Raw genomic sequence first — 80,968 nt, 5'->3', positions numbered from 1 at the left:
ATTGGCGCAGTTTTTTGAAGGCGAATAATTTGGTTGCCAGCATGAGTCGCCGAGGCAACTGTCATGACAACGCCGTAGCCGAGAGCTTTTTCCAGCTTCTAAAGCGGGAGCGTATCAAGCGGAGAATCTACACCACGCGGCAAGATGCTCGTAGCGATGTGTTCGACTACATCGAGATGTTCTACAACGCAAAACGCCGTCATAGTTTCAACAATCAGCTGTCACCGGTAGAGTTTGAAAAGCGTTACGCAATGAGCTTGCAAGGTGTCTAGAGAATCCGGGGCGATTCAACCAGATATTTTTGCAGATATGAGCGCGGCATGAAATTTCTGCATCGGAGTTTGATCCGCGGCAAATGCATACGAGGTCAAAACGAGCAGAGCACCCAATGTGGCCACGTTCATTTCGTACCTCCAGGGAATGTGCCTTCAATCCGAGCGATGAGCTGATTTCCTTGATTTTTGGAATTCCCCACAGCTTGATTTACACGGTGCCACTCGAATGCCTCGGACGGTTCGCACTGGTGCAGCACCATCTGTTCGGCGCGCTCCAATGACGTCGTCTGGTCAAGCCATTCCCGGGCCAGTTCCGGGGACAAGACAACCTGCCGCCGATCGTGAATGTCGACCATGCCGCCCTGGGCGTCGGCGGTGATGATCACGAACCCGTCGTGTTCCCCATGGCCCTCATCGGAATCCGGAAGCTGACCAATGGAAGCGCAGAGGCATGGGGCGCCGTCTTTGCGGCGAATGAAGTAGGGCTGCTTCCTTGGCCCTCCTTCGTCGACCCACTCAAACCAGCCGTCAATCGGGGTGATTGCTCGGTGCGGCCAAATTGCACGGAAGAAGGGCCTGTGGGCGACCTTCTCCACCCTGGCATTTATCGGCGGGGCTCGATCCTTCGCCCAGTGCGGCCGCCATCCCCACCGCACCATATCGGCGTGCAGAGCATCGCCCTCAACGTGGAGTAGGGCGACCTGGGTTGTCGGCGGCACGTTGTATCTCCCCAGCGGCTGATCGCCGGCTGAGTTGACCAGGGCACCGGGCATGCTGAGCACGGCCACGAAGTCGTGAATGCCGCGGTACTGCGCGATTCTTCCGCACATTTCCTATCTCCCGCACGTCGGAAGAGGTGAACGGCCAGGCTGCAGCCGGTTTCTACACTGTAGACCCCGGTGGCAGGTATCCGTTATGGCCCTGGACATCAAACAGATCGACGCGCTGGAAGCGTGGTATGCGCTCTTCAATGACCCGGGCTTCGCCGCGGCGTCGCCTGAGGATCGATATGACGCCAGGCTGGAGCTTGCAGACGATATGCTCGCCCGCAGCGTGATAGATGAGGGCGAGTGGCGGGAACTGATCGAGGAGGCGGCCGCCGCCTTTGCAGACGAACTGGGATAGCGGAATTACCGAAAGCGCTTCATATCCTCGGGCCGTATGAGCTTCCGCAGATCTTCGTTTGTTCGGTCCATGCTTCTGACCGAAAGCTCCAGGCTCGCTATCTTCTTCCGCATCCTTGCTGCTTCACCAGCGCGCTCCCGCAGCCTTGCCAGGACTTCGTCGCGCTCAGCCTCAGCTTTGGCGTGCATATTCACAAGCTTGAATATCTTCTCCCTGGCTGCGCGTAGTTGGGTTGTCAGTTCCTGGATTTTGTTCTCAAGCAGCTCTCCGTGCTGTGTTGCTATTTCGAGAGGCGTGGGGATGCCCAGCCAGTCGTCTGTGTCGTCGATGTGCACGGTACTGCCTCACATGCTTTTGTTGCTGTATGTGCATACAGTAATCGAGGAGGTGGCGGTGCGCGATTTGAGGCGACGAGATGTAGGGTGAGGGTGGGGATGTTCGGTCGGCAGGACGCCGTAGGAGGGGGGTCGAAGTATGCGCTATTGGCATAATGCTGATTTATTCGGGGAGGTGGTGAGACGACAGGTCTCTATCCAAAGCGCATAGTTTTAGGACGCGTCCGAATATCTACGCTAGATGAGGCTTGTTTGGAAGTCTGAAGGGCTATGCGCCAGAAACGAAAAAGCCCCGAAAGATCGGGGCTTTAGCGTACATAAGATGGCGGAGGCGATGGGATTCGAACTCATGGACCTGTTACAGTCGACGGTTTTCAAGACCGTTGCCTTAAACCACTCGGCCACACCTCCGTTTTTGTTGCGGGCGCCATAATACCTGAATGAAACACACTGTCAAACTCTGTACATAGCTTGTTGCAGAGCGTCTGTTATGATCTTTGCCACTGAACGTTTCAAACCAACAGGAGTGTCGCCATGCGCGAACAGGATTACGCAGTTAATAACAGCGTGCAGGCCGAGCAGCTAGAAGTTAGCCGCGTCCTGCGCAACACCTACGGCCTACTCGCTCTTACTCTGGCCTTCAGCGGCGTGATGGCTTACGTGGCCCAGCAGATGCGGGTCGGTTACCCGAACATTTTCGTGGTGCTGATCGGTTTCTACGGTCTGTTCTTCCTCACCAACAAACTCCGTGATTCGGCCTGGGGCCTGGTGTCGGCGTTTGCCCTGACCGGTTTCATGGGCTTCCTGCTCGGCCCGATCCTCAACCGTTACCTGGGCATGCAGGGCGGCGCTGAAGTGGTCAGCTCGGCCTTTGCGATGACCGCTCTGGTATTTGGTGGCCTGTCGGCCTACGTGCTGATCTCCCGCAAGGACATGAGCTTCCTCGGTGGTTTCATCACCGCCGGTTTCTTCGTCCTGCTGGGCGCGACGCTGGCCAGCCTGTTCTTCCAGATCAGCGGTCTGCAACTGGCGATCAGCGCGGGCTTCGTGCTGTTCTCCTCGGTGTGCATCCTGTACCAGACCAGCGCCATCATTCATGGCGGCGAGCGTAACTACATCATGGCGACCATCAGCCTGTATGTATCGATCTACAACCTGTTCGTCAGCCTGTTGCAGCTGTTCGGCATCATGGGCCGCGACGACTGATCGTCAGCCTTGAAACAGAAAAGCCCGCTTCGGCGGGCTTTTTGTTGTCTGCGATCTGAACGTCCGGGGCACTACTCGGCAATGATCAGGCTGCCATCGGTTTGTTGCTGATAGATGGTGTAGGGCAGCAGCAAGGTGTCGAGCACACCTGAAACGGCCATGTCGAGCAGCATGGCTTGGTTCGAGGCCGGGCCGGTATGAGTTGCGCCGTTCTCTGGCTCAGGGGCATGCAGGCTGCAGAAATCGTAAGTCACGCCACTGTAGATACGCGGGACGCCACCGCAGTAGGTTTTTCGCTCCTTGAGTTTCTCGCTGGCCACCGCATCCTCCCTGAAGACGGTATCGATGGTTCCACAACCTGAGAGCATCAATGCCGCCAGCAACAGAAAAGAGGTTTTCACGGTGCGAATCCTTCGTCGATGAGGTCCTGAGTCTAGCCAGTTTTTGGGTGCCAGGGGCAAACGCCGTGTGTGAGCCCAGGCATTACGCCATCGGCGGCAACCGCCGTTTCACCGGGCTTTTCTTGACGATCGCGGTGTTGGTTTCCGCGCAACTGTTGAGGTGGTCGAGCAGGCTGTCCAGTTGTTCCATGTCGCGTACATGCAGGCGGGCGATAAAGCAGTCCTCGCCCGTGACCTTGTCGCATTCGGTGAACTCGGGGATGGCCAGGATCTGTCGTTCGACTTCCTGGAGTTTCCCCGGCAGCGGCCGGATGCGCACGATGGCCTGCAATTGATAGCCGAAGAACTTCGGGTCGACTTCGACGGTATAGGCCTTGAGCACACCACGTTCTTCCAGGCGTCGCAGGCGTTCGGCGACGCTGGGCGAGGACAGCCCGCTGATCTGCGCCAGGGCCTTGAGAGAACGGCGTGAATCTTCCATCAGGGCGCTGATCAGCGCCTGGTCAATTTCGTCGATCATGCCAACCTCATTAGGTAAAACCTAAGAAGTACCTTGATAAAAAAGGTGTAAGCCGATTTTAGCCTACCGTTGAGTCTTGAGCGGGGCAGGAGCCGATTGTCATACTTTTGGCTCTTGTTGAGGAGAATGATCATGGACAAATTGTTACGCCGCGGCTCACTGGAAATGACCGCCGCCATGTTGATTTCCGGCACCATCGGCTGGTTCGTGCTGGTGTCCGGGCAGCCGGTGCTGGACGTGGTGTTCTGGCGCTGCGTGTTCGGCGCCGCGACCCTGCTGCTGATCTGTGCCGGCTTCGGCTTTCTGCGCCCCGGCATCCTGACGCGCACCACCTTTCTCCTCGCCGTGCTCAGCGGTGTCGCCATCGTCGGCAACTGGGTGCTGCTGTTCGCCTCCTATTCCCGGGCCTCGATCGCCATCGGCACCGCGGTCTACAACGTCCAGCCGTTCATGCTGGTGGGGCTGGCGGCGCTGTTCCTCGGCGAGAAAATCACCGCGCAGAAACTGTTCTGGCTGAGCGTTTCCTTCGCCGGGATGCTGGCGATCGTCAGCGCCCATGGCGAGCAGGGCGCGGCGGGCAATGACTATCTGCTGGGAATCGCCCTGGCGCTGGGGGCGGCCCTGCTGTATGCCTTCGCCGCGCTCTTGATCAAGCGCCTGACCGGCACGCCGCCGCACCTGATCGCGTTGATCCAGGTCTGCACCGGGGTGTTGCTGCTGGCGCCCTGGGCCAATCTCTCCGCGCTGCCCACGGCACCGGAGGCCTGGGCCAGCCTGCTGACCCTGGGCATCGTCCACACCGGGGTGATGTACGTGCTGCTGTACGGCGCGATCCAGAAACTGCCGACCGCACTGACCGGCGCACTGTCGTTCATCTACCCGATCGCGGCGATCTTCGTCGACTGGTTCGCCTTCGGCCATCGCCTGGAGCTGCTGCAATGGATCGGCGTGATCGCTATCCTGCTGGCGGCTGCTGGCATGCAGCAGGGCTGGAGCCTGGGCTTGCGCCGTCGGGTGGCGGCGCAGTGAGCGTTGGGTTCCGGTGAGTGACTGGTCGCCGAATTAATACGAATGATAAGTAACTACCCGATTTGCCAGCTATTTATTGCCTTGACAGGCGGGGACGCACCACTAAGGTTTTAACTCAGGGTGAAAGATTCAAGCGCAACCCTTCGTCGTTGATTCAAAGGTTTCAAGTCCTCAAACCCGGTTCTGGGTTGCGTGTCTTTTTTGCTGTTCAGGTGTGACATCTACCGTCCCCCGATTCGGGTCGGTAGGCCGTTACCGAATGCCGCCATGGCGGCGGATCCCAGGCAACCAACGCTTCTTGTCTACAGGGCAGGGGCGTATGGGGAGCGATCATGACGACTCGACGCAAGGTACCCGGTGTTCGTAACTACGACGGCCCCGCTGGCGGCTGGGGGGCGCTCAAGGCCACCGCGACAGCGGTTAGAGAGCAGATGGATACGCTGAAGGCGCCCATCACCCTGATGCGCACCAACCAGCCTGATGGCTTCGACTGCCCGGGCTGCGCCTGGCCCGACAAGGAGCACAAATCCACCTTCCAGTTCTGTGAAAACGGCGCCAAGGCGGTGACCTGGGAGGCGACCAACAAGCGGGTCACTCCGGACTTCTTCGCCAATCATCCGGTCGCCTCGTTATTGCACCGCAGCGATTACGAGCTGGAGGACCTGGGACGTATCACCCATCCCCTGGTATATGACCGTGCCAGCGACACCTACCAGCCGGTCGAATGGGAGGCGGCGTTCGCGCGAATAGGCGAGATACTCCGGGGGCTGCAACCGGAGCAGGTCGAGTTCTATACCTCTGGCAGGGCCTCCAATGAAGCGGCCTATCTGTACCAGCTGTTCATCCGGGAATACGGCAGCAACAACTTTCCCGATTGTTCCAACATGTGCCACGAACCGACCAGCGTCGGGCTGCCGCGATCCATCGGTATCGGCAAAGGCACGGTGTCGCTGGACGACTTCGATACCTGCGAACTGATCATCTCCATCGGCCACAACCCCGGCACCAACCACCCACGCATGATGGGCACGCTGCACGAGGCCTCGCGGCGCAAGGTGCCGATCATGGTCTTCAACCCCTTGCGCGAACGCGCGCTCGAGCGCTTTGCCGATCCGCAGAACATGGTTGAAATGGCGACTTACGGTTCCACCCGGATCGCCTCGTCCTACTTCCAGGTAAAAGCCGGAGGCGACGCGGCGGCGATCAAGGGGATCATGAAGGCGCTGCTGGAGCTGGAGCGGACGGTGGGCGAAGTCCTCGACCATGACTTCATCGCCCAGCACACCCAGGGTTTCGACGAGCTGGTCGCCGATCTGCACGCCACGGCCTGGCCCGATATAGAACAGGCCAGCGGCCTGCAGCAGGCCGAGCTGGAAAAGGTCGCCGCCGCTTACGCAAAATCCAACGCCACCATCGTCACCTACGGCATGGGCATCACCCAGCACAACGAAGGCACGGCCAATGTCCGGCTGATCTGTGACCTGCTGATGTTGCGCGGTAACTTTGGCAAGCCTGGCGCGGGTATTTGCCCGTTGCGCGGCCATTCCAATGTCCAGGGCAACCGGACCGTGGGCATTACCGAGAAACCGTCGAAGGCATTTCTCGACAGGCTGGAGAAAGTATTCGGCTTCAAGCCGCCAGCGGCCCACGGCCACGATTCGGTAAAAGCCATGCAGGCGATGATCGCGGGCACGGCCAAGGCGCTGATTTGCCTGGGAGGCAATTTTGCCGTCGCCTTGCCCGATCCGGGCCAGTGTTTTCCGGCCATGGGCAAGCTCGGCCTGAGCGTGCATATCGGCACCAAACTCAATCGCTCCCATCTGCTGGTCGCCAAGGAGTCCTATCTGTTTCCCTGCCTGGGGCGCACCGAATTGGACGTGCAGGACGGGATGCGCCAGTCGATCACCGTCGAGGATTCGATGTCGATGGTCCACGCATCGGCCGGCAAGCTGACCCCGGCATCCGAGTTCCTGCGCTCGGAACCGGCGATAGTGGCCGGCATTGCCCGGGCCACGCTGCCAGGCAGCAAGGTGCCCTGGCAGGAACTGGTCGCCGACTACGACAAGATCCGCGACCTGATCGAGAAAACGGTGCCCGGCTTCGAGGCGTTCAACCAGCGCATCCGCGTGCCGGGCGGGTTCCGCATGCCGCTGCCGCCCACCGAGCGCATATGGCTCACGCCCTCGGGCAAGGCCGAGTTCTTTGTCTTTCCCGGGCTGCATGAAGACAAGGTGGTCGATGGCGCGGACGTTCTGCGCCTGATCACCATTCGCAGCCATGACCAGTACAACACCACCATCTATGCCATGGACGATCGTTATCGCGGGGTCTTCGGCCGGCGCGATGTGCTGTTCATCAATCAGGCGGACCTGGATGCTCGTGGCCTGGCCCATGGCGACCTGGTGGATATCGAGACGGTCACCCAGGGGCGCAAGCTGCGCTACGAGAAAATCACCGCGATCGAATACAAGATTTCCCCGGGCTCGGTTGCGGCCTATTACCCCGAAGCCAACCAGTTGGTGCCGCTGGATTACATCGACGTGGATAGCGGGACGCCGTCCTACAAATCGGTTCCGGTACGGATTGTGCGCTCGACGCTGAACTGACCCTGGCGATTCAGGGAAGGGGGCGCATGGGGCGCCCCTTTTTTCATCGGTGGGCTTTCATGAGCGCGAGGCTCGCTGCCGGACTGCAGCGCCGCGATTATTTGCTACTCTGCGGTCTTTCCCGTTCCGCCGAGTGCTCATGCCCATGTCCAACGATATTCCTGAACCGCAATCCGTCTGCAACCCGATTACCAGCAGCGCGATCTTTATCGTCGCCACCCTGGCCCCCGGCCGTGACGCCGCCGCCAAGGTGCGGGGCTGGTGCGAGGATGTGGCGGGCCTCACCCGTTCGGTCGGCAAGCGGGTGCCCGCGGGTAACCTGTCGTGTGTCTGCGGTTTTGCTTCGGCGGCCTGGGACCGGCTGTTTGGCGGGCCGCGCCCAGCCTCGCTGCACGCCTTTCGCGAGTTCGGCCCGCAAGAGCGCCGGGCCGTGGCAACCCCCGGCGATATCCTGCTGCACATTCGCGCGGACCAGATGGACCTGTGCTTCGAACTGGCGACGCAACTGATCGGGGCATTGGGCGATGCGATCTCGGTAGTCGACGAGGTGCAGGGTTTCCGCTATTTCGACATGCGCAGCATCATCGGTTTTGTCGATGGCACGGAAAACCCGGTCGGGCGCAAGGCCATCGAGTTCACCCTGGTCGGCGATGAAGACCCGGCGTTCAGCGGCGGCAGTTATGTGCTGGTGCAGAAGTACCTGCACAACATGAACGCCTGGAACGAGCTGTCGGTCGAGGCGCAGGAACGTATCATCGGGCGCAAGAAGCTGTCCGATATCGAACTCGACGATGCCGTCAAGCCGACCTCTTCCCACAGTGCCTTGACCACCATCACCAAGGACGGCGAGGAGGTGAAGATCCTGCGCGACAACATGCCGTTCGGCCGGCCGGGGGCGGGGGAGTTCGGCACCTATTTCATCGGTTACGCGCGCTCGCCGGAGCCTATCGAGCAAATGTTGGAAAACATGTTTGTCGGCCGGCCGGCGGGCAACTATGACCGCTTGCTGGATTTCAGCACGGCGGTGACCGGCGGCCTGTTCTTCGTGCCTTCCGCCGATCTGCTGGAAGTGTTGGCCGAACGCCAGCCCTGATCCGGATGTAAAGAGCCCGCGAGGTGAGGGCCTCGCGGGCTCGTTGCATCTGGCGGATGCTATTCAATGGTTGCCGGGACCGTGCACCGGGAAAGGCGCCGGGCCTTTACCGATGCGATCAGCAATCAGTGAGTGCTCATGCCGGCCATGTGCATCATCAGCCGCAACAGGCCGGCCACCGCACCCAGGGCCAGCACACTGCCCAGCCAGATGCCCACTAGCCATGCCAGCCGCCGATACCAGGGGGCGCTCGGGTGGCCGGTGGTCGATACCTCAGAGCGTTCCATAAGCCAACTCCATCATCAGTGCGGTGGCGGCGGCCAGCATCACCAGCCCGCCGAGGAACAGCAGGCTCAGCTGCGCCACCTGCTGGTAGAAAGGCCTCTGCCTGGTAGTGGTTCGAAGGGTTTCGCTATCAATGGTAACCATCGCCGATCCTCACTTTGCCGCGGAACACGTAGTAGCTCCAGCAGGTGTACATCAGGATGATCGGCAGGATGAACAGGGTGCCGATCAGGATGAACAGCTGGCTGGACGGGGGTGATGCGGCCTGCCACAGGCTGATGGAAGGCGGCACGATGTTCGGCCAGATGCTGAAGGCCAGGCCGATGTAGCCCAGGAACACCAGCGCCAGGGTGAACACGAACGGCCAGTGCGAGTGATGCTGGCGCAAGGTGCGTAGCAGCCCGAACAGCGCCAGCAGCGCGAGAACCACAAGCGCGCCGAAGACCACGATATGCGCGTGGGTGAACCAGCGGCTGGCGATCTCCGGGTGCAGCATGGGTGTCCACACACAGAGCACCGCGACCACCGCCATCAGCACGAACGCCAGCGGCCGGGTGTAGTGGCGCATGCGCGATTCGAGCATGCCTTCGGTCTTGACCAGCAGCCAGGTGCTGCCCAGCAGTGCGTAGGCGACGATCAGGCCCAGGCCGCAGAACAGCGGGAACGGCGCCAGCCAGTCCAGGTTGCCGCCGGCGAACTGGCGATCGACCACCGGGATCCCGGCGATATAGCTGCCAATCACGATGCCCTGGCAGAAGGTCGCCAGCAGCGAGCCACCGATGAACGCCATGTCCCAGATATGGCGTTTTTCCGGGCTGGCCTTGAAGCGGAACTCAAAGGCCACCCCGCGGAAGATCAAGCCGGCCAGCATGAAAATCAGCGGCAGGTACAGGGCCTCCAGAATCACCGAATAGGCCAGCGGGAAGGCCCCGTACAGCGCCGCGCCACCGAGAATCAGCCAGGTTTCGTTACCGTCCCAGACCGGCGCCACGGTGTTCATCATCACATCGCGCTCCTGCGCGTCCGGGATGAGCGGGAAGAGGATCCCCAGTCCCAGGTCGAAGCCATCCATGATGACGTACATCATCACTCCGAAAGCGATGATCACGCCCCAGATCAACGACAGATCTATACCTTGAATGCCCATGGGCAAGCTCCTTGTTCAGTTGGCGGGGTTGCCGGACGCGAAGGTCTCGGTGACCGCGGACAGCGGCCGGCGCGGCGTGCGGTCCTGGCCGGGGCCGCCTTGTGGCGGATGATCGTGATGCGGCTGCGGGCCTTTGCGGACCAGCTTCATCATGTAGGCGATGCCCACGGTGAACACCGAGAAGTAGATCAGCACGAACAACGCGAGCGAGATGCTCAACTGGCTGACCGAGTGGTTCGACGCCGCGTCGGCGGTGCGCTGCAAGCCGTACACCACCCATGGCTGGCGGCCGACCTCGGTGGTGATCCAGCCGGCCAGCATGGCGATCAGGCCGGTCGGGCCCATGAATAGCACCAGGCGCAGGAACAACCGGTTGCGGTACAGCGCGCCGTTGCGGCGCAAGGCCAGGCCGAGCAGGCCGGTGAGGATCATCAACATGCCCAGCCCGGCCATGATCCGGAAGCTGAAGAAGATGATGGTCGCGTTCGGCCGGTCCTCTTTCGGGAAGCTCTTGAGCGCCGGGATCTGCTTGTCCAGGCTGTGGGTCAGGATCAGGCTGCCCAGGTAAGGCACTTCGATCGCATAACCGGTCTTCTCGGCGTCCATGTCGGGGATGCCGAACAGCACTAGCGGCGTCGGTTCGTTGCCGATGTTTTCCCAGTGGCCTTCGATGGCGGCGATTTTCGCCGGCTGATGTTCCAGGGTGTTCAGGCCATGGGCATCGCCGACCACTGCCTGGATCGGCGCGACGATCAGGGCCATCCACATCGCCATCGACAGCATCTTGCGCACTTGTGGCGTGTCGTTCTTGCGCAGCAGGTGCCAGGCCGCGGACGAGCCGACAAAAAACGCGGTGGCGACGAACGCGGCAATCGCCATGTGCGCCAGGCGGAACGGGAACGACGGGTTGAACACGATGGCCAGCCAGTCCATCGGCACGATCCGCCCATCGACGATGGAGAAGCCCTGTGGCGTTTGCATCCAGCTGTTGGAGGCGAGGATCCAGAAGGTCGAGATCAGCGTGCCGATCGCCACCATGACCGTGGAGAAGAAGTGCAGCCCACGGCCGACCCGGTTCCAGCCGAACAGCATCACCCCGAGGAAACCGGCCTCGAGGAAAAACGCGGTCAGCACTTCATAGGTCAGCAGGGGCCCGGTAATGCTCCCGGCGAAGTCCGAGAAGCGACTCCAGTTGGTGCCGAACTCATAGGCCATGACCAGCCCGGAGACCACCCCCATGCCGAAGTTGACGGCAAAGATTTTCGACCAGAAGTGATACAGGTCCTTGTAGACCGAGTTATTGCTTTTCAGCCAGAGGCCTTCGAGCACTGCCAGGAAGCTGGCCAGCCCGATGGTGATGGCGGGAAATATGATGTGGAACGAGACCGTGAACGCGAATTGAATTCGCGCGAGGTCAAGCGCTTCCAGGTTTGGCATGACGATACCCTCAGAGTGGCTCGATACGTATGCACGGCCCGGCCGACCGCGTGAGCCTCGCGGCTCGCGGTCAACGGCAATGCAGGTTTCGAAAGGGCCGGGGCGACGCGCGCCGCCCCGGGCAGGTTCAATCGACGGAGGACTGGATCAGGTTGCTGACCGGCGCCGGTTCAAGGCGAATCGCGATGAACTTCGAGGTCGGGGTGAAGGTGCGGTCGCCGTAGCTTTCCAGCGGCACCAGAGGGTTGGTTTCCGGGTAGTAGGCAGCGGCCTGGCCGGCTGGAATGTCGTAGGCGATCAGGGTGAAGCCGCTCACCCGGCGCTCGCGACCGTCGCCCCACAGCGAGATCATGTCGACCTTCTGCCCCGGCTCGTAACCCAGCTTGCGAATGTCCTGCTCGTTGACGAAGACCACGTCGCGCATGCCGTAGACCCCGCGATAACGATCGTCCAGGCCATACAGGGTGGTGTTGTACTGATCGTGGGAACGCATGGTCTGCAGGATCAGCTCCGGCTTCACGCCCAGGTCGCGCACGCCCTGGCTCACCAGGTGTTCCGGCAATACGCCGGGGGTGAACTGGGCCTTGCCGGTGGCGGTTTTCCAGATGCGCTGGGCGGCGTCGTTACCCAGGTGGAAACCGCCCGGGTGCAGCAGCTTCTTGTTGAAGTCCTTGAAGCCGGGAATGGTGTCGGCGATCAGGTTGCGGATGCGGCTGTAGTCCTCGATCACCCAGAGCCAGTCGATGGGGTGGCTGCCGAGGGTGGCGTTGGCGATCCCGGCGATGATCGCCGGTTCCGAACGCATCAGCGGCGACTTGGGTTTCAGCTGGCCGTGGGAGATGTGCACCATGCTGAAGGTGTCTTCCACGGTGACGCCTTGCGGGCCCTGGGCTTGCAGGTCGATATCGGTGCGCCCCAGGCACGGCAGGATCAGCGCCTCGCGGCCGGTGACCAGGTGGCTGCGGTTGAGCTTGGTGGCGATGTGCACGGTCAGCTCGCAGTTGCGCAGCGCGGCGTGGGTGCGCGGGCTGTCGGGGGTGGCCTGGGCGAAGTTGCCCCCCAGGCCGATGAACACCTTGGCCCGACCTTCTTCCATGGCGGCGATCGCCATCACCGTGTTGTGCCCGTGCTTGCGCGGCGCCTTGAAGGCAAAACGCGCTTCCAGGGCATCGAGCAACTCGGTGGGAGCCAGTTCGTTGATGCCCATGGTGCGGTCGCCCTGCACGTTACTGTGGCCGCGCACTGGCGACAGCCCGGCGCCCGGACGGCCGATATTGCCGCGCAGCAGTTGCACGTTGACCACTTCCTGCACGGTCAGCACCGAGTGGGTGTGCTGGGTCACACCCATGGCCCAGCACATGATCACCCGCTTGGCCTTGCGATACATGCGCGCGGCCAGCTCGATGTCCTCCAGGGACAGCCCGGACTGTTCGAGGATGTGCTCCCAACTGGTGGCGTCGACTTCGGCCAGGTAGGCGTCCAGGCCCGAGGTGTGCTCGGCGATGAAGGCGCGGTCGAATACCGCCTCGCCGTTATTGGCCAGGGCTTCGCGTTCCCACTGCCAGAGGAACTTGGCGATGCCGCGCATGGCTGCCATGTCGCCGCCCAGGGCCGGGCGGAAGTAGGCGGAGGAGGTGGGCTCGGAGCCGTTGGTGAGCATCTCCAGCGGATGCTGCGGGTGCTGGAAGCGTTCCAGGCCACGCTCTTTCAGCGGGTTGAAACAGATCACCTGGGCACCGCGTTTCACGGCTTCACGCAGCGGTTCGAGCATCCGCGGATGGTTGGTGCCGGGGTTCTGGCCGATGACAAAAATCGCGTCGGCTTCCCCCAGGTCCTCGAAGGTCACCGTGCCCTTGCCCACGCCGACGCTGTCGTCCATGCCCAGGCCGCTGGCCTCGTGGCACATGTTCGAGCAGTCGGGGAAGTTGTTGGTGCCGTAGGCGCGCACGAACAGCTGGTAGAGGTAGGCGGCCTCGTTGCTGGCCCGGCCCGAGGTATAGAACTCGGCCTGGTCGGGCGACTCCAGCCCGTTCAGGTGCCTGGCGATCAGGGCGAAGGCATCGTCCCAGCTGGTTTCGACGTAGCGATCCAGGCTGGCGTCGTAACGCATCGGGTGGGTCAGGCGGCCCTGGTATTCGAGCCAGTAGTCGCTTTGCGCCGCCAGTGCCGACACCGTGTATTTGTTGAAGAAGGCCGGGTTGACCAGGCGCCCGGTGGCTTCCCAGTTGACCGCCTTGGCGCCGTTCTCGCAGAACTTGACCATGCCGTTTTCCGGCGACTCGCCCCAGGCGCAGCCCGGGCAGTCGAAGCCGCCGTTCTGGTTGGTCTTGAGCATGGTGCGAATATTCTTGAAAGCGTTTTCGCTGCCCAACCAGTTCCTGGTCACGGCAATCAATGCGCCCCAACCGGCCGCCGCCCCCTTGTACGGTTTATAGCGTTCAACTTCGCTCATGATACTTCTCCAGGACATTGCACGTAGGCTGCGCCTAATGCCGAGTCATTGTTAATGACTGTTTTCTTGTGTGCATAAATAACCAACTTTAAGTGGCTGTTAATTACAGGCCGCACGGTTTTATGCACTTCGCGGATTGCTTCAGGACTGCGGGGTCAAGCCTAAGCCGCTTATAAAGTGCCTGTCTAATCGCAAATAATGACCGGATGATCGAAATGCTCTATCAAGGAAAAAATCTATACTAATCAATAAAATAAATACTTAATTTTGGGTGGAATGGGATGATTTTTCTTCTGATAAATCCTATCGATCAACCGGTTGTTAATAGCAATTAGACGGTGGTTTGAAATGTCCTTAGTCTTGCCTCAAACAAGGCCTTCTATAACGGTGGCCTTCCAATAACAGCATTCGGGTCGATACACCTGAAGTGCTGACGGAGGCGGTAATGTCAGATCGAATCCTGCAGGATGGTTTTTCCAGGCGAGTCGACTATCTGCGAATGTCGGTGACCGATCGCTGCGACTTTCGTTGTGTGTATTGCATGGCCGAAGATATGCAGTTCCTGCCGCGGCAACGCATCCTGACCCTGGAGGAGCTCTATCAGCTGGCGCAAAGTTTCGTCGCCCTGGGCACCCGGAAAATCCGCCTGACCGGGGGCGAACCCTTGATCCGCCCGGGCGTCGTCGAGCTGTGCCGGCGCATCGCCGCGCTGCCGGGGCTGCGCGAGCTGTGCATGACCACCAATGGCTCGCAGCTGGGCAAGCTGGCGGCGCCCTTGTTCGAGGCCGGGCTCAAGCGCCTGAACATCAGTATCGACAGCCTCGATGCCACGCGTTTTCGCGAGCTGACCCGCACTGGCGACCTGGCCCAGGTGATTGCCGGCATCGATGCGGCGAACGCCGCCGGTTTCCAGCACACCAAGCTCAACTGCGTGGTAATGAAAGGGCGCAACGATCATGAGATCAACGACCTGGTGGGCTTTGCCATCGACCGTGGGCTGGACATCTCCTTTATCGAAGAGATGCCCCTGGGGGTGATCAGCGAACACAGCCGCGCCGATGCGTTCTTTTCCAGCGCCCAGGTGCGCGAGCGCATCGCCGAGCGCTACACCCTGATCGACTCCACCGAGTCGACCCAGGGGCCGTCGCGTTACTGGCGCCTGGCCGAGGCGCCGGAGATTCGCCTGGGGTTCATCTCGCCCCACAGCCACAACTTCTGCGCCACCTGCAACCGGGTGCGGTTGACCGTTGAGGGCCGGTTGCTGCTGTGCCTGGGCAACGAGCATTCGGTCGATTTGAAGCAGGTGCTGCGCAGCCATCCGGGCGAGCCGCAGCGCCTGGAGCGGGCAATCATCGAGGCGATGAAAATCAAGCCGTACCGCCACAACTTCGCACTCAATGACGAGGTGCAAGTGGTGCGGTTCATGAACATGACCGGCGGCTAGCCCGCGCGGTTTTCCCCTCTGCAAAAAGGCTGTCTTGCGATGATCGTCAGATCCAAACCCAACCTGATCAATGTGCTGATCTCCCTCAAGGGCTCGATTGCCAAGCGCATCGCCCTGCGCAGCCTGCTGGTGACCCTGCTGGCCTCGGCGATCGTGTTTATCGAGACCCTGTACCCGACCTATTTCTCCAGGGTCAATGCCACGCCGTTCACCCTGTTGGGCCTGTCGCTGTCGATCTTCATGAGCTTTCGCAACAACGCCTGCTACGACCGCTGGTATGAAGCGCGCAAGGCCCTGGGCACGCTGGTGACGGAGGTGCGTTCGATGATTCGCGAAACCCAGGCGATCAAGGACTCGCGACAGCGCGGCAAGATCCTGCGCGACCTCTGCGGCTTCGCCCATGCCCTCAACGCCAGGCTGCGCCAGGAAGACCAGCTGAGCGCGGCGGGGACCTGGCTGAGCCAGTTGCCGTCGGCCCAGGCGCCCAACGTGCCGGACAGCATCCTGCGCCACGTCGGCCAACAGTGTTCGACCCTGGCCGAGTCGGGGGCGATCAGCGAATGGCGCTACACGCTGATGGCCAATCACCTGAGCAGCCTGACCAACGCCCAGACCGTCTGCGAGCGGATCAAGAGCACGCCATTGCCTTTTCCCTACACGCTGTTGCTGCACCGCACCAGCTACATGTTCTGCATCCTGCTGCCCTTTGCCATGGCCGAGCCCCTGGGCTGGCTGACGCCGATCTTCACGGCCATCGTCAGTTATACGTTTTTCGGCCTGGACGCCATTGGCGACGAGCTGGAAGACCCTTTCGGCCGGGACGAGAACGACCTGCCGACCAATGCCCTGGTGCGCACCATCGAGCGGGAGGTGCTCGATGCCCTGGGGGCGACCCAGCTGCCGCCGGTGCTGCAACCGGTGGACTTCGTGCTGAGCTGACCGACGCCCATGCATTCGCCCCGGTTCCCCCGGGCCACATCACTCAACCCAGCCAACAGGCTGCGAGGATAACCATGAACCACGATTCCACGATCCTGACTCACCTGGACGCCGAAGGCCGGGCCAATATGGTCGATGTCAGCGACAAGCCGCCCACTGACCGTGAAGCCCAGGCCCAGGCCTGGGTACGCATGCGGCCCGCCACCTTGCAGATGATCCAGCAGAACGGCCACCCCAAGGGCGACGTGTTCGCGGTGGCGCGCATCGCGGGCATCATGGCGGCGAAGAAAACCCATGAACTCATCCCGCTCTGCCACCCGTTGCTGCTCAGCTCGATTCACCTCGATCTGAAGGCCGTCGAGCCCGACAGCGTCAGGATTGTCGCCACCTGCCGGCTCAACGGCCGCACCGGTGTCGAGCTCGAAGCGCTCACCGCGGCCAGCGTCGCCGCGCTGACCATCTACGACATGTGCAAGGCGGTCGATCGCGGCATGGTCATCGACAGCATCCAACTGCTGAAGAAACAGGGCGGGCGATCGGGCAGCTTTGACGCGGGAGTCACAGCATGATCCTGGTCAACTACTTTGCCCGTTATCGCGAGCAGCTCGGTATCGGCGGCGAGAAGATCGCGCTGGATGATTCGTTGCGCAGCGTCGGCGACGTGAGGACGTTGCTGATGGCCAGGGGCGAGACCTGGCAGGCGGTGCTCGGCGAAACCAGCCTGATGTGCGCGCTGAACCAGGACCTGTGCAACCTCGACGCGCCCATCGATGACTTCGACGAGATCGCGTTTTTTCCGCAAGTCACCGGGGGCTGAGCCATGACCGTGCACGTCCAGGCCGAGGCCTTCGACCTTGATCGACTGCACCGCGAGGTGCACGGCGAGGACCCCGGCGTTGGCGCACTGGTGACCTTCGTCGGCTATGTGCGTGACCTGAACCTGGGGGAACAGGTCGGCAGCCTGTTCCTCGAACATTACCCGGGCATGACCGAGCGTTCGTTGCAGCGCATCGTCGATGAGGCCCATGAGCGCTGGCCATTGCAAAGGGTAAGGGCCGTGCATCGGGTGGGGGCGTTGCAGGTGGCCGAGCCGATCGTGTTTGTCGGCGTCGCCAGCGCCCATCGGCAGGCGGCCTTCGAGGCCTGCGCCTTCCTGATGGACTACCTGAAAACCCGCGCGCCGTTCTGGAAGCGCGAACAGACCTCGTCCGGCGAGCGTTGGGTGCAGGGCAGGGAGAGCGACCAACTGGCCGCCAGTCGCTGGTAGGGCAGGAATGCGCCCTGCGGCGCAGCACCTTCAGTCGGCCGTGGGCGCTTGCCCGGCAAACAGTTTCCTGGCTTCGGCGAAGCACTTTTCGGCAATGGCCGAGCGCGGTTCGGTCTTGCGCATCACCAGGCCCAGGGGCGCGAGCACGCTGGCATCCGGCAGGTTGATGAAGGCCAGGTTCTCGATCGGGTTTTCCAGGCCGCTGGACAGCGGCATGATCGAGCAGCAGAAGCCTTCGTGAATCGCCTGGAACAGCTGATAGGTCGAATCGCTTTCGAGGATCGGCTGCGGGTCGAGGCCGCGGCTGCGGAAACTCAGGTCGATGGATTTGCGGTAGTGCATGCCATTGCTGATCATCCCCAGGGGCAGCTCGGCGGCCTCTTCCCAGCTCATTTCGCTGCTTTCGAAATGGAAGTGGCGGGTGTCGTACAGCAGGCCGACGCGGGTTTCGCCAATCTCGAAAAACTCGAAATAGTTCGGGTTCACGTGGTCCAGGTAACACACGCCCAGGTCCAGCTGGTTGTTGCCCAGGCCTTCGATGATCTGGTCCGAGCTCATGGACGACAGGGCGAACTTGAGCTCCGGGAAACTCTTGGAAAGGCCCTGGACGTAGCCGATCGGGTTGAAGCTGCTCAGCGGCACCAGGCCCAGGCGCAGGCTACCGACCAGTTGGCCACGGCAGGCGGCGGCCTCGGCGAACAGCCCGTCATGGGCGGCGAGCAGGGTCCGCGCCCAGGCCAGCACCCGTTCGCCGGCCTCGGTGAAACCTTCGAAGCGCTGGCCGCGCTTGACCAGCACCAGGTCCAGCTCGTCCTCCAGGTTGCGCAAGCGCATGGACAGGGTCGGCTGGGTGATGTGGCAGCGCGCCGCGGCCTGGCCGAAGTGTCGGGTCTGGTCCAGGGCGATAAGGAACTTGAGTTGTTTGATGTCCACGATGGCACCTGCTGAAGAAGGGGTTGATGTCAGGGGTAAGTCCAGGATGCACGAAGCGTTTGGAAATCCCGATCCGACCTTTGGAGGAAAAGACTGTGCGTCCGTTCGGTGGCACGCGGAGCTGTTAAAAAAACGCTGTTAAAAAAGCCGTTAAAAAAGTAGCTCAGGGGTGTTGAAGTTGCTCAGGCGCGGGTCGTCCTCGGCGCAGACCAGGGCCTGCGGCCGGTGCTTCGACAAGGCGCGCTGCAGGCTGCGTTCGCCGGCGTCCCAGTCGTGTTGCAGGCTCGCCAGCAAGGCCGTGGGGATCAGGCTGAACATGGGTTGCCAGTGGCCGGCCTGTTGCACCATCAGCACCGAGTCCGGGGCGGGGCGCGCCGCCAGCATGGCGCCGATCAGCGCGCCGTCGATTTTCGGCGCGTCGCAGGCGAACACCAGCAGCCACGGATGACGCGCCACCGCCAGGCCGGCGAGCACGCCCGCCAGGGGCCCCGGGAAATCCCTCTGCGAGTCTTCGACCAGTTGGTCGGCATAGGCCCGATACTGCTCGGCGTTGCGGTTGCAGGAGATGATCAGGTCGTCGGTGAAAGGTCGGACCGCCGCCTGCACATGGGCGATCATCGGCTTGCCCTGCCAGGGCAGCAGGCCCTTGTCCCGTCCGCCCATGCGCGCGCCACGGCCTCCGGCCAGCAGCAGCGCCGAGCAGGGGATAGGCGAAGGGGCGGCGGGGCAGGTCGGGGTCATTGTTCGAGGCACACTGGTTGGGGGCTCAGACGATCTCATTGTCGCCCCTTCGAGTCCAATCGGAAGTATCGAATGAGCGATCAAAAGTCTCTATCGGCCGCGGATTTCACCGGCGTGGGCCGGTACTCCAGGGGGAAAGAGTCCTTGATAGATATGCTCGATAAAGTGGTCGGCCAGAGTGATTAGACACTGACGGTTTCAGCGCTTTAGCCTCTGGCCATGGTTTTTATGACTGCCCGCCGGAGAAAGACATGAGTGTGAAATCGGATGCATTGTTTGTCCCCCTGAATATTGCCGTGCTGACCGTCAGCGACACCCGCGAATACGCCACCGACACCTCCGGGCAATTGCTTGTCAGCCGCCTGCTGGAAGCTGGCCACACCCTGAGCGAGCGCAACCTGCTCAAGGATGACCTGTACAAGATCCGCGCCCAGGTCGCGCTGTGGATCGCCGATGAGACTATCCAGGTGGTGCTGATTACCGGCGGCACCGGGTTCACCGGACGCGACAGCACGCCCGAGGCGGTGAGCTGTTTGCTGGACAAGCGGATCGACGGTTTCGGCGAGCTGTTCCGGGCGATCTCCATCCTCGATATCGGCACCTCCACCGTGCAGAGCCGGGCCCTGGCCGGGCTGTCCAACGGCACCCTGGTGTGCTGCCTGCCGGGCTCCACGGGCGCCTGCCGGACCGCCTGGGAAGGCATCCTCGCCGAGCAGCTCGACGCCCGCCACCGGCCGTGCAATTTCGTGCCGCACCTCAAGCAGGTGCAAGCCTGCGGGACCCGCGGATGAGCGCCTTACCGCTGATGCCGGTGGAGGAGGCCATCGCCCGCTTGCTGGCCATGGCCGAGGCGCAACGCTTGCAGGACAGCGAGCCGGTGGCGCTGGGCGAGGCGCGGCAACGGGTGCTGGCCAGCGACCTGGTGGCGACCCTGGACCTGCCGCTCTGGCCGAACAGCGCCATGGACGGTTATGCCTTGAACCTCGATGCCTGGGACGGCCAGCCGCTGGCGGTGTCGCAACGCATTTTCGCCGGCCAGGCCCCCGAGCCGTTGCGGCCGGGCACCTGCGCGCGAATCTTCACCGGCGCGCCGCTGCCCGAGGGCGCCAACAGCATCGAGATGCAAGAGAACGTCGAGCTGCTTGACGACGGTCGCGTGCGCTTCAAGCAGCCGCTCAAGGCCGGCCAGAATATTCGCCCGCAAGGCCAGGAGAACCGCGCCGGGCAAGTGCTGCTGCGCGCCGGCAAACGCCTGGGGCCTTTCGAACTGGCCATCGCCGCGGCCCAGGGCTGTACCCATCTGCCGCTGGTGCGGCGGCCGCGGGTGGCGTTGCTGTCGACGGGCGACGAACTGGCCGAGCCGGGCACCGCCTTGCGCCCCGGCTGCATCTACAACAGCAATCGCACCCTGCTCAGCCACTGGTTGAATGCCCTGGGCTGCGAGGTCGTCGATGCCGGGATTCTCCCCGACCAGCCGCAGCAGACCCGGCTGCGCCTGGAACAGCTGCAATGCGCCGCGGACCTGATCCTGACCACCGGCGGCGTGTCCGCCGGCGACGCCGATTGCCTCGGCCAGGTACTGCGCGAGTGCGCCACCCCGGTGTTCTGGAAGCTCGCGATAAAACCCGGCAAGCCGCTGACCGTGGGGCGCTTCGGCAGCGTGCCGGTGATCGGCCTGCCCGGCAACCCGACCTCGGCCCTGGTGACCTTTGGCCTGCTGGCCCGGCCGTATCTGTTGCGCATTCAGGGCGTCGAAGAGGTCATGCCCTTGAGCTTCCCGGTCAGCGTCGGTTTCGACTGGCCGAAAGCGGGAGGCCGCCGCGAATACCTGCGGGCCAGGCTGGAGGAGGGCCGTGCGGTGCTCTATCCAAACCAGAGTTCCGGTGTGTTGCTGGGCGCTTCCTGGGCCGATGGGCTGGTGGAAATCCTTGAGGGCAGCACCTTGCGGGCCGGCGAGTCGGCGCGCTTCATTCCGTTCAGCGAGTTGTTCTAGCCGGCGCGGTCTGGCGGCAGGCGCGGGGCACTCAGATCTTCCAGTGCTCCGCGCTTTTCGCCAGGCGCTGGCGCATCTCGTTGAGGTTGGCCACCAGTTGCCGGGTCAGCAGGCGGTAGCCGTCCAGCGCGCTGTAGACCGAGGTGTCGAGGGTCGAGGAGGCCGGACCATCCAGGGGCCGCCCCAGGCGTCTGGTGGCGCCGGATTGCAGGGCGCGGGCCATGCCCACCAGCTGTATGCGCACCTGCCGGTGCTCATGCTTCATGAGCTGTTGCAACTGTTCGCGGGCTTGCGGGTCGCTGAGGTCCGGCCGGGTATTGCCGAGGATTTCCAGGGTGCTGAAGCCCATGCGCAGGTTGCGCTGGATGGCGTCCAGTTCGGTCATGGAGATCCGCACTTCCTTGGACACCGAGGGCATCAGCGAGCGCAGTTGCAGCAAGGTGCTGTTGAGGCGCCCGAGCAACTTCAGGTGTTCATCATCGGTTACCGACTGGCCGCCGATGATGCGTCCGTAAAGGGTGGCGCAGTCGCGCAAGGCGCTGGCCAGGTTGTAGCGCCAGGAGTAGACCGCATACAGCGGAATGGCGAAGGAGAACGCCAGGGCCAGGGCGATACCGATGAGGATATCCACGGTGCGCCACAGGCCATCGCTGACGTGGTTGTCGCCGTGGCCGGCGACGATGAACACGGTGATCGCCGCCAGCAGCGCGGTGTAGCCGCCCTTGCCGATGGCGTGATAGGAGAAATACCCGCACACCACCGACATCCCCAGGTAGGTCAGCCAGGACAGGCCCAGATAAGCCTGCTGCACCACCAGCACCAGGCCGACGCCCGCGCCGATCAGGGTACCGATGGCCCGCTCCGCGGCCTTCTTGCCAATGTTGCCGTGGTGCTGCAAGCCGCCGATCACCACCAGCATGGTCACCGACGCCCATTCGCCGTGGGGCAGATTGAGGCCGGTGGTCAGCGCGATGGTGGCCAGCAACCCCAGGGCCACGCGCACCGCATGGATCAGCTTGGCGTAGCGGTAGCGCCGATACGGGTCCAGTACCGGGAGCAGGAATCGGCGCAACAGCGGTGGCAGGCGAAAGGTCTGGCCCAGGGGAAGTTCTCCGTTTTAGGCTCTGTACGAAAAGTGGCTGCGCTCGGTCATGCTGCGTTAAAAACAGGCTCGGAATGCTCATGTAGGTCCCTACACTCCGCTTCCTCGCCTGTTTTTGCCTTGCCTGACCTTCGCTCGCCGACTTTTCGTAAAGACCCTAGAAAATGTAATCGGTGGTCAGGAAGCTCGACTCGCGGTTACGGATGATGTCGCTGATCAGCTCCTTGTTGCTCTCCTGGAACTTGGTGGCCACCAGGGTGCGGATCGAGAAGGTGCGCAACGCATCATGCACCGACAGCGTACCTTCGGCGGAGTTCTTGCGCCCGTTGAACGGGTAGGTGTCCGGGCCGCGCTGGCACTGGGCGTTGAGGTTGATCCGCCCGACCTGGTTGGCGAAGGTGTCCACCAGATGCCCGACTTGTGCCGGCTCGGTGCCGAAGATACTCAGCTGCTGGCCGAAGTCCGATTCCAGGACGTAGTCGATCACCGTTTCCAGATCGCGGTACGGCACGATCGGCACCACCGGCCCGAACTGTTCTTCCTGGTACACGCGCATCTGGCTGTTCACCGGGTACAGCACCGCCGGGTAGAAGAACGACGCCCGCGCCTCGCCACCGCCGGGGTTGACCACCTTGGCGCCCTTGTCGATGGCGTCGGCCACCAGGGCGTGCAGGTAATCGACCTTGCCCGACTCCGGCAGCGGCGTCAGCGCCACCCCCGGTTCCCATGGCATGCCCGGTTTGAGGCTGAGCAGCTTGGCGTTGAATTTCTCGATAAAGGCATCGACCACGCTTTCATGGACGAAGAGGATCTTCAGCGCGGTGCAGCGTTGGCCGTTGAACGACAGCGAGCCGGTGACCGCCTCGTTGACCGCGTTATCCAGGTCCACCTCCGGCAGCACGATGCCGGGGTTTTTCGCGTCCAGGCCCAGGGCGGCGCGCAGGCGGTGCGGCTTGGGGTGCAGTTTCTTCAGGTCGCTGGCGGCCTTGTTGGTGCCGATGAAGGCGAAGATATCGATCTTGCCGCTGGCCATCAGCGCGCTGACGGTTTCCCGGCCGCTGCCGTAGATCACGTTGATCACCCCGGCCGGGAAGCTGTCGCGGAAGGCTTCCAGCAGCGGGCGGATCAGCAGCACGCCGAACTTGGCCGGCTTGAACACCACGGTGTTGCCCATGATCAGCGCTGGGATCAGGGTGGTGAAGGTTTCGTTCAGCGGGTAGTTGTACGGGCCCATGCACAGGGCCACGCCCAGGGGCACGCGGCGGATCTGGCCGAGGGTGTCCTGCTCCAGCTCGAAGCGGCTGGAACGGCGGTCGAGTTCCTTGAGGGCGTTGATGGTGTCGACGATGTAGTCGCAGGTGCGGTCGAACTCTTTTTCCGAGTCCTTGAGGTTCTTGCCGATTTCCCACATCAGCAGCTTGACCACCGCCGAGCGCTGTTCGCGCATGCGCCCGAGGAAGGCTTCGACGTGCTGGATGCGTTCGGCCACGCGCATGGTCGGCCACGCGCCCTGGCCACGGTCGTAGGCGCGCACGGCGGCGTCGAGGGCGGTCAGCGCGGTGTCGGCGTCGAGCAGCGGGGTGCTGCCGAGAATCACTTGTTCGTCGCCATGGGCGGTGGCCAGGTACACCGGGCTGCGCACCAGGGCCAGGGGCCCGTTCCAGGTCTGCAACTGACCGTCGACCAGGTACTCGCGCTGCTCGACCTGGCCGTCCAGGCGGTACTGCTCGGGGATGTCGGCGGCGACGGGAAACAGCGTGTTCAACAGAGGGGCTGTGGTCATGACTCTATTCCGTAATGGCAATGGGCAATGCACCGGCGGGCTGGAGAGCGCGCCGGCGCTGACGGGCGAGACGGGTCTTCAAGGTTTGTTTCTACGCCTTGATGTCTCGGGTCTTTAGCAAAAAGCTGGGCCAAAATGGCGGAAAGTCGTGCAGCAGAGGTGTGATGGTGTGGTTCTTTGGGCCAAGAGTAGCCGCTTTTTCCCATGGAAAAACAGCCTTTGTTTCAACCGGCGCTGAACAATTGGCGGATCAACCTGGGGGTGCTGCCGGTCCAGCGCTTGAACGAGCGGCGGAAATTCGCCGCGTCGTTGAAGCTCAGGTACTCGGCGACAGCCTCGTTGCTCAGGCCCTTGATCCGGTACAGGTACAGCGCCACATGCTTGCGCACCAGGTCCGCCTGCTGCTGGAAACCGCTGTCGTGCTTGTGCAGCTTGCGCTTGAGGGTGGCCGGGCTCATGCCGAAGGCCTGGGCCGTCTGTTCCAGGCTCGGCGCCTGGCGCACCTGGCCTTGCAGGTAGCGGTAGACGCAGTCGAGAAAACTCGAGGCAAAGCCCAGTTGCTCGAGCTGGCCCTGGGCTTCCTGGCGCGCCACCTGGCCGGCGGTGGCGGAGGCGTTGGGCCAGGGCTGGGTGAGGAATTCCCGGGGGATGCGCATCAGGTCCATGGGCCGCTTGAACTGGGTGTGTTCGCCCAGGTGCACCCAGTACTGCTCGACATAACGCGGCTCGGCATGGCTGAAGCTGCACTCCCAGGGCAGGCGCTGGCCGCTCAGCCACTGACTCATGGCCACCAGCGAGGTCATGCTGGCCTCCAGCAGGAAACGCCATTGTTCGCCGGCGCCACAGCTGTCCAGCCAGTAGAAATAGGCGTGCTGGTCGTCCAGCAGCAAGCGCGGGCTGGCCAGCGGGCTGAGCAGCGCCTGTTGCTGCACCAGGGTATCGAGGGCCTGGTGCAGGTTCTGCGCGTGGCGCAGGGCGTGGCTGGCGGCGCCGTAGTGCCCAGGCAGCAGGCGCTGGCCGAACAGGAAGCTGCTGTCGTCGGCGTCCAGCAGCCGTCGGCTGTTGCCGATCAGGCCGAGAAACTGCTGTGGGCTGAGGCGGGTCTGGCCGGCGAGGATGTCCTCGTGGAACAGCCCGGTGCCGCGCAGCAGGCGATGGCTGTCGATGTCCCGGGACAGCGCCAGGTCGATCAGGCTCGCTGGCTGGTAATGCCCGGGAATGAACCGGCTGTCGTTTTCGTACCAACGGGTCTTCAGGGTCATGGCCGGGCCTCAGGCGCTTTTCGCCAGCGGCTGCTTGGCCCGGGCCAGGGCCAGGTTGAGGCGTTTGAGCAGGCCGTCCGGTGTCTCGTCGAGGGCCATCACCACCGCGGTGCAGGCGCACAGCTGCAAGCGTTCGCCGTGCTGGCGGCTCTTGTGCGCCAGGCTCCGTACCGCCTGTTGCAGCTCCTGGGCCAGCAGCCGCGCCTGGCTCTCGCCGGTGTTCGGCAGCAGCACCACGAAGCGGTCGCCGGCCAGCCGGCAGAGCAGGTCCTGGCGACGCAGGTTGAGCAGCAGTAAATGGCTCAGCGCCTGTAGCACCGCGTCGCCCTCGGCGTGGCCGAAGTCCTGGTTGATCGCGGCGAAATTGTCCAGGTCCAGGGCCAGCAGCGACAGCGGCTGCTGCTGGCGCTGGCTGTCCTGCAGGCTGTCGGCCAGCTGGCGCTTGAGGTAGTCGGCGCCGCCCAGCGGGGTGAGCTTGTCGAACAGCCGGTGCTCGCGGAACAGCCGTTCGCGTTTTTCCATCTGCGCGCTGATCGCCAGCTGTTCGCGGTGCCAGTGGTAAATGCCGATGGTCAGCAGGACCATGCCCACCGGCATCGGCGCGGATTCCAGCCAGTGATCCCAGGCGATGCTGTCGGGCAGGCGGATGAATTCGTCGAGGCTGTCGATCCACCAGGAGAAAAAGATGCAGCTCAGGCCCAGGGCCAGGTAGTTGGTGACCCGTCCCGCCGGGCGGCTTTTCAGCACCAGGCCGAGCCAGATCAGGGCCAGCAGGGTGGTGCCGCCTTCGCCGACGATGTCCAGCCAGACCCATTCGCTGACCGCCTTCAACTCGCCACAGGCCAGGTGCAGGAGCAGGCCGAGATTGGCTGCCAGCAGCAGGCTGGCGAGTTTCCAACGGTGGGGTTTGAGCACTGAGAACATGGCCGCGATCCTTTGGCAAAGAAGCAATGCGCGCCAGCACAGCAGATGTGTGTGACAGCCGGGTGACGGCGGCAAAGCGGGTGGGGGAGGTCGAATCAGCTCACCGTGGTGGTGGGTTTTTTGCGATCTGCTCGGCCATTGAACGGTGGTGTGGCCGCTGACGCTATCGCCAGTCCCGCGGCAAAGGTCATTTCAGCTCACTTTGCCCCTCGGATCCGGGCAAAACCCCGGTTCGAGGGCCTTCCTGCCAACCCCTGTCACGGAACCGTCATTCGCCGATCCTAGCTTGCCCTCCCAGTTGCCGGGCCCCTTGCCTGGCGTCACCGGACTCTTGGGGGAGGACCATCATGTACAAGCGCAGCAGCACCGCCGGCCTGCTCGGCTTCACGCTCACCGCCCTGGCCATGGCGATCGCCAGCGAACGCCTGAGCGCCGCCGAAGCCGACTCGAGTAAAACCACCGAACACCTGGAAGTGGTCGGCCAGGCCGCGAGCATCGACCAGGCGCTCAAGGAGCAGCGCAGCGCCGACAGCATCAAGAGCGTGGTGCATGCCGACGGCGTGGGTCAGTTGCCGGACGAGAACGTCGCCGAAGCGGCGCAGCGCCTGCCGGGCATCAGCGTCGAGCGCGACCAGGGCGAAGGGCGCTTCGTCAGCGTGCGTGGCCTGGGCCCGGACCTCAACAGCGTGACCATCAACGGCACCCTGGTGCCGGCCCCGGAAAGCGAACGCCGCGCCGTGGCCCTGGACGTGCTGCCCTCGGAGCTGGTGCAGTCGTTGTCGGTGATCAAGACCCTGACCCCGGACATGGACGCCAACTCCCTGGGCGGCACCGTCGATGTGCAGAGCCTTTCGGCCTTCGATCACAAGGGCCTGTTCTACACCGGCAGCAGTGAAGCCAGCTACGACCGGAACACTCACCAGACCAGCCCGAAATTCTCCGGCGCGGTCAGCGACCGCTTCAGCCTCGGCGACGGCATCGACAACTTCGGCGTGGCCGCGGCCCTGAGCTGGCAGAAGCGCGACTTCGGTTCGGACAACGTCGAGACCGGCGGCGCCTGGGACTTCGAACAGGGCGCGAAACTGCAGGAGTTCGAACAGCGCGACTACGACATCAGCCGCGAGCGCGCCGGCGGCGGCCTGAACTTCGACTACAAGCCGGACGACCTCAGCAGTTACTACCTGCGCACCCTGTACAGCCGCTACAAGGACAGCGAGACACGCAACGCCGCCAGCCTGGAGTTCGCCGAGCCCCAGGCGGCCGGCGAGCTGGGCGACGCCGAAGGTAAACGCAAGCTCAAGCAGCGCGAGGAAACCCAGGAGATCCAGTCCTACGTGTTCGGCGGCGAGCGCATGTTCGGCCTCTGGACCCTCAGCGGCCAGGCCGGCTACAGCCGCTCCAGCGAAGACAGCCCGGGGCACATCGCCAACGCGGTGTTCGAAGGCAACGACGATTTCGCCGACAGCGGTTTCTACGACAAGGACAAGCCGCGGCCGATCGTCGGCCAGGGTTTCTACGACCCGGCCAACTTCAGCCTGGACAAGGTCGAGTGGGAAAAGCAGCGCACCACCGACACCGAGAAAAACCTGCGCCTGGACCTGGCCCGCGACTACGACCTCAGCGGTTATGCGTCCCAGGTCAAGTTCGGCGGCAAGGTCAGCCGGCGCAACAAGGACAACGACCTCGACGCCTGGGTCTACAAGGACTTCGACGAGCTGGGTTTCAGCGACGAGCAGCTCAACCTCGACCGCTTCCGCAAAGGCAGCGTCGACTATCGCCTCGGCCGCTTCGGCCCGGGCATCAGCGGCGGCTCGATCAAGCAGTTGATCGGCGGCCTGGACCGCGATGCGTTCTTCGACGAAACCGAATCCCGGGTCAACGACTTCAAGATCCGCGAAGACATCAACGCCGGCTACCTGATGAACACCCTCGATATCGACGACTGGCGCTTTATCGCCGGCCTGCGCTACGAAGGCACCGAGTTCGAAGCCAAGGGCACCGGCGCCACCGACGGCGCGTTCCAGTCCACCGCGACCAAGCGTCGTTACCACCACTGGCTGCCGGGCCTGCACGCGCGTTACCAGCTGGACAAGAACACCCAGGTGCGCGCGGCATGGACCAAGGCGGTGGTGCGCCCGACCTTCGGCCAGCTGGCGCCGGGTTTTGTCATCGACGATGACGAGGCCAGCTTCGGCAACCCGGACCTCAAGCCGCTGGAGTCGAGCAACCTCGACCTTGGCATCGAGCACTTCATGGGCCGCGCCGGCACCGTCTCGGCCTTCGTGTTCTACAAGGACATCAAGAACTTCGTCTACAACACCGACCTGGCCGGCACCGGCGCCTGGACCGACTTCGCCGAGGCGCACACCTTCGCCAACGGCGACAGCGCCAAGCTGTACGGCCTGGAACTGGCCTACTCGCAGAAATTCGACTGGCTGCCGGCGCCGTGGAACGGCCTGCTGCTGGGGGCCAACGCCACCTTCAGCCGCTCCGACGCCGAGATCAAGGGCTTCGACGCCGCCAGCGGGGTCAACCGCAAGCGCAGCATTGACCTGCCGAACCAGTCGGACACCGTCGGCAACCTGATGCTCGGCTGGGAAAACGACACGCTCAGCCTGCGCCTGTCGGCCAACTACAAGTCGGACTACCTCTATGAGCTGGCCTCGATCGACGACAAGGCCCACGACCTGCACGTCGATGCCCAGACCTTCGTCGATTTCAGCGCCCGCTACTCGCTGACCAAGAGCCTGCAACTGAGCTTCGAGGCGCAGAACCTCACCGACGAGCCGTACTTCGTCTACACCGGCCACCGCTCCTACAACGGCCAGTACGAGGAGTACGGCCCGACCTACAAGCTCGGCCTGACCTTCACCCACTTCTAACCCACACCGTACACGCTGTAGGAGCGAGCTTGCTCGCGAAGGTCTTGAACGATGACGCGGGCTGTTTGTAAGCACGCGGGGTCTTGAGGTTTTTCGCGAGCAAGCTCGCTCCTACAGAGGGCGGTTTGCCTGACAAGGATTTTGCCTGTTCATGAGAAGTTCCTACCTGTACCTGTTGATGGCTGCGTTGACCTGCGGCCAGACGATGGCCGCCGATCTGGCTCTGGGCCCTTGGGCACCGGCACTTGAGGCAGATGCCATCACCTTCCTGCCCAACGGCTCCGAGCGCCTCGCCGCGAGCAACCGTGACGGCCTGCTGTTGCTGGATGCCGAGGGGGCCGAGCTGGCTCGCTTCAAAGGCAACTTCAGCAGCCTGGATACCCGTGCCGCCGGCCGCCAGGTGCTGGTCGCGAGCCTGGACAACGATCGCCAGCAGGCGCTGCTGGTCAGCCTCGATCCGCAGAGCCGCCAATGGGGCCAGCCGTTGTACCTGCCGGCACGGGACTTCCCGGTCAACGGCCTGTGCCTGTACCGCGACGAGGCCAGCAACCTGTTCCTGTTCCTGGTGGGCGAGGAGGGCAAGGGCGAGCAATGGCTGGTGGGCGCCGGCGCCCGGCTGAGCGCCACCGCGCAACGGGTACGCGGCGTACCGCTGCCGCCGGCGGCGCAGTTCTGCCAGGTGGACGATGGCGCCAATCAGTTGCTGGTCAACGAAGAGAACGTCGGCTGGTGGGCCTACCCGGCGCACCCCGAGGCGCAGGTCGAGCGGCGGCCGGTGGCCATGCGCGCGCCCTTCGGCGACATCGCCAAGGCCGCCGGCGCCATGGCCCTGGTGCCGGGCGGCGTGCTGGCGCTCGACCCCAAGGCGGCGCGGCTGCACCTTTATCAGCAGGGCGACCAACAGGGCGAAGGCTGGTCGCCCAGGGCCAACCTGAACTTGCCCGGCCTGAAGGAGCCGGAAAATCTCGCCGTGCAGGCCAGCGCCAAGGGCCTGCAAATACTGTTGCGCGACGATGACGATGGGCAGGTCTACCAGGGCCGGCTGGACTGGCAGGCCACCCCGGTGCCGCTGGCGCCGGTGCTGCCGAATGTGCCGGCCCTGAGCCAGAGCGAGCCGGTGGGGCGCCAGGGCGACGCGGCGGACGACCCGGCGATCTGGATTCATCCGCGCCAGCCGGCGCTGAGCCGGGTGCTGGGCACCAACAAGAAGCAGGGGCTGCTGGCCTACGACCTGCAAGGCAAGTTGCTCCAGGAGTTGCCGGTGGGGCGGTTGAACAACGTCGACCTGCGGGCGAACTTCAAGCTGGGTACCCAGGTGGTCGACCTGGCTGTGGCGAGCAACCGCGATCACAACAGCCTCAGCCTGTTCAGCATCGATCGCGCCAGCGGCGAGCTGCGCGAAGCCGGGGAGATCCCCACGCCGCTCAAGGAAATCTACGGTATCTGCCTGTTCCAGCCGGCTAGCGGCGAGCTGTATGCCTTCGCCAACGGCAAGGACGGCCGCTTCCTGCAATACCGCCTGAGTGCCGCCGATGGCCGGGTCCAGGGCGAGCTGGTGCGCCAGTTCAAGGTCGACAGCCAGCCGGAAGGCTGTGTCGCCGACGACCAGCGCCAGCGCCTGTTCCTCGGCGAGGAAGACGTCGGGGTGTGGGCGGTGGATGCCCGCGCCGACCAGCCGGCCAACCTCGCCAGCGTGATCAAGGTCGGCCCGCAGCTGCATGCCGATGTCGAGGGCCTGGCGCTGTACCAGAGCGAGACGCATGACTACCTGGTGATTTCCAGCCAGGGCAACGACAGCTATGTGCTGCTCGACGCCGAGCCGCCGTTCGCCTCCCGTGGGGCTTTCCGGGTCGGCCTGAATGCCGCCGCGGGCATCGACGGGGCGTCGGAAACCGATGGCCTGGAAGTCACCTCGGCCAACCTGGGCGGGCCCTGGAGCCAGGGCTTGCTGGTGGTCCAGGACGGCCGCAAGCGCATGCCCGAGCAGACCCAGAACTTCAAGTTCGTGCCCTGGGCCGAGGTGGCCAGGGCGCTGCAACTGCCCTGAGCTGTCATTAACCGTTCATCAACATGTCATCGAATAGCCCCGGGGCCGTCGCGGATTGACGGCCCGGGCGCACAGGCAAAGGAGTTTCACCATGCAGGCGACACTGGAACACATGACCATCTGGGGGTTGATCGGCGATGCCAGCCTGTTGGTCAAGGCAGTCATGCTCACCCTGTTGCTGGCGTCGTTGCTCAGCTGGTACCTGATCATCCAGCGCACCAGCGTGCTCAAGCGTACCGAACGCCAGCTCGACGCCTTCATCCAGCGTTTTCGTAGCAGCGCCGAACTGACCCCGCTGTACCGCGAAAGCCTGCAACGGGCGGACGGCGAGGGCGGGGTCGAGCCGATCTTCCAGGCCGGTTTCCAGGCCTACAGCCAGCTGCGCCAGCAGGGCGGCAACCCGGCCGGGGTGGTGCTCGAAGGGGTGGAACGTTCGCTGTACGTGGCCATCAGCGAGCAGGAAATCCGCCTGGAGAAAGGCTTGCAGTTCCTCGCTACGGTCGGTTCGGTCAGCCCCTATATCGGCCTGTTCGGCACCGTGTGGGGGATCATGAATTCCTTCCTCGGCCTGTCCCAGGTGCAACAGGCGACCCTGTCGACCGTGGCCCCGGGCATCGCCGAAGCGCTGATCGCCACCGCCATCGGCCTGTTCGCGGCGATTCCCGCGGTGATCGCCTACAACCGCTTCGCCGCCCGCGGCCAGACCCTGCTGACCCGCTACTACGCCTTCGGCAACGAACTGCAGGCGCGCCTGCATCGCCAGTTGCACGGCGCGTCGTCGAACCTGGCCGTCGCGGCCTGAGAGGAGAGTGCAGATGCTAGTCAGGCCGCAACGCAAGCACGGGCCCAAGGCCGAAATGAACGTGGTGCCCTACATCGACGTGATGCTGGTGCTGTTGGTGATCTTCATGGTCACTGCGCCGATGCTCACCCAGGGGGTGAAGATCGAACTGCCCAAGGTTGCCAGCGAGGCCCTGGCCACTGACACCCGGCAGCAGATCCTGACCCTGTCGGTGAAGGCCGAGGGCGGCTACTACTGGAACCTCGGCGGCGAGCTGGATACGCGCCAGCGGACCGACAGCGCGGTGGACCTCGACGAGATGCGCGCCAAGGTCGCGCAAATCGTCGCCGCGCGCAGCGATACCCAGGTCTACATCCGCGCCGACCAGGACGCCGGCTACGGCCTGGTGGTGGCGGCCATGGCGGCGTTGCAGCAGGGCGGGGTGAGCAACCTGGGGCTGGTGACCGAGGCCCCGCAATGACGGCGATGATCATGCACAGTCCACGGCAGGCTTTCGACGAACTCTCCCTGCAACCCTCGCCCAGGCACTGGCGACCCCATGCGCTGGCCGCGGCCCTGGCGGTGGCGCTGCACGCCGGGGTGCTGGCGCTGTTGGTGGCGGGCTGGTCGGTAGAGCCGCCGGCCGCCGAACAGCCGGCGGTGTTGCGTACCCAACTGGTGATGTTGCCGCCGACAGCGCAAGCGCCCGAGCCCGCGCCGGCCATGGTCGAGCCCGTATCGGCACCCGCACCACCGGAGCCGGTGCTCGCGGCCCCGGTCGAGCCGGTCAAGCCTGCTGTCGATCCGCAGCTCCAGGCGCGCAAGCTCGAACAGGCGGCCCTGGCGCGCAAACGGGTCGAGGACAAGAAACGCGAACAGCTGGCCGAGCAGCAGCGCGAGCGCCAGGAAAACCAACAGCGCAGCCGCGAAGCCGAGCAACAGCGCCTGGCCCAGGAGCAAGCGCAACAGCAGCAGCGTGCCGAACAGGCCCGCTTGGCCGCCGAGCGCGCCCGGCAACAAGCTGCCGCCCAGGCCGTGGCCGACAGCCGCCAGTACCTGCCCCTGAGCAAGGAGGCCCCGGACTACCCGCAACGCGCCCTGGACAAGCACATCGAGGGCGACTGCACCGTGGAATACAGCGTTAACCCGCAAGGCAAGGTGGAGAATCCCAAGGTGCTCGATGGCTGCCACCCGCTGTTTATCCGCCCCTCGCTGGCGGCGGCCAACACCTTTCGCTACCAGCCGCGCATCGTCGACGGCCAGGCGGTGGCGGTGCCCGCGGTGCGCAACACCTTTCACTACCGCATCAAATAGCGTCGGCTGTTCTTCTTCTGTAGGGGCGGCCCGTCGGTGTTCGACTGCCCTCGATGAACGATACGCGGTGCCGCAGACAAACCGCGGTGTCTCCATCGCGGGCAAGTCGGATCGCCGCCCGCTCGCTCCTACGGGGTTGTGCGTATTTTTCTGTCAGTGGGAAGCCTGGCGGCCGGTGAGGAAAACATTGCGGTAACCCTCTAGATCCGATGCGTATCGAACAGAAACTTTCTCACTGTTTCCATTCGTATCCAGATTGAATGGCCAGTCGTTTGGCTAAGTAATCTTTAGAGGCGGTATAAGATGTTTTTTATATAAGGCGATTCTTAAAGTTTTATATAAGGCGTTTCTGAAAATAAGTCCGATTTTTAAGTTTTGACAAGGTTGATGATATAAAGCTGGCCCCACTTTCCATGATGCTCGTTATCTCATGTCTCTCTATTTTCGGAAGCATTTTTTCGGGATTCTTGTGTTTGTCCTTTCACTTGTCTGCTCGAAAGTGCAAGCAAGTTGCATTATTCATGCTGGCGGCGTTGACGTCGGTACGCGCATTGTCAGATTGCCAGTGGCACCGTCCGAATCCTTTGATCCCAGTGTTCCTGACGGCACGGTCCTGTACAGTTCAACCTCACAAGGATCAGCGCAGGTAGGGGCAGCCGAGTGCTCCGGACCTATTGGCCGTCTCGAGTATAGAGGGGTAGGGGCCGTGGGCAGGTTCAATACCTATGCGACTTCGGTTTCCGGTGTGGGTATTCGAATAAACTACTATAAAGCGGGATGGTGGCCACAGTCATTTTCGTCCAGCTCGACGATGTACGCTCTGTACGATTACTACCCTTCCGTAAAAATCGAGTTGGTAAAAACCGGCCCTATTACGGCGGCGGGGCGGATGACCGGGCTTATCGGTACCTTTAGGTCTATCGATCACGGTATCGACTTCCAGCGTTTTGTAATCAACGGCAATCTGGAGATCAAGCCGAGAGTGCCTACGTGCACCGTATCGACCCCCACGATCGCCGTGGGCATGGGCAAAGTACACATCAATGCTGTGGCCGATAAGGGCGCTACCAACCCGGCACGTCCTCTGGAGATTCGTTTGCAATGCTCGGGCGGGGATGCAGGCGCCCATACAAGAATGTTCATGACCTTGAGCGATGCCGCCAACCCGGGCAATCGCTCCACTACGTTGTCGTTGCTGTCTGGCACTTCCGCCACGGGAGTGGGTATCCAGATACTGCGCAGCGACGACACGCTGGTCGGCTTTGGTCCCGACTCGGCGGTAGCTGGCAATCCGAATCAGTGGCAAGTAGGTGAGTTCGGTAACGGCCTGGTGACCATTCCGTTAAGGGCGCGTTATATCCCCACCGGTGGCAAGGTCGGTCCTGGAACGGCCGATGCTGCTGCGACCTTCACCATGAGCTACCAGTAGCCGAGCGGACGCTCTGCATTCAGCGGTCAATTCAGTAAACCCAGCACATCACGCTCAAACGCTCTTGTGCTGCTGTAGGACCTGGCCGCAGATGCCCCCCTCGCTGGCCCGCAATGCCCTCAGGCCGTGGCCGCGCCTGCCTTAGTGTTGGCTCTGGGTCGATCCCGACCGTCACCCGAGAGGAACACCATGTCGGCACCGACTGCCTCGCTGCGGTTTTCATCCGTCCTCACGCCGTATCGCCTGGGGCGCATCGCCCTGTGGCTGGTGCTGGGCGGGCTGCTGGTGGCCTGCGGCGACAAGCCCGCGCCGCCATCGGCGGCCACCCTGCAACAGCTGCCCGACGACTCGGCGCTGGCGCGGATCTATGACAGCAGCTGCAAACTCTGCCACGCCAACCCGGCGTCCGGCGCGCCGCTGACCGGCGACGTCCAGGCCTGGCGCCCGCGCATCGCCCAGGGCGCCGACACCCTGCTGGACCACAGCATCAACGGCTATAACGGCATGCCGCCGATGGGCCTGTGCATGCAGTGTTCCGAGGAGCAGTTCCTCGGCCTGATCCGCTTCATGTCCGCACAAGACCTCCAATAATCCGGCACAAGGACACTGGCATGAGCATGCCCCTCACACGACGTCAGCTGTTGCAACGCGCCGCGGTAGCCGGGACCTTCAGCGCGCTGGCCAGCAACCCGCTGCTGGCCGAGCTGGTGCGGGCGCCCCGGCTGATTCCCTGGCGCAACTGGTCCGGCGCGCAAAGCTGCCTGCCCCTGGCGCGGCTGGCGCCCAAGGACCTCGACGAGCTGGTGCAGGTGATTCGCCAGACCCCGGGCAAGATCCGCCCGGTGGGTTCGGGGCATTCCTTCAGCGCCCTGGTGCCCACCGACGGCACGCTGCTGTCGCTGAGTTTTTTCAGCGGCCTGCTCAGCCATGATGCCGCCACTTTGCAGGCCGAGTTCGCCGCCGGCACGCCGATGTCGCGCATGGGCGCGCCGCTCAAGGCGATCGGCCAGGCCTTGCCGAACATGGCCGACATCGACTACCAGACCCTGGCCGGGGCCATCGCCACCTCGACCCACGGCACCGGTGTCGGCTTCAAGTCCTATTCGGCCCAGGTGTGTGGCCTGCAACTGGTGACCGCCAGCGGCGAGGTGCTGGACTGCGACAGCAGCCGTAACGCCGAAATCTTCAACACAGCGCGGGTCTCCCTCGGTGCGTTGGGCGTGACCACCCGGGTGCGTCTGCAGAATCGCCCGGCCTATCGCCTGCGGGAAAAACAGTGGATCGCCAAGACCGAGGAACTGCTCGAAGACCTGGCGAAAAATACCCGCGAGAACCAGCACTGGGAAATGCTGGTGGTCACCCATTCCGACTACGCGCTGTCGATTGCCCTGAATGAAACCGATGACCCGGCGACCCCGCCCGTGGATCCGGCGGAAGAGGGTGGCAACGAGTTCGTCAGCCTGATCGAGAACCTCGATAAATACCTCAGCGACTTTCCCGAAACCCGCCGCACCCTGCTCAACAGCCTGCGGCATTTCGCCCGCTTCGACGACCGGGTCGGCGACTCCTACGAGGTCTACGCCAACGTGCGCAACGTGCGCTTCAACGAAATGGAGTACTCGGTGCCGGCCGAGCACGGCCCGGCCTGCCTGCGGGAAATCCTCAAGCTGATCCGCGACAAGGACCTGCGCACCTGGTTTCCCATCGAGTACCGCTATGTCCAGGCCGACGACATTGCCCTGAGCATGTTCGAGGGCCGCGACAGCTGTTCGATCTCGGTGCACCAGCACTACGCCATGGACCACCACAACTTCTTCGCCGCCATCGAACCGATCTTCTGGAAGTACGCCGGCCGCCCGCACTGGGGCAAGTTGCACAGCCTCAACGCCCGGCAGTTGCAGGCGTTGTACCCGCGCTGGCGGGAATTCACCCGGGTGCGCGAAGCGCTGGACCCCGGAGGCAAGTTCCTCAATGCACACCTGTCGTCCATCCTGGGCGTGGTCTGAAGGGAGATAAAAAGCATGAATCGACGCAACTTCCTGCTCGGTACTGCGGGTGTCGGCGCCTTGTTGGCGGGGGTGGGTACCTGGCTGCGGCCCGCCGACCGGGGCGGGCCCTACAGCGACTATTTCCGCGCGCTGAACCAGGAACTCAAGGCCCACGGCCCGATGCGCCCGGTGCTGCTGATCGACCTCGATCGCCTGGACCACAACATCGATGTGGTGCTGCAGTCGGTCAAGCGCGGCGGCAAGCAGCTGCGGCTGGTGGAGAAATCCCTGCCGTCGCCGGGGCTGCTGGCGTACATCGGCCAGCGTGCCGGCACCCAGCGCCTGATGTCGTTCCACCAGCCATTCCTCAATCACGATGCCCTGCGTTTTCCCGAGGCCGATATCCTGCTGGGCAAGCCGCTGCCGGTGCGTTCGGCCGAGCTGTTCTACCAGGGCCACAAAGGCCGGTTCGACCCGGCCCGGCAGTTGCAATGGCTGATCGATACCCCGGAACGTTTGCAGCAATACCTGGCCCTGGCCCGCGGCCTGGGCACCCGGCTGCGGATCAATATCGAGCTGGACGTCGGCCTGCACCGCGGTGGAGTGAAGGACAGCAGCGGCCTGGGGCCGCTGCTGACCCTGATCGCGGCCAACCCCCAGCACCTGGAGTTCGCCGGTTTCATGGGCTACGACCCCTTTGTCGGCATGGGCGTGCCGGGCATTCTCGGCTCGCCCGAAGCGCTGTTCGCCAAGGTCATGCAGCGCTACCAGAGCGCCGTGGACTTCACCCGGCAACGCCATCCGGCGCTCTGGCAGCCGGGGCTGACCCTCAATACCGCCGGCAGCCCCAGCTACCGCATGCATGAGCGGGAACAGTTGAGCAGCGAGGTGTCGGTGGGCACGGCGATGCTCAAGCCGACCCATTACGACCTGCCATCCCTCAGCGAACATCGGCCCGCAGCCTACATCGCTACCCCGGTGCTGAAAAACACTGGCCCGGTGCGCATCCCGGCGCTGGACGACAAGTCGAAGCTGCTGGCCTGGTGGGACCCGAACCAGCGCGAGACCTTCTTCATCTATGGCGGCAACTGGCAGGCCGAGTTCGAGTCGCCGGCGGGGCTGCAAAGCAACGGTCTGTTCGGTCGCAGTTCCAACCAGGAGATGGTCAACGGCTCGCCCGCCGTGGGCCTGGGGCCGGACGACCAGGTGTTCCTGCGGCCGATGCAGAGCGAAGCGCTGCTGCTGCAATTCGGCGACCTGCTGGCGGTGCGTGGTGGGCGGATCGTCGAGCGCTGGCCGGTCTATAGCTAGGTTTTTGCGCTGTTCTCAAGGTCTTTCGCGAGCAAGCTCGCTCCTACCAGATTGCGTTCTTCTGTAGGAGCGAGCGGGCGGCGATCCGACTTGCCCGCGATGACCGTGACGCGGAATGTCTGAACCACCGCGTTATCGTTCATCGCGCGCAAGCTGCGCTCCTCCATTACAAAGAGAACGGAATCGTCAGCTTGGCCCACAGCATCTCGCCCTCGGGCCGGTTCTCCACGTCGAACTCCTTGGCCCAGCGGATCTCCGCGCTGGCGTACTTGAGGAAGGTCAGGTACAGCGCCGGGCCAATGGCGAACACCTGGCCGCGCACGCCGTCGTCCACGTCCTCGCCGAGAAACTGCACGGTGCGGCCATACTGTTTGTCGTCGCTGGTCTGCTTCAGGTAGTAGCCGTTGAGCCCCAGGCTCAGGTTGTCGGTCACCTTGTAGCTGGCGGAATAGTCGAAGTGGAAAATCTGCCCGGACTTGTAGTCGGTGGCGTGGTTTTCCTCGTTGAAGCTGTAGGTGGTCTTCAGCGACAGCTCGGTGCGCGGGGTCGGCAGCCAGGTCACCGAAACCAGCGGCTTGTAGGTGTAGAAATTGTTGCTGGTGTTGGCCAGGCGCGTCGCGTCGTACTTGCCGGTGGGAAGGGTGATTTCCACGGCGGCGCCCAGGGTCAGGTTCTTGCCCAGGTCCCACAGGATGATCGGCGCGATGGTGGTGTCGCCCATGCCTTCGCGCTGGTCCTTGAGGCCGAAAACCCCCACCTGCTGGCGCAGATAGGGCTGCGCCACGTAACCGCCGAGGCGCCCGCCGAACAGCCGCAGCGGGCTCAGGTAGTCGAGGCGGGGAATGATCGCGTCCGAGACGATCCGCACGTCCGGCACCTTGCCGCCCAGGGAGCTGATATTCAGCTTCCGCGCTTCGTAGTGGTTGTAATACAGGTTGAAGGCGAACATGTGGTCCGGCAGGTCGTTGACGTCCAGCGGCAGGATGAAAAAACCGTCGGTGCCGGGGCCGATATTGTCGACCCCGGATTCGCTGGCCGGGGCCAGGGCGGGCAGGGCGGCGAGGCAGGCCAGGCTGGCGGCGAGGCGTCGGGAGAGAGGGGTGCGGGTCGAATTCATGTTCGGGCTCTTATTATTGTCAGTGGGCGCGCAGTGGGCCGGTTTCCGGCCGCCCCATAGGAATAAGCCTTCGGCACCCGGGCAGGCAGGGTATTGGCGGCCACTGAGGGGGACTTTCGCGGCCAGCCTGCAATGACTTGTTACATCCTTGCGTGAACGCGAGCGGAAAACGCTATGCTGAGCGGGCGCTCGCCTCGCCCTGGCGGTGATGGGAGCGGGGCGCATAACCAGAATAAGCATTGCAGCCGAACCGGCTCGGGACCCGATGCCCATGCAGATGAAAGCCGTCGATCCACAGTACCAACTGGCCCTGGTTTCACCCTTCCTGTTGCAGACCCTGGCCGAAGTCGCCGGCAGCCACGGCGTCGACCCACACGCCCTGTGCCGCGGCCTGGGCTTCACCCTCGACGACCTGCAGGACCCTGCGCAACGCATCTCCTACCGCCAGGCCGTGGCGATGATCCAGCGCGCGCTCAAGGCCTTGCCCCGGCAGGGCCTGGGCCTGTGGGTCGGGCATCAGAACGTGCTCGGCACCCTGGGCCTGCTGGGGCATGTGCTGTCGCTGTGCAAGACCCTGCGTGATGCCTTCGACATCGGCATCCGCCACCAGCACACCTCGGGCGGCATCGTCAGCTGCACGGTGCGGCAGCAGGGCGACGAATTTTTCGTCGAGGCCGAATGCCGGCTGCCCTACAGCGATGTGCAGATCTTTGCCGTCGAAGAGTTCTTCGCCAGCCTGCCGGTCTATGGCCGTGCCCTGGTCGGCGCCGATTTCCAGGCGCTGCGGGTCGAGTTCATGCACGCCGCCCCGGCTTACCAGGACGAGTACCTGCGCCTGCTGGGGCCCGACGTGCACTTCGGCTGCCTGCACAACCGCATGGTCATCGCCGGCGAATGGCTTGATACGCGCCTGCCCAACCACCACGCCGTGGCCCTGCGCCAGGCGCTCAAGCTGCTGGAACTGGAAAGCGCCCAGGTGCACCGCAAGCTGGACCTGATCCAGGCGGTGGAGCGGGCCATCTCCCGCGACCTGACCCAGGGCAGCCATATCGACCAGGTCGCCAGTGACCTGAACATGAGCGGGCGCACCCTGCGCCGGCGCCTGAGCGAGCACGACCTGACCTTCGACGCGCTGCTGGAGCAGGTGCGCCGGGCGCGCACCCTGAGCCTGCTGGCCAACCCGCAGCTGTCCATCGAGCGCATCACCGAGGCGGTCGGCTACAGCGACGTGCGCAGTTTTCGCCGGGCGTTCAAGCGTTGGACCGGCCTGAGCCCCAGTGCCTATCGGGAGGAGGGCGGCCAGGCGTAGGGCAGGGGGCGTGGCCCTTCACCGCGTCACTTCATGGGTGTCTAAACCCCCACAAATTGTGGTGCTCCGGGTAAACTTCGCGCTTTCTTCAAGGAGTCGCTATGAGTTACTACCAGCCGGGCATTCTTGCCACCCCCGTTCCGAGCCAGGCTCGCCATTTGTTTTTCGCCCTCGAATCCATCGAGGCGCTGCCGGCGGCGATCGATCGTCTGCTGACGCTGGTGGACGGGAAAACGGCGGTAGCAGGGTTTGGCGCGTCGCTGGTCAAGGCGCTGGGCGCCCGCGTGCAGGGGCTCAAGGCCTTCCCGGCGCTGACCGGGGTCGGCGTCGACAACCCTTCGACCCAGCATGCGCTGTGGGTCTGGCTGCATGGCGAAGACCGCGGCGAACTGCTGCACCGCGGCAACGCCCTGGCGACCGCCCTGGCCCCGGCGCTGCGCCTGGTGCAGATGAACGAAGCCTTCCGCCACAAGACCGGCCACGACCTGACCGGTTACGAGGACGGCACTGAAAACCCCCACGATGAAGAGGCAGTTTCCGCGGCCCTGGCCGACGGCAGCGACGGCCTGCGCGGTGGCAGCTTCGCCGCGATCCAGCAGTGGCAGCATGACTTCAAGGGCTTTGCCGCAATGCATCAGGAGGAGCGCGACAACATCATCGGCCGCCGCCTGAGCGACAACGAAGAGCTGGACGACGCGCCGGACTCGGCCCACGTCAAGCGCACCGCCCAGGAGAGCTTCACCCCCGAGGCCTTTATGGTGCGTCGCTCGATGCCGTGGATCGAAGGCGACAAGGGCGGCCTGATGTTCCTCGCCTTCGGCCACAGCCTCCAGGCCTTCGAAGTCCAGCTGCGACGCATGAGCGGCCTGGAAGACGGCATCGTCGATGGCCTGTACCGCATGAGCCGGCCGATCACCGGCGGCTACTACTGGTGCCCACCGCTGCTGGACGGCCGCCTCGACCTGCGCGCCCTGCAAGCGGTCTGAGCGGCCCATGGGCACAGGAGGAGAGGGCATGCCGCCCGTGCGCTGGGGCATGATCGGTTGCGGCAGTGTCACCGAGCGCAAGAGCGGCCCGGCCTTCTACAAGGCGCCGGGCTCGGCCCTGGTGGCGGTGATGGGCCGGCGCCTGGAAGCGGTGCGGGACTATGCGGCGCGCCACGGCATCGCGCGTTTCTACACCGATGCCCAGGCGCTGATCGACGACCCCGAGGTGGACGCGGTGTACATCGCCACGCCGCCCGACAGTCACCACGCCTACAGCTTGCGGGTGGCCGCCGCCGGCAAGCACTGCTGCGTGGAAAAACCGATGGCGTTGAACGCCGCGCAAAGCCTGGAGATGCAGCAGGTTTTCCAGCGGGCCGGCTTGCACCTGTTCGTGTCCTATTACCGTCGTTCCCTGCCGCGCTTCCAGCAGGTGCGGCAATGGCTGCGGGACGGGCGCATCGGTGAGGTCCGCCACCTGAGCTGGACCTTGACCAAGGCGCCGTCCGAGGCCGATCGCAATGGCGGCCGCAATTGGCGTACCGATCCCCAGATTGCCGGCGGCGGTTACTTCGCCGACCTGGCGAGCCACGGCCTGGACCTGTTCCAGTACCTGCTGGGGGACATCACCGAGGTCGCCGGTTTCACTGCGCGGCAGGCTGGGCTGTACAGCGCCGAGGACGCGGTGAGCGCCAGCTGGCGCTTCGCCTGCGGCGCCCTGGGCACGGGGGCCTGGAACTTCGTCGCGGACCGTCGGGTGGACCGGGTGGAGATCATCGGCAGCCAGGGACGTATCGCTTTCTCGGTCTTCGACGAGCATCCGCTGCACTTGGACGCCGATGAACAGCTGAGCCTGTTCATCGACAACCCCGAGCACATCCAGTGGCACCACGTGCTGGGCATGAACGCCCATATTCGTGGTGAAGCGCAGCACCCGGCGCTGGCCGCCGAGGCCGTGAAAACCGACCGGGTGATGGACCTGATCCTTCGGCGTGGTTAATCGCCAACACACACCGCCGTTGTAGGAACAGAGGGGGGCCCGGTCTGGCCCGAGTCAATCCTGTCTGACGCCTCCGGGTGTCCGGTCTGGGGCTATCACCAGTAAGTCTTGCTCCTGCAGGATGGCGCAGTAGGGTTCTGTAGAGACAAATGCACAAGCACAACGGGCCTGCCCGTTGTGCTCGCAAGTCCGATGCTAGAGGGGCTTAACTGTTAAAAGACACTTCAGTGTTATTGTCCTCGAAGACTGCTCAGTCATTTTCAAGTCTGTATAGACTTATGTGTTGGTAGCTGAGTAGGGCTGTAAAGCTATTGTTAAGAAGATTCTTAAATGTTTCGAATTTTCTTTGGTGAATTTTTGGGCGGTGATATAAAGCTGCCCCAGCCATTTCTTATGACCTTGTTTATGTCTAGAGTGATTTTTGCTTTCAGTATATTAGTTGCTGCCTTGCTTTCTTGCGTGAAGGCCAATGCAACTTGCATTATCAAAAACTCGAATGGACAAGTCGTCGAATCACTTATCGTGTCCCTGACACTGGCGGCGACCGAACCTTTTGATCCCAATGTTCCTGATGGTACTGTCATATACAGTTCTGCAGGACAGGGAACAGGGTTGGGAGGTTCAGCCACGTGTACCAGTGCGATTGGCGATGTTAGGTACTTGGGGCGCGGGCCCGTAGGGAGATTCAATACTTATAGTACTCCGGTTGCCGGTGTCGGTATCCGTATTCGTGGGGGTATCAACGCAAATCAATGGTGGCCTCAAGGAACATCAACTACTGGTACTGTCTTTAATCTGGGGCCGGCATCGGACTTTACGGTCGAGTTGGTGAAAACGGGGCCTGTTACCGCAGCAGGTAAAATAACGGGACTTATTGGCACGACCTCGGCTTATGATCATGGCTCGGACTTTCGCCGCATTATGATTAATGGTGCTTTGCAGATTAAACCGAGAGTGCCCTCTTGTGCGTTGTTGACCCCTGCTATCTCCGTGGGCCTTGGCAAGATCTCGATCGATTCCATGAGAGGAGTGGGGGCTGCGACTCCATTGTCTCCGCTGGAAATTCGCCTGAAATGTTCAGGGGGTAATGAAGGCAGTACCACAAGAATGTTCGTGACCCTGACCGATGCTGTCAGCCCGGGTAACAGGTCCAGTAATTTATCGCTGGTGCCGGGTCCCGCCACGGCCTCAGGGGTGAGTGTGCAGATATTGCGCGGTGACGGCACACCGGTCAGCTATGGCCCGGACTCGGCGGAAACCGGTAATCCAAACCAATGGCAAGTGGGTGAGTTTGGCAACGTCATGGTGACCATCCCGTTCAAGGCGCGTTATATCCAGACGGCCACTAGCGTTCGCCCGGGGTCAGCCAATGCGGCGGCGACCTTTACCATGAGTTATCAGTAGACGGATGACTTCTGCCGGGCTTGCCCGCGATAAACGATGATGCGGTGTGCCAGGCAAACCACGCCTAGGCCTTCGCGGGCAAGTCGGATCGCCGCCCGCCCGCTCCTACAGCAGCCAAACGCTATCCAGCGGCGCTAGTGCGCCGCGGTCATGTTCGGCCGGCACGAATGGAAGATGTCCAACTGCGGCTGGTACAGGCTGGTCCTGATCTCGAACAGCCCGAGCACCGAGTGGAACAGGTTGTCGTGGCTCAGGTCTGGCTCGCCGCTCTTGCCTTGCAGGCAGTCGCGCTGGATGCCCAGGTCATTCAGGGCCTGCTGGCCGAACCACATCAGCATCGGCACATGGGTCTGCGCCTGCGGCGCCAGGGCGTAGGGCGCGGCGTGCAGGTACAGGCCGTTTTCGCCGAGGGACTCGCCATGGTCGGAGACGTACAGCATCGAGGTGTCGAAGCGTTGCTGGTTGTGCTCGAGCAACTCGATGACCTGGGCCAGGAAGTGGTCGGTGTAGAGGATGGTGTTGTCGTAGACGTTCACCAGTTCCTCGCTGCTGCAACTGCCCAGCTGGTTGGTGTGGCAGATCGGGGTGAAGCGCTCCAGGCTCTTCGGATAGCGCTCGTAGTACTCCGGGCCGTGGCTGCCGTCGGCGTGCAGGACGATGATCGCGTTGTCGCCGAGGCGGTCGATGTACTGCTGCAGGTCCACCAGCAGGGCTTCGTCCAGGCAGTTCTTGCCGTCGCAGAAGGGGCTCGGCTGGGTCTTGGGAATGTCGCGGTTCGGCACCCGCAGGCAGGTGCCCTTGCAGTCGCTGTTGTTGTCCAGCCACAGCACCTGCACGCCGGCCCGTTGCAACACATCCAGCAGGCCTTCGTAGGTCTTGCCCTTCTTGTCGCTGTAGTCCTCGCGGGGAAACATCGAGAACATGCACGGCACCGAGACCGCGGTCGAGGTGCCGCAGGAGTGCACCTGGGTGAAGTTGAGGATGTCCAGCTTGGCCAGCTCCGGGTTGGTGTCCCGGGCATAGCCGTTGAGGGAGAAATGGTCGGCGCGGGCGGTCTCGCCGACCACTAGGATCATCAGCGACTTCTTCTCCCGGGTGCTGGCCTGGGCGCTCATCGCCGCGTCCTGGCCGATTGGCTGGACCACCAGGTGTTGCTTGATCCCCAGGCTCTGCTTGGCGTATTTGCCGAGGGCGTAAATGTAGTTGGTCGGGTTGATGAAGTGGGTCAGCTTGTCTTCTTCGCGAAAGATCGGCGCGTAGGTGGAATAGAAGGCACCGACCGAGACCGCGATCACCAGCACACAGCCGGCGATCACCAACAGCTTGTTCAGCAGGCCGCGAAAGAACGGCCGGTAGCGCACCGGGGAGCGCCAGATCAGCACCACCGGCAGCAGGCCCAGCACCAGCAGGTAGCCCAGCAGCTTGAAATTGAACAGCGCGGCGGCTTCGTCCGGGTTGGTCTCGAACACGTTCTGCACCATCACCGTGTCGATGGTGATGCCGTACTGGTTCATGAAATACGCGGCGGCGGCCGAGGTCAGGGCCACCAGGCTCAGCGCCGGTTTCAGGGTCCAGCGGAAGGACACCAGGGTCAGCAGCAGGGTGATGGCGGCCCACAGGAACAGCCCGAAGGAAGCGAAGAACGCCAGCTTGTGCAGGCCTTGCAGGCTGATCAGGTTGCCCAGCGCGCGCCAGGTGGCGAAGTTGTAGAGCAGCACCAGCGCCAGGGAAAACAGCAGCACCAGGCGGGTCGATGTGATTGACGGGATTCGCAGTCCTTTGCCCAAGACCATTTCAGTTCGTTCCTCTACCTGTGATGAAGGCGCCAGCAGTTGCACTGCCAACTATAGATAGGGATTGGTAAAAAAAATGTCGAAAGGGCGCTGCTTTTCGTATCGGCTCACGCCAACCAGCGCCCGCTGGATTCAGAAAGTCTTCCTGGCACTGGCGACCCAGGTCGCGCCACACAGGTCGCTGAACCCGTAATTGCCGGTGCACTGGCTTTTCGACAGGTCGGTATCGATATAGCTCAGGCCCAGCACCACGCCCGCCACTTCGCGGGTCAATCTGGCCTCCCATTCGTGGTAGGCGTCCTCGCCCTGGCCCGAGGCCGAGATCAGCCGGGGGTCCTTGAAGTCCATCTCGCCGTAACGCAGCTTCAAGCCCAGGCCCAGGGGCAGCTCGGTTTCGTAGCCGAGGTAGCGGTACAGGGTGCTCTGCTGGCTGTCGATGCCCGGCGCATCGTTGGAGTAATAGGCCGCCAGGCTGAACCCGTAGGCGCTGAAAATCCCGTAGACCTCGCTCTGGTTGAATTGCCCTTCCCTAGGGTAGCTGTACTTGAGGTAGCCCAGGTCGAGGCTGATCGCGTCGCTGGCCTGCCACAGCCAGCCGGCGTAGTAGTCGACTTCCTGGCGGGTCTTCAGGCCGCCGCCGAAATCGACGTTGGAGGTCCAGGCGCCCAGGTACAGGCCGCTGCTGTGCAGCAGGGTCGCGGCGGCCTGGGCGGCGGGGTCGTTCTGGGTCTGGGAAATGCCGCGGGTGCGGTAGTCGCTGGCCAGGGTCAGTTCCAGTTCCACGGCAACGTCATCGTTCAAGGGCAGGGCCTGGCTGCCCAGGGGCAACAGGCTCAAGGCACCGATGGCGAACAGGCTGAGGGTCTTCATGTGGGCGTCCCGTATTGTTGTGATTGTTATGGGCAGGTTTCGGGCAAGGCTGCGCCGGCCCACACGCGCAAGGACGTGGGGCGGGCAGTGGATCAGCTGGTTTTCAGACGGATCGGATTAGAGAGGTCGGGCGTAGACTTCGCGGCCGGCGAACCAGGTCTGCAGCACCTGGGTTTCGTGCAGGGCCTTTTCGTCGACCTTGAACACGTCGCGGTCCAGCACGATGAAGTCGGCCTGTTTGCCGGCGCTCAGCGAGCCGATCTGCTGTTCCAGGCCGATGGCGCGGGCGGCGTTGAGGGTGTAGGCGTAGAACATGGTTTCGCGGTCCAGGCGCTCGTCGGCGTTGAGCACCCCCAGCGGCCCCTTGCGGGTGATGGCCTGGGCGATGGCGTTCCACGGGTTGGGCGAGGACACCGGCCAGTCGCTGGCCCCGGCGAGGGTCGCGCCCTGCTTGAGCAGGGAGTGCGCCGGGTATTGGTAACGGAAGGCCAGGGCGCTGACGTAGGGCTTGATCATGTCCAGGGTGTAGTCGTCGGCCGAGGCCCATAGCAGTTGCATCGAGGCGATGACCCCCAGCGGCTTGAAGCGGGCGAACTCTTTCGGGTTGACCATCTGCAGGTGGGTGATGGAGTGGGCGATGCCGCTCTGGCGGTCCTTGCGCGCCTGGGCGATGCCGTTGAGGGATTCACGCACCGCGCGGTCGCCGATCGCGTGGATGTGCACCCGCCAGCCGCGCTGGTCGATGGCGCTGACCAGTTCGCCGAAATGCTCGGGATCGATCAGCAGTTCGCCCTGTTTATGTGAATTGCTGTAGGGATCGATCATCGCCGCGCTCTGGGCCGGGTACTCGATCACCCCGTCGGCGAAGATCTTGACCCCGGGCAAGGTCAGGTTGGGAATGCCCTGGAATTGCTGGCGCACCTGCTCCAGCACGTCGAGGTCGGCAGGAAGGCTTTTCGGGTTGGCCACCAGCAGCGCGGCGACGTGGGCGCTCATGCCGCCGCTCTCGGCGAGCGCCTTGTAGGCCGGCAGCACGCCAACTGTCTGGGCCGTGGGCTTGAGGGCGAACACCGCTTCGCCGGGGGCGGCGTTGGCGGCCGGGTCCATCCAGGCGGTGATGCCCAGGCTGTTGTTGTAGCGCACCGCCGATTGCGCCGCGTTGAGCAGGGCGGCGCTGCTGGGCACCGGCATTTTCGCCGCGACCCGGTCCCAGCCGGCGTCCACCAGGAAGCCGTTGGGGCGGCCGTCGGCGAGCTTGCCGATGGTGTCGCGTTCGGCCTGCGGCAGGTTCTTGAGCAGGGCGGCGTCGATGCCGGCGCGTTCGAGCATCGCATTGTTGGCCCAGGCGGTATGGTGATCGCTGCCGGTGAACACCACCGGCACCCTGGCCCATTCGCCGGCGTTGAAGCGCTGGCCCAGGGCTTCGGCCTGGGCCCAGTAGGCCGAGCTCATGCCGGCGATGCTGAGCACATCGCCATGCCTGGCCTTGCCGTCGTCGCGCCAGGCGCGCAGTTTTCGCTCCAGCTGGTCGAGGCTGACCACCTTGTCCTGCAGGTTGGCCGAGGTCATTTCCAGGCCGCCGAAGATCGCGTGGGAATGGCTGTCGATCAGGCCGGGCATCAGGGTCTTGCCGCCCAGGTCGATGACCCGGGTGCCGGTTTCGATCAGGGCCTTGATCTGCGCGTCGCTGCCCACCTGCAGCACCTTGCCGTCGGCCACCGCCAGGGCCTGGGCCTTGGGTTGGGCGCGGTCGGCGGTGAACACCTGGCCGTTGAACAGCACCAGGTCGGTGGCGGCCATGGCTTCCATTGAGGCAAAACTCACTGCAATCGCCAGCAGATTCGGGATGAATCTTTTCATTGAGTATTTCCTTGTTATTGCGTCTGATGGCCAGCTTATTGGCTTGCCAGAGCCGACAGAACGCCTCGCTGACGAAAAACGTTTTTGCCTGAATGGAAAAAGCATGGACAAGTTGAGTGCACTGAAAATGTTCGTGGTCACCGCGCAGTTGGGCAGTTTCAGCCGCGCCGCCGAGCAGTTGGGCAAGACCCCCTCGGCCCTGACCAAGGCGGTCAATCACCTGGAAGTCGAGCTGGGCGCGCGCTTGTTCGAGCGCAGCACCCGGCGGATCCTGCTGACGGAAGTGGGGCGGCTCTACCTGGACACCGCGCGCCAGGTCCTGCAGCGGCTGGAGGAGGCCGGCGAGGAAATCGAGCAGTTGCAGCATGGCCTGCGCGGCAACCTGAAAATCACCGCGCCGCTGGCCTATGGGCAGGCCTTTCTCGACCAGGTGTGTGGTGGTTTCCTCGAGCAGTACCCGCAGATCGACCTGCAAGTGGATCTGTGCGACGAGTTCGTCAACCTACTGGAAAGCGGCTACGACCTGGCCCTGCGCGAAGGCCATGACGACCTGCCGGGGTTGATTGCCCGGGTGGTCGGCAGCAATTGCCTGGCCTTGTGCGCCAGCCCGGCCTACCTGGCGCGCAAGGGTGTGGCGGTGACGCCGCAAACCCTCGACGACCACGAATGGCTGCTTTATCGCCATCCCTTGCTCAGCCGCGAATTCTGGTGGGTCGAGCGGGACGGGCAGCGCCTGAGCCTGCTGCAACCTCGGGCGCCGCGGCTGCGCAGCGACAATTACGACCTGCTGCTGGCCAATGCCCTTGCCGGGCGCGGGTTGCTGCACACCCCGTTGTGGAGCGCCGCGCCTTACCTGGCCGACGGCCGCCTGGTGCGGGTGATGGCCGACTACGCCATCGACCCGGACTGCTTCGGGCCGCACATCCTCGCGGTCTACCCCAGCCATCGACGGGCCACGGCCAAGGTGCTGGCGTTCATCGATTACATCAGCGCGTTCCTGGCGAGCCGCGGGTTGGGCTGACTGGCGGTTCTTGTCAGGAAAATCCGAGAGGAGTACAAATGTACTCCATGACCACTTTATCTCCCCGCCGCAGTGCCATCCTGACCTTTATCCGCGAGCGCATCGCCGAACATGGCCAGCCCCCGAGCCTCGCTGAAATCAGCGAGGCCTTTGGCTTCGCCTCGCGCAGCGTGGCGCGCAAGCATGTCGTGGCCCTGACCGAGGCCGGCTTCATCGAGGTCAACCCCAACCAGGCCCGGGGCATCCGCCTGCTCAACCAGCCGCCGCGCCCCGAACTGCTCGACATCCCGGTGCTCGGCCGGGTCGCCGCCGGCCTGCCGATCGGCGCCGATGCCGAGGTGCACAGCCGCTTGCTGCTCGACCCGGCGCTGTTTTCCCGTACCCCCGACTACCTGCTGCGGGTCCAGGGCGACTCGATGATCGAGGACGGCATCCTCGACGGCGACCTGGTGGCGGTGCGCCGCGACAGCGAGGTGCGCAACGGCCAGATCGTGGTGGCGCGGCTGGACGGCGAGGTCACCATCAAGCGTTTCGAGCGCCTGGCCGATGGCGTGCGCCTGCTGCCGCGCAACCCGGCCTATGCGCCGATCCTGATCGGCGAGGACCGCGACCTGGCCATCGAAGGGGTGTTCTGTGGCCTGGTGAGGCAAGGCTGATGGGCGCCGTCGTGGCACTGGAGACGCTGTTCAATGCCGGCCGGGTGTGGAAGGGCCGCCCGACGGCGCCCGCCGCCAGCCCGCAACCCACCGGCCACGCCATGCTGGACGCGGCCTTGCCCGGCGGCGGCTGGCCGGAAGCGGCGCTGACGGAAATCCTCATTGCCGCCCAGGGTGTCGGCGAGCTGCAACTGCTATGGCCGACCCTGGCCCGGCTCTCGGCCGCCGGCGAGCGCATCGTGCTGGTGGCGCCGCCCCATGTGCCGTACCCCCAGGCCTGGCAGAACGCCGGGGTCGACCTGCGCCAGCTGGCGGTGATCCAGGCCGGCGAACGGGACGCCCTGTGGGCCGCCGAGCAGTGCCTGCGTTCGGGCAGTTGCGGGGCCGTGCTGTGCTGGCCGCAACAGGCCGACGACCGTGCCTTGCGGCGTTTGCAGGTGGCGGCCGAAACCGGCCAGACCCTGGCCTTTGCCTACCGCTCCCTCAAGGACGCCATCAACCCTTCGCCGGCGGCCCTGCGTCTTGCCGTGGAGGCGCGGCCGGCGCAACTGCGGGTGCTCAAGTGCCGCGGCGGCCTGGCCCATTCGGCACCGATCGCCTTCGCCCCGGGGCCCTGAGGTTGCCATGCGCTGGGTCTGTATTCTGTTCCCGCAATTGGCGCTGGACGCGGCGCTGCGCCAGCGCCCCGAACCGGAGGCCGCGCTGGCGCTGCTCAGCGGGACGCCACAACGCCGGGTGATCCAGGCGGTGAATGCCGCGGGCCGCGAGCTGGGGTTGCGCCCCGGGCAGTCGTTGACCGCCGCCCAGGCCCTGAGCAAGGACTTCGCCAGCGCCGAATACGACGCCGAGGAAATCGCCCGTTGGCAGCAGTTTCTCGCGGCCTGGGCCTACCGCTTCAGCTCCCAGGTCAGCGTGCATTACCCGCGCACCCTGGTGTTCGAGATCGAGTCGAGCCTGAGCCTGTTCGGCCCCTGGCCACAGCTGGAGGCGCGCCTGCGCCAGGAGCTGGGTGAGCTGGGTTTTCGCCACCGCATCGTCAGCGCGCCGAATCCGGCGGCGGCCCGGGTGCTGGCCAATGCCTACGACGGGCTGGCGGTGACCGACCTGGAGCAATTGCGCCAGGCCCTGGGGCGCATGCCCGTGGAGCGTCTCGGCCTGCCGCCGGGCGCGGCCACCGCCCTGTCGCGCATGGGCCTGCGCACCTTCGCCCAGGTGCGCGGATTGCCGCGGGACACCCTGGCCCGGCGTTTCGACGCGGGCCTGCTCAAGCACCTGGACACTCTTTTGGGCGAGCGTTCCCTGGCGTTGGCGTTCTATCAGCCGCCGGAGCGTTTCGATCTGCGCATCGAATTGAATTTCGATGTGCTGTCCCACCAGGCCCTGCTGTTTCCCCTGCGCCGCCTGACCAGCGATCTGGCGGCGTTTCTCTGTGGCCGTGACAGCGGGGTGCAGCGCTTCGAGCTGCACCTGGAACATGTCGAGCGGCCCGACACCCTGGTCAAGGTCGGCCTGCTCAGCGCCGAGCGCGAGCCGGGGATGCTGTTCGAACTGGCACGCGGGCGCCTGGAGCAGGTCCAGGTGCCGGCGCCGGTGCGTGGCGTGCGCCTGGTGGCCGAGGATTTGCCGCGCTTCGTGCCGCAGCACCGCGAACTGTTCGACGAGCGCCCGCAGCAATCCCTGCCCTGGGAGCAGCTGCGCGAGCGCCTGCGCGCCCGCCTGGGGGACGAGGCGGTGCATGGCTTGCGCTTCCACTCGGACCACCGCCCCGAATGCAGCTGGCAGCCGGTCGGCGACAGCCAGGCCTGCCCGCTGCTGCCCGGGCCCCGGCGCCCGGGCTGGCTGCTGCGCGAGCCGCTGGTGCTGCCAGAAGGGGCGGCGCACATCCTTATGGGGCCGGAACGCATCGAGTCCGGCTGGTGGGACGGCGGCGACGTGCGCCGCGATTACTACCTGATCGAAACCCGCGGCGGCCAGCAGGGCTGGGCGTATCGCCCGGTGGGCGAGGCGGGGCCCTTGCTGTTGCAGGGCTGGTTCGCATGAAGGGCTACGCCGAACTGCACTGCCTGTCGAACTTCAGTTTCCAGCGCGGTGCCTCCAGTGCCCGTGAGCTGTTCGAGCGGGCGGCGGCCCAGGGCTACCAGGCCCTGGCGATTACCGACGAATGCAGCCTGGCCGGTATCGTCCGGGCCTGGCAGGCCTCCAGGGGCAGCAACCTGCCGCTGATCGTCGGCAGCGAAATGCGCCTCGACGACGGCCCCAGGCTGGTGCTGCTGGTGGAGAACCTGGAGGGTTACCAGGGCCTGTGTCGGCTGATCACCCGTGGCCGGCGCCGGGCGCAGAAGGGCCAGTACCAGCTGCTGCGAGAAGACTTCGAACAACCCTTGCCGGGGCTGTTGGCCCTGTGGCTGGCGGACGAGCAGCCACAGGAGCAACAGCAGGAAACCGGACGCTGGTTGCAACAGGTGTTCGCCGACCGGTTGTGGCTGGCGGTGGAGCTGCACTGCGGCCAGGACGATCAGCGGCGCCTGGGCGAACTGCTGGAGCTGGCCCGCGGGCTGGGCATTGCCGCCGTGGCCTGCGGCGATGTGCATATGCATGTGCGTGGGCGGCGGGCCTTGCAGGACACCATGACCGCGATCCGCCATCACGTGCGGGTGGCCGAGGCCGGCCAGCGCCTGCACCCCAATGGCGAGCGGCATTTGCGCAGCCTCGAGGCGTTGCAGGGGCTCTATCCGCCGGCCCTGCTGGAAGAATCGCTGAAGATCGCCGAGCGCTGCCATTTCGACCTTGGGCAGTTGCACTACCAATATCCCCGGGAGCTGGTGCCGCAAGGGCAGACGCCCGCCAGCTGGCTGCGCGAGCTGACCGAACGCGGCATCGTCAAGCGCTGGCCGGGGGGCGCCAAGCCCAAGGTGCTCAAGCAGATCGACGATGAGTTGAAGCTGATCACCGAGCTGGGGTACGAGAGCTATTTCCTCACGGTGCACGACATCGTCAACTTTGCCCGCGGCCAGTCGATCCTCTGCCAGGGCCGGGGCTCGGCGGCCAACTCGGTGGTGTGTTTCGCCCTGGGCATCACCGAGATCGACCCGGACCGCTCGACCCTGCTGTTCGAGCGTTTTCTCTCTCGCGAGCGCAACGAGCCACCGGATATCGACGTGGATTTCGAGCACGATCGCCGCGAGGAAGTCCTGCAGTACGTGTTCCAGCGTTACGGCCGCCACCGCGCCGCGCTGACCGCGGTGGTCAGCACCTACCACGGCGCCGGCGCGGTGCGCGATGTGGCCAAGGCCCTGGGCCTGCCGCCGGACCAGGTCAACGCCCTGGCCGATTGCTGCGGCCACTGGAGCGATACGCCGCCGGCCGTCGAGCGCCTGCGGGAGGCCGGCTTCGACCCGGACAGCCCGGTGCTGCGCCGGGTCCTGAGCCTGACCGGGCAACTGATCGGCTTTCCCCGGCACTTGTCCCAGCATCCCGGCGGCTTCGTGATTTCCGAGCAGCCGCTGGACACCCTGGTGCCGGTGGAAAACGCGGCCATGGCCGAGCGCACCATCATCCAGTGGGACAAGGACGACCTGGACGCGGTCGGGCTGCTCAAGGTGGACGTGCTGGCGCTGGGCATGCTCAGCGCGATTCGTCGCTGTTTCGATCTGATCCATGGCTATCGGGACCAGCGGCTAAGCCTGGCCAGCATCCCCGCCGAGGACCCGGCCACCTACGAAATGATCGGCCGCGCCGACACCATCGGCGTGTTCCAGATCGAGTCGCGGGCGCAGATGTCGATGCTGCCCCGGCTCAAGCCGAAGAACTTCTATGACCTGGTGATCGAGGTGGCCATCGTCCGGCCGGGGCCGATCCAGGGCGGTATGGTCCATCCGTACCTGCGCCGGCGTGACAAAAAGGAGAAGGTGACCTATCCCTCGGCGGCGCTCAAAGAGGTGCTGCAGCGAACCCTGGGCGTGCCGCTGTTCCAGGAGCAGGTGATGCAGATCGCCATTGTCGCCGCCGACTATACCCCCGGCGAGGCCGACCAGTTGCGCCGCTCCATGGCCGCCTGGAAACGCCATGGCGGCCTGGAACCCCATCGCCTGCGCCTGCGCGACGGCATGCGCGCCAATGGCTACAGCGACGAGTTCGCCGCGCAGATCTTCGAGCAGATCAAGGGCTTCGGCAGCTATGGGTTTCCCGAATCCCACGCCGCCAGTTTCGCCTTGCTGACCTATGCCAGCTGCTGGCTCAAATGCCACGAGCCGGCGGCCTTCGCCTGCGCCCTGATCAACAGCTGGCCCATGGGTTTCTACAGCCCCGACCAGATTCTCCAGGACGCGCGCCGGCATCAGTTGGCGATTCGTCCGGTGGACGTGCGCGCCAGCACCTGGGATTGCAGCCTGGAACCGTTGGCCGGCGCGCAGCCGGCGTTGCGCCTGGGGCTGCGAATGATCAAAGGCTTTCGCGAAGACGACGCGCGGCGGATCGAGGCGGCGCGTGGGCATGGCCCGTTTGTCGACATCGCCGACCTCGGGCAACGGGCGCGCCTGGACAGCCGCGCCCAGGAACTGCTGGCCGATGCCGGCGCCCTGCGCGGGCTGGCCGGGCACCGGCATCGGGCGCGCTGGGAAGTGGCGGGGGTGCAGCAACAGCTCGGCCTGTTCGCCGGCCTGCCGCGCCAGGAGGAAGCGCCGGTGGTCTTGCCGCGCCCGACGGTCGGCGAAGACCTGCAGGCCGATTACCTGAGCGTCGGCACCACCCTGGGGCCGCATCCGCTGGCCTTGTTGCGGGGCGAGCTCAAGGCCCGGCGCTGTCGCAGTTCCCGCGAGCTGCTGGAGGTCGAGCACGGGCGCCCGGTGAGCATCGCCGGGCTGGTCACCGGGCGCCAGCGACCGGGCACCGCCAGCGGCGTGACCTTCGTTACCCTGGAAGACGAGTTCGGCAACGTCAACGTGGTGGTCTGGCGCGACCTGGCCGAACGCCAGCGCAAGGTCCTGGTGGGCGCGCAGTTGCTCAAGGTCGACGGCACCCTGGAAACCGAAGGCGAGGTCCGCCACCTGATCGCCGGGCGCCTGAGCGACCTCAGCGACCTGCTGAGCGGTATCACCGTGCGCAGCCGCGATTTCCGCTGATGTAGCCACTGCCGCAGGCTGCGACAAGGCAGCAGGCCTTCAGCGATCTTGAGACTTTTACGGCCGTTCCGGCCGATCGCAGCCTGCGGCAGCGGCTACAGGCCGGGGTTGTTTGCCCGGCGTCATGGCGACTGGTCCGACAATCGCGAAAATGCGGTGAAACCATCCGCGTGGCCCGTGCTCCAAACTTGAGTACCTGTCCGTGGCGTTCGGGGCGCGGCCGGGAATGCCGTCATTCAATCGTGTTCACTGGGTCAAGCGATGTCGTTCTTATCCGATCCTCATGGTTGCCAGGGCTGGAGAGGCGAGATGGCCGGGCGCATCCAGGCGTTCGACTGGTCCGTCACCGAGCTGGGCGCGCTGGAGCAGTGGTCGTCGAGCCTGTGCAGTGCCGTGCAACTGTTGCTGGCCTCGCCGGTGCCGCTGGTCATGCTCTGGGGCCGTTCGGGCTACATGATCTACAACGATGCCTACGCCGAATTCGCCGGCGGCCGGCATCCGTACCTGCTCGGCCGCCAGGTGGAGCTGGGCTGGCCGGAAGTGGCGGATTTCAACCGCCATGTGCTGGACACCTGCCTGGCGGGTGGGACCCTTTCGTACCGCAACAAGGAGCTGGTCCTGCTGCGCAACGGCCAGCCGGAACATGTCTGGATGGACCTCTACTACAGCCCGGTGGCCGGCGACGACCAGGCGCCGGCCGGGGTCATGGCGATCGTGGTCGAGACCACCGCCCACGTGCTGTCCGAGCAGCGCCGCCAGGAAGTCGAGAACGCCTACCGCGCGGAAAACGAGCGGGTGCAACTGGCGCTCAATGCCGGGGCGCTGCTGGGTTCCTTTGTCTGGGACATCAAGGCCGACCGGCTATCGGGCGACGAGCGTTTTGCCCGGACCTTTTCCTACCCGCTGGAGCAGCCGCTGGACGACCTGTCGATGGCGGTCGCCGACAGTCGGGTGCACCCCGAGGACTTGACGCGGATCAAGGAACAGGCCGCCTACAGCGTGAAAAAGGGCGTGCCCTATAACGCCGAATACCGCATCCGCCGGGAGGACGGCAGTTACCTGTGGGTCATGGGCTGTGGCCGTTGCGAGTTCGACGACGCAGGACAGGCCTTGCGCTTTCCCGGCGTGTTGATCGATATCCACGAACGCAAGATGGCCGAAGAGTCGCTGCTGCAACTGACGCGCAACCTCGAGCAGCGGGTGGCCGAGGAGGTCAACGCGCGGGTCTCGGCCGAGGAGCAGCTGCGTCAGGTGCAGAAGCTCGAAGCCATTGGCGGCATGACCGGTGGCGTGGCCCACGACTTCAACAACCTGCTGCAAGTGATCGCCGGCAACCTGCACCTGCTGGCGCGCCATGAGCCGGACAATGCCAATGTGCAGCGCCGGGTCGGCGCGGCCATTACTGCGGTCGAGCGCGGCGCCAAGCTGTCCGCGCAATTGCTCGCGTTCGCCCGGCGCCAGCCGCTGTCGCCCGAGGTCTACAACCCCCGCCGGATTCCCGACAGCCTGAGTGAGTTGCTGCAACGGGCCCTCGGCGAAACCATCGACATCGATGTGCAACTGCCGGCGAAGCCCTGGTGCATCAAGGTCGATCGCAGCCAGTTGGAAAACGCCTTGCTCAACCTGGCGATCAACGCCCGCGACGCCATGAAGGGCGAGGGCACCATCGGCATCCGCGGCGAAAATATGGTGCTCGACCGCGGTTTCTGCGCCGGCAAGGGCATCAGTCCCGGTGACTACCTGTGCCTGTCGGTGGCCGATACCGGCGATGGCATGCCCCCCGAGGTGCTCAAGCAGGCGTTCGAGCCGTTCTTCACCACCAAGCGCGACGGCCAGGGCACCGGGCTGGGACTGAGCATGGTGTTCGGTTTCGTCAAGCAGAGCGGCGGCCATATCGAGATGCTCAGCACGCCGGGGCAGGGCACCACGGTGCGCATGTATTTTGTCCGCAGCACCGAACAGGAACCGGGAGAGGCGCCCCGGCGCGGACAGCGGCCTGGCCATGGCCAGGAAACCATCCTGGTGGTGGAGGACAACGAGGACGTCCGCGCGGCGGCGGTCGAGCTGCTGGAGAGCGCCGGCTACAAGGTGCTGGTGGCGGCCAATGGCGATGCGGCCATGCAACTGCTGCTGAGCGGCGCCCGGGTCGAGCTGATCTTCACCGATGTGGTGATGCCCGGCCTGATCAAAAGCACCGACCTGGCGCTTTGGGCCAAGACCCAGTCGCCGGCGGTGGCGGTGCTGTTCACCTCGGGGCATACCCGCGACATCATTTCCTGCAATCACCAGCTCAGCCCGGACACCCACCTGCTGAGCAAGCCCTACAGCCCGGACGCCCTGACCGCCATGGTCAGGTCGGTGCTGGAGGCGTAAGGCCATAAGCGGGAAAAAGTCCGCCGAACGTTCGACATCCGCGGTTGCTCAAAACCCCGGGCCCATGCACCCTGCACCTCGGTCGGGTGGCTGCCGGTCGCCGGTGCTGGCGCCGGGGCTTTCTGACGTGACCTCTGTTCCGACACCTCCGATACAAGGCTGCCCCATGACTTCAGCGCGCAACACGCCTTCGCCCCAGGTTTTGTCTTCCTTGCCCGCGAACAGCTCGGGTTTTGTCAGGGTGCGCGGCGCCCGCGAACACAACCTGCGCAACGTCGACGTGGATATTCCCCGCGACGCGCTGGTGGTGTTCACCGGGGTCTCCGGCTCCGGCAAATCGTCCCTGGCGTTCTCGACCCTGTATGCCGAGGCCCAGCGCCGCTACTTCGAATCGGTGGCGCCCTACGCCCGGCGCCTGATCGATCAGGTCGGGGTGCCGGATGTCGACGCCATCGAAGGCCTGCCGCCGGCGGTGGCCCTGCAACAGCAGCGCGGCACGCCGAGCACCCGCTCTTCGGTGGGCAGCGTCACCACCTTGTCCAGCCTGATCCGCATGCTCTATTCCCGGGCTGGCAGCTACCCGCCGGGGCAGCCGATGCTTTACGCCGAAGACTTCTCGCCCAACACCCCGCAAGGGGCCTGCCCCAACTGTCACGGCCTGGGCCGGGTCTACGAGGTCAGCGAGGCGTCCATGGTCCCGGACCCTTCGCTGACCATCCGCCAGCGCGCGGTGGCGTCCTGGCCGCTGGCCTGGCAGGGGCAGAACCAGCGCGACATCCTCGTGACCCTGGGCTACGACGTCGATATTCCCTGGCGCGACCTGCCGCAAGAACAGCGCGACTGGATCCTGTTCACCGAAGAAACCCCGACCGTGCCGGTGTACGCCGGGCTGACCCCGGAGCAGACCCGCGAGGCCCTCAAGCGCAAGCAGGAGCCGAGCTACATGGGCACCTTCAGCGGGGCCCGGCGCTATGTGCTGCACACCTTCACCCATTCGCAAAGCGCGCTGATGAAAAAGCGCGTGTCGCAGTTCATGCTCGGCAGCCCATGCCCGCTGTGCGAGGGCAAGCGCCTGAAGCGCGAGGCGCTGTCGGTGACCTTCGCCGGCCTCGACATCGGCGAGCTGTCGCAGATGCCCCTGCTGCAACTGGCCGAGGTGCTCAAGCCGGTGGCCGCCCAGGCTTACCTGGAACAGGCCGAGGAGGCCGGCGAGGTCTGGAGCCACGAACAGACCCAGGCCGCGCGCCAACAACGGATCGCCCAGGGCGCGCCGGGGCATGTCGGAGGGCCGGATGTGCGGCACACGCCGAACCTGTCCCTGGAAAAACGCCTGGCCGCGCAACGCATCGCCCAGGACCTGCTGGAGCGGGTCAGCACCCTGACTGGCCTGGGCCTGGGGTACCTGGCCCTGGAACGCAGCACGCCGACCCTGTCGTCCGGCGAGTTGCAGCGTCTGCGCCTGGCGACCCAGCTGGGTTCGCAACTGTTCGGGGTGATCTACGTGCTCGACGAGCCTTCGGCCGGCCTGCACCCGGCGGACGCCGAGGCGCTGTTCGAGGCCCTGCAGCAGCTCAAGGCTTCGGGCAATTCGCTGTTCGTGGTCGAGCACGACCTGCAGACCATGCGCCGCGCCGACTGGCTGATCGATGTCGGCCCGGCGGCGGGCGAGCAGGGCGGCCAGGTGCTGTACAGCGGTCCGCCGGCGGGGTTGGCCCAGGTCGCGCAGTCGCAGACCCGCGCCTACCTGTTCGCTGAACAGGCGCCGGCTCGCCGCACCGCGCGCCAGGCCCAGGGTTGGCTGCGCCTGGAGGGCATCAGCCGCAACAACCTGAAGGACCTGAGCGCACAATTCCCCCTCGGCTGCTTCACCGCGGTGACCGGAGTTTCAGGTTCCGGCAAGTCGAGCCTGGTCAGCCAGGCTTTGCTGGAGCTGGTGGGCGCGCACCTCGGGCGGCCGCAGGGCAACGAAGAGCCGGAGGAGCTGAACCTGGAAGACGACGCCCCGCAGGCCAGCAGCGGCGAAGTCACCGCCGGGCTGGAGCGGATCAAGCGCCTGGTGCAGGTGGACCAGAAACCCATCGGCCGCACCCCACGCTCGAACCTCGCGACCTACACCGGGTTGTTCGACCACGTGCGCAAGCTGTTCGCCGCCACCCCCGAGGCGCGTGCGCTGGGCTACGACGCCGGGCAGTTCTCCTTCAACGTTGCCAAGGGCCGCTGCCCGGCCTGCGAAGGCGAAGGTTTTGTCAGCGTCGAGCTGCTGTTCATGCCCAGCGTCTATGCGCCGTGCCCGACCTGCCACGGCGCGCGTTACAACCCGCAGACCCTGGCTATCCAGTGGCAGGGCCTGGACATCGCCCAGGTCCTGCAACTGACGGTGCAGGAGGCGGTCGAGGTGTTCGCCGAGCAAGCGAGTATCCGCCGCTCCCTGGAAGTCTTGCGCGATATCGGCCTGGGTTACCTGCGCCTCGGCCAGCCCGCTACCGAGCTGTCCGGTGGCGAAGCGCAGCGGATCAAGCTGGCCACCGAGCTGCAGCGCAACCCCCGCGGCGCCACCCTGTATGTGCTGGACGAGCCGACCACCGGCCTGCATCCGCGGGATGTCGATCGCTTGCTGGAGCAACTGGACAATCTGGTGCGGGCCGGCCACAGCGTGGTGGTGGTCGAGCATGAAATGCGCGTGGTGGCCCAGGCCGACTGGGTGATCGATATCGGCCCGGGCGCCGGCGCCCAGGGCGGCAAAGTGGTAGTCAGCGGGACGCCACAACAGGTGGCCAGGCACCGCAAGAGCCGCACTGCGCCGTTCCTGGCCCAGGCCCTGGGGTGAGCCTTCGGTGACCCTTCGCTGGGCCGCCGGCCATGACGGCTGTTGGGTCTGGCGGTGGGTCGCGGGCAGTGCCGCTGGAGGCGACGAACGGTTACCGCTGGTCTGATTGGCGGTCGACAGACAGCGGTGGTCGAGGTCATTCTGGTAACTGGCAAGCGCGTGTAAACGGGCTTGCTACCGATCAACAAACGGAGGTGTTTCATGCCGGTGCCCCATGACCTGTATCAGGACCTGAGCTACAGCAAAGAAGACATTCAACAGCGTCGGGCCAATGACCCGCACTTGAATGCCCTGTTCGACAAATACTCCACCATTGATGATCAGGTGCTCAAAGCGGAGGCCGCGGCGGCCGCTGACGACGAACTGAAAAAACTCAAGGAAAAGCGGCTGCTGATCAAGGATGAAATCTCCGAGAAGTTGACCGCACGCTCCTGACCCCACCCTGTCCTGGGCGAGATGTCCCGAGGTTTCGGGCGTCTCGCCAGGTTCTACGCAATCCAGAGCATTGGCTGCTCTTTCCGCTATTTGCCCGTTTACTCCCCTGTATCGACCCGCACCCTTGGCGAGACGCGCCCGAGTCGGGCGCGCCTGTTTCAGCGCCTGCCTGCGTCAAGGGCACTCGCAGGTGCTCGGGCCGAATACCGGGCCTGCGCAGGGATCTTCGGACGGTCCGAACACCGGGCACGCGGCCAGCGCCGACAGGGATGAAGTGAGCAGCAGGGAAGCCAGGAGGATTTTGATTTTCATGGGGGGATCCACTCTCAATGTGATGGGAATCAATCGGATTCGATTGTTTGTCTTTCCTTGGTGGGCGCCTGTGACGGCGCCGCGCGGGACAGCTTAGATCAGAATCTGGCGAACATGCCGGTGCCCATGCCGTTATCGCATCAAGGCGCCTTTGACAGCGCGACGCTCAGCGGCAGGCGCGCCATGTGCGTGGCCTTGAGCGAGCCGAAGTACAGGGCGTCGCCGTATTCGCGCACCGTGGTGATCGGCGCGTAGTTGCCGGCGCTGGCGTCCTGCAGGTTGGCGATGACCTGGCCCTGGGTATCCAGGCCGAGGACGAAGCCGCGTTTTTCCACCGGCTTGGGCAGCAGGGTCATGGCCCGCACGATCATCTTGCGCACCCGCGGGTAGGGCGCGGTGCCGTCCAGCAGGACATTGCGCGGGGCATAGAGCGCCACCCAGAAACGCCCCTGGCCGTTGAAGCTGAGGTTGTCCGGCAGCCCCGGCAGGTTGTCGATGAACAGGTCGTGGGTGGCGGCCTTGGCGCCGCTGAGCCAGTAGCGGCTGATCCGGTAGGCGCCGGTTTCGTTGACCAGCACATAGGCTTCCTGGGGCCCGAGGGCGACGCCGTTGGCGAACTCCAGGCCGTCCAGCAACTGTTCGGTCTGGCCGGTCTGGAAGTCATAGCGCAGCAGGCGCCCGTCGCCGCCGTGCTCGATCACCGCCTCGCCATCCTGGCCGTAGCCCCAGCGGCTGGTGGCGTCGCTGAAGTAGGCATAACGCCCGGCGGCGTCCACCGCCACATCGTCGGTAAAGCCGAAGGGCAGGCCGTTGGCGGAGGTGGTGAGGGTGCTCAGCTGCCCCTTGGCGTCCAGCGCCAGCAGGCCCTTGACCGCGTCGGCGATGATCAGCCGGCCATCCGGATGCCGGGCCAGGCCCAGGGGGCGCCCGCCGGTATGGGCCAGTACCTGCAGGGCGCTGCCGTCCAGGGCGGTGCGGATCACCCGCCCGTCATGCAGGCCGCTGATCAACGAACCGTCTTCCAGCAGCAGGGCTTCCGGTCCGTCGATGTTCAGCGCGCCCACCGCCTGCAGGCCCTTGAGCTTCTGGTTCTCGGCGTACAGGCCGCTTTTCAGTGAAGGCGCTGGCGACGGGGTCCAGGCCAATGGCTGGACCTTGGTCGGCATCAGCAGCAGAAAGGCGCCGATGGCGATGACCACGACCAACAGCAGATGGCGAAACTTGATCCGACGGGGTGCGACGGGCTTCATCGAGGGCGGCTCCTGGGTGATGGGTTCAGGTCGTGCTCTGCGGCGCGACGTCGGCGCCCAGGGGAATTGCCCGTTGCGCCATTTCGCACAAGGCTAGCAGGGAGTCGGCGGACTCCCGTTCTATCCGCCTTCTGAATAACAGGCGATTGCCCAGGCGCATCAGCAAGCCGTCGAAGCGGTATTCCAGGGTGCGGATAAAGCGCGTGCGGTGGGCGTCCAGCGCCTGGCACTCGTAGGTCACCACCAGCTCCAGGCCATGATCGCCCTTGGCCGCGGCGCTCCAGCGAAACCCGGGCAGGTACTCGTCGACCCGCCAGCTCAGGTGCCCGCTGCGCCCGCCGGCGTGGATGTCTTCCTCGAAGCACGCGCCGGCGGGCAGGGCCCCGGCCGGACCCTGGACCTTCAATGAAGACGGGTGCCACTCCGGCCAGCGGCTGGAGGCGCAGGCGTAGTCGAGCAGGGCCACCGGGTTGCGCGGAATATCGATCTGATGCTGCATGCGGGTCATGGACGAGGACCTTGTCGATAGAGAGGAGGTGGCGGGTTCCGGCTCCCAGTACAGGGTGCCGAACAGGTAATCCATCAGCGGCAGGACGATGTTGAAATTGCGCTCCTGCATCAGCTCGCGACGGTGATGCAGCTCATGCAGGCGGCGCATCTGGCGGATCCACGGCAGCCGTGCCAGCGGGTGTTCGGGCGGCAGGTGTTCGCAGGCATGGAACACCTCGTAGGCCAGGTAACCGATCAGGGTGCAGCTGGCGAACAGCGCCGCGACATTGGCATTCCACAACTGCAGCAGCCACCACAGTGGCAGGGCGAACAGCAGGCTGTGGACCACGATCAGCCAGGCCGGAAACAGGATCACCCGCCAGTCCCGGGGGCCGTCGTAGGTCATGTGTCCGGGCACGAAGAAACTGTGGTGATCGCCGCTGTGGCGGGCGTAGAACATCCGCGCGAAGGCCTGTTTGTGATGGCCCAGCCAGCGGTGCACGACGTAGATGCACAGGTTGAAGAACAGCAGCGCCACCGGCACCGCCAGCCACTCCAGGGGCTGTACCTGGTGCAGGGTGCTCCACAGCAGGGCGATGCACGCCATGCCATAGGCCAGCACGAAACCGCCGTGCAGCCACGGGTTGTAGCGCGGATGAACCGCGGCGCGGTAACGCTCGCGAAATGCCAGGGTGGTTTGCCTCAAGGCCGTTCTCCTGTGGGTTTTATTGTTCTTGTTGACAGCAGATTAGTCCTGCTCGAATTATCCAGCTAATGGATATTCGGAATGGGCATTATTCATGAAGCTGAATTTGCGGCACCTGGATCTCAACCTGCTCTTGGTGTTCGACGCGCTGATGCAGGAGCAGAACCTGTCCCGCGCGGCGGTGCGCCTGAACCTCAGCCAGCCGGCCGTGAGCAACGCTCTGGCGCGCCTGCGCAGCCAGCTCGACGAGCCGCTGTTCATCCGCACCGCGCGGGGCATGCAGCCCACGCCGCGGGCCCATGTGCTGCACGGCTCGGTGCGCCAGGCCCTGCGCCTGCTGCAGGAAGGCCTGGACCCGGGCAGCGCGTTCGACCCGGCGGCGGCCGACCAGACCTTTACCCTGTCGATGAACGACTACGCCCAGGCGCGCCTGTTGCCGGCGCTGTCACGCCGTTTGCAAAGCGCCGCGCCCAAGGTTCGCCTGGCGGTGCGCAGCGATGCCGCCGACTCCCTGCCGGCCTGGCTGACCACCGGGATGCTCGACCTGGCGGTGGACTACCTGTACTTCGACGACCCCGACCTCTGCTACCAGCCGCTGCTGGAAGAACAGCTGGTGGTGATCGGCCGTATCGACCACCCGGCCTTCGAGCCACAGCTCGACCTCAAGGCCTATGAGCAAAGCCAGCACGTGGCGATTCCGGACCGGGGCGGGCGCGGCTCGCCGCTGGAGATCGTCCTCGGTTCGGCCAAGGTCCAGCGCCATGTGCAGCTGTTCGTCCCGCATTACCTGAGCATTCCCTTGATCGTCGCCCAGTCGGATTTGCTGGGCACGGTGCCGCGGCGCCTGGCGGAGCACTTCTGCGCGCTGATGCCGATCCGCATCGCCGAGCTGCCGTTGGTGGCGCCGCCGGTGCAGGTCAGCCTGATCTGGCATCGCCAGCAGGAGCGGGTGCCGGGGCATCGCTGGCTGCGCGAGGAGATCATCGCCCTGGCCGCCCGGTTCGTGCAGCAGCCGGAGCTGTCCGGGCGCTGATGACAAAAAACCAACAAAAGATTAAGACGAGTCTGATTGGCACCGCGGACACCGCCTGTATCCTTTGGGGCCCGCTCGATGAGCAGCCGTGCTGACTCAGAGGCGCCAACCCATTGGAGATTGCATGCGTCACTCGATTCTGAACATTGCCCTGGCAGCCAGCTGCCTCTTTGGCCTGGCCGGGCAGACCGCCATGGCGGCGGTGGATGCCAGCCAGTACGTGGAACTCAAGGATGCCGTGCCGCAGGTCGTGCCCGGCAAGATCGAAGTGGTGGAGCTGTTTTCCTACGGCTGCGGCCACTGCTACAACCTCGAAGCCTCGATCAACCCCTGGGCCGCCCAGCTTCCCGAAGACGTGAACTTCGTCAAGCTGCCGGCCATGTTCGGCGGGATCTGGGACGTCTACGGCCAGCTGTACCTGACCCTGGCGACCATGGACGCCAAGCCCGAGGTGCACCACGCGGTATTCGAGGCTATCCACGGCGGCAACCGCCTGAAAACCCCCGAGGCCATGGCCGAGCTGCTCAAAGGCCAGGGCATCGAGCCGGCGAAGTTCCTCGCCACCTACAACTCCTTCGCCGTGCAGGCCAAGGTGATGGACGCGAAAAAACGCACCGCGGCCTACCAGGCCACCGGCGTGCCGTCGCTGGTGGTGGACGGCAAATACCGCTTAGGCATGACCAACGACGGCGCCAAGGGCCTGTTCGCGGTGGCGGACCAGTTGATCGCCCAGGTGCGGGCGGCAAAATAAGCCCTCGATCCCCTGGCCGCTGTCCAGCCGGCGAGGCTCGGCAGCGGCCCAAGGGCATCGAGCGGTAGTCAAAAAGGGCATCGCTAGCGATGCCCCTCACAAGCGCGGTCAGTCCTTGATCCGCGGCGCCTGCGGATGCAGGCTCGGGAACGCCTGCTCATAAGCGCGGCACAGGCGCAGCACCTGATCATCGGCAAACCGCGCCCCCACCACCTGCAGGCCCACCGGTAAGCCGTCCTCGGCGAAGCCGCACGGCACCGACGCGGCCGGTTGCTGGGTGAGGTTGAAGGGGTAGCTGAAGGGCGTCCATTCCATCCATTCGCCCAGGCCGGAACCCGGTGGCACGTTGTGCCCGGCGGCGAAGGCGGTGAGCGGCAGCATGGGCGAGACCAGCAGGTCGTAGCGCCTGTGGAACCCGGCCATGTGCGCCACCAGCGCCGCGCGGGCTTCCAGGGCCAGGGTGTAGTCGTGAAGGCTGATGCCTTGGCCCTGCCGGGCAATACGCAGCAGGCCCGGGTCGAGCTGCTGGCGTTGCTCCTGGCTCAGTTGCCCGGCCAGCCGCGCGGCGCCGGCGAACCACAGGGTATTGAACAGCTCCAGCGGGTCGCTGAACCCCGGGTCGACCTGCTCGACGTCGGCGCCCAGTTGCGCCAGGCGTTCCACCGCCCGGGCCACCACCCGTGCTACCTGTGGCTGCACCTTCACGTAGCCGAAATCGGCGCTGTAGGCGATACGCAGGCCTTTGAGATCAGTGCTCTGCGGCAACCAGGGCGTGCTGCGTGGGGCCCCGGCAAGGCCGTCGCGGGCATCCGGGCGGGCCACGGTTTGCAGCATCAGCACCGCATCGTCGACGGTGCGGGTCATCGGCCCCAGGTGCGAGAGGATAGTCATGGCGCTGGCCGGCCACTGCGGCACGTAGCCGAAGGTCGGCTTGATCCCGAAGGTGCCGGTGAAGGCGCAGGGAATGCGGATCGAGCCACCGGCATCGCTGCCCTGGTGCAGCACGCCGAGGTTCAGCGAGGCCGCGGCGGCCGCGCCGCCGGAGGAACCGCCGGCGGTGGTGCGGGTGTCCCAGGGGTTGCGGGTGATGCCGTACAGCGGGTTGTCGGTCACGCCTTTCCAGCCGAATTCCGGGGTGGTGGTCTTGCCCAGCAGCACCGCGCCGGCGTTGCGCATAAAGGCCGGGAAGGGCGCATCGACGTCCCAGGGGCCGCTGGCGGAGGTGGTTTTCGAGCCCTTGCGGGTGGGCATGCCACGGGTCAGGGTCAGGTCCTTGATCGAGGCCGGCACGCCGTCCAGCGCACCGCAGGGTTGGCCCTTGAACCAGCGCTGCTCGGAGGCTTTTGCCGCGTCCAGCGCGCCTTGCGGGTCGACATGGCAATAGGCGTTGACCTGCGGGTTGAAGCGCTCGATGCGCGCCAGGGCGTCCTCGGTCGCTTCCACCGGAGACAGGCGCTTGTCACGGTAATGGGCGAGCAGTTCGACGCCGCTCATCTCGGCGATTTCGCGGTGTCGGGTCATGCCGTCGCTCCTGCTTGCGCCGCGTTGACCATGGCCCGCAGCAACACGGCGCAACCGTCGGCCAGGTCCTGGGGCGCGGCGTTTTCGATTTCGTTGTGGCTGATGCCGCCTTCGCAGGGCACGAAGATCATTCCGGCCGGGCCCAGCTCGGCGATGAAGATCGCGTCGTGCCCGGCGCCGCTGACGATGTCCATATGGCTCAGGCCCAGCTGCTCGGCGCCCTGGCGTACCGCGGCGACGCAGGCGGGGTCGAAGTCCAGTGGCGGGAAATCGGCGGTGGGGGTCAGCTCGAAGCCCAGGCCGTGCTGCTGGCAGGTGTCCTCGATCACCTGGCGCACCTCGTCGACCATGGCTTGCAGTTTGTCGGCATGCAGGTGGCGCAGGTCGAGGGTCATCTGCACCTGGCCGGGAATCACGTTGCGCGAGCCCGGGTGCAGGCTCAGGCAGCCGACCGTGCCACAGGCGTGGGGCTGTTGCTCGTGGGCGATGCGGTTGACCGCGCTGACCACCTGGGCGGCGCCCACCAGGGCATCCTTGCGCAGGTGCATCGGCGTCGGCCCGGCATGGGCCTCGACCCCGGTCAGGGTCAGGTCGAACCACTTCTGGCCGAGGCAGCCCATGACCACGCCTATGGTGGTCTGGCGGTCTTCCAGCACCGGGCCCTGTTCGATGTGCGCCTCGAAATACGCGCCCACCGGATGGCCGAGCACCGCCCGCGGGCCGGCATAACCGATGCGCCGCAACTCGCTGCCCACCGACAGCCCCTGTTCGTCCTGCTTGCGCAGGGTGTCGTCGAGGTCGAACTTACCGGCGAACACCCCGGAGCCCATCATGCATGGCGGGAAGCGCGAGCCTTCTTCGTTGGTCCAGACCACCACCTCGATCGGCGCCTCGGTCTGCAGGCCGAGGTCGTTGAGGGTGCGGATCACCTCCAGGCCGGCCATCACCCCGTAGCAACCGTCGAACTTGCCGCCGGTGGGCTGGGTGTCGATATGGCTGCCGGTCATCACTGGCGGCAGCTGCGGGTTACGCCCGGCGCGGCGGGCGAAGATATTGCCGATGCCGTCGATGCTGACGCTGCACCCGGCCTCTTCGCACCAGCGCACGAACAGGTCGCGGGCCTGGCGGTCGAGGTCGGTCAGGGCCAGGCGGCACACGCCGCCCTTGGCGGTGGCGCCCAGCTGCGCGAGGTCCATCAGCGATTGCCAGAGGCGTTCGCGGTTGACCAGCGGGGTGGCGTCTTGCAACGGGGGTACGGACACAATCGGACGGTTCATTTCAGCTCTCCCCTCAGGCGCTCAGGGCCAGGTAGCGGTTCTTGATGCTCGGGTCGGCGCGGAAGTCGGCGGCGCTGCCCTGGTAGACCACGCGCCCCTGTTCGAGGACGTAATGGCGGTCGGCGAGCTTGTCGCAGACCATCAGGTTCTGTTCCACCAGCAGCACCGGCAGGCCGTCGTCCTTGATCTTGCGCAGGATCTTCACCAGCTCGTCGACGATCACCGGGGCCAGGCCTTCGGTGGGTTCGTCGAGAATCAGCAGCTTGGGATCGTTGAGCAGGGCACGGGCGATGGCGAGCATCTGCTGCTCGCCGCCGGACAGCGCGTGGCCGGCGTTTTTGCGCCGCTCCTTGAGGCGCGGGAACATGCCGTAGACATCCTCCAGCTGCCAGCGGCTGCTCTTGCGCTGGGCGATGCGCAGGTTTTCCTCGACGCTGAGCAAGCGGAAGATGCCGCGGTGTTCCGGCACCAGCGCCAGGCCCTGGCGGGCGATCTCGAAGATCTTCTTGCCCACCAGCTCCTGGCCGTTGAAGCGGATCTGCCCCTGGCGCGGGCAGATGATCCCGAGGATGCTGCGCAGGGTCGTGGTCTTGCCCGCGCCGTTGCGCCCCAGCAGGGTCACCAGCTCGCCGGCGTCGACCTGCAGCGAGACGCCTTCGAGGACGTGGCTCTTGTCGTAGTAGGAATGGATATTCTCGACGGTCAGCATCAGGCGGCTTCTCCCAGGTAGGCGCTGCGCACGCGCTCGTCGGTGCGGACGAATTGCGGTGTGCCCTCGACCAGGATCTGGCCGTGGCTCATGACGGTGATGCGTTGGCTGATGGACATGACGATGCTCATGTTGTGTTCGATCAGCAGCACCGTGTGGTCGCGGCCCAGGTCGCTGATCAGCTGGGTCATGATCGGGATGTCGTCGATGCCCATGCCGGAGGTCGGTTCGTCGAGCATCAGCAGTTTCGGCCTGGAGCAGATCGACATGCCGACTTCCAGCACCCGCTGCTGGCCGTGGGACAGTTCGCCGGCGAGGGTGTCGGCGCGTGCCGTCAGTTGCAGGCGTTCGAGCACCTGGTCGGCCATCTCCAGGTGTTCGCGGCGGCTGTCGACGTGGCGCCAGAAGTTCAGCGCCGCCAGGCCATCGCGGCCCTGGGCGGCCAGGCGCAGGTTTTCCCGCACGCTGAGGTTCTGGAACAGGCTGGTCAGTTGGAACGAACGGGCCATGCCCAGGCCGACCCGGCCGTGGGCCGGTTTCTTGATGATGTTCTTGCCGTTGAACAGGATCGCCCCGGTGGTGGCCTGGCGTTCGCCGGTCAGGCAGTGGAACAGGCTGGTCTTGCCGGCGCCGTTGGGGCCGATGATGGTGTGGATGGTGCCGGCCTCGACTTTCAGGTTGACGCCGTTGACCGCGTGGAAGGCGCCATAGGCCAGCTCCAGGTCCTGGGTTTGCAGCAGGTACTGCGTCATGACAGTTTCTCCTCGGTCGGCAGGGCCGCCTTGCGTGGCCCCCGGATGCGTTCGAACAGGCTCGACAAGCCGCCCCACAAACCGCCGCGCATGAACACCACCACCAGGATCAGGATGATTCCCAGCAGCATCAGCCAGCGTGGCCAGAGGTCGGACAGGAACTCGCCGAGCAGCACGATGGAACCGGCGCCCAGCAGGGAGCCGAACAGCGAGCCGGTGCCGCCGACTATGGTCATGATCAGGATGTTTTCCGACATCGCCAGGTCGATGTTCGACAGCGGCACGAAATGCAGGAGCATGGCGTACAGCGCCCCGGCGATCCCGGTGACCGCGCCGGACAGCATGAACACCAGGATCTTGAAGTGCCGGGTGTCGTAGCCGATGGCGGCGGCGCGGGTTTCGTTCTCGCGGATCGCCATCAGCGTGCTGCCGAACGGCGAGGCGATCACCCGGCGGGCACCGATGAAGATCAGTAGGAACAGCACCGCGACAAAGGCGTAGAAGTAGCGCGCGTCGCCGAGCGACAGCAGCACGGTGTCGCCGAGGCGGATCTCCGGGCGCGGCACGCTGAGCAGACCGTTGTCGCCGCCGGTCCAGTCGCTCAGGGTATAGGCGATGAAGTAGGCCATCTGGCTGAAGGCCAGGGTCAGCATCACGAAGTAGATGCCGGTGCGCCGGATCGCCAGGGCGCCCACCAGCAACGCCAGCAACGCGCCCACCAGGGCCGCGCCGAACAGGGCGCTGAACAGGCCCAGCTGCAGGTGGATCATCAGCAGCGCGGCGCAGTAGGCCCCGGCGCCGAAGAAGATGCCCTGGCCGAACGACAGCAGGCCGGTGTAGCCCAGCAGCAGGTTACAGGCCAGCGCCGCGAGGGCGAAGATCAGGATCTCGGTGGCCAGGGTCGCCGACGGCAGCACCAGCGGCAGGCCGATCAGTACCGCGACCACCAGCCACAGCAGGCCGCGCGATTGAGTCTTGGCGAACGGCAGGGGATTTTTCTCACTCATGTTCATGCTCTCCCGAACAGGCCGTAAGGACGCACCAGAATGACTGCCGCCATGGCGCCGTAGATCATCAGGCTGGCGCCCTGGGGCCAGAGGCTAGTCATCAGGCTTTGCACCACCCCCACCAGCAGACCGCCCACCAGGGCGCCGCCGAACGAACCCATGCCGCCGATCACCACCACCACGAAGGCCACCCCGAGGATTTCCGGGCCGACAAAGGGCTGGGCGCCACGCAGCGGCGCGAACAGCACCCCGGCGATCCCGGCCAGGGCCACGCCGAGGGCGAAGGTCATGGAGAACAGGCGAAAGATGTTGGTGCCCAGCAGCGACACGGTCTCGGTGCTTTCGCTGCCGGCGCGCACCAGGGCGCCGAAGCGCGTGCGCTCCAGCAGCAGCCACAGCGCCAGCCCGACCAGCGCCGAGAAGACGATGAGGAACAGGCGGTAGTAGGGGTAGACGAAGTCGCCGACGATCAGCACGCCGCGCAGCAGTTCCGGCACCGCGACGCTTTTGCCGACGGGGCCCCAGATCAGCACGCTGGCTTCCTGGATGATCAGCGCGATGCCCAGGGTCACCAGGATCTGGAAGGTATGGGGCAGGTGGTAGATGCGCTGGATCAATAATCGCTCGATGGCCCAGGCCAGGGCCGCGACCACCAGCGGCGCGACCAGCAGCGCCAGCCAGAAGCTGCCGGTGAGGCTGACGGCGGTGTAGCAGATGTAGGCCCCGAGCAGGAAGAATGCACCGTGGGCGAAGTTGACGAAGTTCAGCAGGCCGAAAATGATCGTCAGGCCCACCGCGATCAGGAAGTAGATCATCCCCAGGCCGAGGCCGTTGAGGATCTGGAACAGGTAAAGATTGAGCATGCGGGTACCCTCGACAGGGGGCCGGCGACTGTCGTCGGGCGGCCCGCTGCCTCTAGCCAGCGATGAAAAGGTCGGTCGGGGTCAGGCCAGGTTGCAGCCGGTGGCGCCGACATCCGGGAACGAGCGCCCGGAGCTGAGCACTTCGGCCAGGTCGTCCTTGTCGCGCATGCTGGCCGTGGCCTTGCCCTGCAGCAGGTAGTAATCCTTGATCACCTGATGGTCGCCGGCGCGGATGCTTTCCTCGCCGGTCGGGCCCTGGTACGTCAGGCCTTGCATGGCCTTGGCCACGGTCGCGCCGTCGAAGCTGCCGGTGGCGACTATGGTGTCGAGCATGATCCGGGTGCCGATGTAGTCGGCGGCCAGCGGGTAGGTGGGGTTGATGCCGTACTTGGCCTGGGTCAGCTTGACCAGCTCGCGGTTGAGCGGGGTGTCGACCTGGTGCCAGTACTGCGCGCCGAGGTAGACGCCTTCGAGCACGTCGCTGCCCAGTTCCTGGAACTGGTCGAGCCCGGCGGACCACACCAGCAGCACTTTCATGCGTTCCTTGATGCCGAAGTTGACCGCCTGGCGCAGGGCGTTGGAGGACTGGCTGCCGAAGTTGAGCAGCACCAGCACGTCGGGCTGGGCGGCGATGGCGTTGGTCAGGTAGCCGGAGAATTCCTGTTCCTGCAACGAGTGATAGCTGTTGCCGACGTGCTCGATGCCATGCTCGGCGCAGACCTGTCTGGCGCCTTCCAGCAGTGCTTCGCCGAATACGTATTGCGGGGTGATGGTGTACCAGCGCTTGGCCTCGGGCAGGCGCTTGATCAGCGGCACCATGGTTTCGCGAATGGCGCCGTAGGTCGGCACCGACCAGCGAAAGGTCGAGGCATTGCAGTCCTTGCCGGTGACTTCGTCGGCGCCCACCGGGGTCATGAACACGCCGTTGACCTTGCCTACCTCCTTGGCCACCGCCAGCGCCGAAGACGACAGGGTGCAGCCCTGGAAGAATCGCGCGCCGTCCTGGGCAATCGCCTCCTGCACCTTGCGCACCGCCTTGCCGGCGTTGCCTTCGGTGTCGATCACTTTGTAGTTCAGCGGGCGGCCGAGCAGGGTCGGGTACTGTTCCACCGCCAGGCGCGAGCCCATGTCGGCGAACTTGCCGTAGCTGGCGAAGGCCCCGGACATCGACTTGAGCCCGTAGAAGGTAAAGGGTTCGGCGGCAAAGGCGTTGCGCACCCCCAGCGGAAGGCTGAGGCCTGCGGCAACGGTCAGACTGGCTTTCAACAACGTACGACGCTGCATGGGGTAACTCCCTGGTTTAGTTATTGGCAGGAGCGGCAATGGCAAAACGGCGCAGCAGCCTGTGTTCAGGCTTTGTTATTGGCGAAGCGGCGTGTGGCGGGTGCGGCGGTTATCAATGGTGGTGGTCGAACTCCAGCAGGAAGTGTTGGGTGACCTCGCCCTCGAGGGCGCTCATATGGTGTTCGGCGTCGCACATGTGCTCGTGCATCAGCTGGCGTACCGCGGTTTCATCCTCGGCTTTGAAGGCCAGCAACAGGCGCTTGTGGTAATCGAGGTTGGCGGCGTCGAACTGCTTGCGTTTGGGCTTGTAGGCCTTCTTCAGCACCACCAGATCGCGCAGCAGGTCGTTGAGGAACTGCGCCATGAAACTCAGCAGCGGGTTGGGGCAGGCGCGGCCCAGCAGGTTGTGGAACTCCAACTCGGCGATGCGCTGTTCGCGCTGACCGGCCTCGCTGTCTTCCGGTGCGCTGCAGAAGTCGATATTGGCCTGCAGCGCCGCAAAATCGTCGGCGCCCAGGCGGCCGATCACCGACACCGCCAGCTCCACCTCGATGACCTTGCGCAGCTGGTACACCTGCTCGCCGTCCATCTGCTGGAAGTGCAGGTAATTGCGCAGGGCGCGGCTCGCCGGTTCGGTGCCGGCCTGGTTCAGGTAGGCGCCGCCGCTGGGGCCGGTGCGGGTATTGACCAGCCCTTCGACCTCCAGCGCCTTGAGCGCTTCGCGGGCCGAACCCTTGGAACACTGGAAGCTTTCCATCAGCTCGCGCTCGGTCGGCAAGCGATCGCCGGGACGCAGGGCGTTGATCACAATGGAACGCTTGACCGACTCGACAATCACGTCGGAAAGCTTCTGGCGTTTGCGGCGAATAGGTCGTTTGAGCATGTTTTCGATTTATCGTATTAATGCGGATAAATAGTACTTAATAGGGCTGGGCCCGCTGCGTCAATCGTCCGGGAGGCGAGCTGTCGTTTTCAATGTGGGAGGGTCGTAATCAGAACCAGGGTGAGTGGCGGCGAGGCACTTGTCGAAGGTCCTCCATCCTGTGTCCAGTCACTAAGCTGATGGCAGGCCATGCGCTGCCATAGACGGGAGGAAATCATGATTCTGTGCAAACGCGCCTATGAGCCGGCGAGCCCCGACGACGGCTATCGGGTGCTGGTGGACCGCCTGTGGCCGCGCAACTGTCGCAAGGAGCGGTTGCCGCTGGACGAGTGGTTGAAAGACCTGGCGCCGTCCAGCGGATTGCGTCGCGCCTTCAAGGCCGGCGAGCTGGATTTCGCCACCTTCCGCAGCCGTTACCGCCAGGAACTGGCGGCCCGCCCCGAGCATTGGTGGGCGTTGCTGGAACGCGCGCAAAAGGGCCGCCTGACCCTGGTGTACTCGGCCCACGATGAAGCGCACAACAATGCCCGGGTGCTGGCTGAGTGGCTGGAGGACGAGCTGGACCGACAGGGCGAGGGCAGTTCGCCGGTGTGCTATGCGCACCTGTCGCCGCCTGAATGACGTTGCTGGGTTTCAGGGAGACTTCAACATCACATAGGCCTCGCCGCCGCGCCGGTCGTGCATCAGCAGGAAGGTCTGGTTGTCGAGGGTGATTTTCGCCGGCAGGTGCTGCGCCACCGGGGTGCTGGAGAACTGCTCGGCCAGCTTGAGAAATTGCGCGGTCAGGGTCTTGTCCCGCTGCGACGGCGTGGTCACCGCGCATTGCTTGCCTTTCTGCACCTGGACCCCAAGGCTGTGGTCCGGCCTGAGCCCCATCCGCGCATACCCGGCATTGTCCAGCCTGGCGATGCCATAGGCCTTGGCCGCGTTGTCGGCCCCGGCGAAGGAGGGCGCGGACTTCAGGCAGATATCGCGAAAGGCCAGCACGCCTTCGGCGATGGCTGCCGCTTCCTTGTCGATGACTTCGGGCGGGCTGGCGCAGCCGGCCAACAGGGCCAGGACCAGGCTCAAAGGGCTCAGGATCGCGCGGTTCATCGGACCTCCCAGGCATTCACGGGGCATGCTTATAGCCTAGCCAAGCTTCAGCCTGCGGGGGGGCCTGGGTGATGGGCGCCTCGCACCATGAAACATTTGTCATGGGCCGTCGGCGTCGCCAGCCCCTACACTGGCTTTCACCTCCATGGCTCACGGACACCCCCATGACGGCAGCAGCGGCGGCAAGCATCCTCGAAACGGTCGAAGGCCAGCGCCTCAATGGCGAGGCCTGCGAACCCTGGCGCGAGTGGGGGCCGTACCTGAGCGAGCGGCAGTGGGGCACGGTGCGCGAGGACTACAGCGCCGATGGCGATGCCTGGGCCTACTTTCCCCACGACCATGCGCGCAGCCGTGCCTACCGCTGGGGCGAGGACGGGTTGGCGGGGTTCTCCGACAAGTCCCAGCACTGGTGCCTGGGGCTGGCCCTGTGGAACGAGCGCGACAGCATTCTCAAGGAGCGCCTGTTTGGCCTGAACAACGCCGAAGGCAATCACGGCGAAGACGTCAAGGAGCTGTATTTCTACCTCGATGGCGTGCCCAGCCATGCCTATATGCGCATGCTCTACAAATACCCGCAGGCGGCCTTTCCCTATGAGGACCTGCTGCGGGAAAACGCCCGGCGCGGCCTGGACGATACCGAGTACGAGATCCTCGACACCGGGGTATTCGAGGACGATCGCTACTTCGACGTGACCGTGGAATACGCCAAGCACGCGGTCGACGACATCTTCATGCGGGTCACGGTGCACAACCGTTTTCATCAGCCGGCGCGTTTGCGGGTCTTGCCCCAGGTATGGGCGCGCAATACCTGGAGCTGGGGCGGCGACTCGCGCAAGCCGAGCTTGCGCCTGGAGGGCGAGCAATTGCTGGCCCGGCATCCGCGGTGCTCGCCGATGCAGGTCAGCGCCTGGGGGCCGGAGCGCTGCGAGTGGCTGTTCTGCAACAACGAAACCAACTTCCCGAAGCTCGATGGCCTCGCCGCGCCCGGCCCGTTCAAGGACGGCATCAACGACTACTTGCTGGGAGGTTCCGCCAGCGCCATTGCCCGTGACGGCGGAACCCGCGCCGCCGCCCACTTCACCCTGGAGCTGGCCGGGCTGGAGAGCAAAAGCGTATACCTGCGTTTTGCTCCGGCCGGTTCGCCCCAGGTCAGCGCCAGGCGCCTGTTCGAACAACGGCGGGCCGAGGCCGACGCGTTCTACGCCGCGCTGCAACAGGGCATCGCCGATGCCGACGCACGCAATGTGCAGCGCCAGGCCCTGGCCGGGCTGCTGTGGTCCAAGCAACTCTACGATTTCGACGTCAACCGCTGGCTCGATGGCGACCCCGGCCAGCCCGCGCCACCGGCGTCGCATGCGCATCTGCGCAACAGCCATTGGCGGCACCTGGCGAACTTCGACATCGTGGCCATGCCCGACACCTGGGAATACCCCTGGTACGCCTCGTGGGACCTGGGTTTCCAGGCGGTGGCCCTGGCCTTGATCGATCCGGGCTTCGCCAAGCACCAGCTGTTGCTGCTGGTCAAGGATCGCTTCATGCATCCCAACGGGCAGTTGCCGGCTTACGAGTGGCGCTTCGACGACGCCAACCCGCCGGTGCATGCCTGGGCCAGCTGGCGGGTGTACCTGCGGGAAAAGGCCCTGACCGGCCAGGGCGACATGGACTTTCTCGAGCGGATCTTCCACAAGCTGCTGCTGAACTTCTCCTGGTGGGTCAACCGCAAGGACGCCGAAGGGCGCAACCTGTTCCAGGGCGGTTTCCTGGGCCTCGACAATATCGGCCTGTTCGACCGCTCGGCGCCCTTGCCGCCGGGCTACACCCTGGACCAGGCCGACGGCACCGCCTGGGTCGCGGCCTATGCCCTGGACCTGATGCGCATTGCCCTGGAACTGGCCAGGCGCAACCCGGTGTACGTGGACATCGCGGTGAAGTTCTTCGAGCACTTCCTGTACATCGCCGGGGCTATCAACCGGCTGGACAACGACGACACAAGGCTGTGGGACGAGCAGGACCGGTTCTTCTACGACGTGCTGCATCGCCCCGACGGTGGCAACGAACCGCTGCGCCTGCGCTCCATCGTCGGCCTGATGCCGCTGTTCGCCGTGCAGGTGCTGGAACAGCATGAACACGAATGCCTGCCGGGGCTGCGTGAGCGCTTGCTGGAGTTCATGCACCATCGGCCGGACCTGGCCAGCCTGGTGTCGCGCTGGAACGAACCGGGGCAAGGCAATCGCCTGTTGCTGGCGCTGTTGCGTGGCGAACGCACCAAGGACCTGCTCAAGCGCATGCTCGACGAGGCGGAGTTTCTTTCCGACTTCGGCATTCGCTCACTGTCCAGAAACTTCGCCGAACAACCCTTTGCGCTGCAGGTCGACGGTCACCAACTGTGCGCCCGTTACGCGCCGGCCGATTCCGACTCACGGCTATATGGCGGCAACTCCAACTGGCGCGGGCCGCTGTGGATGCCGATCAACTACATGCTGATCGAATCGCTGCGCGAGTTTCATCGCTACTACGCCGACAACTTCTCGGTGGAATACCCCAGCGGTTCCGGCTACCTGGCGTCCCTGGAGGAAGTCGCCGACAGCCTGAGCCAGCGCCTGACCCGCCTGTTCCTGCGCGACGAGGACGGACGACGCCCATCGATGTGCGCCTACGCGCAGTTGCAGGCCGATCCCCGGGACCGGGATCTACTGCTGTTCCACGAGTACTTTCACGGCGACACCGGCCGCGGCCTGGGGGCGAGCCACCAGACCGGCTGGACGGCGCTGGTGGCGTTATTGTTGCAGCCTGTAGCCGCTGCCGAGCCTGCGAGGCTGCGACAAGGCCCGCAGGGTCTTCAGCGGCCTTGAGAACGCCGCGCCCCTGCGGGTCGATCGCAGGCTGCGCCAGCGGCTACAGGGGCGGGGGGATCAGGCGCTCAAGGTATCCGGCTGTGGCACCGCCCAATCCTCGATCAACCGCTGCGGGGTGCAGCAGGTCTTGCGCTTGTAGACGAAGCTGGCGCATTTCTCGGCGAAGCCGTGGCGGTTCTGCACCATGTCCAGGTGCATCTGTTCCAGCTCGGCGTTGCGGCAGTGCTGCATCAGTTGCGGGTCGGCGTTGGCCTTGCGCTCGCGCAGGGCCTGGTATTTCGGTTCGGTCAGCACGGCGTTGGCCCGTTGCAGCAACCACAGGCCGAACTCGTCGGGGCAGCGCGGGCCGATTTCCTGGACCATGCCCATCTGCAGGGCCTGGAAGGCGTTGATCGGCAGGCATTGGTCAGTGAGTTTGTGCGCCATGGCGTGGCCGACGGCGCGGGGCAGGCTGTAGGTCCAGTATTCCGAACCGTACAGGCCCATGCTCTTGTAGTGCGGGTTGTAGACGGTATTGGCCCGGGCCAGCACCACGTCGGCCGCCAGCGCCAGCATCAGGCCGCCGGCCCCGGCATTGCCGGTCAGGCCGCTGACCACCAGCTGGCGGGCGCTGAGCAGCTCCTTGCAGACGTCGTCGATGGCCTGGATGTTGTTCCAGGCTTCCAGGCCCGGCACCGGCGCGGCCTGGATCACGTTGAGGTGCACGCCGTTGCAGAACGCGCCACGCCCGCCCTTGATCAGCAGCACCTGGGTGTCCCGGGCCTTGGCCCATTGCAGCGCGCTGACCAGGCGCTGGCAGTGTTCGGTGCTCATGGCGCCGTTGTAGAACTCGAAGGTCAGCTCGCCGACGTGGCCCGACTCGCGGTAGCGGATCGGCTGGTAGGCCTCGTCGCTGAACGGCTCGCTGGCGACCGACCAGTCCAGCTGAGGCACGCCGTCCAGCTGGCCGGCCAAGACATGGCGGGCCGGCAGCTTGAAGTGTTCGGTGCCTGGCCGGGCCTTGCGCTTGAGGGAGCCGATCCACAGGCTGCGGTCGCCGCAGGCCACCAGCACCGCATCGTCGTGCACTGCTAGCAACTCGCCGGGGGTGCCGCTGCGGCTATCCAGGTGCGCGTCATACAGGTAGTACTGGCCGCCGGCGAGGCTGGCCAGGACCCCGGGCTGGCCGTCGGCGGCGTCGATGCAGCGCTTGATGAAGGCGGCGCTGTCGTGCCAGCTGAAGCTGCGGTCGTCCTGTTTCATGTTCGGTTGCAGGCGGCCGCGCACCTGCGGCTGGCTGTAGTCCAGGGGCACCGGGACGAAGTCGCTGCCGAATTTTTCCACCACATCGCGGATGCAGTAGATCGCCGCGTCGGCCACCGGCCCGTTGTACAGCTCGGACTTGCGCACCTGCGCCGGCACCTTGAATTCCCAGGTGGACCAGACCGGCCCGGCGTCCATTTCTTCCACCGCCTGCAGGGCGGTGACGCCCCAGCGCTCGAGGTTGTTGCTGATGGCCCAGTCCAGGGCGCTGGCGCCGCGGTCGCCGACGATGCCCGGGTGGATGATGATCACCGGACGGGTCGGGTGGCGCCACAGTTGCTCGGGCACCCGGTCCTTGAGGAAGGGGCAGATCACCAGGTCGGGGTCGGCCTGTTCGATCTGCCGGCAAACGTCTTCTTCGCTGGTGAACAGCACCACACTGGGACGATGGCCGGACTGGCGCAGGTCCAGCCAGGCACGCTGGGTGAGACCGTTGAAGGCGGTGGACAGCAGAATGATCTTCAGCGATTGCATAGCGACTCTTCCTTGAGGATGAAGCGGGGCCGGCCGTTCCGAAAGCCGTCCCTGGCCGATGGAGGCGCCAGAGTAGAGAGGACCTTTGGGCGTCCTGCTGACCGAGATCAATCAAGTGCGTCGGGCGGCGCGGCGAGGCGCCGGATTACATATATTCGTTAGTTAGCCTGGGTGAATTTTTAATTACTTCCAAATAGATTCAGCCCTGTTGCACAGTCGCTCCCCTAATCCTGGGTCGGCAATGTCCCGAACCAGCCAGACGATTTCGAGAGAGGGAGCTGTCTTGTGAGGGAGCCAGGCATGGGTGCGAATCGCAACCCTCATTACTCACTGATCGGGCAGATGTTCAAGCGCGATTATCAGTGGCTGTGCGCCTCGGTGGGCCGCGTCCTGGGCTGCCATCACAGCGCCCAGGACATCGCCTCGGAAACCTTCGTGCGGGTGCTGGCCCTGCCGGACCCTACGGCCATCCGCGAGCCCCGGGCACTGCTGACCACCATCGCCCGGCGCCTGGTCTACGAAGGCTGGCGGCGCCAGGACCTGGAGCGCGCCTACCTGGAAAGCCTGGCCCTGGCGCCGACGCCGGTGCACCCGTCACCCGAGGAGCGGGCACTGGTGATCGAAGCGCTGCTGGCCGTGGACCGCTTGCTCAACGGTTTGTCCGCCAAGGCCAAGGCGGCCTTTCTCTACCATCAGCTCGACGGCCTGACCTATGCCGAAATCGGCCAGCAGTTGGGGGTGTCCACCAGTCGCGTGCAGCAGTACATGGCCGAGGCGTTCAAGCGCTGTTATCAGGCGATGGTCGACGCATGAGCCGTCCGCGCGCGAACGAGGCGCTGGTGGATGAAGCGGCGCAATGGATGGCGCTCCTGCAATCGGGGCAGATGAATGCCCAGGAACGCCAGGCATTCCACGACTGGCGCGCCGCCGACCCGCAGCACGAGCAGATCATCGCGTTGATGGGCGGCGGCCTGGGGGCGCTGCGCAGCCAGGCCTTGCGCAACCTGTCTCGCGACAGCCTGTTGCACAGCCTGAATGCGCCGTCGAGCCGCCGGCGTTTTATCGGCGGCAGCCTGAGTGTAATGGCCCTGGCCCTGGCCGCGACCTTGCTCGGCCGGCGTTACGGCCTGCTGCCCGAAGCGGGCGCCCTGTACACCGGCACCGGCGAGCGCCGCGACTTCACCCTGGCCGACGGCAGCGCCCTGACCCTCAATGCCCGCAGCCAGGTAGTGAGCTGTTTCGATGCCCGGCAGCGGCTGTTGCAGTTGCGCAACGGCCAGTTGCTGGTGGACGTGGCCAGGGACCCGCAGCGGCCCTTCGTGGTGGAAACCGAACACGGGCGCATGCGGGCTTTGGGCACGAAGTTCCTGGTGGAGCGCGGCGAGGACTGGACGCGCCTGGTGATGCTGCATTCTCAGGTCGAGGTGCTCACCGCCAGTGGCGCGCGGCAAGTGGTCGAGGCCGGCGAAAGCCTGCGTTTCGACGGTCGGCAACTGTTGCTGCTGGAGCGTGCCAAGGGCCATGAAAGCGCCTGGACCTCGGGCATATTCGAGGCCCGCGACCGCCCCCTGAGCGAGGTGATCGAC

73 protein-coding genes and 1 tRNA gene (1 of these 74 running past the window's edge) are annotated in these 80,968 nt (G+C 64.8%); 40 read left to right on the top strand and 34 right to left on the bottom strand.

The genetic code is table 11. The features are described from left to right. A partial coding sequence (locus CRO75_RS21280; protein ID WP_143503916.1) for an IS3 family transposase occupies positions 1-272 on the top strand: 272 nt, incomplete at its 5' end. A gap of 128 nt (positions 273-400) precedes the next feature. On the opposite strand, the gene CRO75_RS21275 is transcribed toward CRO75_RS21280, so the two are convergent. Next, positions 401-1,105: an SOS response-associated peptidase family protein gene (locus CRO75_RS21275; RefSeq protein ID WP_097137950.1), complete on the bottom strand. Its 705-nt coding sequence runs from the start codon at positions 1,103-1,105 to the stop codon at positions 401-403. 85 nt (positions 1,106-1,190) lie between these two features. Between CRO75_RS21275 and CRO75_RS21270 the strand changes: the two genes are divergently transcribed. Next, positions 1,191-1,400, top strand: coding sequence for a hypothetical protein (locus CRO75_RS21270; protein WP_097137947.1), 210 nt, complete (start codon positions 1,191-1,193; stop codon positions 1,398-1,400). Positions 1,401-1,405: 5 nt separating this feature from the next. Here the strand turns inward: CRO75_RS21270 and CRO75_RS21265 are convergent, their stop codons facing one another. Together CRO75_RS21265 and CRO75_RS21260 are read right to left on the bottom strand one after the other, a co-directional pair. Continuing rightward, a complete protein-coding gene (locus tag CRO75_RS21265; protein WP_097137945.1) occupies positions 1,406-1,735 on the bottom strand; it encodes a hypothetical protein in 330 nt (109 codons plus the stop codon). Positions 1,736-2,058: 323 nt separating this feature from the next. Further along, a tRNA-Ser gene (locus tag CRO75_RS21260) sits at positions 2,059-2,146 on the bottom strand. Between the two features lie 123 nt (positions 2,147-2,269). Between CRO75_RS21260 and CRO75_RS21255 the strand changes: the two genes are divergently transcribed. Beyond that, complete coding sequence (locus CRO75_RS21255) at positions 2,270-2,941, top strand: Bax inhibitor-1/YccA family protein (protein ID WP_007929309.1); 672 nt, start codon at positions 2,270-2,272, stop codon at positions 2,939-2,941. Between the two features lie 71 nt (positions 2,942-3,012). Here the strand turns inward: CRO75_RS21255 and CRO75_RS21250 are convergent, their stop codons facing one another. Together CRO75_RS21250 and CRO75_RS21245 are read right to left on the bottom strand one after the other, a co-directional pair. Next, entirely contained in the window at positions 3,013-3,342 is a 330-nt protein-coding gene (locus CRO75_RS21250; RefSeq protein WP_009044532.1) for a YceK/YidQ family lipoprotein, read from the bottom strand. 82 nt (positions 3,343-3,424) lie between these two features. Continuing rightward, positions 3,425-3,862 (bottom strand): Lrp/AsnC family transcriptional regulator, encoded by a 438-nt coding sequence (locus CRO75_RS21245; RefSeq protein ID WP_009044531.1) that lies wholly within the window; start codon positions 3,860-3,862, stop codon positions 3,425-3,427. Between the two features lie 132 nt (positions 3,863-3,994). Between CRO75_RS21245 and CRO75_RS21240 the strand changes: the two genes are divergently transcribed. From CRO75_RS21240 to CRO75_RS21230, 3 genes are all read left to right on the top strand, one after another. Beyond that, complete coding sequence (locus tag CRO75_RS21240; protein WP_097137960.1) at positions 3,995-4,891, top strand: DMT family transporter; 897 nt, start codon at positions 3,995-3,997, stop codon at positions 4,889-4,891. 332 nt (positions 4,892-5,223) lie between these two features. After that, positions 5,224-7,497 (top strand): FdhF/YdeP family oxidoreductase, encoded by a 2,274-nt coding sequence (locus tag CRO75_RS21235; protein ID WP_097137943.1) that lies wholly within the window; start codon positions 5,224-5,226, stop codon positions 7,495-7,497. Positions 7,498-7,636: 139 nt separating this feature from the next. After that, positions 7,637-8,590, top strand: a complete 954-nt coding sequence (locus tag CRO75_RS21230; RefSeq protein ID WP_097137941.1) for a Dyp-type peroxidase — start codon at positions 7,637-7,639, stop codon at positions 8,588-8,590. Positions 8,591-8,715: 125 nt separating this feature from the next. Here CRO75_RS21230 and CRO75_RS21225 read toward each other — a convergent pair whose 3' ends face one another. The 5 genes from CRO75_RS21225 to CRO75_RS21210 form a co-directional block, all read right to left on the bottom strand. Continuing rightward, a complete protein-coding gene (locus CRO75_RS21225; RefSeq protein WP_097137938.1) occupies positions 8,716-8,877 on the bottom strand; it encodes a DUF2474 domain-containing protein in 162 nt (53 codons plus the stop codon). Continuing rightward, complete coding sequence (locus CRO75_RS33035; protein WP_009044526.1) at positions 8,864-9,019, bottom strand: hypothetical protein; 156 nt, start codon at positions 9,017-9,019, stop codon at positions 8,864-8,866. The genes CRO75_RS21225 and CRO75_RS33035 overlap by 14 nt, the downstream gene beginning before the upstream one ends. Beyond that, a complete protein-coding gene (gene cydB / locus CRO75_RS21220; RefSeq protein WP_053261802.1) occupies positions 9,006-10,022 on the bottom strand; it encodes a cytochrome d ubiquinol oxidase subunit II in 1,017 nt (338 codons plus the stop codon). Before cydB ends, CRO75_RS33035 begins: the two co-directional genes overlap by 14 nt. Positions 10,023-10,037: 15 nt before the next feature. Beyond that, positions 10,038-11,459 carry a cytochrome ubiquinol oxidase subunit I gene (locus tag CRO75_RS21215; RefSeq protein WP_097137936.1) on the bottom strand — a complete coding sequence of 474 codons (1,422 nt, stop codon included), beginning with the start codon at positions 11,457-11,459 and terminating at the stop codon, positions 10,038-10,040. 127 nt (positions 11,460-11,586) lie between these two features. Beyond that, positions 11,587-13,911, bottom strand: a complete 2,325-nt coding sequence (locus CRO75_RS21210; RefSeq protein WP_009044523.1) for an FdhF/YdeP family oxidoreductase — start codon at positions 13,909-13,911, stop codon at positions 11,587-11,589. 445 nt (positions 13,912-14,356) lie between these two features. Here CRO75_RS21210 and moaA point away from each other — a divergent pair, with 445 nt between their 5' ends. The 5 genes from moaA to moaE all read left to right on the top strand — a co-directional run bounded on the left by moaA (position 14,357) and on the right by moaE (position 17,561). Next, positions 14,357-15,355 (top strand): GTP 3',8-cyclase MoaA, encoded by a 999-nt coding sequence (gene moaA, locus CRO75_RS21205; RefSeq protein ID WP_085534197.1) that lies wholly within the window; start codon positions 14,357-14,359, stop codon positions 15,353-15,355. Between the two features lie 39 nt (positions 15,356-15,394). Further along, the gene (locus tag CRO75_RS21200; protein WP_097137933.1) at positions 15,395-16,294 is read left to right on the top strand and encodes a bestrophin family protein; all 900 of its coding nucleotides are present in this window, start codon (positions 15,395-15,397) and stop codon (positions 16,292-16,294) included. 92 nt (positions 16,295-16,386) lie between these two features. Then, the gene (moaC, locus tag CRO75_RS21195; protein ID WP_162270030.1) at positions 16,387-16,863 is read left to right on the top strand and encodes a cyclic pyranopterin monophosphate synthase MoaC; all 477 of its coding nucleotides are present in this window, start codon (positions 16,387-16,389) and stop codon (positions 16,861-16,863) included. Continuing rightward, positions 16,860-17,111: a MoaD/ThiS family protein gene (locus CRO75_RS21190; RefSeq protein WP_097137931.1), complete on the top strand. Its 252-nt coding sequence runs from the start codon at positions 16,860-16,862 to the stop codon at positions 17,109-17,111. Before moaC ends, CRO75_RS21190 begins: the two co-directional genes overlap by 4 nt. A 3-nt stretch (positions 17,112-17,114) precedes the next feature. Further along, positions 17,115-17,561, top strand: coding sequence for a molybdopterin synthase catalytic subunit MoaE (gene moaE / locus CRO75_RS21185; RefSeq protein WP_097137929.1), 447 nt, complete (start codon positions 17,115-17,117; stop codon positions 17,559-17,561). A 30-nt stretch (positions 17,562-17,591) separates the two neighbouring features. Here moaE and CRO75_RS21180 read toward each other — a convergent pair whose 3' ends face one another. Together CRO75_RS21180 and mobA are read right to left on the bottom strand one after the other, a co-directional pair. Beyond that, positions 17,592-18,494: a LysR family transcriptional regulator gene (locus tag CRO75_RS21180; RefSeq protein WP_009044517.1), complete on the bottom strand. Its 903-nt coding sequence runs from the start codon at positions 18,492-18,494 to the stop codon at positions 17,592-17,594. 150 nt (positions 18,495-18,644) lie between these two features. After that, complete coding sequence (mobA, locus tag CRO75_RS21175; protein ID WP_097137927.1) at positions 18,645-19,235, bottom strand: molybdenum cofactor guanylyltransferase MobA; 591 nt, start codon at positions 19,233-19,235, stop codon at positions 18,645-18,647. A 251-nt stretch (positions 19,236-19,486) separates the two neighbouring features. Here mobA and moaB point away from each other — a divergent pair, with 251 nt between their 5' ends. After that, positions 19,487-20,026 (top strand): molybdenum cofactor biosynthesis protein B, encoded by a 540-nt coding sequence (moaB, locus tag CRO75_RS21170; protein ID WP_009044515.1) that lies wholly within the window; start codon positions 19,487-19,489, stop codon positions 20,024-20,026. Then, the gene (glp, locus tag CRO75_RS21165) at positions 20,023-21,228 is read left to right on the top strand and encodes a gephyrin-like molybdotransferase Glp (RefSeq protein WP_097137925.1); all 1,206 of its coding nucleotides are present in this window, start codon (positions 20,023-20,025) and stop codon (positions 21,226-21,228) included. The genes moaB and glp overlap by 4 nt, the downstream gene beginning before the upstream one ends. A 31-nt stretch (positions 21,229-21,259) precedes the next feature. Here the strand turns inward: glp and CRO75_RS21160 are convergent, their stop codons facing one another. The 4 genes from CRO75_RS21160 to CRO75_RS21145 form a co-directional block, all read right to left on the bottom strand. Further along, positions 21,260-22,300 (bottom strand): FUSC family protein, encoded by a 1,041-nt coding sequence (locus CRO75_RS21160; RefSeq protein WP_097137923.1) that lies wholly within the window; start codon positions 22,298-22,300, stop codon positions 21,260-21,262. Between the two features lie 187 nt (positions 22,301-22,487). After that, the gene (locus tag CRO75_RS21155; RefSeq protein WP_009044512.1) at positions 22,488-24,113 is read right to left on the bottom strand and encodes an NADP-dependent glyceraldehyde-3-phosphate dehydrogenase; all 1,626 of its coding nucleotides are present in this window, start codon (positions 24,111-24,113) and stop codon (positions 22,488-22,490) included. A gap of 224 nt (positions 24,114-24,337) precedes the next feature. Then, positions 24,338-25,375, bottom strand: a complete 1,038-nt coding sequence (locus CRO75_RS21150) for an AraC family transcriptional regulator (RefSeq protein ID WP_009044511.1) — start codon at positions 25,373-25,375, stop codon at positions 24,338-24,340. 9 nt (positions 25,376-25,384) lie between these two features. After that, positions 25,385-26,299 carry a GGDEF domain-containing protein gene (locus CRO75_RS21145; RefSeq protein ID WP_097137921.1) on the bottom strand — a complete coding sequence of 305 codons (915 nt, stop codon included), beginning with the start codon at positions 26,297-26,299 and terminating at the stop codon, positions 25,385-25,387. A gap of 347 nt (positions 26,300-26,646) precedes the next feature. Here CRO75_RS21145 and CRO75_RS21140 point away from each other — a divergent pair, with 347 nt between their 5' ends. The 9 genes from CRO75_RS21140 to CRO75_RS21100 all read left to right on the top strand — a co-directional run bounded on the left by CRO75_RS21140 (position 26,647) and on the right by CRO75_RS21100 (position 38,051). Beyond that, positions 26,647-29,181 carry a TonB-dependent receptor gene (locus CRO75_RS21140; protein ID WP_097137918.1) on the top strand — a complete coding sequence of 845 codons (2,535 nt, stop codon included), beginning with the start codon at positions 26,647-26,649 and terminating at the stop codon, positions 29,179-29,181. Positions 29,182-29,386: 205 nt separating this feature from the next. Beyond that, on the top strand, positions 29,387-31,228 hold the full coding sequence (locus tag CRO75_RS21135; RefSeq protein WP_239990620.1) for a phytase: 1,842 nt from the start codon (positions 29,387-29,389) through the stop codon (positions 31,226-31,228). Positions 31,229-31,319: 91 nt separating this feature from the next. Beyond that, entirely contained in the window at positions 31,320-32,030 is a 711-nt protein-coding gene (gene tolQ, locus CRO75_RS21130) for a protein TolQ (protein WP_097137914.1), read from the top strand. A gap of 13 nt (positions 32,031-32,043) precedes the next feature. Next, positions 32,044-32,490: a protein TolR gene (gene tolR, locus CRO75_RS21125; protein ID WP_097137912.1), complete on the top strand. Its 447-nt coding sequence runs from the start codon at positions 32,044-32,046 to the stop codon at positions 32,488-32,490. Further along, positions 32,487-33,323, top strand: a complete 837-nt coding sequence (locus CRO75_RS21120; RefSeq protein WP_097137910.1) for an energy transducer TonB — start codon at positions 32,487-32,489, stop codon at positions 33,321-33,323. The genes tolR and CRO75_RS21120 overlap by 4 nt, the downstream gene beginning before the upstream one ends. A gap of 706 nt (positions 33,324-34,029) precedes the next feature. Beyond that, positions 34,030-34,752, top strand: coding sequence for a fimbrial protein (locus CRO75_RS21115; RefSeq protein ID WP_177409772.1), 723 nt, complete (start codon positions 34,030-34,032; stop codon positions 34,750-34,752). A 189-nt stretch (positions 34,753-34,941) separates the two neighbouring features. Then, positions 34,942-35,343, top strand: a complete 402-nt coding sequence (locus CRO75_RS21110; protein ID WP_097137906.1) for a cytochrome c5 family protein — start codon at positions 34,942-34,944, stop codon at positions 35,341-35,343. An 86-nt stretch (positions 35,344-35,429) separates the two neighbouring features. Continuing rightward, positions 35,430-36,758, top strand: a complete 1,329-nt coding sequence (locus tag CRO75_RS21105) for a D-arabinono-1,4-lactone oxidase (RefSeq protein WP_097137958.1) — start codon at positions 35,430-35,432, stop codon at positions 36,756-36,758. 84 nt (positions 36,759-36,842) lie between these two features. Next, a complete protein-coding gene (locus CRO75_RS21100; protein WP_177409774.1) occupies positions 36,843-38,051 on the top strand; it encodes a DSD1 family PLP-dependent enzyme in 1,209 nt (402 codons plus the stop codon). Here CRO75_RS21100 and CRO75_RS32870 read toward each other — a convergent pair. Both CRO75_RS32870 and CRO75_RS21095 read right to left on the bottom strand, forming a co-directional pair. Beyond that, complete coding sequence (locus CRO75_RS32870) at positions 38,048-38,203, bottom strand: hypothetical protein (protein WP_155736168.1); 156 nt, start codon at positions 38,201-38,203, stop codon at positions 38,048-38,050. The genes CRO75_RS21100 and CRO75_RS32870 overlap by 4 nt on opposite strands. Before the next feature lie 14 nt (positions 38,204-38,217). After that, on the bottom strand, positions 38,218-39,168 hold the full coding sequence (locus CRO75_RS21095) for a transporter (protein WP_097137902.1): 951 nt from the start codon (positions 39,166-39,168) through the stop codon (positions 38,218-38,220). Positions 39,169-39,439: 271 nt separating this feature from the next. On the opposite strand from CRO75_RS21095, the gene CRO75_RS21090 reads away from it, so the two are divergent. From CRO75_RS21090 to CRO75_RS21075, 4 genes are all read left to right on the top strand, one after another. Beyond that, positions 39,440-40,477 (top strand): AraC family transcriptional regulator, encoded by a 1,038-nt coding sequence (locus CRO75_RS21090; RefSeq protein ID WP_092421191.1) that lies wholly within the window; start codon positions 39,440-39,442, stop codon positions 40,475-40,477. Positions 40,478-40,578: 101 nt separating this feature from the next. After that, the gene (locus CRO75_RS21085; protein WP_097137899.1) at positions 40,579-41,463 is read left to right on the top strand and encodes a Dyp-type peroxidase; all 885 of its coding nucleotides are present in this window, start codon (positions 40,579-40,581) and stop codon (positions 41,461-41,463) included. 28 nt (positions 41,464-41,491) lie between these two features. Beyond that, positions 41,492-42,460 (top strand): Gfo/Idh/MocA family oxidoreductase, encoded by a 969-nt coding sequence (locus CRO75_RS21080; protein WP_097137897.1) that lies wholly within the window; start codon positions 41,492-41,494, stop codon positions 42,458-42,460. Between the two features lie 330 nt (positions 42,461-42,790). Beyond that, the gene (locus tag CRO75_RS21075) at positions 42,791-43,864 is read left to right on the top strand and encodes a fimbrial protein (protein WP_177409771.1); all 1,074 of its coding nucleotides are present in this window, start codon (positions 42,791-42,793) and stop codon (positions 43,862-43,864) included. A gap of 134 nt (positions 43,865-43,998) precedes the next feature. Here the strand turns inward: CRO75_RS21075 and CRO75_RS21070 are convergent, their stop codons facing one another. From CRO75_RS21070 to CRO75_RS21060, 3 genes are all read right to left on the bottom strand, one after another. Further along, positions 43,999-45,651, bottom strand: a complete 1,653-nt coding sequence (locus CRO75_RS21070) for a phosphoethanolamine--lipid A transferase (RefSeq protein ID WP_177409773.1) — start codon at positions 45,649-45,651, stop codon at positions 43,999-44,001. A 138-nt stretch (positions 45,652-45,789) separates the two neighbouring features. Next, on the bottom strand, positions 45,790-46,527 hold the full coding sequence (locus CRO75_RS21065) for a TorF family putative porin (protein WP_097137894.1): 738 nt from the start codon (positions 46,525-46,527) through the stop codon (positions 45,790-45,792). Between the two features lie 117 nt (positions 46,528-46,644). Continuing rightward, complete coding sequence (locus CRO75_RS21060) at positions 46,645-48,387, bottom strand: amidohydrolase (protein ID WP_097137891.1); 1,743 nt, start codon at positions 48,385-48,387, stop codon at positions 46,645-46,647. Between the two features lie 103 nt (positions 48,388-48,490). Between CRO75_RS21060 and CRO75_RS21055 the strand changes: the two genes are divergently transcribed. The 8 genes from CRO75_RS21055 (at position 48,491) to CRO75_RS21020 (ending at position 60,819) form a co-directional block, all read left to right on the top strand. Then, entirely contained in the window at positions 48,491-49,408 is a 918-nt protein-coding gene (locus tag CRO75_RS21055; protein WP_085534232.1) for a LysR family transcriptional regulator, read from the top strand. 38 nt (positions 49,409-49,446) lie between these two features. Further along, positions 49,447-50,064: a transcriptional repressor LexA gene (gene lexA, locus CRO75_RS21050; protein ID WP_007929352.1), complete on the top strand. Its 618-nt coding sequence runs from the start codon at positions 49,447-49,449 to the stop codon at positions 50,062-50,064. Beyond that, entirely contained in the window at positions 50,064-50,681 is a 618-nt protein-coding gene (imuA, locus tag CRO75_RS21045) for a translesion DNA synthesis-associated protein ImuA (protein ID WP_097137889.1), read from the top strand. The genes lexA and imuA overlap by 1 nt, the downstream gene beginning before the upstream one ends. A 7-nt stretch (positions 50,682-50,688) precedes the next feature. After that, the gene (locus CRO75_RS21040) at positions 50,689-52,104 is read left to right on the top strand and encodes a DNA polymerase Y family protein (RefSeq protein ID WP_097137887.1); all 1,416 of its coding nucleotides are present in this window, start codon (positions 50,689-50,691) and stop codon (positions 52,102-52,104) included. Beyond that, positions 52,101-55,184, top strand: a complete 3,084-nt coding sequence (locus tag CRO75_RS21035) for an error-prone DNA polymerase (protein ID WP_097137885.1) — start codon at positions 52,101-52,103, stop codon at positions 55,182-55,184. The genes CRO75_RS21040 and CRO75_RS21035 overlap by 4 nt, the downstream gene beginning before the upstream one ends. A gap of 261 nt (positions 55,185-55,445) precedes the next feature. Beyond that, complete coding sequence (locus CRO75_RS21030; protein WP_097137884.1) at positions 55,446-57,557, top strand: PAS domain-containing hybrid sensor histidine kinase/response regulator; 2,112 nt, start codon at positions 55,446-55,448, stop codon at positions 57,555-57,557. A gap of 166 nt (positions 57,558-57,723) precedes the next feature. Beyond that, positions 57,724-60,384, top strand: a complete 2,661-nt coding sequence (locus tag CRO75_RS21025) for an excinuclease ABC subunit UvrA (protein ID WP_097137882.1) — start codon at positions 57,724-57,726, stop codon at positions 60,382-60,384. 201 nt (positions 60,385-60,585) lie between these two features. Then, positions 60,586-60,819 (top strand): DUF465 domain-containing protein, encoded by a 234-nt coding sequence (locus CRO75_RS21020; protein WP_097137880.1) that lies wholly within the window; start codon positions 60,586-60,588, stop codon positions 60,817-60,819. A 174-nt stretch (positions 60,820-60,993) separates the two neighbouring features. Here CRO75_RS21020 and CRO75_RS33030 read toward each other — a convergent pair whose 3' ends face one another. From CRO75_RS33030 to CRO75_RS21005, 3 genes are all read right to left on the bottom strand, one after another. Continuing rightward, the gene (locus CRO75_RS33030) at positions 60,994-61,131 is read right to left on the bottom strand and encodes a hypothetical protein (protein ID WP_007932359.1); all 138 of its coding nucleotides are present in this window, start codon (positions 61,129-61,131) and stop codon (positions 60,994-60,996) included. Between the two features lie 140 nt (positions 61,132-61,271). Next, on the bottom strand, positions 61,272-62,381 hold the full coding sequence (locus tag CRO75_RS21010) for an SMP-30/gluconolactonase/LRE family protein (protein ID WP_097137878.1): 1,110 nt from the start codon (positions 62,379-62,381) through the stop codon (positions 61,272-61,274). A 25-nt stretch (positions 62,382-62,406) separates the two neighbouring features. Beyond that, positions 62,407-63,576 (bottom strand): sterol desaturase family protein, encoded by a 1,170-nt coding sequence (locus tag CRO75_RS21005; RefSeq protein WP_097137876.1) that lies wholly within the window; start codon positions 63,574-63,576, stop codon positions 62,407-62,409. 94 nt (positions 63,577-63,670) lie between these two features. On the opposite strand from CRO75_RS21005, the gene CRO75_RS21000 reads away from it, so the two are divergent. After that, positions 63,671-64,609, top strand: coding sequence for a LysR family transcriptional regulator (locus tag CRO75_RS21000; protein WP_097137874.1), 939 nt, complete (start codon positions 63,671-63,673; stop codon positions 64,607-64,609). Between the two features lie 124 nt (positions 64,610-64,733). Beyond that, entirely contained in the window at positions 64,734-65,360 is a 627-nt protein-coding gene (locus CRO75_RS20995; protein WP_097137872.1) for a thiol:disulfide interchange protein DsbA/DsbL, read from the top strand. A 108-nt stretch (positions 65,361-65,468) separates the two neighbouring features. Here CRO75_RS20995 and CRO75_RS20990 read toward each other — a convergent pair whose 3' ends face one another. The 8 genes from CRO75_RS20990 to CRO75_RS20955 form a co-directional block, all read right to left on the bottom strand. After that, complete coding sequence (locus tag CRO75_RS20990) at positions 65,469-66,881, bottom strand: amidase (protein ID WP_097137870.1); 1,413 nt, start codon at positions 66,879-66,881, stop codon at positions 65,469-65,471. Beyond that, entirely contained in the window at positions 66,878-68,158 is a 1,281-nt protein-coding gene (locus tag CRO75_RS20985) for a Zn-dependent hydrolase (RefSeq protein WP_097137868.1), read from the bottom strand. The genes CRO75_RS20990 and CRO75_RS20985 overlap by 4 nt, the downstream gene beginning before the upstream one ends. Positions 68,159-68,171: 13 nt before the next feature. Continuing rightward, positions 68,172-68,867, bottom strand: a complete 696-nt coding sequence (locus CRO75_RS20980) for an ABC transporter ATP-binding protein (RefSeq protein WP_007932342.1) — start codon at positions 68,865-68,867, stop codon at positions 68,172-68,174. Next, entirely contained in the window at positions 68,867-69,619 is a 753-nt protein-coding gene (locus CRO75_RS20975) for an ABC transporter ATP-binding protein (RefSeq protein ID WP_097137866.1), read from the bottom strand. Before CRO75_RS20975 ends, CRO75_RS20980 begins: the two co-directional genes overlap by 1 nt. Further along, positions 69,616-70,626, bottom strand: a complete 1,011-nt coding sequence (locus CRO75_RS20970) for a branched-chain amino acid ABC transporter permease (protein ID WP_097137864.1) — start codon at positions 70,624-70,626, stop codon at positions 69,616-69,618. The genes CRO75_RS20975 and CRO75_RS20970 overlap by 4 nt, the downstream gene beginning before the upstream one ends. Before the next feature lie 2 nt (positions 70,627-70,628). Further along, on the bottom strand, positions 70,629-71,489 hold the full coding sequence (locus CRO75_RS20965) for a branched-chain amino acid ABC transporter permease (protein WP_097137862.1): 861 nt from the start codon (positions 71,487-71,489) through the stop codon (positions 70,629-70,631). 81 nt (positions 71,490-71,570) lie between these two features. Continuing rightward, complete coding sequence (locus tag CRO75_RS20960; RefSeq protein WP_097137860.1) at positions 71,571-72,773, bottom strand: ABC transporter substrate-binding protein; 1,203 nt, start codon at positions 72,771-72,773, stop codon at positions 71,571-71,573. A 112-nt stretch (positions 72,774-72,885) separates the two neighbouring features. Beyond that, a complete protein-coding gene (locus tag CRO75_RS20955; RefSeq protein ID WP_097137858.1) occupies positions 72,886-73,656 on the bottom strand; it encodes an FCD domain-containing protein in 771 nt (256 codons plus the stop codon). A 216-nt stretch (positions 73,657-73,872) separates the two neighbouring features. Between CRO75_RS20955 and CRO75_RS20950 the strand changes: the two genes are divergently transcribed. Then, the gene (locus CRO75_RS20950; RefSeq protein ID WP_097137856.1) at positions 73,873-74,277 is read left to right on the top strand and encodes a DUF488 family protein; all 405 of its coding nucleotides are present in this window, start codon (positions 73,873-73,875) and stop codon (positions 74,275-74,277) included. A 12-nt stretch (positions 74,278-74,289) separates the two neighbouring features. On the opposite strand, the gene CRO75_RS20945 is transcribed toward CRO75_RS20950, so the two are convergent. Next, positions 74,290-74,751, bottom strand: coding sequence for a hypothetical protein (locus CRO75_RS20945; RefSeq protein WP_097137854.1), 462 nt, complete (start codon positions 74,749-74,751; stop codon positions 74,290-74,292). Positions 74,752-74,915: 164 nt separating this feature from the next. On the opposite strand from CRO75_RS20945, the gene CRO75_RS20940 reads away from it, so the two are divergent. Further along, positions 74,916-77,603: a glucosidase gene (locus CRO75_RS20940; protein ID WP_097137852.1), complete on the top strand. Its 2,688-nt coding sequence runs from the start codon at positions 74,916-74,918 to the stop codon at positions 77,601-77,603. Between the two features lie 60 nt (positions 77,604-77,663). Here CRO75_RS20940 and CRO75_RS20935 read toward each other — a convergent pair whose 3' ends face one another. Continuing rightward, positions 77,664-79,382 (bottom strand): hydrogenase maturation protein, encoded by a 1,719-nt coding sequence (locus tag CRO75_RS20935; RefSeq protein ID WP_097137849.1) that lies wholly within the window; start codon positions 79,380-79,382, stop codon positions 77,664-77,666. Between the two features lie 300 nt (positions 79,383-79,682). Between CRO75_RS20935 and CRO75_RS20930 the strand changes: the two genes are divergently transcribed. Continuing rightward, the gene (locus CRO75_RS20930) at positions 79,683-80,195 is read left to right on the top strand and encodes a sigma-70 family RNA polymerase sigma factor (protein WP_009049681.1); all 513 of its coding nucleotides are present in this window, start codon (positions 79,683-79,685) and stop codon (positions 80,193-80,195) included. Then, positions 80,192-80,968, top strand: partial view of a FecR family protein gene (locus CRO75_RS20925; protein WP_097137847.1) — the 5' portion only. 177 nt of this gene lie beyond the right edge of the window; the window shows 777 of its 954 coding nt (coding positions 1-777); it begins with the start codon at positions 80,192-80,194; its stop codon lies beyond the right edge, outside the window. Before CRO75_RS20930 ends, CRO75_RS20925 begins: the two co-directional genes overlap by 4 nt.

The sequence above is a fragment of the Pseudomonas sp. LAMO17WK12:I10 genome, assembly GCF_900215185.1.
GTDB classification, from domain to species: Bacteria; Pseudomonadota; Gammaproteobacteria; order Pseudomonadales; family Pseudomonadaceae; genus Aquipseudomonas; species Aquipseudomonas chlororaphis.
This window is presented reverse-complemented; position numbering and strand designations above follow the sequence as displayed.

Bases quoted from the DNA above. Each gene is read 5' to 3' on its own strand.
- CRO75_RS21275 (WP_097137950.1), bottom strand. From the start codon at position 1,105: ATGTGCGGAAGAATCGCGCAGTACCGCGGCATTCACGACTTCGTGGCC.
- CRO75_RS21270 (WP_097137947.1), top strand. From the start codon at position 1,191: ATGGCCCTGGACATCAAACAGATCGACGCGCTGGAAGCGTGGTATGCG.
- CRO75_RS21255 (WP_007929309.1), top strand. From the start codon at position 2,270: ATGCGCGAACAGGATTACGCAGTTAATAACAGCGTGCAGGCCGAGCAG.
- CRO75_RS21245 (WP_009044531.1), bottom strand. From the start codon at position 3,862: ATGATCGACGAAATTGACCAGGCGCTGATCAGCGCCCTGATGGAAGAT.
- CRO75_RS21240 (WP_097137960.1), top strand. From the start codon at position 3,995: ATGGACAAATTGTTACGCCGCGGCTCACTGGAAATGACCGCCGCCATG.
- CRO75_RS21235 (WP_097137943.1), top strand. From the start codon at position 5,224: ATGACGACTCGACGCAAGGTACCCGGTGTTCGTAACTACGACGGCCCC.
- CRO75_RS21230 (WP_097137941.1), top strand. From the start codon at position 7,637: ATGCCCATGTCCAACGATATTCCTGAACCGCAATCCGTCTGCAACCCG.
- CRO75_RS21225 (WP_097137938.1), bottom strand. From the start codon at position 8,877: ATGGAACGCTCTGAGGTATCGACCACCGGCCACCCGAGCGCCCCCTGG.
- CRO75_RS33035 (WP_009044526.1), bottom strand. From the start codon at position 9,019: ATGGTTACCATTGATAGCGAAACCCTTCGAACCACTACCAGGCAGAGG.
- cydB (WP_053261802.1), bottom strand. From the start codon at position 10,022: ATGGGCATTCAAGGTATAGATCTGTCGTTGATCTGGGGCGTGATCATC.
- CRO75_RS21215 (WP_097137936.1), bottom strand. From the start codon at position 11,459: ATGCCAAACCTGGAAGCGCTTGACCTCGCGCGAATTCAATTCGCGTTC.
- CRO75_RS21210 (WP_009044523.1), bottom strand. From the start codon at position 13,911: ATGAGCGAAGTTGAACGCTATAAACCGTACAAGGGGGCGGCGGCCGGT.
- moaA (WP_085534197.1), top strand. From the start codon at position 14,357: ATGTCAGATCGAATCCTGCAGGATGGTTTTTCCAGGCGAGTCGACTAT.
- CRO75_RS21200 (WP_097137933.1), top strand. From the start codon at position 15,395: ATGATCGTCAGATCCAAACCCAACCTGATCAATGTGCTGATCTCCCTC.
- CRO75_RS21190 (WP_097137931.1), top strand. From the start codon at position 16,860: ATGATCCTGGTCAACTACTTTGCCCGTTATCGCGAGCAGCTCGGTATC.
- moaE (WP_097137929.1), top strand. From the start codon at position 17,115: ATGACCGTGCACGTCCAGGCCGAGGCCTTCGACCTTGATCGACTGCAC.
- mobA (WP_097137927.1), bottom strand. From the start codon at position 19,235: ATGACCCCGACCTGCCCCGCCGCCCCTTCGCCTATCCCCTGCTCGGCG.
- moaB (WP_009044515.1), top strand. From the start codon at position 19,487: ATGAGTGTGAAATCGGATGCATTGTTTGTCCCCCTGAATATTGCCGTG.
- glp (WP_097137925.1), top strand. From the start codon at position 20,023: ATGAGCGCCTTACCGCTGATGCCGGTGGAGGAGGCCATCGCCCGCTTG.
- CRO75_RS21155 (WP_009044512.1), bottom strand. From the start codon at position 24,113: ATGACCACAGCCCCTCTGTTGAACACGCTGTTTCCCGTCGCCGCCGAC.
- CRO75_RS21150 (WP_009044511.1), bottom strand. From the start codon at position 25,375: ATGACCCTGAAGACCCGTTGGTACGAAAACGACAGCCGGTTCATTCCC.
- CRO75_RS21145 (WP_097137921.1), bottom strand. From the start codon at position 26,299: ATGTTCTCAGTGCTCAAACCCCACCGTTGGAAACTCGCCAGCCTGCTG.
- CRO75_RS21140 (WP_097137918.1), top strand. From the start codon at position 26,647: ATGTACAAGCGCAGCAGCACCGCCGGCCTGCTCGGCTTCACGCTCACC.
- CRO75_RS21135 (WP_239990620.1), top strand. From the start codon at position 29,387: ATGGCCGCCGATCTGGCTCTGGGCCCTTGGGCACCGGCACTTGAGGCA.
- tolQ (WP_097137914.1), top strand. From the start codon at position 31,320: ATGCAGGCGACACTGGAACACATGACCATCTGGGGGTTGATCGGCGAT.
- tolR (WP_097137912.1), top strand. From the start codon at position 32,044: ATGCTAGTCAGGCCGCAACGCAAGCACGGGCCCAAGGCCGAAATGAAC.
- CRO75_RS21120 (WP_097137910.1), top strand. From the start codon at position 32,487: ATGACGGCGATGATCATGCACAGTCCACGGCAGGCTTTCGACGAACTC.
- CRO75_RS21110 (WP_097137906.1), top strand. From the start codon at position 34,942: ATGTCGGCACCGACTGCCTCGCTGCGGTTTTCATCCGTCCTCACGCCG.
- CRO75_RS21095 (WP_097137902.1), bottom strand. From the start codon at position 39,168: ATGAATTCGACCCGCACCCCTCTCTCCCGACGCCTCGCCGCCAGCCTG.
- CRO75_RS21090 (WP_092421191.1), top strand. From the start codon at position 39,440: ATGCAGATGAAAGCCGTCGATCCACAGTACCAACTGGCCCTGGTTTCA.
- CRO75_RS21085 (WP_097137899.1), top strand. From the start codon at position 40,579: ATGAGTTACTACCAGCCGGGCATTCTTGCCACCCCCGTTCCGAGCCAG.
- CRO75_RS21080 (WP_097137897.1), top strand. From the start codon at position 41,492: ATGCCGCCCGTGCGCTGGGGCATGATCGGTTGCGGCAGTGTCACCGAG.
- CRO75_RS21075 (WP_177409771.1), top strand. From the start codon at position 42,791: ATGTTTCGAATTTTCTTTGGTGAATTTTTGGGCGGTGATATAAAGCTG.
- CRO75_RS21065 (WP_097137894.1), bottom strand. From the start codon at position 46,527: ATGAAGACCCTCAGCCTGTTCGCCATCGGTGCCTTGAGCCTGTTGCCC.
- CRO75_RS21060 (WP_097137891.1), bottom strand. From the start codon at position 48,387: ATGAAAAGATTCATCCCGAATCTGCTGGCGATTGCAGTGAGTTTTGCC.
- CRO75_RS21055 (WP_085534232.1), top strand. From the start codon at position 48,491: ATGGACAAGTTGAGTGCACTGAAAATGTTCGTGGTCACCGCGCAGTTG.
- lexA (WP_007929352.1), top strand. From the start codon at position 49,447: ATGTACTCCATGACCACTTTATCTCCCCGCCGCAGTGCCATCCTGACC.
- imuA (WP_097137889.1), top strand. From the start codon at position 50,064: ATGGGCGCCGTCGTGGCACTGGAGACGCTGTTCAATGCCGGCCGGGTG.
- CRO75_RS21040 (WP_097137887.1), top strand. From the start codon at position 50,689: ATGCGCTGGGTCTGTATTCTGTTCCCGCAATTGGCGCTGGACGCGGCG.
- CRO75_RS21035 (WP_097137885.1), top strand. From the start codon at position 52,101: ATGAAGGGCTACGCCGAACTGCACTGCCTGTCGAACTTCAGTTTCCAG.
- CRO75_RS21030 (WP_097137884.1), top strand. From the start codon at position 55,446: ATGTCGTTCTTATCCGATCCTCATGGTTGCCAGGGCTGGAGAGGCGAG.
- CRO75_RS21025 (WP_097137882.1), top strand. From the start codon at position 57,724: ATGACTTCAGCGCGCAACACGCCTTCGCCCCAGGTTTTGTCTTCCTTG.
- CRO75_RS21020 (WP_097137880.1), top strand. From the start codon at position 60,586: ATGCCGGTGCCCCATGACCTGTATCAGGACCTGAGCTACAGCAAAGAA.
- CRO75_RS33030 (WP_007932359.1), bottom strand. From the start codon at position 61,131: ATGAAAATCAAAATCCTCCTGGCTTCCCTGCTGCTCACTTCATCCCTG.
- CRO75_RS21010 (WP_097137878.1), bottom strand. From the start codon at position 62,381: ATGAAGCCCGTCGCACCCCGTCGGATCAAGTTTCGCCATCTGCTGTTG.
- CRO75_RS21000 (WP_097137874.1), top strand. From the start codon at position 63,671: ATGAAGCTGAATTTGCGGCACCTGGATCTCAACCTGCTCTTGGTGTTC.
- CRO75_RS20995 (WP_097137872.1), top strand. From the start codon at position 64,734: ATGCGTCACTCGATTCTGAACATTGCCCTGGCAGCCAGCTGCCTCTTT.
- CRO75_RS20990 (WP_097137870.1), bottom strand. From the start codon at position 66,881: ATGACCCGACACCGCGAAATCGCCGAGATGAGCGGCGTCGAACTGCTC.
- CRO75_RS20985 (WP_097137868.1), bottom strand. From the start codon at position 68,158: ATGAACCGTCCGATTGTGTCCGTACCCCCGTTGCAAGACGCCACCCCG.
- CRO75_RS20980 (WP_007932342.1), bottom strand. From the start codon at position 68,867: ATGCTGACCGTCGAGAATATCCATTCCTACTACGACAAGAGCCACGTC.
- CRO75_RS20975 (WP_097137866.1), bottom strand. From the start codon at position 69,619: ATGACGCAGTACCTGCTGCAAACCCAGGACCTGGAGCTGGCCTATGGC.
- CRO75_RS20970 (WP_097137864.1), bottom strand. From the start codon at position 70,626: ATGAGTGAGAAAAATCCCCTGCCGTTCGCCAAGACTCAATCGCGCGGC.
- CRO75_RS20965 (WP_097137862.1), bottom strand. From the start codon at position 71,489: ATGCTCAATCTTTACCTGTTCCAGATCCTCAACGGCCTCGGCCTGGGG.
- CRO75_RS20960 (WP_097137860.1), bottom strand. From the start codon at position 72,773: ATGCAGCGTCGTACGTTGTTGAAAGCCAGTCTGACCGTTGCCGCAGGC.
- CRO75_RS20955 (WP_097137858.1), bottom strand. From the start codon at position 73,656: ATGCTCAAACGACCTATTCGCCGCAAACGCCAGAAGCTTTCCGACGTG.
- CRO75_RS20950 (WP_097137856.1), top strand. From the start codon at position 73,873: ATGATTCTGTGCAAACGCGCCTATGAGCCGGCGAGCCCCGACGACGGC.
- CRO75_RS20945 (WP_097137854.1), bottom strand. From the start codon at position 74,751: ATGAACCGCGCGATCCTGAGCCCTTTGAGCCTGGTCCTGGCCCTGTTG.
- CRO75_RS20940 (WP_097137852.1), top strand. From the start codon at position 74,916: ATGACGGCAGCAGCGGCGGCAAGCATCCTCGAAACGGTCGAAGGCCAG.
- CRO75_RS20935 (WP_097137849.1), bottom strand. From the start codon at position 79,382: ATGCAATCGCTGAAGATCATTCTGCTGTCCACCGCCTTCAACGGTCTC.
- CRO75_RS20930 (WP_009049681.1), top strand. From the start codon at position 79,683: ATGGGTGCGAATCGCAACCCTCATTACTCACTGATCGGGCAGATGTTC.